The 114,696-nt window shown below is 70.0% G+C and carries 96 protein-coding genes and 8 pseudogenes; 47 read left to right on the top strand and 57 right to left on the bottom strand.

Annotated features, from left to right (window positions below):
• Positions 1 to 86: 86 nt before the first annotated feature.
• The 5 genes and pseudogenes from ACF08N_RS27565 to ACF08N_RS27585 all read right to left on the bottom strand — a co-directional run.
• Positions 87 to 268 (bottom strand): annotated as a pseudogene (locus ACF08N_RS27565) (IS5/IS1182 family transposase); the annotation flags it as partial.
• Between the two features lie 292 nt (positions 269 to 560).
• Positions 561 to 1,445, bottom strand: a complete 885-nt coding sequence (locus ACF08N_RS27570; RefSeq protein WP_392327396.1) for a hypothetical protein — start codon at positions 1,443 to 1,445, stop codon at positions 561 to 563.
• 445 nt (positions 1,446 to 1,890) lie between these two features.
• A complete protein-coding gene (locus tag ACF08N_RS27575; protein WP_392327397.1) occupies positions 1,891 to 3,594 on the bottom strand; it encodes a PQQ-binding-like beta-propeller repeat protein in 1,704 nt (567 codons plus the stop codon).
• 302 nt (positions 3,595 to 3,896) lie between these two features.
• Entirely contained in the window at positions 3,897 to 4,439 is a 543-nt protein-coding gene (locus ACF08N_RS27580) for a GNAT family N-acetyltransferase (protein ID WP_392327560.1), read from the bottom strand.
• Positions 4,440 to 4,591: 152 nt separating this feature from the next.
• Positions 4,592 to 5,191 (bottom strand): annotated as a pseudogene (locus ACF08N_RS27585) (ArsR/SmtB family transcription factor); the annotation flags it as partial.
• Between ACF08N_RS27585 and ACF08N_RS27590 the strand changes: the two are divergent.
• Entirely contained in the window at positions 5,118 to 6,371 is a 1,254-nt protein-coding gene (locus tag ACF08N_RS27590) for an MFS transporter (protein ID WP_392327398.1), read from the top strand. The pseudogene ACF08N_RS27585 and the gene ACF08N_RS27590 sit on opposite strands and share 74 nt — an antisense overlap.
• A 343-nt stretch (positions 6,372 to 6,714) precedes the next feature.
• Here ACF08N_RS27590 and ACF08N_RS27595 read toward each other — a convergent pair whose 3' ends face one another.
• From ACF08N_RS27595 to ACF08N_RS27605, 3 genes are all read right to left on the bottom strand, one after another.
• Positions 6,715 to 7,959, bottom strand: a complete 1,245-nt coding sequence (locus tag ACF08N_RS27595; RefSeq protein WP_392327561.1) for a PP2C family protein-serine/threonine phosphatase — start codon at positions 7,957 to 7,959, stop codon at positions 6,715 to 6,717.
• Between the two features lie 700 nt (positions 7,960 to 8,659).
• The gene (locus ACF08N_RS27600; RefSeq protein ID WP_392327399.1) at positions 8,660 to 8,881 is read right to left on the bottom strand and encodes a ferredoxin; all 222 of its coding nucleotides are present in this window, start codon (positions 8,879 to 8,881) and stop codon (positions 8,660 to 8,662) included.
• A complete protein-coding gene (locus tag ACF08N_RS27605) occupies positions 8,878 to 10,092 on the bottom strand; it encodes a cytochrome P450 (protein ID WP_392327400.1) in 1,215 nt (404 codons plus the stop codon). The genes ACF08N_RS27600 and ACF08N_RS27605 overlap by 4 nt, the downstream gene beginning before the upstream one ends.
• Positions 10,093 to 10,276: 184 nt before the next feature.
• Here ACF08N_RS27605 and ACF08N_RS27610 point away from each other — a divergent pair, with 184 nt between their 5' ends.
• Positions 10,277 to 10,951: a helix-turn-helix domain-containing protein gene (locus ACF08N_RS27610; RefSeq protein WP_392327401.1), complete on the top strand. Its 675-nt coding sequence runs from the start codon at positions 10,277 to 10,279 to the stop codon at positions 10,949 to 10,951.
• 556 nt (positions 10,952 to 11,507) lie between these two features.
• Here ACF08N_RS27610 and ACF08N_RS27615 read toward each other — a convergent pair.
• The 6 genes from ACF08N_RS27615 to ACF08N_RS27640 form a co-directional block, all read right to left on the bottom strand.
• Positions 11,508 to 11,900, bottom strand: a complete 393-nt coding sequence (locus ACF08N_RS27615; protein WP_392327402.1) for a hypothetical protein — start codon at positions 11,898 to 11,900, stop codon at positions 11,508 to 11,510.
• Positions 11,900 to 12,292, bottom strand: a complete 393-nt coding sequence (locus ACF08N_RS27620; protein ID WP_392327403.1) for a caspase family protein — start codon at positions 12,290 to 12,292, stop codon at positions 11,900 to 11,902. The genes ACF08N_RS27615 and ACF08N_RS27620 overlap by 1 nt, the downstream gene beginning before the upstream one ends.
• 129 nt (positions 12,293 to 12,421) lie before the next feature.
• Entirely contained in the window at positions 12,422 to 13,048 is a 627-nt protein-coding gene (locus tag ACF08N_RS27625; RefSeq protein ID WP_392327404.1) for a GyrI-like domain-containing protein, read from the bottom strand.
• A 251-nt stretch (positions 13,049 to 13,299) separates the two neighbouring features.
• Positions 13,300 to 15,366, bottom strand: coding sequence for a SpoIIE family protein phosphatase (locus tag ACF08N_RS27630; RefSeq protein WP_392327562.1), 2,067 nt, complete (start codon positions 15,364 to 15,366; stop codon positions 13,300 to 13,302).
• Between the two features lie 730 nt (positions 15,367 to 16,096).
• On the bottom strand, positions 16,097 to 17,089 hold the full coding sequence (locus ACF08N_RS27635; protein ID WP_392327405.1) for a hypothetical protein: 993 nt from the start codon (positions 17,087 to 17,089) through the stop codon (positions 16,097 to 16,099).
• Positions 17,090 to 17,246: 157 nt separating this feature from the next.
• Positions 17,247 to 17,375: a hypothetical protein gene (locus ACF08N_RS27640; protein WP_392327568.1), complete on the bottom strand. Its 129-nt coding sequence runs from the start codon at positions 17,373 to 17,375 to the stop codon at positions 17,247 to 17,249.
• 407 nt (positions 17,376 to 17,782) lie between these two features.
• On the opposite strand from ACF08N_RS27640, the pseudogene ACF08N_RS27645 reads away from it, so the two are divergent.
• Positions 17,783 to 17,932: pseudogene (locus tag ACF08N_RS27645) on the top strand (DNA-binding response regulator); the annotation flags it as partial.
• A 174-nt stretch (positions 17,933 to 18,106) separates the two neighbouring features.
• On the opposite strand, the gene ACF08N_RS27650 reads toward ACF08N_RS27645, so the two are convergent.
• From ACF08N_RS27650 to ACF08N_RS27680, 7 genes and pseudogenes are all read right to left on the bottom strand, one after another.
• On the bottom strand, positions 18,107 to 18,889 hold the full coding sequence (locus tag ACF08N_RS27650) for a DUF899 domain-containing protein (RefSeq protein ID WP_392327406.1): 783 nt from the start codon (positions 18,887 to 18,889) through the stop codon (positions 18,107 to 18,109).
• A gap of 270 nt (positions 18,890 to 19,159) precedes the next feature.
• A complete protein-coding gene (locus ACF08N_RS27655) occupies positions 19,160 to 19,645 on the bottom strand; it encodes a PaaI family thioesterase (RefSeq protein ID WP_392327407.1) in 486 nt (161 codons plus the stop codon).
• A gap of 272 nt (positions 19,646 to 19,917) precedes the next feature.
• A pseudogene (locus ACF08N_RS27660) lies at positions 19,918 to 20,088 on the bottom strand (dehydrogenase); the annotation flags it as partial.
• A 219-nt stretch (positions 20,089 to 20,307) separates the two neighbouring features.
• Positions 20,308 to 20,820: an ATP-binding protein gene (locus ACF08N_RS27665; protein WP_392327408.1), complete on the bottom strand. Its 513-nt coding sequence runs from the start codon at positions 20,818 to 20,820 to the stop codon at positions 20,308 to 20,310.
• Positions 20,821 to 21,158: 338 nt separating this feature from the next.
• Complete coding sequence (locus ACF08N_RS27670; RefSeq protein WP_392327409.1) at positions 21,159 to 21,563, bottom strand: DUF779 domain-containing protein; 405 nt, start codon at positions 21,561 to 21,563, stop codon at positions 21,159 to 21,161.
• Positions 21,563 to 23,080, bottom strand: a complete 1,518-nt coding sequence (gene adh / locus ACF08N_RS27675) for an aldehyde dehydrogenase (protein ID WP_392327410.1) — start codon at positions 23,078 to 23,080, stop codon at positions 21,563 to 21,565. The genes ACF08N_RS27670 and adh overlap by 1 nt, the downstream gene beginning before the upstream one ends.
• A 121-nt stretch (positions 23,081 to 23,201) precedes the next feature.
• A complete protein-coding gene (locus tag ACF08N_RS27680) occupies positions 23,202 to 24,440 on the bottom strand; it encodes a GAF domain-containing protein (RefSeq protein WP_392327411.1) in 1,239 nt (412 codons plus the stop codon).
• Positions 24,441 to 24,665: 225 nt separating this feature from the next.
• Between ACF08N_RS27680 and ACF08N_RS27685 the strand changes: the two genes are divergently transcribed.
• Genes ACF08N_RS27685 through ACF08N_RS27695 form a run of 3 tightly spaced genes read left to right on the top strand, consistent with a single transcriptional unit; the run spans position 24,666 to position 27,982 of the window.
• On the top strand, positions 24,666 to 25,940 hold the full coding sequence (locus ACF08N_RS27685) for an iron-containing alcohol dehydrogenase (protein WP_392327412.1): 1,275 nt from the start codon (positions 24,666 to 24,668) through the stop codon (positions 25,938 to 25,940).
• Positions 25,941 to 25,950: 10 nt separating this feature from the next.
• Positions 25,951 to 27,327: a sensor histidine kinase gene (locus ACF08N_RS27690; protein ID WP_392327413.1), complete on the top strand. Its 1,377-nt coding sequence runs from the start codon at positions 25,951 to 25,953 to the stop codon at positions 27,325 to 27,327.
• Positions 27,317 to 27,982: a response regulator gene (locus ACF08N_RS27695; RefSeq protein ID WP_392327414.1), complete on the top strand. Its 666-nt coding sequence runs from the start codon at positions 27,317 to 27,319 to the stop codon at positions 27,980 to 27,982. The genes ACF08N_RS27690 and ACF08N_RS27695 overlap by 11 nt, the downstream gene beginning before the upstream one ends.
• A 64-nt stretch (positions 27,983 to 28,046) precedes the next feature.
• Here the strand turns inward: ACF08N_RS27695 and ACF08N_RS27700 are convergent, their stop codons facing one another.
• From ACF08N_RS27700 to mdo, 5 genes are all read right to left on the bottom strand, one after another.
• On the bottom strand, positions 28,047 to 28,712 hold the full coding sequence (locus ACF08N_RS27700) for a GPR1/FUN34/YaaH family transporter (protein ID WP_392327415.1): 666 nt from the start codon (positions 28,710 to 28,712) through the stop codon (positions 28,047 to 28,049).
• Between the two features lie 80 nt (positions 28,713 to 28,792).
• Positions 28,793 to 29,719 carry a mycofactocin oligosaccharide methyltransferase MftM gene (gene mftM / locus ACF08N_RS27705; RefSeq protein WP_392327416.1) on the bottom strand — a complete coding sequence of 309 codons (927 nt, stop codon included), beginning with the start codon at positions 29,717 to 29,719 and terminating at the stop codon, positions 28,793 to 28,795.
• 72 nt (positions 29,720 to 29,791) lie between these two features.
• Positions 29,792 to 31,315, bottom strand: a complete 1,524-nt coding sequence (locus ACF08N_RS27710) for a VWA domain-containing protein (protein ID WP_392327417.1) — start codon at positions 31,313 to 31,315, stop codon at positions 29,792 to 29,794.
• Positions 31,316 to 31,346: 31 nt separating this feature from the next.
• Complete coding sequence (locus ACF08N_RS27715; RefSeq protein ID WP_392327418.1) at positions 31,347 to 32,573, bottom strand: AAA family ATPase; 1,227 nt, start codon at positions 32,571 to 32,573, stop codon at positions 31,347 to 31,349.
• 81 nt (positions 32,574 to 32,654) lie between these two features.
• Positions 32,655 to 33,947, bottom strand: a complete 1,293-nt coding sequence (gene mdo / locus ACF08N_RS27720) for an NDMA-dependent methanol dehydrogenase (protein ID WP_392327419.1) — start codon at positions 33,945 to 33,947, stop codon at positions 32,655 to 32,657.
• Positions 33,948 to 34,330: 383 nt separating this feature from the next.
• Here mdo and mftA point away from each other — a divergent pair, with 383 nt between their 5' ends.
• From mftA to ACF08N_RS27780, 12 genes are all read left to right on the top strand, one after another.
• The gene (gene mftA / locus ACF08N_RS27725) at positions 34,331 to 34,444 is read left to right on the top strand and encodes a mycofactocin precursor MftA (RefSeq protein ID WP_392327420.1); all 114 of its coding nucleotides are present in this window, start codon (positions 34,331 to 34,333) and stop codon (positions 34,442 to 34,444) included.
• A 13-nt stretch (positions 34,445 to 34,457) separates the two neighbouring features.
• The gene (mftB, locus tag ACF08N_RS27730) at positions 34,458 to 34,772 is read left to right on the top strand and encodes a mycofactocin biosynthesis chaperone MftB (RefSeq protein WP_392327421.1); all 315 of its coding nucleotides are present in this window, start codon (positions 34,458 to 34,460) and stop codon (positions 34,770 to 34,772) included.
• On the top strand, positions 34,769 to 35,992 hold the full coding sequence (gene mftC, locus ACF08N_RS27735) for a mycofactocin radical SAM maturase (protein WP_392327422.1): 1,224 nt from the start codon (positions 34,769 to 34,771) through the stop codon (positions 35,990 to 35,992). Before mftB ends, mftC begins: the two co-directional genes overlap by 4 nt.
• 34 nt (positions 35,993 to 36,026) lie before the next feature.
• The gene (mftD, locus tag ACF08N_RS27740) at positions 36,027 to 37,199 is read left to right on the top strand and encodes a pre-mycofactocin synthase MftD (protein WP_392327423.1); all 1,173 of its coding nucleotides are present in this window, start codon (positions 36,027 to 36,029) and stop codon (positions 37,197 to 37,199) included.
• 1 nt (position 37,200) lies between these two features.
• Positions 37,201 to 38,025 carry a mycofactocin biosynthesis peptidyl-dipeptidase MftE gene (gene mftE / locus ACF08N_RS27745; RefSeq protein ID WP_392327424.1) on the top strand — a complete coding sequence of 275 codons (825 nt, stop codon included), beginning with the start codon at positions 37,201 to 37,203 and terminating at the stop codon, positions 38,023 to 38,025.
• The gene (locus ACF08N_RS27750) at positions 38,022 to 38,807 is read left to right on the top strand and encodes a mycofactocin-coupled SDR family oxidoreductase (protein WP_392327425.1); all 786 of its coding nucleotides are present in this window, start codon (positions 38,022 to 38,024) and stop codon (positions 38,805 to 38,807) included. The genes mftE and ACF08N_RS27750 overlap by 4 nt, the downstream gene beginning before the upstream one ends.
• Positions 38,804 to 40,294, top strand: coding sequence for a mycofactocin biosynthesis glycosyltransferase MftF (gene mftF / locus ACF08N_RS27755; protein ID WP_392327426.1), 1,491 nt, complete (start codon positions 38,804 to 38,806; stop codon positions 40,292 to 40,294). The genes ACF08N_RS27750 and mftF overlap by 4 nt, the downstream gene beginning before the upstream one ends.
• 126 nt (positions 40,295 to 40,420) lie before the next feature.
• Complete coding sequence (gene acs / locus ACF08N_RS27760) at positions 40,421 to 42,376, top strand: acetate--CoA ligase (protein WP_392327427.1); 1,956 nt, start codon at positions 40,421 to 40,423, stop codon at positions 42,374 to 42,376.
• Between the two features lie 30 nt (positions 42,377 to 42,406).
• A complete protein-coding gene (locus tag ACF08N_RS27765; protein ID WP_392327428.1) occupies positions 42,407 to 43,084 on the top strand; it encodes an SDR family oxidoreductase in 678 nt (225 codons plus the stop codon).
• 97 nt (positions 43,085 to 43,181) lie between these two features.
• Entirely contained in the window at positions 43,182 to 43,748 is a 567-nt protein-coding gene (locus ACF08N_RS27770; RefSeq protein WP_392327429.1) for an adenylate kinase, read from the top strand.
• A 179-nt stretch (positions 43,749 to 43,927) separates the two neighbouring features.
• Positions 43,928 to 44,737: an alpha/beta fold hydrolase gene (locus ACF08N_RS27775; RefSeq protein ID WP_392327430.1), complete on the top strand. Its 810-nt coding sequence runs from the start codon at positions 43,928 to 43,930 to the stop codon at positions 44,735 to 44,737.
• Positions 44,738 to 45,877: 1,140 nt separating this feature from the next.
• Positions 45,878 to 46,849 (top strand): Kelch repeat-containing protein, encoded by a 972-nt coding sequence (locus ACF08N_RS27780; protein ID WP_392327431.1) that lies wholly within the window; start codon positions 45,878 to 45,880, stop codon positions 46,847 to 46,849.
• Positions 46,850 to 47,090: 241 nt separating this feature from the next.
• Here the strand turns inward: ACF08N_RS27780 and ACF08N_RS27785 are convergent, their stop codons facing one another.
• Positions 47,091 to 48,110, bottom strand: a complete 1,020-nt coding sequence (locus tag ACF08N_RS27785) for a hypothetical protein (RefSeq protein WP_392327432.1) — start codon at positions 48,108 to 48,110, stop codon at positions 47,091 to 47,093.
• A 257-nt stretch (positions 48,111 to 48,367) separates the two neighbouring features.
• On the opposite strand from ACF08N_RS27785, the gene ACF08N_RS27790 reads away from it, so the two are divergent.
• Positions 48,368 to 49,600 carry a hypothetical protein gene (locus ACF08N_RS27790; protein ID WP_392327433.1) on the top strand — a complete coding sequence of 411 codons (1,233 nt, stop codon included), beginning with the start codon at positions 48,368 to 48,370 and terminating at the stop codon, positions 49,598 to 49,600.
• 45 nt (positions 49,601 to 49,645) lie between these two features.
• Complete coding sequence (locus ACF08N_RS27795; RefSeq protein WP_392327434.1) at positions 49,646 to 50,386, top strand: DUF6193 family natural product biosynthesis protein; 741 nt, start codon at positions 49,646 to 49,648, stop codon at positions 50,384 to 50,386.
• Positions 50,387 to 50,614: 228 nt separating this feature from the next.
• On the opposite strand, the gene ACF08N_RS27800 is transcribed toward ACF08N_RS27795, so the two are convergent.
• Entirely contained in the window at positions 50,615 to 51,889 is a 1,275-nt protein-coding gene (locus tag ACF08N_RS27800) for a hypothetical protein (protein WP_392327435.1), read from the bottom strand.
• A 153-nt stretch (positions 51,890 to 52,042) separates the two neighbouring features.
• Positions 52,043 to 52,186 (bottom strand): hypothetical protein, encoded by a 144-nt coding sequence (locus ACF08N_RS27805; protein WP_392327436.1) that lies wholly within the window; start codon positions 52,184 to 52,186, stop codon positions 52,043 to 52,045.
• A 61-nt stretch (positions 52,187 to 52,247) separates the two neighbouring features.
• Here ACF08N_RS27805 and ACF08N_RS27810 point away from each other — a divergent pair, with 61 nt between their 5' ends.
• Positions 52,248 to 52,772, top strand: a complete 525-nt coding sequence (locus tag ACF08N_RS27810) for a hypothetical protein (protein ID WP_392327437.1) — start codon at positions 52,248 to 52,250, stop codon at positions 52,770 to 52,772.
• A 315-nt stretch (positions 52,773 to 53,087) separates the two neighbouring features.
• The gene (locus tag ACF08N_RS27815) at positions 53,088 to 54,218 is read left to right on the top strand and encodes a PP2C family protein-serine/threonine phosphatase (RefSeq protein ID WP_392327438.1); all 1,131 of its coding nucleotides are present in this window, start codon (positions 53,088 to 53,090) and stop codon (positions 54,216 to 54,218) included.
• Between the two features lie 160 nt (positions 54,219 to 54,378).
• Here the strand turns inward: ACF08N_RS27815 and ACF08N_RS27820 are convergent, their stop codons facing one another.
• From ACF08N_RS27820 to ACF08N_RS27835, 4 genes are all read right to left on the bottom strand, one after another.
• On the bottom strand, positions 54,379 to 54,948 hold the full coding sequence (locus ACF08N_RS27820; protein ID WP_392327439.1) for an NAD/NADP octopine/nopaline dehydrogenase family protein: 570 nt from the start codon (positions 54,946 to 54,948) through the stop codon (positions 54,379 to 54,381).
• Positions 54,905 to 55,462, bottom strand: a complete 558-nt coding sequence (locus tag ACF08N_RS27825) for a ketopantoate reductase family protein (protein ID WP_392327440.1) — start codon at positions 55,460 to 55,462, stop codon at positions 54,905 to 54,907. The genes ACF08N_RS27820 and ACF08N_RS27825 overlap by 44 nt, the downstream gene beginning before the upstream one ends.
• 144 nt (positions 55,463 to 55,606) lie before the next feature.
• Positions 55,607 to 57,157 (bottom strand): AbgT family transporter, encoded by a 1,551-nt coding sequence (locus tag ACF08N_RS27830; protein WP_392327441.1) that lies wholly within the window; start codon positions 57,155 to 57,157, stop codon positions 55,607 to 55,609.
• Between the two features lie 463 nt (positions 57,158 to 57,620).
• Positions 57,621 to 58,343 (bottom strand): GntR family transcriptional regulator, encoded by a 723-nt coding sequence (locus ACF08N_RS27835; protein ID WP_392327442.1) that lies wholly within the window; start codon positions 58,341 to 58,343, stop codon positions 57,621 to 57,623.
• Here ACF08N_RS27835 and ACF08N_RS27840 point away from each other — a divergent pair.
• Complete coding sequence (locus ACF08N_RS27840) at positions 58,342 to 58,905, top strand: SMI1/KNR4 family protein (RefSeq protein ID WP_392327443.1); 564 nt, start codon at positions 58,342 to 58,344, stop codon at positions 58,903 to 58,905. The two genes, ACF08N_RS27835 and ACF08N_RS27840, sit on opposite strands and share 2 nt — an antisense overlap.
• A gap of 274 nt (positions 58,906 to 59,179) precedes the next feature.
• Here ACF08N_RS27840 and ACF08N_RS27845 read toward each other — a convergent pair.
• The 3 genes and pseudogenes from ACF08N_RS27845 to ACF08N_RS27855 form a co-directional block, all read right to left on the bottom strand.
• Positions 59,180 to 59,316, bottom strand: a pseudogene (locus ACF08N_RS27845) (transposase); the annotation flags it as partial.
• A gap of 6 nt (positions 59,317 to 59,322) precedes the next feature.
• Positions 59,323 to 60,402 carry a hypothetical protein gene (locus ACF08N_RS27850; RefSeq protein WP_392327444.1) on the bottom strand — a complete coding sequence of 360 codons (1,080 nt, stop codon included), beginning with the start codon at positions 60,400 to 60,402 and terminating at the stop codon, positions 59,323 to 59,325.
• The gene (locus ACF08N_RS27855) at positions 60,399 to 60,983 is read right to left on the bottom strand and encodes a serine/threonine-protein kinase (RefSeq protein ID WP_392327445.1); all 585 of its coding nucleotides are present in this window, start codon (positions 60,981 to 60,983) and stop codon (positions 60,399 to 60,401) included. The genes ACF08N_RS27850 and ACF08N_RS27855 overlap by 4 nt, the downstream gene beginning before the upstream one ends.
• 201 nt (positions 60,984 to 61,184) lie before the next feature.
• Here ACF08N_RS27855 and ACF08N_RS27860 point away from each other — a divergent pair, with 201 nt between their 5' ends.
• On the top strand, positions 61,185 to 61,364 hold the full coding sequence (locus ACF08N_RS27860; protein WP_392327446.1) for a transposase: 180 nt from the start codon (positions 61,185 to 61,187) through the stop codon (positions 61,362 to 61,364).
• A 921-nt stretch (positions 61,365 to 62,285) separates the two neighbouring features.
• Here the strand turns inward: ACF08N_RS27860 and ACF08N_RS27865 are convergent.
• Positions 62,286 to 62,639 carry a hypothetical protein gene (locus tag ACF08N_RS27865; protein ID WP_392327447.1) on the bottom strand — a complete coding sequence of 118 codons (354 nt, stop codon included), beginning with the start codon at positions 62,637 to 62,639 and terminating at the stop codon, positions 62,286 to 62,288.
• A gap of 171 nt (positions 62,640 to 62,810) precedes the next feature.
• Here ACF08N_RS27865 and ACF08N_RS27870 point away from each other — a divergent pair, with 171 nt between their 5' ends.
• Positions 62,811 to 65,573, top strand: a complete 2,763-nt coding sequence (locus ACF08N_RS27870; RefSeq protein WP_392327448.1) for a SpoIIE family protein phosphatase — start codon at positions 62,811 to 62,813, stop codon at positions 65,571 to 65,573.
• A 54-nt stretch (positions 65,574 to 65,627) separates the two neighbouring features.
• Here the strand turns inward: ACF08N_RS27870 and ACF08N_RS27875 are convergent, their stop codons facing one another.
• From ACF08N_RS27875 to ACF08N_RS27895, 5 genes and pseudogenes are all read right to left on the bottom strand, one after another.
• Entirely contained in the window at positions 65,628 to 65,975 is a 348-nt protein-coding gene (locus ACF08N_RS27875; protein WP_392327449.1) for a hypothetical protein, read from the bottom strand.
• Positions 65,972 to 66,800, bottom strand: a pseudogene (locus tag ACF08N_RS27880) (IS5 family transposase). Before ACF08N_RS27880 ends, ACF08N_RS27875 begins: the two are co-directional and overlap by 4 nt.
• Before the next feature lie 441 nt (positions 66,801 to 67,241).
• The gene (locus ACF08N_RS27885; protein WP_392327450.1) at positions 67,242 to 68,213 is read right to left on the bottom strand and encodes a helix-turn-helix domain-containing protein; all 972 of its coding nucleotides are present in this window, start codon (positions 68,211 to 68,213) and stop codon (positions 67,242 to 67,244) included.
• A 79-nt stretch (positions 68,214 to 68,292) separates the two neighbouring features.
• On the bottom strand, positions 68,293 to 68,895 hold the full coding sequence (locus tag ACF08N_RS27890) for a transposase family protein (RefSeq protein ID WP_392327451.1): 603 nt from the start codon (positions 68,893 to 68,895) through the stop codon (positions 68,293 to 68,295).
• 140 nt (positions 68,896 to 69,035) lie between these two features.
• A complete protein-coding gene (locus tag ACF08N_RS27895; RefSeq protein ID WP_392327452.1) occupies positions 69,036 to 69,566 on the bottom strand; it encodes a GNAT family N-acetyltransferase in 531 nt (176 codons plus the stop codon).
• Between the two features lie 219 nt (positions 69,567 to 69,785).
• Here ACF08N_RS27895 and ACF08N_RS27900 point away from each other — a divergent pair.
• The 5 genes and pseudogenes from ACF08N_RS27900 to ACF08N_RS27920 all read left to right on the top strand — a co-directional run.
• Positions 69,786 to 69,953: pseudogene (locus ACF08N_RS27900) on the top strand (helix-turn-helix domain-containing protein); the annotation flags it as partial.
• A 290-nt stretch (positions 69,954 to 70,243) separates the two neighbouring features.
• Positions 70,244 to 70,672 carry a hypothetical protein gene (locus tag ACF08N_RS27905; RefSeq protein WP_392327453.1) on the top strand — a complete coding sequence of 143 codons (429 nt, stop codon included), beginning with the start codon at positions 70,244 to 70,246 and terminating at the stop codon, positions 70,670 to 70,672.
• 152 nt (positions 70,673 to 70,824) lie between these two features.
• A complete protein-coding gene (locus ACF08N_RS27910) occupies positions 70,825 to 71,064 on the top strand; it encodes a hypothetical protein (protein WP_392327454.1) in 240 nt (79 codons plus the stop codon).
• Between the two features lie 209 nt (positions 71,065 to 71,273).
• On the top strand, positions 71,274 to 71,642 hold the full coding sequence (locus tag ACF08N_RS27915) for a DUF5335 family protein (protein WP_392327455.1): 369 nt from the start codon (positions 71,274 to 71,276) through the stop codon (positions 71,640 to 71,642).
• A 299-nt stretch (positions 71,643 to 71,941) separates the two neighbouring features.
• The gene (locus ACF08N_RS27920; RefSeq protein WP_392327456.1) at positions 71,942 to 72,238 is read left to right on the top strand and encodes an alpha/beta fold hydrolase; all 297 of its coding nucleotides are present in this window, start codon (positions 71,942 to 71,944) and stop codon (positions 72,236 to 72,238) included.
• Positions 72,239 to 72,587: 349 nt separating this feature from the next.
• Here the strand turns inward: ACF08N_RS27920 and ACF08N_RS27925 are convergent.
• Positions 72,588 to 72,895: pseudogene (locus ACF08N_RS27925) on the bottom strand (helix-turn-helix domain-containing protein).
• Between the two features lie 192 nt (positions 72,896 to 73,087).
• On the opposite strand from ACF08N_RS27925, the gene ACF08N_RS27930 reads away from it, so the two are divergent.
• Together ACF08N_RS27930 and ACF08N_RS27935 are read left to right on the top strand one after the other, a co-directional pair.
• Positions 73,088 to 74,287, top strand: a complete 1,200-nt coding sequence (locus tag ACF08N_RS27930) for an NAD(P)/FAD-dependent oxidoreductase (RefSeq protein ID WP_392327457.1) — start codon at positions 73,088 to 73,090, stop codon at positions 74,285 to 74,287.
• A gap of 18 nt (positions 74,288 to 74,305) precedes the next feature.
• Positions 74,306 to 75,262 (top strand): sigma-70 family RNA polymerase sigma factor, encoded by a 957-nt coding sequence (locus ACF08N_RS27935; protein ID WP_392327458.1) that lies wholly within the window; start codon positions 74,306 to 74,308, stop codon positions 75,260 to 75,262.
• A 456-nt stretch (positions 75,263 to 75,718) separates the two neighbouring features.
• Here ACF08N_RS27935 and ACF08N_RS27940 read toward each other — a convergent pair whose 3' ends face one another.
• The 3 genes from ACF08N_RS27940 to ACF08N_RS27950 all read right to left on the bottom strand — a co-directional run bounded on the left by ACF08N_RS27940 (position 75,719) and on the right by ACF08N_RS27950 (position 79,509).
• Positions 75,719 to 75,898, bottom strand: coding sequence for a hypothetical protein (locus tag ACF08N_RS27940; protein ID WP_392327459.1), 180 nt, complete (start codon positions 75,896 to 75,898; stop codon positions 75,719 to 75,721).
• A 299-nt stretch (positions 75,899 to 76,197) separates the two neighbouring features.
• Positions 76,198 to 77,835: a fucose isomerase gene (locus tag ACF08N_RS27945; RefSeq protein ID WP_392327460.1), complete on the bottom strand. Its 1,638-nt coding sequence runs from the start codon at positions 77,833 to 77,835 to the stop codon at positions 76,198 to 76,200.
• Positions 77,836 to 78,030: 195 nt separating this feature from the next.
• On the bottom strand, positions 78,031 to 79,509 hold the full coding sequence (locus ACF08N_RS27950; protein ID WP_392327461.1) for an FGGY-family carbohydrate kinase: 1,479 nt from the start codon (positions 79,507 to 79,509) through the stop codon (positions 78,031 to 78,033).
• Between the two features lie 229 nt (positions 79,510 to 79,738).
• Between ACF08N_RS27950 and ACF08N_RS27955 the strand changes: the two genes are divergently transcribed.
• The 4 genes from ACF08N_RS27955 (at position 79,739) to ACF08N_RS27970 (ending at position 84,200) form a co-directional block, all read left to right on the top strand.
• Positions 79,739 to 80,830 carry a glycoside hydrolase family 172 protein gene (locus tag ACF08N_RS27955; RefSeq protein WP_392327462.1) on the top strand — a complete coding sequence of 364 codons (1,092 nt, stop codon included), beginning with the start codon at positions 79,739 to 79,741 and terminating at the stop codon, positions 80,828 to 80,830.
• A 214-nt stretch (positions 80,831 to 81,044) separates the two neighbouring features.
• Entirely contained in the window at positions 81,045 to 82,409 is a 1,365-nt protein-coding gene (locus tag ACF08N_RS27960) for an ABC transporter substrate-binding protein (RefSeq protein WP_392327463.1), read from the top strand.
• The gene (locus ACF08N_RS27965) at positions 82,406 to 83,368 is read left to right on the top strand and encodes a carbohydrate ABC transporter permease (protein WP_392327464.1); all 963 of its coding nucleotides are present in this window, start codon (positions 82,406 to 82,408) and stop codon (positions 83,366 to 83,368) included. The genes ACF08N_RS27960 and ACF08N_RS27965 overlap by 4 nt, the downstream gene beginning before the upstream one ends.
• Complete coding sequence (locus tag ACF08N_RS27970) at positions 83,358 to 84,200, top strand: carbohydrate ABC transporter permease (protein WP_392327465.1); 843 nt, start codon at positions 83,358 to 83,360, stop codon at positions 84,198 to 84,200. Before ACF08N_RS27965 ends, ACF08N_RS27970 begins: the two co-directional genes overlap by 11 nt.
• Positions 84,201 to 84,714: 514 nt before the next feature.
• Here ACF08N_RS27970 and ACF08N_RS27975 read toward each other — a convergent pair.
• The gene (locus ACF08N_RS27975; RefSeq protein ID WP_392327563.1) at positions 84,715 to 85,734 is read right to left on the bottom strand and encodes a LacI family DNA-binding transcriptional regulator; all 1,020 of its coding nucleotides are present in this window, start codon (positions 85,732 to 85,734) and stop codon (positions 84,715 to 84,717) included.
• A gap of 506 nt (positions 85,735 to 86,240) precedes the next feature.
• Here ACF08N_RS27975 and ACF08N_RS27980 point away from each other — a divergent pair.
• From ACF08N_RS27980 to ACF08N_RS27990, 3 genes are all read left to right on the top strand, one after another.
• Complete coding sequence (locus ACF08N_RS27980) at positions 86,241 to 88,871, top strand: FG-GAP-like repeat-containing protein (protein WP_392327466.1); 2,631 nt, start codon at positions 86,241 to 86,243, stop codon at positions 88,869 to 88,871.
• Positions 88,872 to 89,156: 285 nt separating this feature from the next.
• A complete protein-coding gene (locus tag ACF08N_RS27985) occupies positions 89,157 to 89,972 on the top strand; it encodes an FG-GAP repeat domain-containing protein (RefSeq protein ID WP_392327467.1) in 816 nt (271 codons plus the stop codon).
• A 337-nt stretch (positions 89,973 to 90,309) separates the two neighbouring features.
• A complete protein-coding gene (locus ACF08N_RS27990; RefSeq protein WP_392327468.1) occupies positions 90,310 to 91,023 on the top strand; it encodes a transcriptional regulator in 714 nt (237 codons plus the stop codon).
• A 32-nt stretch (positions 91,024 to 91,055) separates the two neighbouring features.
• On the opposite strand, the gene ACF08N_RS27995 is transcribed toward ACF08N_RS27990, so the two are convergent.
• Complete coding sequence (locus ACF08N_RS27995; protein WP_392327469.1) at positions 91,056 to 92,471, bottom strand: nucleobase:cation symporter-2 family protein; 1,416 nt, start codon at positions 92,469 to 92,471, stop codon at positions 91,056 to 91,058.
• A gap of 385 nt (positions 92,472 to 92,856) precedes the next feature.
• On the opposite strand from ACF08N_RS27995, the gene ACF08N_RS28000 reads away from it, so the two are divergent.
• Positions 92,857 to 93,297: a DUF6086 family protein gene (locus tag ACF08N_RS28000; RefSeq protein ID WP_392327470.1), complete on the top strand. Its 441-nt coding sequence runs from the start codon at positions 92,857 to 92,859 to the stop codon at positions 93,295 to 93,297.
• A gap of 25 nt (positions 93,298 to 93,322) precedes the next feature.
• Here the strand turns inward: ACF08N_RS28000 and ACF08N_RS28005 are convergent, their stop codons facing one another.
• Together ACF08N_RS28005 and ACF08N_RS28010 are read right to left on the bottom strand one after the other, a co-directional pair.
• Positions 93,323 to 93,832 carry a DinB family protein gene (locus ACF08N_RS28005; protein ID WP_392327471.1) on the bottom strand — a complete coding sequence of 170 codons (510 nt, stop codon included), beginning with the start codon at positions 93,830 to 93,832 and terminating at the stop codon, positions 93,323 to 93,325.
• A gap of 181 nt (positions 93,833 to 94,013) precedes the next feature.
• Entirely contained in the window at positions 94,014 to 95,459 is a 1,446-nt protein-coding gene (locus ACF08N_RS28010) for an NCS2 family permease (RefSeq protein WP_392327472.1), read from the bottom strand.
• Between the two features lie 269 nt (positions 95,460 to 95,728).
• On the opposite strand from ACF08N_RS28010, the gene ACF08N_RS28015 reads away from it, so the two are divergent.
• Positions 95,729 to 96,406, top strand: coding sequence for a helix-turn-helix transcriptional regulator (locus tag ACF08N_RS28015; RefSeq protein WP_392327473.1), 678 nt, complete (start codon positions 95,729 to 95,731; stop codon positions 96,404 to 96,406).
• Between the two features lie 470 nt (positions 96,407 to 96,876).
• Here ACF08N_RS28015 and ACF08N_RS28020 read toward each other — a convergent pair whose 3' ends face one another.
• From ACF08N_RS28020 to ACF08N_RS28045, 6 genes are all read right to left on the bottom strand, one after another.
• Complete coding sequence (locus tag ACF08N_RS28020; protein WP_392327564.1) at positions 96,877 to 96,927, bottom strand: hypothetical protein; 51 nt, start codon at positions 96,925 to 96,927, stop codon at positions 96,877 to 96,879.
• A 30-nt stretch (positions 96,928 to 96,957) separates the two neighbouring features.
• Entirely contained in the window at positions 96,958 to 98,607 is a 1,650-nt protein-coding gene (locus ACF08N_RS28025; RefSeq protein ID WP_392327474.1) for an FAD-dependent oxidoreductase, read from the bottom strand.
• A gap of 79 nt (positions 98,608 to 98,686) precedes the next feature.
• On the bottom strand, positions 98,687 to 99,613 hold the full coding sequence (locus ACF08N_RS28030) for a diiron oxygenase (protein ID WP_392327475.1): 927 nt from the start codon (positions 99,611 to 99,613) through the stop codon (positions 98,687 to 98,689).
• Between the two features lie 307 nt (positions 99,614 to 99,920).
• Entirely contained in the window at positions 99,921 to 102,242 is a 2,322-nt protein-coding gene (locus tag ACF08N_RS28035; protein ID WP_392327476.1) for an FtsX-like permease family protein, read from the bottom strand.
• A gap of 2 nt (positions 102,243 to 102,244) precedes the next feature.
• Positions 102,245 to 103,093, bottom strand: coding sequence for an ABC transporter ATP-binding protein (locus ACF08N_RS28040; RefSeq protein ID WP_392327477.1), 849 nt, complete (start codon positions 103,091 to 103,093; stop codon positions 102,245 to 102,247).
• Positions 103,090 to 103,596, bottom strand: coding sequence for a PadR family transcriptional regulator (locus ACF08N_RS28045; RefSeq protein ID WP_392327478.1), 507 nt, complete (start codon positions 103,594 to 103,596; stop codon positions 103,090 to 103,092). Before ACF08N_RS28045 ends, ACF08N_RS28040 begins: the two co-directional genes overlap by 4 nt.
• A gap of 168 nt (positions 103,597 to 103,764) precedes the next feature.
• On the opposite strand from ACF08N_RS28045, the gene ACF08N_RS28050 reads away from it, so the two are divergent.
• The 6 genes from ACF08N_RS28050 to ACF08N_RS28075 all read left to right on the top strand — a co-directional run bounded on the left by ACF08N_RS28050 (position 103,765) and on the right by ACF08N_RS28075 (position 113,028).
• Complete coding sequence (locus ACF08N_RS28050) at positions 103,765 to 105,036, top strand: ABC transporter substrate-binding protein (protein ID WP_392327479.1); 1,272 nt, start codon at positions 103,765 to 103,767, stop codon at positions 105,034 to 105,036.
• A gap of 216 nt (positions 105,037 to 105,252) precedes the next feature.
• The gene (locus ACF08N_RS28055) at positions 105,253 to 106,932 is read left to right on the top strand and encodes a glycoside hydrolase family 13 protein (protein ID WP_392327480.1); all 1,680 of its coding nucleotides are present in this window, start codon (positions 105,253 to 105,255) and stop codon (positions 106,930 to 106,932) included.
• 30 nt (positions 106,933 to 106,962) lie between these two features.
• Positions 106,963 to 108,294 (top strand): ABC transporter substrate-binding protein, encoded by a 1,332-nt coding sequence (locus ACF08N_RS28060; RefSeq protein WP_392327481.1) that lies wholly within the window; start codon positions 106,963 to 106,965, stop codon positions 108,292 to 108,294.
• A 10-nt stretch (positions 108,295 to 108,304) separates the two neighbouring features.
• Positions 108,305 to 109,636, top strand: a complete 1,332-nt coding sequence (locus ACF08N_RS28065) for a carbohydrate ABC transporter permease (protein WP_392327482.1) — start codon at positions 108,305 to 108,307, stop codon at positions 109,634 to 109,636.
• On the top strand, positions 109,633 to 110,562 hold the full coding sequence (locus ACF08N_RS28070) for a carbohydrate ABC transporter permease (RefSeq protein ID WP_392327483.1): 930 nt from the start codon (positions 109,633 to 109,635) through the stop codon (positions 110,560 to 110,562). Before ACF08N_RS28065 ends, ACF08N_RS28070 begins: the two co-directional genes overlap by 4 nt.
• Before the next feature lie 246 nt (positions 110,563 to 110,808).
• The gene (locus tag ACF08N_RS28075) at positions 110,809 to 113,028 is read left to right on the top strand and encodes an NADP-dependent isocitrate dehydrogenase (RefSeq protein ID WP_392327484.1); all 2,220 of its coding nucleotides are present in this window, start codon (positions 110,809 to 110,811) and stop codon (positions 113,026 to 113,028) included.
• Positions 113,029 to 113,205: 177 nt separating this feature from the next.
• Here the strand turns inward: ACF08N_RS28075 and ACF08N_RS28080 are convergent, their stop codons facing one another.
• The gene (locus ACF08N_RS28080; RefSeq protein WP_392327485.1) at positions 113,206 to 114,129 is read right to left on the bottom strand and encodes a glutamate ABC transporter substrate-binding protein; all 924 of its coding nucleotides are present in this window, start codon (positions 114,127 to 114,129) and stop codon (positions 113,206 to 113,208) included.
• Positions 114,130 to 114,696 lie beyond the last annotated feature (567 nt).

Genomic DNA, 114,696 nt, shown 5'->3' on the forward strand with positions numbered 1-114,696 from the left:
CTCTACGACGAGACGAAAGCCTTCCCAAACCAGCCACTGGCAGATCATTCCGCCATCGCGGCTTGACGCTTATCCGCGTGGGATGTCTTGTCGCCGCCGAGGTCGTCGGGCCGGTGCACGAATGTCCGCCGCCCGGCCGGCCGACGCGGATGCGTTCCATGACCAGGATGAATCGCGGGGCATCGCCCTACTGGCCCGGGGTGACCAGCAGGGCCGGCGGGCGGCGCCCACCGTCACCGACGAGATGGATCTTGCAGGTCAGGCCCCCGGGAGCGTCCGAGTCCGAGCCGGCCCTCGAGCAGGTGCCGCAGAAGGTGGGCGCCGGCCGCGGGCTCGGCTGCGTCGTTCTGTACGCCGTCGACTGCACCGAGGCCCCGCAGAACGCACCGCTGCTGCCCCTGGGAGCGTGCGCCGAACGTCGCGGAGCAGCCCGGCACCCCGGCTGTGCTCCCTGTGCGGCGCAGGGGGCCGAGCTCGCCCCGTCGCGGCTTCGGCCATGGCTTCGGCGGCGAGGACTGACCCCCTTTGCGCGCGCTTCACGCGCTCGTACTGGCAGATTCTCAGCGCGACGGCAAATGCTCGGTGGCTGTGCAACCTTTCTGGCTCATCCGGCCGATGCAGCCCCACCCCGTGGTTGTGACATACCCGAAGTACTGGACGGGCTTTTGCGGTACGGCCTCGGTGGTAATGGTGCCGCTTCCCTTCGGGATGCGTTGTGTGTGGTAGCCGGATGTGTCGGTGTAGGAGGCGTTGATGTGCCACTTGCATGTATGGGTGGACACCTCGGGCTGGATGCGGAAGGCCATGTTCGACTGACCGTTGCCCAGTTCGATGACGTTGTAGTGGAAGTACAGCTTGCCCTGGGACTCGCCGTCGTCGAGGACGTACGGTCCGTTCGGCTTGTCTGCCTTCCCGCCGGTCAGGTCCCACAACAGGCCCTGTCGAGGCTCGGAGCCAGCCGGTGGAATATGGACCACGGTCTGCGCGGTGGGTGCGCTGCACGTGTCCTTCACGGCGGTCATGCCGTTGATCGTGCGTCCGGCGCTGCGGTCGCTGTTCAGATTCAGGTTGAACGTCTGGGCCTCGCCGCGGTTCTCATTGCCGTCCTCCCGAGGCGCGATGTGCGACGCCTGTTCGACGATTCGGCCGCCGAGAGACTTCATGAACGCCCAGACCTGCGACGCATCGCCTTTTATCGCCGTGAGGGTGGCCTGTTCACTCGCGGTCAGTGGCCGGTCCAGCAGCACGTACAGGGCCTCGGGCATGTCCTGTTCGTAGTCGCGGGGGGTGATGGTGGAGACGAAGGCGGGCTGTTCGCGGTCGACGGTCTTCTCCGCGTTCTTGTCCGAGCGGGCTCGGTCAGTGGACGTGGCCCGGTCCAACGCGTAGTTCGCGTAGTAGGCGAACACGAGACCGCCCAGGACCACGACCGCCGCGACCACCATGTACAGCGCCCGGTGCTTTGGTTGGAGCGTGCGGATTCCAGGCAGGCGTTCGTCAGCCCAAACGTGCCAGGCGGTCGGTCCGGGCGGCGGGGCGGGATGCTCCGGGTCGGGATCCGGGGTGCCGTTGTGGACTCGGGCGGCCGGCGGGGTAGGGGCTGGTGCTGCGGCGCCTTCATCGGGGTCCTGTGCACCAGAGCCGGAAGACGGTGGTGGAGCGGGTGGCGTCGTAGCCATGGATTCCCCCGGAATTCCGGTGTGATCGGATTCGTATGCCTTCGCCAACCGCTCGCCCAGAGAGCGAGTTTCAGCGCCATACGGCTGAAACCTCGATGACGCGAGGCTGTTGGTCGCCCACCTCATGTTGCCGATCCCGCTGATCGGGCACCGTCATCCACCGCGCGGAACGGAGCGAAGACCATGGTGAGCAGCGGCGCCAGCCAGACGGCTACATCGTCCCAGCGGGCGAGGAGCCAGGCGGAGAGGGTGATGATGGGCCTGCGCCGGTGGCTGCGTCCAGGGCGTACACGTTCCCGTCGTTGCAGCCGACGTACACCAACCCGCCGGCCACCACAAGCGACGATTCAACCTCGCCGCCGGTGGTGAAGGCCCACTTCTTGGTCCCGGTGGCTGCGTCCAGGGCGTACACGTTCTTGTCGTCGCTGCCGACGTACACCGTCCGGCCAACCACCGCCGGCGACGAGGAGACGCTGTCACCAGTGGTGAACGCCCACTTCTTGGTCCCGGTGGCTGCGTCCAGGGCGTACACGTTCTTGTCGCGGCTGCCGACGTACACCGTCCCGCCACCCACCGTCGGCGACGAGGTGACGAAGTCGCCGGTGGTATAGGCCCACTTCTCGGCCCCGGTGGCTGCGTCCAGAGCGTGCAGGACCCCGTCGGCACGGCCGAAGTACACCGTCCCGCCACCCACCGTCGGCGACGAAGAGACGAAGCCGTCGCTGGTGGTGGTGAAGGCCCACTTCTTGGTCCCGGTGGCTGCGTCCAAGGCGTGCAGGGCCTCGTGCCCATTGGCGTACACCACCCCGCCAACCACCGCCGGCGTAAAGTCGAACGCGCCCCCGATGCGAGAGGCCCACTTCTCGGTCCCGTTGGCTGCGTCCATGGCGCGCAGGATCCCGCTCTCACTGCCGAAGTACACCGTCCCGCCAACCACGGCCGGCGACGAGAAGCTCCAGCGGCCCTCGGGGAAGGTCCAGTCGCTGGTGTCAAACACCCAGTTCTTGGTCCCGGTGGTTGCGTCCAGGGCGTACAGAACCCCGTTGGCACTGCCTAAGTACACCGCCCCGTCAACCACTGCCGGCGACGAGGAGACGGAGAAGTCGCTGGTGGTGGTGAAGGCCCACTTCTTGGTCCCGGTGGCTGCGTCCAGGGCGTACACGACCTCGTCGTCTTCTTCACTACTGATGATGTACACCACCCCACCGACGACCGCGGGCGATGAAATGCTCTCGCTGCCGATGGTGCGGCGCCAGGGACGTGGTGTGCGGGCATCCCCGCCGCCACGACCGTCGCCACCTCGACCACTGCCGCCGCCGCCGCAACCGACGGCGGTGATGCCGGCACCGACTGTGGCAGCAGCGCCAAGACCGAACCGCAGGGCTGCGCGGCGAGTGATGCGTCTGGACCACGACGGGGTGCCCGCACCCGGATCCGGCACGTGCCCCGCGGTGTGAGCCACGGCGGTAACAGCGGGACCGCGGGCCGCTGCCACGCTGCCATGGTTCGACTCTCTGGCGGTCCGGGCCTCACGAACGAGCTGTCGCACGCAGCATCGAGACCGGACGCTGATGATGTCGGCAGGACGATTCACGGTCTCAGAATATGGATCCCTTTCAGGGCGGACAGCGGTTTCGGCAAACGGAGTCCGGACCTCAGCAGCCCGACGGCCGACTCTGCCTGGCCGCTGCGCGCTGCAGACTCCGGCTACCAGGGCCTGGCCACGCTCGACCTGGTCGTGCATCCTGCCTGGCCGGTGGGCGCCGACCCACAGCGGACGGCCCTTGCTGTCGTCAGTGACGGTGCACTTGTGGGTGTTCTGCCGCCGCTTGCCTGAGACGAACCGGCGCCTTCCGGGCCGGTGGGCGGCGGGTCGGAGGACCTGGATTTCGGTGCCGTCCAACCGCAGGCGCACACCCTCGGCCTGGGCATAGGCGAAGAGGTCGGCCAGGGTGCGCGGGCGGAACCGGTGGGGGTAGCGAAGCCGCGGACGGCCTGCAGCGGCCTGATCTCTCCGATGGCCTTGGTCACGGGTGCACCGGTCGACGTCGAACAGCTCGTGCCAGGGCCGCGTGGGTGAGGTCCAGCCGCAGGTGCGCGAGGGTGACCAGGACCCGGTCTACCCGGCCCGACGCCTCGCTGATCGCACGCAATGGACGACGAGTTGGACATCGCCACTGTGATAGTCCTGAAGATCAGGTCGAGTCGGGTAGCCCCTCAGTCCTCGGGGTCGCGCAGGCCGACGCAGTCAAAGGCCCAAAAAGCCTCTGAGTAGACGAAGGTGCCCGTCATCCATGGCTCGTGAGCGGACAACCGGGCGACCTGAAACGCGGCTTCAGGGATACGCAGCGACGGCGAACGAAAGCCCACCGCGCTGGCACCCTCGAAGCCGCGCGTGCCGTAGTAGCGCGGCGAACCCTCCAGGAATACCAACGGCACACCCTGGCTGTCGGCCGCCTCGAGGGCGTGGGCGATGAGCTGCGTACCGATGCCCTGACGCTGGAACTCCGGGACCACGCCCAGCGGTGACAGCGACAAGACGTCCACGATCCGGCGCGGAGCGTCCAACCGCGTCGCGCTCAGCAGTACATGCCCGACGACCCGGTCATCAACGACAGCGACAAAGGACATCGGCGCCAATGCAGCCTCCGCAACGCGAAGTGCCTCCACGAGCCCGGGAACCCGATCGCTGTCACCGAAGGCGCGCGTATGAACCTCGCGCACATCTCGGTGATCGTCAGCGGTCTCTTGCCGGATCACCAGCCCGGCACCATCGGGAGCGATCCGGGAGCCTTCAGGCGCATCGTGTGACGTCATGGCCGCGAGGGTAGATCGCGGGGCGGCTCAGGCGCGAGGCAATTGCGCACCAGGCCGTAGACGCTGGGAGCCCGGCAAGATCGGCGAGACACCCCCTAGGAGTCCTGCGCCCGCACCAGCACGTCGCCGACGGCCGTGCGGTAGTAGAGCACGGAGCGTCCCGCACGGCGGCGGCCGAGCAGCCCGGTGTCGAGGAGCACCTTGAGGTGGCGGCCCACCGAGCCGAGCCCCTGGCCCGTCATCGCCACCAGGTGCGTCGTGCTCATCGGGCTGTCCAGGAGCACCAGCACGCTCGCCCGCCCGGCACCGAGCAGCCTGGCCAGTGCCTCCGGAGCGGCGGCCCGCTCCGGCTCCGCCAGTGTGCCCGAGCACGGGTACACCACGGCGTTCCGGTGCACCGCGCCGTGGGAGTCCGGCCGGTCCATGGAGATCCATCCTGTACGTGGCGTGACCGGCACGAGTAGTAGCTGTGATCCCATCAATTGCCGGGGCGGGAAGGCCCGGGTGTTGATCTGCAGCCGGTTGCCGCCCAGCCACCGCATCTCCGGATGCATGTCGTCCAGTGCGGCTGCCCAGCCCGCCCGGCTCAACTGGCCCGTACGCGCGACCACATCTGCCTCAATGACGCGCCGCCGTCGCGGCCAGTCGCCCGCCACCGTCTCCCGCCACACCCACTCCAGCAGGTCGGTGGACCTCGGAGTTCAAACCGCTGCTCGCGTCCACTGCCGCGCGACGCTCGTCTACGCCGCGACCGGCTCACCGCTCCTCGCCGCCCTCAGCATGTTCGGCCCGTTGCTGGCGCAGGTGATCGGCGCGAGTTTCCTGCTGTCGGCTGCGGACCGCCTGCCGCCGCGCGCCGCAACCGTCGGCCTGGCGCTCTTCTTCGCCGTGGCCACCACCACTCTGGCCGTGCCCGGCCTGCCCGTGGGGGCGACCTTCGCGATCCTGTCGGTCCAGGGCATGCTCGGCTCAGTCGGCGGCGGAGTGCGCTACGGACTGCTCACCGAGATCCTCCCCGCAGAGGGCTACCTGCTCGGCCGCTCGGTGCTCAACATGTGCGCGGGATGCCTGCAAATCTGCGGCTATGCCTTCGGCGCCGTACTCGTCAACGTCCTGACGCCGCGCGGGGCACTGCTCACCGGCGCCGCCCTGTTCGTCGTCGCCGCGGTCGTCGCCCGTGTCGGTCTCGCGAGACGGCGGCCGCGCGCGAATGGCCGTCCGTTCGCGAGCGATACCTGGCGGACCAACGCGCGCCTGTGGGCGGAGAAGCCGCGGCGCGTCGTCTACCTCGCCCTGTGGGTGCCCAACGGGCTCGTCGTCGGCTGCGAGTCCCTCTTCGTCTCATTCGCACCACGCCACGCGGGGCTTCTGTTCGCCTGCGCCGCGGTCGGCATGCTGGCGGGGGACACCCTGACCGGCCGCTTCCTGCCCGGACACTGGCGCGACAGATTCGGTGCGCCGCAACTGCTGCTGTTGCTCGCTGCCCCGTATCTGATCTTCGTCCTGCACCCGGCGCTGCCCGTGGCGCTCGCCGCCGTGGCCGTGGGATCGATCGGCTTCTCCGCCAACCTGCTGCTCCAGGAACGCCTGATGTCCCTGGTTCCCAGCGAGCTGAAGGGTCACGCCCTCGGACTGCACTCCTCAGGGATGTTCACCATGCAGGGCGTCGCCGCGGCGGTCGCGGGCGGCATCGCGCAGCTCACCTCACCCGCAACCGCCATGACCGTGATGGCCACTGCCTCTGCTGCGGTCACTCTCGCCCTCACCCGCGGTCTCCGGCGCATGGCGGCGGCCGGAGGTGTGCCGGCCGGAGCTGACGTCGGCCGCGAGCTCACCGACAAGGGCAAGGGCCTCAGGTCGACGGGCACGGCCTGAGGACGGCCCAGCCGCCAAAGACGCCTTCGGTGGCTTGCGCTGCGCGGGTTTCTTCACGGGCGCATTCCCGGCTGTGCTCTTCTTCGCCGCCGACGAACCGGTCGCCATGGAGCAGCTGCACGAGACACGCCCGCGGCCCGCACAGCCGCACCCGCTGGGCGAGTCAACTCTCGGGAGATGCGGCAGGCGCTTCGGGATGAGGCAGACCAGCAACGGGTGTTGGTGATGCCGAAGAAGGTGGAGGGGCATCTGGGTTGAATCGTCGTGGAGTTCCTTCGCCGGTGGCGAGTTCGTCGAGGCCGCGTGCCGGCGCGTGCTGTGCGAGGTTCAGCACGTATACCGGTCACAGCCGGACGATGAGCAGGGCGATGTCGTCGCGGGCGCCTCCGGACACGCCGAGGTGGGCCAGCAGGGCATCCGCGAGGCGTTCCGGGCTGAGGGTGCGGTAGCGGCCGAGGGCGTCGGTCAGGCGGGCCAGTCCCGCGTCGAGGTCTTCGCCGCGGCGTTCGATCAGGCCGTCGGTGTAGAGCACGAGGGTGTCGCCGGAGGTGTAGGGATGGCCGGCCTGCGGGCGGGGAACGTGCTGGGGTCGGGCGCCCAGCGGAGGGTCGGTGGCACGGTCCAGCAGTTCACAGTCACCGTCCGGGTGCAGGAGGACGGGTGGTGGGTGGCCTGCGTTGCTGTAGATGATCAGGTGGCTCCGGGTGTCCACCAGTGCCTTGAAGGCGGTGGTGTTCAGCGCGCCGTCCACCGACCGGGCATACAGGCCGAGGACCTCCAGCGCCTGGGCGGGCCGCTCCAGGGCGCGGATGGCGGCGCTGAGAGCGCTGCGCAGCATGCCCATCACGGCGGCGGCTTCCAGACCGTGGCCGACGACGTCGCCGACCGCGACCGCGAAGCGGCCGTCCGACAAGTCGGCCAGGTCGTACCAGTCGCCACCCACGTTCAGCGAGCCGGCCGCGGGAAGGTAGCGCACCGCGACGTCCTGGTGCCGTGCCAGGTCGGGTACCTGGAGCATGGCCTCCTGCAATGCAACAGCCACCTCGCGCTCCCGGATGTGGGCCCGCCGCAGTTCTTCGTTCAGCCGCTGCAGCTCACGAGCCCGCGTATAGAGTTCAGCCTCCAGTGCCTGCCACTCGGAAAGCGGCCTGTCGGCGGCGGTATGGGCCTTGACGAATTCGGTGACGTCCTCCACCCGGTGGATGATCCACACAACGTTCCCGTCCGGTCCGAGGATCGGTGTGTTGACGGGAGACCACCATCGCTCCTCGAACGTACCCCGCTTGCCCATGACGGGGATGTCGTACCGCTGCAGCGCGATCGTGTCCGGCTGCCCTGTCGCCAGGACCCGGCGCAGGGAGGCGCTCAGATTACGCACTCCGTCGGCATCGGGGTCGGCCGGATTGTCCGGGAAGGCATCGAAAACGTACTGCCCGATCAGGGACTCCCGGCTGCGACCGGTCGCCTCCAAGTAGGCACGGTTGACCTCGACGATCACCAGGTCCGGGTCCAGCACCAGATACGGGCTCGGCGTGGCGGTGAACAGCGCCGCATAGTCCATCCCCGCCATCGCCACCGCCTCCCGCATGCGGTCCACAGCCCGACTCGTCTCTCCACGCTACGGCCCGCCCAGCGCACACGCCCGCCACGGCGGCGGCGTCCCGCCTGAGCGACCACTCGCGGTACGGGTACGTGGTCACCCGGTGGAACAGGGCAACTCCTGCCCGGTCATGATCACCCCTACAGCCACCCGAGCCGATTGGCAGTCCAGACCGCCAGCGGGACCCTCGGTCGCTTCGGGCGCGCGGGTGTACGGCCGCGGTGGCAGCCTGCGGGTGCAGCCGGCCGGAGACGGCGCCCCCGGCACTCGCTGGGGGGAGGATCGGTGCCGGCTCAACCTCTTGATGACAAGACGGTGGCATCCCTGATCGGGGACGCCATCGCCGCCCTTCATTGCACAATACGCAGCCCTGGCGGTTCTCCCACCCTCGCGCCCGAGGACCCGGATCTGCCGGAAACAGTGCGGATGCTCTATCCGACGCGCCCCGATGCGATGACGAGGCGTGGCTGAAGGCCGCCGGTGGCGTCCGGCTCCTCGGTGGTCGCCGAGGCGATCGGCTACGCGTACCGGCAGCATCCGAACGTGACCATTCGCGAGATCGTCCTCTCGGCCACCGGGCAGGAAGCGTGACGCCTGCCCTACGGATGCGTGACGCGTGCCGTACACGCGAGAGCCCCCCACCGACGCGCGGCGCGGGGTTCTCGGTCCGGGTGCGGTCGCCCGGGCGCTAGGAGCGGCTGGATTCCGGGTCGTGGAGGGTGATTGCCCCGGAGGGGCAGACACCGGCGGCCATCTGCGCGGCCGCGCGATGGGCGGTGGGCGGCTCGGCGTGCAGCAGGAGCACGCGGCCGTCGTCGGGATCCTGGTCGAAGACCTCGGGGGCGGTCATGGCGCACATCCCGGCGCCGATGCAGCGCTCACGGTCGACGCTCAGGCGCGTCGTCCTCATGACTCTTCCTCGTCCCAGGTGACCGGGAGGCTCTTCACCCCGTAGATGTCCGCGGTCTCCGGGCGCAGGCCAACCTCTTCAGCCGGTACGGCGAGGCGCAGCGTGGGGAAGCGGTCGACCAGCGCGCGGAACGCGACCTGCATCTCGACGCGGGCCAGCTGCTGCCCCAGGCACTGGTGGATGCCGTGGCCGAAGGCCAGGTGCCCGCCGACCTGCCTCTGGAGGTCGAGCACGTGGGGATCGGCGAAGCGCTCGGGGTCACGGTTGGCGGTGTTGTACGAGAGGATCACCGGCGAGCCGGCCTTGATGGTCCGGCCGCCGAGTTCGACGTCTTCCAGCGCCGTCCTCATGAACGTCTTGGCGACGCTCAGATACCGCAGCAGCTCCTCCACGGCCCGGTCGGCGAGTGCGGGATCGGCGCGCAGCGCGGCCAGTTGCTCAGGGTTCCGCAGCAGCGCGAAGGTGCCGAGAGCCAGCATGTTCGCGGTGGTGTCGAGCCCGGCCGCGAGCAGAATCAGGCTGATCCCCTTCAGCTCCTCGTCGGTCAGATCGCTGTCGGTGAGGTCGCTGAGCACGTCGTCGGTGGGGTGCGCACGCTTGGCGGCCACCAGTTGCGCGAGGTAGTCCTGGGTCGCGGTGTAGGCCGCCATCAGGTCCTCGTCGCTTGTCTCCCCGTTCATGAACGAGTCGACCTGCTCCTGGAAGGAGCCCCGGTCCTGGTACGGCACCCCCAGCAGTTCACAGATGATGATGGCGGGGACGGGCTTGGCGAACGCGGTCACCAGGTCCGCCGGCGGGCCGGCCTTCTCCATGGCGTCCAGGCAGTCGGCGGTGATCTGCTCGACGCGCTCGGTGAGCAGTCGCATCCGCCGTACGGTGAACTTGCCCGCCAGCGGCTTGCGGTAGCGGCGGTGCTGTGGGTCGTCCATGAGGAGGAACTCGCCGGGCGGCGCCGCAGGGACCTCGATGTCGCCGTAGTCGATGGTGGGGTGGAGCATGAGCTCTTTGCGTGAGCTGAACCGCGAGTCGGCCAGGACCGACCTGACCAGGTCGTATCCGGTGATCAGCCAGCCGGGTTTGCCGCCGGGGAAGGTGTAGTGGCTGATGGGGCCGTGCCGGCGGGCGTCGATCAGTTCTGCCGGCGGGTCGAAGGGGCAGCCGGGCTGACGTGCCGTCGGTAACGTCGTGACGGTGTGGAGGGACTCACTCATGGCCATTCCTCATCTCGCGATATGGCGTGTTTGAAGCTGCCCGAAAGCTACGTTGCATTCAGAATGGCTGTCAATCGACAGAAACGCGTATTCCCTGGTCGATGGCGTCAAGTTGATGCAATGGCGCTGAGCTCGAATGCAATGCTGCGTTGCAATGGGTGCCCGCGAAGGCAATACTGGCGGCATGCCAGGAGGACGATTGACGCAGCAGGAGCGCCAGCGCATCGCGGCCGGACTCGCCGACGGGCTCTCCTACGCCGAGGTCGCCAGGCGGCTCGACCGGCCGACCTCGACGATCAGCCGGGAGGTCGGACGCAACGGCGGCCCGGCCGGCTACCGGCCCCAGCAAGCGCACCAGGCGACGGTCCAGCGGGCGCGGCGTGGCACTCCGGCACTCCCACGCGCGGCCGGACCATCGGGCGGCGCGATGGAAGAGGAGATCATCGAGCTGGCGGTCAGGTCGGGGATGCCGAGGTTGACAGCGCGCGTGCACGTCGACCTGTTGCTGTCCGAGGACGGCAGGCGCACCGCAGCCGAGTTGACCCGCAGGCTGAGGGTCAGCCCTGCGTCCGTCTCCGTGGCCGTTAACTTCCTGGTCCAGCACGGGTATGTCCGCCGCGAGCGCGATCCGCAGCGGCGTCGAGACATCTACGTGGTCGACGACGACGCCTGGTACAACTCGATCCTGATCAGCTCGCGGCAGACGCTCGAGGCGGCGCAGGCCGCGATGGCGGCGGCGGAGACGTTCGGGCCCGACAGCCCCGTGGGACAGCGGTTGGCCAGGGGAGGGACGTTCCTGGAGCGGGTCATCCAGGACATGGTGGAGTCGGCGGACCGCTGGCGCGCCCTCCTGTCGTGATGGTCCTCCTGGAGTGGGTGCACGAACTCCGCGACGGCCAGGGCGCTATGGAAGATCACCGCGTTCGTGAGCACGGGGGGGCCGACGTGCGTACGGCTCACCGAGCACGGCCGCGTTCGGCGTGACGGTCTCCCACGACGAACACGTCATCCGGCTCGGAACCCGAACGGGCCGCAGTGGCCGCCACTCTCCTGGGACAGCCGGCACCGACGCGAGGAATACTGCAATGGACGACGAACCGCTGAAGGGGCGCAGGGTGATCGGCGTCGCCGAGTCCGGGATTGCTCGGCGTGCGCCGCGGCTTGGTGCGCATGGGCTGCTGCCTGAACGCGATCGTGGTGGGGTCAGGCCCAGCTGCTTCCGTCCAGGCAAGCACCGGGGCCGGGGACTCCCAGCCGGAGTCGGCCAGGATGCGCTCGGCGCGCTCGGGAAGTCGAGACCGGGAACTGCCGCCGGAACCTTCAGAGGTTGGACAGCCGTGCCGGGCCGACCGCGGCATCGAGCGCCGACCACGTGTTGGCGCAAGCCGTGGCTCCAAGGCGATGGACGAGGGCGCTCATGTGCAGCTCTCTCCAGGTTTCACGCTCACGACAGCCGTCCACGGCAGAGAGACTTTGCCGCTCTTCTCAGAGCTGATCTCGACGTGTTGCTGGTCGGCAACGATCAACTCGCCGCACACAACGCCTGTGCCCGTCCTTACGACAACCGGATGCGTGTCGGAATGCTCCGTCGTCACCCATGCCACGACGAGCGCACCGACCACCAGGATCACTCCCAGGACGCAGCAGAGGGAGGCCCAGGCCAGCGCCCGTGTCACCCGCGCCACTTCCTGCTCGGTCCAGCGGCGCAGCGCCTGCCCGCCCAGGAGGATCTCGCGCTCCGGAGCCCCGTGCGCGGCCCGTACGGCCAGGAGGGAGCCTGCGGTCAACACCAAAAAGGCGATGACCATCAGTCCGGTGGCAATCGCGCGGGCCGCTTCCGGAGCGACTCCCGTACATGGGGCTGCTCCCACACGGCCGCGTTGTCGCCGTTGCCGGCAGGGGCACGGGCGTCGGAGGGCACCAAGTAGTCGGTGGCGCCGATCCGCACGCCGTGCCCGGTGAAGTAGAGGAGCAACGTGCTGCCGGGCGGCGCGCTTGCGGAGAGGCCGGAGATGCACTCGGTGATCGCATTCCGGGTGGGATTCAGCAAGGTCTCCACCAGGTAGCCGCTGCCCTGCAGGGCGTCACCCAGGACCTGCAGATCGGCATCGACCGCTGTCGCCAGGGAGGGAAGAAGGTGCTCCGCTCCCGGATTCTCGCCCACGCCGATGAGCAGGGCTATCCGTCTGTTGTCTTCCACTCAGCCCTCGTTCCCCTCCGACTCGCCCATACTTTCACCCGGCGTGGCCGTGGCGGGGCGGATCGGTCGAGTGGCCGGCGGACGAGCCACGGTGCACGCTCGGGATCCCGTTGCACACGCCGACGTCCCTCAACCCGATTGCGCTACGACGGGTTGCCGCAGAATTGTCCTGAGCTTGGCGGGGTCAGTCCTGCGTGGGTCGTTGAGGTAGATCTCGTGGTGCAACCCCGCCTCCCGCAAGTTGTTGGCGGGGAGGTAATCGTGGTGCAGCCTGGTCAGGATCGGTGTCTCGTCGTCGTAAGGGCCGATGTGGAGGACCTGGGCGCTGGTGCCCTCGTGCAGCGTCTCTGACCGAACGTCCGGAATGGCCGGAAGCTTCTTCTTGGTCAGGGCCGTGTGCTTGGCGTCTTCGATCATGCCGCCAGTGATCCAGTCGGGGACGTTGATGAGCAGTCTCCACCGCCAGTTGTCCTTGAGCCTGGCCAGGAAGTCGTCCATGTCGTCCGCCCACCACAGCCCCTCGAGTGGGCCCACGACGAAGTCCTTGCCAAGGTCGCCTCTGCTCGCGAACTTGGCGGTATAGGCGACCGCATAGAGCGCCTCGACCGCCTGGCGGTACGCGGCGCTGGTGTTCGGGTCGCCGTGCCCGTCGATGGCGAGGAAATGGAGCTCGGGGATGTCGACGAGTTCCCAGTCGGTGTTCTTGGGCGAGTAGCACTTCTTGAGCCGGCGCTTGACGTCGTACGTGGTAGTCATGCCGAGGAACCTTACTGTGAGTAATTGTCATTGCGGATCAGTATTGTTCGGGCTGACCCGTCCGTCTCGCCCGCACCGCCGGCCTCGACGCCCCCCTCGCAGGCGGAAGGCCACAGCAGAGCTCCTGCGACATGCCTCCGGAGTGCGTGCCCGCCGCAACCTGCCCGAGGAGATACCGCACGACGCCCGTGGTGTCGGTTGTGGCGATCAGGGCTGGGCGGACAGCCACTGACGTCCCCGCGGTCGGCGGTTCAGGTGGTGCCGGGGTTGAGGCGGGCGGCGAGGAGTGCGATGTCGTCGTCGGCGGCCGCGGGTGTCAGGTGGGTGAGCAGGCGGTCGCACAGCTCGTCCAGGGATGGCGCGGGCTGTGTGAGGAGGTGGGTGAGTTCGGCGAGGCGTGCGTCGATGTCTGTGCCGCGGGCTTCGACGAGTCCGTCGGTGTACAGGAGGAGGGTGCTGCCGGGCTGGAGTGTGATGTCGGTGGTGATGAAGGGGGTGCCGCCGACGCCGAGTGGGACACCGGGGGGCAGGTCCAGGAGGCGGGCGGTGCCGTCGGGTGAGACGGCGGCGGGCGGGGGGTGGCCGGCGCGGGTGATGCGGCACAGGCCGCTCACCGGGTCGATGATCGTGTAGAGGAAGGTCGCGAGCATCGGCTCGGCGAGGTCTTCCAGTGCTGCGTCCAGCTGGTGCAGGAGGTCCTCGGGGCGGAGGTCGAGGCGCGCCAGGGCGCGGACGCTGGCGGAGAGCCTTCCCATGACGGCTGCGGCCGCGGTGCCGTGTCCCATGACGTCGCCGATGGCGAGCGCGGTCTTGCCGCCATCGAGGCGGATCACGTCGTACCAGTCGCCGCCGACTTCGTTGACGTCGCTGGCGGGCAGGTAGCGGTGGGCGACCTCGATCATCACGGGCGAGGGGATGTACTGGGGCAGCATGCTGCGCTGGAGGATGAGGGCGGTGTCGTGTTCGCGGTGGTAGAGGCGGGCGTTGTCCACGCAGACGGCGGCGCGGGCCGCGAGCTCAACGGCGAGGGTCACGTCGTCGTCGGTGAACGGGCCGACGGGCCGGCTGCGGTACAGGGTGGCGAGGCCCAGCACGACGCCGCGGGCGAGCAGCGGGACCATCATGAACGAGTGGACTCCCTGCTCGAGAAGTCGTGCCGGTGCCGTTGAGTGGCGGGCCGCAGGGGCGATGGCTTTCTCGTCGAGCCGTGCGACGACGAATGGCTCGCGCTCCGCGAGGGCCTGGGTGTAGGGCGCTCCGGCGGGGAAGGTGAGGGTTCGTCCGAGCGGAGCGAGGATGTCCGCGATGCGCGACCCGGCCAGGGGAGCCTTTCCCAGGCGGCGCAGAGCGGTTCCGCCGCGCAGGCCCGGGCCGAAAGCGTCGCCCGTTGCGAGTGACTCGAGCACATCGACCGTGACGGCGTCGGCCAGGGCGGGAACGGCGACATCCGCGAGCTCTTGCGCGGTGCGCTCCAGGTCGAGACTGGTGCCGATCTTGACGCTGGCTTCGTTGACCAGGGCCAGGCGGCGCCGGCCGGCTTCGGCTTCGAGGTGTTCCCGCTGTTGGGCGGTGATGTCGATCAGGGAGGCAGCCAGCCCGATGGGTCGGCCGTCGGAGTCTTCCAGTCTGACGTAGGAGCAGGACCAGACCCGGTCGTGGTCGGGGTCTGCCGGAGTGCGGCCGGTGCGACGGAAGTCGAGGACCGGTTGCCCGGTGGCCAGGACCTGCTGCATGGCGGATTCCATGTCCACCGCGTTCACCGTGGGCAGCAGCTCCACCACGCGGCGTCCGATGTGGGCGTCCTCGGGCAGGCCGTTCATAGCCTGCAATGCCTGGTTCACGCGCAGGAAGCGCAACTGAGTGTCGAACACGGCGATGCCGACCGGGGAACGGACGAACAGCCCGTCCCATACCGCGGAGGAACCGCGGATGCCTCGTGCCGTATGGGCGTCTGCGGCAAAGATCAGCACGGTGGTGCCGCCGCGGTGGCGCGCCGGAACGGGTGCCGCCCAGATCTCCAGCTCGATCGGATGTCCATCGCGGTGCCAGGTGGTAACGGTGGCCATGACCCCGCGATCGGTGGTCGCGCCGGCCCACAAGGACCGGCCGAGGCTGCCGTCGGCGCCAGGATGCAGCAGGTCGCCGATGGATCGGCCTACGACTTCCCGTGAGGCGTAACCGAGCAGGGCCTGCGCCCCATGGTCCCAGCGCACGATCGTCCCATCAGCGCTCGTGGCCACGACCGCCACCCGCAGTTCCCCCAGCCAGCCGCCCGCATCCCAGGCAGCACCACCGGCCACGTCGTCCACAGGCCGCATCACGACACTCCGCACCTGCCCATCCGCCCCGCACGGCCCCGTTCTCCAGTATCGATGTGCAACCGCCACCTCGCCCCTTCAGTTCCGTGAAGTTGCTCTCGATGACGTGGATGCCGTCTTGGCCATCCACGGCACCGACGACGTGACAGGGCACCTGTCGTGTGAACCACGGACACGCGAGCGGATTGGCCAGATCGTCGCTCGCACCCACCGGGCGGCTGCAGCCAGTGGCGCGGCGAGTCGCCGGGAGAGCGCCGTGCTCCTGTTGGGGCGGCGCACGGCGAGTGCCCGAGGACGGGCGGCCGCTCCGGTGGAGCCGAGGCCGCAGTCGCAAAGCGCCGGCCGTCCGTAGCCGCCCCGATCACCGGCGATGCCACAGCACGCGACGGCGCTACGGCGGTATCCGGCTACACCGGACCTGGCCCGGAGACCGCCGGCCCGGTACAGGTGAGCCATACGGGGGCCGCCACCGCCGGCGAGGGCGGACTGGCCGACACCGGGTGCCTGGCGATCGCAGGCCGGCGTGGCCAAACAGCCGCCACGGCCGTGCCCTGGTCACCACGCGCCGCCGTGATGCCGCTCTGACCGGGGCAGGGCGACGCCTGGTGGCCGTGGGCCTGTTCACCCCACCCGCCCGCGCGCCCGCGGCGCCCGCCTTGGCCGCCCGCCGGCTACGGAAAGGGTCCCGCCCCGTCGGCATGCCCGGGGGCGGGACCCTCCCGCATGCCCGCTACCGCTCGTACCAGTTGCAGCCGTGATCCAGGAAGAAGATCGGATTCATGGCGTAATCCCAGGACACATCAGGCGCCCACCCCTCCAGGTCCCACGTGTCGCCGCTGAGCGGGCCTCCGCCCAGGTCGTAGGAGTAGCGGGCGTGGCAGGCGAGCTGCTTGTAGAGGGACGACCCCTGGTCGTCGCTCAGCCACCTGTCCGGGTACGGAACCTTGCTGAAGGACTGGTTCCACAGCCGGTCATAGCTGGTGTCCGCGGACTCGAACCCCTCCTCGGTCGGAAACACCGAGATGTCCACGTTGCCGTTGACGAGGTTGCGGGCAACCTCGGTGGCCTTCACCCACTCCGAGCCGATCGCGGCCTTGTAGCCGACACACTCCTCCTTGCACACCGGGTGGTTCGTGTCCCCGTTGTCGAAGCCCGTGCTCCACCACAGCACGGTGCGGTGGGTGGAGAACGTCTGGATGAACCCCTTGAGCTCCGGAGACGGGATCTCGTCACTGGTGGGGTAGCCGAAGTTGCCGCCCTCCCACCCCCACTCGCCCCACAACTTTCCGATCTGCCCCCACACCGGATGCGCACCGTTGGAGAGAGTGGGGTGCCAGTAGACGGTGCCGCCTTCGAACTGCTGCCGCTTGCCCTGACCGTCGGGGTTGGTCAGCTCGTCACCGACCGGATACCCGAGCTTGCTCGCCTCCCAGCCCATCGAGGCCCACTTGTCGCGGACCGCCCCCCACACCGGATGCGCGCCGGTCGTCGGCGTCCAGTAGATCGACCCGCCCTCGAAGTGGTTGTACCGGCCGCGCCCGTCCGGCGTGGGCAGTTCATCCGTCGTCGGACAGCCCAGGAGGGAGGTTTCCCCGCCCATCTGCTCGTACTTGGCCAGGATGTCTCCGACGACCTGACGCCCGCAGACGTCAGCGGCGGCAGAGGGAGCCTGGACGACCAGGGCTGTGACGGCGAAGAGCGCGACGGCGATTCCCCTTGACACAGAGCGCCGGTGACGCCGTCGAGATGGTGTCCTCACGCGATGTCCCTTCCGGGTGTGAATCATGGAACGCAAGGCAACTGCCTTACCGATGCCATGACTTGGATCGGGATCGGATCCGTAGCTGGTGGAGGCCGCTGACACGATGGCATGGGTGGGGTCATGGGCGTGCGCGGCGGCCACATCGCAGTTCTGCCCCAACGTCGAACCGGGAGCGCGCCTCGGTCCGGCGGCGCAGCCGTACGACGACGGTGATCGCGAGCAGCACCCCCAGATTGATGGTCAGCACGGCCTCACCCTCCCCCTCGGCAAACGCCGGACACCAGCACATGTCCGGTTTAGCGGGAACGCCGTGCGTGCGTTGTGATGTCCGGTGACGTTGGCGGGATCACCTCTGGTTGTTGGCTTGCGATGCTCGGACAGATGTCATACGCGCAGTCCATCGCGACTCGTTGACGATGCAGTCGTGAACTGCCAGGAAGTGCTGACGTACACCGACGTGGCACATGACGGGAGGAGTGAGCGGGCCAGGCATGCTGAGGCTGCGCCCGATGGCGCACGAAGACCTCCGGTGTTGTCGTCGGCCGAGATGTGGGTCGGGGCGGCGGCGAGTGGTGAGGGGCCAGCCAGCCTGTCGAGAACCACTGGGCGGCTCTTCGGCGAGGATCTGATGGTGAACCCCGGGCCGACGCCCAGACCGGCAGGGTCCTGCGCGCCCTGGGCTCCGGCGTCACCGATGAAGCAGCCGCACGGGAACTCGGCATGTCGCTGCGCACCTACCGCCGCCGTGTCGCGGAACTGCTCGCCGCCCTCGACGCGGGCTCACGTTTTCAGGCCGGAGTATGAGCGGGCCAGTTGGGCCTGACCTGCGGCCGACCGACTGGCGAAGTCCGTCGGCCACCGGCTGGTCTTCGCCTAACGGGCGAAACGCCCACCGCCCGAACGCGCGGCGGCCCCTCGCATCGTCCGGAGGTTCCGCCCGCACCTGACACCCTGGCCGGCGCCGTCGACGAAGGCGCGTCAGTGGTGGTGGCCGTGCCGGCCGAGAGTCTCCACGGGGGTCGCATCGGGGCGGGTCCACTGCGGCACGGGGCGGCTGGTCGGGCCCCACGTGGCGTTCCCGTCCGAGTCCGAGCGCCAGAACCAGCACGGGCTGCGCCCCTCGGGCCAGCCCTCGGGGTTGTCCTCCCACGCCTCGCCGCGACCGTAGGGCGTCATGTCGAGCAGGCCGAGGGACCCGTTGACCCGCTCGTTGCCACGGCCCGTCGTGGAGTAGGTGAGGAACACGCGGTCGCCGTCGCGCAGGAAGCAGGTGAGGTAGCCCATCTCGCCGCCGACCGGCGCGTCCACGTCGCGCACCGAGTACCAGGGCTGGGTGTAGCCCATGAACTCGACGTAGGAGGCCACCTCCTCCCACCGGCCCGTGGTCAGGATGGCGAACGAGACGCCGCGGGCGCCCAGGTAGACGGCGTCCTTCAGGTGCCAGGCCGTGGTGGTGCAGCCCTCGCACTGCCCCTGGTGCGGCGCGCCGTCGTACCACATGTGCTTGTAGACAACGAGCTCGTCGCGACCCTGGAACAGGTCCAGGAACGGGACCGGGCCGTCGGGTCCGACGACCTCGACCGTCCCGTCGAACTCCACCATCGGCAGCCGGCGGCGGGCCGCGGCGATGGCGTCGCCCTCGTGGGTGTGGGCCTTCTCGCGGACCAGCAGCTCGTCACGGGCCGTCTGCCAGGTGGCCAGGTCGACCACGGGCGGGCGGCCGGGAAGCGCGGTGGTCGGGTCCTCCGGCGTGGTCGGCATGATGTCCTCCGTGGTGTCTTGTGCCAGGCAGCGTCGTACGACGTCTACGACGGTTACCAGAACAGACTCACGACCCGGCCGGAACTCATCGCAGCGGCGCCCTCGACCGAGCCTGCATGGACCACGTCGGCTGACGGCCATCGGCCGAGAGATTCGGCCACCGGATGTGAGATCCGACCAGGTCCTGTAGGTTCTCACCGGCCGTGGCTCATGAAGCGCTCCTGACCAGCAGCTATGTGGTCGATCGCGGCGGGTGCTGCGTCCTCGGTCTCAGAACAGTGTCATTTCCTGACCGGACACGGGCCTACTCCGTGTTGTCGAGGGCCGGAAAGAGGGTGCGGGCGGCCTCTGGGCTGGTGCGACGAAGATGCCGTCCGCCTGAACGAGGATGGTGGACGGGGCCTCTTCTGTGGCGATCGAGCCTTCCACGAAGACCTTTCGGCCGTCGGTTCCCGTGACCTGGGCATTGGCCCGCAAGGGCGCCTCCAGGGGAACCGGGCCGTGATAGCGCATCTGGAGCGAGATGGTCATGCCCGGACTTCCGGCGGCGGCGCATGCCCATCCCATCAGTTCGTCGAGGAGCATGGCGCTGACGCCGCCGTGGCCGTAGCCGGGTGGTCCTTCATGGGCAATGCCGAGGAGGCACCGTCCCATGACGCCGCCGTCCGTCGGAGTCACCCGCATCGGCGGCGCGATCGGGCTGCCGGCGCCGGTGACGGGGCTGTACATCCGTATCCCGCCCGGGAATTCGTCCACCCCGGGGATGTCCGCAGGTTGGCGGCGGTGGCCGGTGAGCTGTTCGGTGAGGGCTCGGACGCCGCCCGCCAGGCGGTCCAGGGTCGCTGGGGAGGCCGCGGTGCGGACGGTCGCGTCGACGAGTAGGCGCAGCTCGTGGCCGAGGGCGGCGATTGCTGCCCTCTGGCGCTCCAGGTCCTCGGCTGCCGGATCGTGCGGGATGGTGCTCGGGGCGGTGAGGTGGAGTTCATCGGGTGTCTCTGTGTGCGTGGTCGCCGGCCGCGATGCGGTTGTCAGCGTGCGGGTGTGGGCGGGGTGGTGTCGCGGACGAAGACGGGCTTGAGGTGCTTCTCCGGCAGGGCCTGGGGGAGGTCCTCCCAGTCGAGCACGTGGGAGACGACCCGTTCGGGGGCGACCGTGCCGGAGGCGGCGACCTCGAGGGCGTCGGGGATGTGGGCGCGTAAGGCCTGTGACCAGCGTCGGGTGGCGGGATGCGAACGTCAGCCGGCGTCGGGACCTCGGCTGTTCGGCGGCGCCCAGGCCCGCGGGCTGGAAACGGATGCAATGGGTCGCCCTGATGGCGGCCGGCTTGCCGGGGCTCGCCGCCCTGGCCGCGCTGCTGTTCACCTGGATGCAGGTCGGACAGGCCGGCAGAGTCGCCCCAGCGACGGGATACGCCTCGTTCACGCGGTCGCTGCGCGGAGCACCACGCTGACGCTTCGACCGAGAGAGCTCTGGCGAACGCGGACCTCGTCACTGAGGAGTTCCACGATCGCGAGTCCTCGTCCGTGCTCGTCGGCGTCCGCGTCGGTCGGCTCGGGCGGCCGTGGCCGGTCCGGGTCCCCGGAGTCCGTCACCGAGATCCGCAGGACTCCGGCGTGCAGCGACAGGTGAGCGGTCATGTCGTGGCGGCCGTGCTGGGCGGCGTTGGCGGCGAGTTCGCCGACGACCAGTTCGGCGGACTGGCGAGCGGCCGAAGGAAGCCGCCACTGCGCCAGAACGGCCGCGGCACAGTGGCGGGCCACCGGAACCCAGCTGATCTCGGCCGGCAGTGCCAGGATCGCCTGGCGGGCGATGTCGCGGCGGGGCCCGGAGGGCATGGCGGGCGGTCGTGTGACACGGTGCGCGGCGGACTGCTGCCCCAGGAAGGGCTCGGCGGTCGGCTGCGAGCTCTCGCGGACTGCTGTGGTGCTCATGATCGGCCCCGAAGCTGGTCGGAAAAGGTGGGGGATTCGCGGTCCTGCTCACAGGACAGGAGCGCCGGAGGGGCGGTTCCCCCACCGCCGGGGGCGGGATCGTCGGGGAATCTGCCTGTCACTGACGACACTGCTGACGCTACGCAGCCGCGTGACGCTCCGTAGCTGGGCGACGGGGCGCACCCGCCCCCTCCTTTCGGAGGGGGGCGGCCCCCTGCCGCTGCGGACGCACCCTCGACATGGGTGCGGGGCCGGACACCTGGGTGTCCGGCCCCGCTGTCACCACCGCCTGCGCCGACGCGGTGGCTGTCCGGCTCCCGGCGCGCCGACTCGCCGGGTCATCGCGTTGCGTCCGCCCCCGTCGGCAGGGGCGGTTCCGCCTCGATGTGCTCCAACTCGCCGTCGGAGAGCAGCCGGGAGCGGATCAGGAAACGCACGCCCTCCGGGGCTTCCAGCGAGAAGCCGCTGCCCCGGCCGGGGACCACGTCGACGGTGAGGTGGGTGTGCGACCAGTACGCGTACTGGTCGGCGCTCATCCAGAACGGGGTGCCGTCGGTGACCCGCCCGAGCAGGACGTCCGAGGCACCGACCCGGAACTCGTCGCGCGGGTAGCACATGGGTGCGCTGCCGTCGCAGCAGCCGCCGGACTGGTGGAACATCACCGGCCCGTGCCGGGCAGCGAGCTGCCGCACCAAGGTCTCGGCCGCCGCGGTCAGCTCGACGCGCCTGGTGCGGTCACTCATCAGAAGAACCCGAGCTTCTGCGCGGAGTAGCTGACCAGCAGATTCTTGGTCTGCTGGTAGTGGTCGAGCATCATCTTGTGGGTCTCGCGGCCGATGCCGGACTTCTTGTAGCCGCCGAACGCCGCGTGTGCCGGGTAGGCGTGGTAGCAGTTGGTCCACACCCGGCCGGCCTTGATCTCGCGGCCGAGGCGGTAGGCGGTGTTGCCGTCCCGGGTCCACACGCCCGCCCCGAGGCCGTACAGCGTGTCGTTGGCGATCTTCAGGGCCTCGTCGACCGAGTCGTACGTGGTGACGGAGACGACCGGGCCGAAGATCTCCTCCTGGAAGATCCGCATGTCGTTGGTGCCGCGGAAGATCGTCGGCTCGATGTAGTAGCCGCCCTCCAGACCGGCGACGGCGCGGGGATTGCCGCCGGTCAGGAGCTCGGCGCCCTCCTGCTTGCCGATGTCGATGTAGGAGAGGATCTTCTCGTACTGGTCGTTGCTGGCCTGGGCGCCGATCATGGTCGCCGGGTCCAGCGGGTCGCCGCTGACGATGGCCTTGGTGCGCTCGACGCAGCGGGCCATGAATTCGTCGTAGATGGACGAGTGGATCAGGGCGCGGGACGGACAGGTGCACACCTCGCCCTGGTTCAGCGCGAACATCACGAAGCCCTCGACGGCCTTGTCCAGGAAGTCGTCGTCGGCGGCCGTGACGTCGGGCAGGAAGATGTTCGGGCTCTTGCCACCCAGCTCCAGCGTGACCGGGATGATGTTCTCGCTCGCGTACTGCATGATCAGGCGGCCGGTGGTGGTCTCACCGGTGAACGCCACCTTGGCCACGCGCGAGCTGGACGCGAGCGGCTTGCCCGCCTCGACGCCGAAGCCGTTGACGATGTTGAGCACGCCCGGCGGCAGCAGGTCCGCGATCAGTTCGATCGCGTACAGCAGACTGACCGGCGTCTGCTCGGCAGGCTTGATGACCACGCAGTTGCCGGCGGCCAGCGCGGGCGCCAGCTTCCAGGCAGCCATCAGGATCGGGAAGTTCCACGGGATGATCTGGCCGACGACGCCCAGCGGCTCGTGGTAGTGGTAGGCGACGCTGTCGGCGTCGATCTCGGCGATGCTGCCCTCCTGGGCACGGACCACGCCCGCGAAGTAGCGGAAGTGGTCGATCGCCAGGGGGATGTCGGCGGCCAGCGTCTCACGCACCGGCTTGCCGTTCTCCCAGGTCTCCACCACGGCGAGCTTCTCGAGGTTCTCCTCGAGCCGGTCGGCGATCTTGTTGAGGATGTTCGCCCGTTCCGTGGTGGACGTGCGGCCCCACCGGCCGGCCGCGGCGTGGGCGGCGTCCAGGGCCAGCTCGACGTCCGCCGCGGACGAGCGGGCGACTTCGCAGAAGGCCTTCCCCGTCACCGGCGACGTGTTCTCGAAGTACCGGCCCTCGACGGGGGCGACCCAGTCGCCGCCGATGAAGTTCTCGTACCGCTGAGCGAAGTTGACGATGCTGCCTTCGGTTCCTGGCTGCGCGTACACCATGGCGGCTCTCCTCGATGGATGGCGAATGCGGTGTCCGACGGCCCGCGCCGTCGTCATGCGGCCGACTCTGGTCCCGCGAGGTTGGCGGGAGGTTGGCGCCGCTCGCCGTCCGCCGTGGAGATCAGTCGCGCAGGGCGGTGGCCAGCCGGCCGGCGGCGATCGCGCGGCGGGTGTCGCCCTGACCGAGCAGGCGCAGGGCGTGCTCGTGCACCTCCGCGTCGTATGCGGCCCGCTCGCCGTAGCGCAGGGCGTGCTCGGGGCGTGTGCTCGCCAGGACCGCCTCTCGTACGGCCACTTCCAGGTGGGTACGCCACTCCTCGACGCCCGGCGCCGCGGAGCGGGGGAGCAGGGGACCGCGGTAGAGCCGCAGGGCAGTCTCCGTGTCACCGTTCTCCAGCGCGCGCAGCACGTCGACGGCGTCGCAGGAGACGGGCGTTGTCAGTGCGTACCGGCGGGTGGCGATGCCGCCGTCGAGGGCTCGGCGCAGGTGGGAGATCTCCGCCTTGAACGTGGACGCGGTGACCGGGCGGTCACCGTACAGGGCCTCGCGGAGCCTTTCCGGTGAGAATCCGTGCGGCTCCAGCGCGAGCAGGGTCAGGATCTCCAGTTGCCGGGGCCGCAGGGGGAGAGGCAGGCCGTCCCGTACGGCCTCCCCGGCGCCCAGGCAGCTCAGCCGCACCGGGGAGGGGCTCTGGTGGGACCGGGCGGGCAGCTCGGCACGGAGCCGGGCCTCGATGCCGGACACCAGGGTGCGCACGGTGGACATGGCCAGGGGGTGCGAGCGGTCCCAGGTGGTGGACAGGTCCAGAACGCCGAGCACGCGTCCGTCCGGTGCGTGGATCGGCGCGCAGTAGCAGACCCAGCCGTGGAGGGCGGAGACCAGGTGTTCGGCCGAGAAGACGGAGCTGGGACGGCCGGTGCGCAGCGCGAGCGACAGGGCGTTGGTGCCCATCGCCTGTTCGTCCCACCGTCCGCCGGGGGCGAAGTTGACCCGCTCGGCCCGCCGGCGCATCGTCCGGCCGCCGCACGTCCACAGGATCGTCCCGGACTCGTCGGTGACCGCTGTGACGAACCCCGCGTCCTCGGCGATGCTGTGCAGTTCGTCGGCCAGGTCGTCGACCGGCCCGCGCAGGGGAGAGCCGGTCCAGCGGTGGTGCACCGCGCCGCCGTCACAGACCGGGGCGCTGCCGCGGCCGGGGTCCACGTGACTGAGCGAGCGCACCCAGGACTCGGTCACCTCGTGGCGCAGCGCCTCGCCGCCGCGCGGTGCCGGACCCGCGGTCTTCAGCCGTGGCACCCAGCGGGACCACTCGTCCTCCAGCGTGGCCCTGCGGCGCCGGAGGTCAGTGTGCTGTGACATGCGCTTCCCTGCCCTCGGATGGGGACAACCCACTATTGTCCGCAATCACAGTGCGTGCGCACCTGCCCGTTCGGGCAGGGTGTCCCCGGCCGGAAGGACAGGTGCCGCGGCCGGGTTCGCGCGCCTACCTTGGACTTTGGGTTTCGGGGACAGTGATATCGGCCAATCAAGCAGTAAACTCAGCGTTGCGCACGCGTTGCGGGCTTCGCGCCCTTTGGAGGTCGCATGTTGCTCACGTCCGGCGGCGTGGTGACCAGCCGTAATGATCCGAGTGCCGAGTGGAGCCGGGACGACTGCCAGTGTGAGCTGCTGGGGCCCCAGGAGACGAGCACGGACGCCGTCCGTCAGTCCACGCGGCTGGCCAAGTTCCATGTGCCCGAGATCGTCTTCGGGCCCGGTTCACTGACCGAACTGGGCCACTGCGCGCTGCGGCTCGGCGGCCGCAGGCCGTTCCTCGTCACCGACCCCGGCCTGATCGAAGCGGGTTGGGTGGACGAGGCGGTCGGTCACCTGCGTCGTGTCGGTCTGCGCCCCGTCGTCTGGTACGACCTGACACCCAACCCCAAGGACCACGAGATCCAGGCCGGTTTCGAGCGGTACGCCGAGAGCGGCTGCGATGTGATCGTGGGGGTCGGCGGAGGCTCCTGCATCGACGCGGCCAAGGGCGTGGCGATCCTGTCCGGCAACGGCGGCCGCATTCTCGACTACGAGGGTGTGGACCAGGTCGTGCAGCCCATTCCGCCCACCGTGATGGTGCCTTCCACGTCCGGCACGGGCGCGGATGTGTCGCAGTTCGCCGTGATCACCGACACGACGCAGCACATCAAGATCACCATCGTGAGCCGCACGCTGGTGCCGGAGATCTCGGTGATCGACCCGCGCCTGCTGACGACCATGCCGGACTGGCTGAACGCGGCGACCGGCCTGGACGCCCTGACCCACGCCATCGAGGCATTCGTGTCCCGGGCGCACAACCCGCTGACCGACAACCACGCACTCCACGCCGTCGGACTGATCACCGAGAACCTGGTGCGCACACAGGTGCAGCCGAAGAACTTCGGGGCCCGGCTCGCCATGGCCCAGGCGTCGCTGGAGGCCGGCATGGCCTTCACGAACGCCATTCTCGGCGCGACGCACGCGATGAGCCATCAGGTCGGCGGTCTGCTGGACGCGCCGCACGGCGTGGTCAACGGTGTCCTCCTGCCGCACGTCATCCGGTTCAACGCCGAGGCGTGGCCGGAGCGGTTCGTCGCGCTGGGCGCGGCAGCCGGCCTCCCGACCACCGGCGTACCCCCTCACGAGGTGGCCGAGCAACTCGCCGACCTGGTGCGGGCGCTCGGGGACGACGTCGGTGTGCCGAAGGGGCTGGCCAGCCTCGGGGTCGCGGAGCACGACGTGCCCGTGCTGGCCCGCACGACGCTGAAGGACGCCTGCATGGCAACCAACCCCAGGGACGTCGACGTGCTGGACGTCGAGAAGCTGTTCCGCGAAGCCCTGTGAGGCGGTCCCAGTGAGCATCCCCGAGCGGCCCCCTCAGACCGCAGATCTGGGGGTGCTGACCGGACTCCGGTCGGGCAAGCGTTCGTTCTATCCGGCGTACGTGCGCTCCACGGAGCGGTTGGAGCGGACCGTGGAGGCGCTCGACGGCATCTCCCGCGCTCTGGTACGCACCGCTGAGGGTCCGCGTGCCCTGGTCGAGGCGGTCGTGCGGACGGCGGCCGAGCATCTGCAGGCACGCTGGCTGCTGCTGGCCGTGGCGGACGGAGCGTTGCGCGCCGCCCGCCCGCGGTTCCTGCTGTACGCGGACGACGTGCTGATCGACGACGAGACCCGGGTCCCCGCCGAGGTGCGGGAACATCTCAAGGTTCTGCGCACCCGCCCCTGGGAGGCAGGCACGCCCGACAACGGCGACGGCTGGGTGCGTGCGCCGATGACCCTGGACGAGGAGCCGGTCGGCGGTATCGCGGCCCGGCCCGGTGCCGGAGTCGAGGTCGCGGACACCGATCTGGCCATCCTGCGGGTCCTGGCCAACCAGGCCGCCGTCGCGCTGCACAACACGTTCCTCTTCCACGCGGCGACCACCCTGCGCGGGCGGACGGAGGAACTGTCCGAGGCGGCCGAGCGGCAGGCACGTGACCTGGCCGCGCGCAACGCCGAGTTGGCCGAGACCCAGGCGCGGCTGCTCGACGCGATGCAGCGCCAGGCTCTCGACGACGAGCGGCGCCGTATCGCGCGCGAACTGCACGACAGCGTCTCCCAGTACGTGCTCAGCGCCGGGATGACCATGGAGGTGTGCCGGGCGGAGCTGGAGGGCCTGGGCGGGCAGGCCGGGGAGATCGCGGATCGGCTCGCCACCGCCAAGGACCTCAACCGGCAGGCGGTGGAACGGCTGCGCGCCGCGATCTACGCGCTCCACCACACCTCGCAGGAGCCCGCGGGCCCGCTGCCGGTGATGCTGGGCCGGCTGTCCACCGTGCACCTGACGACGGACCTCGACGTGCAGGTGCAGGTCGCCGGCAGGCCGCTGCCCCTTCCTCCCTCGGCCGAGCAGTCGATCCTCCGGCTGACGGGCGAGGCCCTGTTCAACTCCGCCACCCACGGCAATGCCGGCCGGGCACTTGTCCGCCTGCGGTATCTGCCCGACGCGGTCGTGCTGACCGTGTCCGACGACGGGAGCGGCGATCCGGCCCAACTGCGCCGCGCACTGCGCCTGTCGCGGGCCACAGACCTGGCCGGACGCCACCGCGGGCTGGCGAACATGGTCGCCCGGGCGGAGGACCTGGGAGGCAGACTCTCCATCCGCCGGTCGGGAATGGGAGGCGTCCTGCTGCGGGTCGACATCCCGCTGCCGGTGAAGAACCCTCAGGAGGCAGCGGATGACCACTGAACAGCAGGCGGCGGCGCCTACGCAGGCCCTGCGGATCGTGCTGGTCGACGACCACGCGATCGTCCGGCACGGACTGCGGTCGATCCTGGACCGGGAGAGCGACCTGCAGGTGGTCGGCGAGGCGAGTACGGCCGCCGAGGCGGCCGCCGTCGTCGAGCGCACGCAGCCGTCGATCGTGCTGCTCGACCTGAAGCTGTCCACGGGGGCCGACACCGAGGGCCTCGACCTGTGCGCACAGCTGACCAGTCGTCATCCGGACCTGGCCGTGCTGGTGCTCACCACCTTCCTCGACGACTCGCTGGTGGTGGAAGCGATCCACCACGGCGCGCGCGGTTACGTGGTCAAGGACGTCGACACCACCGAGCTGCTGCGCTCGATCCGCGCGGTGGCCCGCAACGAGAGCGCCTTCGACTCCCACGCGGCCGCGGCCATGGTGCGGTCGATGCGCGTGCAGCCCGCGCAGCCGAAGTTCACCGAACGGGAGCTCAAGGTGCTGCAGTTGCTGGCCCACGGGCTGAGCAACCGGGAGATCGGGGCGGAGCTGTACATCTCGGAGACGACGGTGAAGTTCCACGTCCGCAACATCATGCGCAAGATGGACGCGAGCAGCCGCGCGGAAGTCGTCTACGAGGCCAGCAAGTTGGGCGTGATCTGACACCGGGACGGGGCACGCGGAAGGCCGGGACCGGTGACGACCGGTCCCGGCCCTCCGCTTCGGATCAGCCTCGCAGCGCCGGACGGCCGAGCGGCAGTCCGCGTCCTCCCGTGGCCAGTGACGCGACGTGGAAGAAGAGATACACCCCGACCGCGACGAAGGCGAAGACGGTGTATCCGCCTGCGGTCTGCAGTGTGCCGGAACCGTTCAGGGTGGCGAACAGGACCAGTGCCAGTGCCGCGTCGATCAGCGCGAACAGCACGGTGAAGGCAGCGGGCAGCCGCAGTGTGCTCACGGTCAGCAGCACGATGGTGGCCAGCCAGGAGATCAGGAACAGGGCTTGGGTTCCGGTCGCGGTGGCGGCCGTGATGCCGAACCAGCCGTGGATGAGGCCGAGGACGAGAACCGCGTAACTGAGCCAGAAGCCGGTGAAAATGCCGAAGATCGCCGCAACGGCGTTCCGCCCGAGCGCGGCCGCCCAGACCGCGGCGATCAATTGGCCGGTCGCGGTGGCCGCGAGGATGATCGCGACCGGTGCTCCGGCGGTGCCGGCCGGCAGGTACCCGACCAGGGTCAGTCCGAGCGCGATCGAGCCCACGATGAAGGTGGGCACGCCGATCAGCGCCGGATCACCGTCCAGCGGCGCCGGCGCCGGCGCTGCCTGTGGTTGGGGCTTCGCGTGCGCCGCGGCAGCGGCCGTACCTGCCGTGTCCGTTTCCGATAGGGACATGAAACGCTCCTTTGCGTCGCAGTGTTGTTCTTCGGGGTGGTGGCGCAGGTCTTGGGGCCCCTGGGCATGCAGGGGCGGGGTCAGTGCGGATCGAGTACCAGCCAGCCGCCGTGGTGCGAGGTGACGGAGAACCGGTGACCGGTGCGGCGGCCGAGTGCGGCGAGCCGGTCGTCGTCGAAGCAGCGCACGTGCCCGTAGGCGGCTGTCGGTTCGTCCTCGTACGGCACGGCCACCACCACCTGCTTGCGGGCCAGCCGCAGCGCCTCCCGGACGACGGCGTCGCCGTGCCGGGGATCCAGGTGCTCCAGTACGTGGATGACCGTGACGGTGTCCACCGAGCGGTCCGGCAGTGGTACCCGCGCCGCGTCGCAGGCCAGTGTCTCCAGGGGCAGGCCCCGCGCGCGGGCCACGGAGCCCAGCAGGCTCATGGTGCCCCGCACGAGGTCCGTCGCGGTCACCGTGTGTCCCGGTCGCTCGGCGAGCAGCAGTGGCAGGAAGCCGAAGCAGGAGCCCATGTCCAGCACGGTGCCCGGGGCCACCAGGTCCAGAGTGCGGCGGTAGACCGGTGCGAACCCGGCGATCGAGGAGTGCCGGGCGGGTGCGGGCAGCTGCCACGACTCCCGGACACGCGCCAGCGTGTTGTCGTAGAAAGTGGCCCACGCGGGCAGCGCGCCGTCCACGCAGGAGCGCACGACCCCGGTGAAGACGCGCTCGAAGATGTCACTGCCGCACAGCCAGCCGGGCGCGAACAGTTCCTCGGCGAGGAGTCCGGCGAGGTCGTTGTCCAACTGCTCGGGACGCAGCGAGTGGCCCAGCTCGACGCGACGTCCCCGGCGGCGCAGGGTGAAGTGCCCGGTCCTGACGATCGGCCGGGGTGTCGCGTCACCGGCGAGGGGGAGCCCGCGGACCACACGGACCAGGTGATCCACGTAGACGCCGGGCGGATGGGGTGCCAGGGGGTCGATGCGGCGTGCGGCGACGGCGATCCGGAGGCTGGGGACGCTCATGAGGACGGCTCCCGGTGACGGTGTGCGGAGGTGCTCACGACGGTGGCTCCCCGGGACGCTGCGGGGTGGCGGTCATCGCCCGGTCACCTCCGTCGCCATCCGGTGGGTCGCGCGCTCCAGTCCGGCGAGGTCGGCGACCACCTGGACGCGGTCGCAGTACTCCGCGTAGAGGGGCAGATCGCACGCGCCGAGGCCCCAGGAGAAGCGCGGTTCCGGTGTCAGCCAGATCGTCTGCCGGACCCTGCGGGTGATCTCCTCGAACGCGGTCGCCCCCGGTGCGTTGCCGTTCCCGCGGCCGTCGCCCAGCACGAGCAGGGTCGTACGTCTGCCCAGGGCGGAGGCGTGCTCGGACAGGAGCAGGTCGAACGTCCTGCCGTAGTCGGAGCTCGCGTCCACATCGAGCAGTCCTCCGGCCGGCAGGCCGTCGAAGACCAGCCCCAGCGCCCGCTCCAGCGGGTGTTCGGCGAACAGCTCGGTGATCTCCGTCGGTTCGTCGACGAAGGCGTACGAGCGGACCTGCCCGAACAGCGACTGCAGACCGTGCACGAGGTGCAGAGTGAAGCGCGCGGTGGCACGCACCGACAGTGAGACGTCCGCGAGGACGACCAGGCGGGGCCTGTCCTCGGCTCGCGTGACGGTGACGGGCCGGAACGGAATCCCCTCGTAGCGCATGTTGTGGCGCATGGTGCGGCCGGGGTGGACGCGGCCCCGCGGAGTGTTGCGCCGACGGCTGGTCAGCGCGCCGTGCAGGGAGCGGCCGATCCGGCGCAGCGCCTCCTCCAGCTGGCCCCGTTCGTCCTCGTCCACCGTCTCGATGCGGGCTCGTTCGGCGATGTTCGCGGACTCCACGGCCACCGCCTGCAATTCGGCGAGCCGGTCCAGGTGCCGCTTCAGCAGCTCGGGCAGGTTCTCGATGACTCCGCTCAACTGGCTCCGGATCATGTCGAGTTCCGGCCCGTCGGGCTCGTCGGTCCCCTCTGTGAGCCAGCCCGGCAGGGCGTCCTGCTGGGCCACGGTCAGCGCCGTGTCGATCGGCTTCCCGGCCGCCGCCGCGAGCCGGCCGGGAAGCCCCGCGCCGTGCAGCCGCTCCGTCTCCAGCTGGACCGACGGGCTCGTGTCCCGGCCGCCGACGGCGCCGTCCTCGGACAGGACGATCTCCCGGGTCATCGACGCCAGGTCGATCTTGTTCGCCTCCTGGTGCAGGTTGTACTGCTGGGCCAGGTCCTGCTGGTCGAAGTAGTCCCGGATGTCCGACGGCTTGCCGTGGCTGTGGCCCTGCTGGGGGGTTTGCGAGGGCTCCTCGGAGACGGTGAACGACTGCAGTTCACCGGTGTCGGACAGGTCGTCGTGCTCATGGCTGTGACCGTGGCCGTCGGACTCGCCGGACACCGGGCGCAGCGAGAAGAACGCGGTGAACAGCTCGTCGAACAGCGCGTCGTCGCGCCGGTCCTTCACCAGTGTCATGCGCAGCGTCTCGCGCAGTGTCCCGCGCTGGTCGAGCACGCCGGGCTGCGCCGCTCCCCGCATGGCGTCCATGGCCTCCGACACGGAGACCCGCAGCCCGAACAACCGCAGTACGCGGACGAATCGATGCACTCCGGCTTCCATCGCGCCTCCCGTGTCCGTGTCAGTCGGTGCGGCGCCGCGCGATCGCGGCGAACGCGCGGGCGCCCTGGCCGCCGCCCGGTGAGGGGCGGAGTGTCGGGCCCGGGCCCGGGGCGCCGTAGTAGCCCTTGTCATGCCGGCCCTGCCGGTCCATCGCCGCGCGGACCTCGCGCCCGTCCACCTCGTCGGGCTGCCCGTGGCCGGGGCCGTGGTGGTGCCCGTCGTGGTGGTGGTCGTCGTGCCGATGCCCGTGGTGGTGGCCGTGCCCGTCGTGGTGGTGGGCGGGCTCGGGCAGCGTGCGGTTGGGGTCGACGAGACGCGGCAGGACGTCCAGGGCACGGTTGAGGTCGCGCTCGTACTTGAGCACCACATTCGCCGTGTCGGCGAGCACCGCCGGGTCGAGTTCGTCGACGCCCAGCACGGCGAGCGTGCGGGCCCAGTCGACCGTCTCGGAGATGCTCGGGTTCTTCCGCAGCTGCAGCTCACGGAGCCCGCGCACCACCCGCACCAGATGGCGGGCGGTCGCCTCGGGCAGTCCGGTGTCCTTGGCGCGCACGATCTCCAACTCCCGTGCCGCGTCCGGGTAGTCGAGGAAGAGGTGCAGGCAGCGACGCTTGAGCGCGGCCGACAGGTCACGGGTGTTGTTGGAAGTCAGCACCACGTACGGCGGGACCTTCGCGGTGTACGTGCCGATCTCCGGCACGGACACCTGGTACTCGGCCAGGCACTCCAGGAGGACCGCCTCCAGGGCTTCGTCCGCCCGGTCGACCTCGTCGATCAGCAGAACCGCGGGCTGCTCGCCGCGTACGGCTTCCAGCAGCGGACGCGGCGCGAGGAACCGGTCGGAGAAGAACACGCTGTCCTGCTCCTCGATCCGGCGCACCGCGGAGGCCACGTCGGGTGCGTCGGCCGTGAGGTCGCCGATCTTGTCCCGCAGCATCTGCGTGTACAGCAGCTGCTTGCCGTAGTCCCACTCGTACAGCGCCTTGCTCTCGTCCTGGCCCTCGTAGCACTGCAGGCGCAGCAGCCGGCGCCCGGTGGCGGCGGCGAGCGTCTTGGCCAGCTCCGTCTTGCCGACTCCGGCGGGCCCCTCCAGCAGTACCGGCTTGTCCAGCCGGGTCTGCAGGAACACGGTCGTGGCAAGGCGCTGGTCGGCGATGTAGCCGTGGGCGGCCAACCGCTCGGCGACCTCGTCGACCGATCCGAACGCCTGCGGCGGTGCGTCGTGGGGCGGGGGTGTCTCGGGCACGGTTCCTCCGTCGGGACGTCACGAACTCCGGGAGTGGGCGGGGTGGGGACGGCTGCACCGCCCCCACCCCGCGTGGATCGTTCAGCTGAGCAGGTCGTCCAGATCGCCGGTCATGCAGTGTTCGACGACGGGCCGGACGGTGTCGAAGGTGCACTCCTTGGCATTGCCGGGAGTGCAGGCGTCGCCGAGGACGTGGTGGGTGATGCGGTCGACATCGCCGGCGTCGCCCTTGATCACCTTCGCCTGCTCGTAGAACTTCGTCGGACCCTGGCCGAGCCGGTTCTTGGAGTACGTGTCCTGCTGGACATCGGTGAACTTCTCCGGGATGCCGACGTCGCGCAGCAGCCGGATGCCCGCCGCGAGCGCCGCCTCGGCCGCCTGCACCTTCGTCATGCCGTGCGTGTCCACATCCATCGCCTCGGCGATGTCCGCGAACCGCTCGTAGTGGGAGGGCATGTTGAACGCCCACACGCGGGGGAGCGCGATGGCGTTGTTGAGCCCGTGGTGGGTGTCGTAGAACGCGCTCACGGCGTGCGAGATGGAGTGGATGATGCCGAGGCCACCGGAGTTGAACGCCTGCGCCGCGATGTACTGGGCGTACATCATGCCCTCACGGCCCGCCAGGTCCTGGCCGTTCCACACCGCCTGCCGCAGATGGCGGGCGGTGAGCCGAATGGCGTGCAGCGCGTTGCCCAGCGAGGGCTGGAAGTTGAGCCGGGAGACGTACGGCTCCGAGGCGTGCGCGAGGACGTCGAAGCCGCACTGCGCCGTGTAGTCCAGCGGGCAGTCGTAGTACAGCGTCGGGTCGTCGATGGCGAGGGAGGCCACGGACGCGTCGTCGAAGGCGACGTACTTGTGCGGGTTCTCCGGGTCGGTCGTGGTGTCGGTGATGACATACGCCCAGGAGGTCTCCGAGCCCGTACCGGCCGTGGTGGACACCGCGATGTGCGGCGGGTTCTTCGGGTTCTCGGACTTGTTGAAGCCCTCGAAGTCGTTGACGTTGCGGCCGTCGTGCGCCACCGAGACACGGGCGCCCTTGCACGCGTCGTGCGACGAACCGCCGCCGATCGACACGAACGAGTCGCACCTGTTCTCCTGGTACAGCGCCACGGCATCCATGACGTTGTAGTCCTTCGGGTTCGACTCGACCTTGTCGTACACGACGACCTCGAGCCCGTGGTACTTCATCGACTCGACGATCTTGTGCACCGTGTCACTGCCGCGCAGACCCGTGGTCATCACCAGTGTGCGCCGGAAACCCAGTTTCTTCGCCTCCGGGCCGATCAGCTCATGGGCGCCCGGGCCCATCAGCGCCCGCGGGAAGGGATGGAATTCCTTGATCGGGAAGGGCTTGAGAAGTTCTTCGACCTGCATGATCGCGACTGTCCTCTCCGCGCGGTGGACCGCGCGTACTGCGACGACTGCTCCGTTGCCGGCGGCGCAGATGTCCGGGGGAGCACGGACGTGCCGGTTGTTCGTGGCGTGACTCACCCTCCGGGAACGCGACACGGGGCGATACCGGCCGCGCGGACGGCAGCCGGACGCGAACGGACGGGATCCGCCCTGTCCGATCGGACGGGGCGCGCGACGGGAACCGCCACGGCGGCGGCGCACCTGTCCGACCGGACGGGGGGAGGAGGGCCGAAAGCAGGGCGAGACGCGGAGCGGCCGGCCGTAGCGTCGAGTCCGGGCCGGTCACCGCACGGCGGCACCGGCTCGTCTCTCCCCCAACTCCCCGTCCTTTCAGGAGGTTTGTCATGCAGGAGCAGATCCGTACCAGCGAGCAGGACACCGGCACGGCCGTCGACGAGGTGACCGAGGAGCTCCTTGTCGAAGAGGTGTCGATCGACGGCATGTGCGGCGTCTACTGAGGCCGGGCCGACGATGCCCCCTTCCTCGGCCGCCGCGTCCGACACGACGTTCGACGCGGCGCGCCCCTACCGGCTGAACCCCTGTGTGGCGTTGCGCCCCGAGCCGTTCGGGGCGCTCGCCTACCACTTCGGCAACCGCCGGCTGTCGTTCCTGAAGGCGCCGGAACTCGTCGAGCTGGTCCGCGGCCTCGACCGCCACCCCAGCGTCGGGCACGCCCTCGCGGGCCTCCCCGACGCCCGACGCGGCGCCTTCCTGCGCGCCCTCGCCTCGCTGGCCGCCGCCGACATGATCATTCCCCAGCGCAGTGGAACCGGAGCCCGGTCATGAACACCCGCAACGACACCCCGCACGCCGAGCGTGTGCCCGCCCTCGTCGAGCAGTTCAAAGGCGGTCTGCACGCCCCGATCTGCCTGACCTGGGAGTGGACCTATGCCTGCAACCTGTCCTGCACACACTGCCTGTCCTCGTCCGGACGGCGGGACCCGCTGGAGCTGTCCACCGACGAGATCAAGTCCGTGATCGACGAACTCCAGCGGATGCAGGTGTTCTACGTCAACGTCGGCGGCGGCGAGCCGACGGTCCGCCCCGACTTCTGGGAGCTGCTGGACTACGCCGTGGCCCACCAGGTGGGGGTGAAATTCTCCACCAACGGCCTGCGGCTGACTCCCGAGCGCGCACGCCGGCTGGCCGCCACCGACTACGTAGACATCCAGATCTCACTCGACGGAGCCACCCGCGAGGTCAACGACGCGGTCCGCGGTCCCGGCTCGTACGACATGGCGATACGCGCCATGGAGAACCTCGCCGCCGCCGGCTTCGAGGACTTCAAGATCTCCGTCGTGATGACCCGCCGGAACGTGCCGCAGCTCGACGACTTCGCCGCCATCGCCGACCGGTACGGGGCCCAGCTGCGAATCACGCGGCTGCGGCCGTCCGGCCGCGGCGCCGACGTGTGGGACGAACTGCACCCGACCGCCGACCAGCAGTACGACATCTACGCATGGCTCCTCGGCCACGGCGACCGGGTCCTCACCGGGGACTCGTTCTTCCACCTCAACGCACTGGGGTCGGCACCGATCCCCGGACTGAACCTGTGCGGGGCCGGGCGTGTGGTCTGCCTCATCGACCCGGTCGGCGACGTGTACGCCTGCCCGTTCGCCATCCACGACGCCTTCAAGGCCGGCAACGTCCGCTCACCCGGAGGCTTCGGACAGGTGTGGCGGGACTCGGACCTCTTCACCGAGCTGCGCAAGCCGTCCTCCGGGGGCGCCTGTTCCGGCTGCTCGGCGTACGACACCTGCCAGGGCGGCTGCATGGCCGCGAAGTTCTTCACGGGCCTCCCACTGGACGGCCCCGACCCCGAGTGCGTCAAGGGCCACGGAGCTGCCGCACTCTCCGCCGTCGACCCGGACGCGCTGCCCCGCCAGGGCAAGGACCACTCGCACCGGACGGTGCCGCTGGGCATGCCCGCGGTGCGCACCAGCCGCCCGGACCGCTTCTGCGACGAGAGCCCGCTGGCCGGGATGCCGACGCACCTGCCGGCGTGACGACGAACACCTACGGACGAGAAGGAGGATGGTCATGAGCGGGTGGTTCGAAACGGTGGCGGAGGCCCAGCGCCGGGCCGGGAAGCGGCTGCCGAAGTCGGTCTACAGCGCGCTGCTCGCCGGTTCGGAGAAGGGCACGTCCTACGACGACAACACCAGGGCCTTCGCGGAACTGGGCTTCGCACCGCACGTGGCCGGGCTGTCGGGGAAGCGGGACCAGTCGACGACCGTCATGGGCGAGCAGATCTCACTGCCGGTGATCATCTCCCCGACGGGTGTACAGGCGGTGCACCCCGACGGAGAGCTCGCGGTGGCCCGTGCGGCCGCGGCCCGAGGCACCGCGATGGGTCTCAGCTCGTTCGCGAGCAAACCGCTGGCGGACGTCGTGGCGGCCAATGCGCAGACGTTCTTCCAGATGTACTGGATGGGCTCCAAGGACGCGATGCTGCGCCGCATCGAACACGCACGCGCGGCCGGAGCCAAGGGGCTCATCGTCACCCTCGACTGGTCCTTCTCGCACGGCCGGGACTGGGGCAGCCCCAAGATCCCCGAACGGCTGGACCTCAAGGCGATGGCACGGTTCGCCCCGGAGGCCCTGGCACGCCCGGGGTGGCTGCTGGACTTCCTCCGGTCACGCCGCCTCCCGGACCTGACCGCGCCGAACCTCACCGACCCGGGGAACGACGCGCCCACGTTCTTCGGGGCGTACGGCGAGTGGATGCAGACGCCGCCCCCCTCGTGGGAGGACGTGCGCTGGCTGCGCGAACAGTGGGACGGGCCGTTCCTCCTCAAGGGCGTGTGCCGGGTGGACGACGCCCTGCGCGCGGTGGACGCAGGAGTCACGGCGATCTCGGTGTCCAACCACGGCGGGAACAACCTCGACGGCACACCGGCACCGATCCGGGCCCTGCCGGCCGTCGCGGACGCGGTGGGCGGCCAGGTCGATCTCCTGCTGGACAGCGGCATCCGCCGCGGAAGCGACGTGGTCAAGGCGCTGGCCCTCGGCGCGAAGGCCGTGATGATCGGCCGCGCCTACCTGTGGGGACTGGCGGCGGGCGGGCAGACCGGGGTGGAGAACGTGCTCGACATCCTGCGCGGCGGCATCGACTCCGCCCTGCTCGGTCTCGGGCGCTCCTCCGTCCAGGAACTGACCCGCGACGATGTGGTGATCCCGCCCGGATTCACCCGCACTCTCGGGGCGGTCTGAGATGGGGCCCGCGCCCGCGCCGGTGCCAGGGCCCGCGCCCGCCCCCAAGGCGAGGGCGCACGCCCAGCGCACGACGACCACCCGTCTCGCGGACCTGGCCTGGCCGGATCTGACGGACCGTCGTCCCCTGGTGCTGCTGCCGCTGGGATCCTGCGAACAGCACGGCCCCCATCTCCCGCTGGACACCGACACGGCGGTGGCATCGGCGGTCGCCGAACGGGCCGCCGCCCGGTTGCGGGGCTCGGCGGACGTACTCGTCGCCCCGGCGCAGGCGTACGCGGCCAGCGGTGAGCACGAGGGGTTCCCCGGCACGGTGTCCGCCGGCCACACCGCGCTGCACCTGCTCGTCACGGAGATCGGCCGCTCGATGCTGCGCTGGGCCGGACGCCTCCTCGTGGTGAACGGGCACGGCGGCAACCTGACCAGCCTGTCCGGGGCGGTCACCGGCCTGCGGACCGAGGGCCGGAACGTGGCCTGGTGGCCGTGTGTCCCCAAGGACTCCGACGCCCACGCCGGCCGCGCCGAGACCTCCATGATGCTGCGGCTGCGGCATGCCGCGGTACGCGGCGAACAGGCCGTCGCCGGACCGACCGACCCCGTCCACCTCCTGATGGGGCGGCTGGTCGCCGAATCCGTCCACGGAGTGAGCCCGTCCGGTGTCCTGGGCGACCCGGCCGGGGCCTGCGCGAGCGACGGCGAACGGCTGCTGGACACCATGGCGGACCGCCTCGCCGAGGACGTCCGCGCATGGCGGATCTCCGGGCATGGCCGGCTCGGCCTGCCCGGGCCGCGGCCCGTGGTCGCACCGGCGGGAGCCGGGCGATGACCGGCCCGCCGGTCGCCGTGGTGACCGGAGCCGCGCGGGGCATCGGCAGGGCGACAGTACGGACCCTGGCCCGGAGCGGCTGGGCCGTCGTCGCGGTGGACCGCTGCGCCGACGACCCCCAGGTGCCGTATGCGCTGGCCCGCCCCGGCGGACTCGACGAGCTCGCCCGCGAGTTCCCCCTGGTCCGCACGGTCCGCGCGGACGTGCGGGACGCGGCCGCGCTGCAGGCGGCGGTGGAGCTGGCCGACACCGAATTCGGCGGTCTGGACGCCGCCGTGGGCGCTGCGGCGGTGATGCTCGGCGGAGCCCCGTTGTGGGAGCAGACCGACGCGCAGTGGCGGACCCTGCTCGACGTCGACGTCATGGGAGTGGCGCACTTCGCGCGCGCCGCCGTACCCGCCCTGCTGCGCAGGCCGCAGCCCCGCCACGGCCGGTTCGTCGCGCTGGCCTCGGCCGCCGGGCACCGTGGGATGTGGGGACTGGGGGCCTACTGCGCGGCCAAGCACGCGGTGGTCGGCCTGGTCCGTGCCCTCGCCTGCGACCTGCGGGGCACAGGCGTGAACGCCGTCGCCGTGTCACCGGGCTCCACCAGGACGGACATGCTGCGGGCCACCGCGGACCTGTACGGGCTGGCCGATGTCGAGCAGCTCGCCGAACAGCAGCTCGTGGGCAGGCCACTGCACCCCGACGAGGTCGCCGCCGTGGTCGCCTGGGCCTGTTCGGCGGAGTCCTTCGCCGTCACCGGATCGGTACTCCACGCGGACGGAGGGTTCACCGCATGACCTCGCTCGCACGGCAGACACCGCGGAACCTGCCGGGCATCGGGCTGCCGACACCACCGGACGCCCCGCTGCCGGACGGGTTCGCGGTAGAAGTCGCTGCCGACACCCACCGGTCGAAGGACGGGCGGCTGATGCTCGGCGGCTCGCCACCGCGACTGATCCGGCTGACCACCACGGCGGTCCGCCTGCTGGACGGCGGCCGGTTCACGGTCACGGACCCGGCGACCGCGGTGCTCGCCCGACGGCTCCTGGACGCAGGCGTGGTGCACCCCCGCCCCGGCCTGCCGCCCGTCCACGACACCACCGTCGTGATCCCCATCCGCGACCGCGCCGGCCAACTGGACAGGCTCCTGACCGCTGTGCGCGCCGACCCGTCGACCTCCGCCCTCCCCGTGCTGGTCGTCGACGACGGCTCCAGGGACCCGGCGGCCCTGGCCGACGTGGCCCGCAGACACGGCGTCCGGCTGCTCGTCCACCCGTACAACCTCGGCCCGGCGGCGGCCCGCAACACCGGACTGCGCCGGGCCCGGACCTCGTACGTGGCGTTCTGCGACTCCGACGTGGTCCCCGAAGCGGGCTGGCTCGCGCCCCTGCTGGCACAGTTCGCCGATCCCGCGGTGGCCCTCGCCGCACCACGCGTGGTCGCGCTGCCCGTGTCCGAGCCGGGACTCCTGGACCGGTACGAAAAGGTGCACTCGCCGCTGGACATGGGAGCGAAGGAAGGACCGGTCGTGCCGTTGTCCGCCCTCTCCTACGTACCCGGCGCGACCGTCGTGGTCCGCCGCTCCGCCGTCGGCAGCGGCTTCACCGAAGCCATGCGGGTCGGCGAGGACGTCGACCTGTGCATACGGCTGCACCAGGCGGGCTGGCGACTGCGGTACGTCCCCGCCTCCCGCGTGGGCCACCGGCACCGTACGGACCTGCGCAGCTGGCTCGCCCAGCGGGCCGCATACGGGACGAGTGCCGCGGATCTGGCGCTCCGGCACCCGGGACAGGTCCCGCCGCTGTACGCCGCCCCCTGGTCGCTGGCCGCCTGCGCGCTGCTGCTGCGCGGCAGACCGGCCCCCGCGGCCCTGGCAGCGGCCCTGACCGGAGCGGTCGCAGGTCGGCTCAGGCCGCGCATGGCCGGCGCCGACCACCCGGCCCGCGCGGCGGCGCGGCTCTCGCTCGCCGCACTGCGCGGTACCGCCGGACAACTGCTGCGCTGCGCCACCCGGCACCACTGGCCCGTCGCCGTGACCGCGGCCGCCCTGAGCCGGCGTGCACGCTACGCGCTGGTCGCCGCGGCCCTCGCCGAAGGGCTCGTGGACCACCACCGCTCGGGCACGTCCCTGACACCCCTCGCGCACACGGCGATCCGCCGCCTGGACGACCTCGCCTACGGCTGGGGCGTATGGCAGGGCGCCGCCCGTCGCAGGACCACCGCACCGCTGAGGCCACGACTCGCGCTGCCTCGGCCGGGCCGCCGTGCCCGGCCACGGACGTAGCCGCGCGCCACGTCCGCCAACCTCCCACCAACCCTCGTCGCCCACCCTGAACACCTGGTCACGCCCGCGCCACCGGCCTCTCGGTACCGGTACAGCCGTCCCCCTCATCCCACTGGAGGATCCCGCATGTCCCCCCGCTCCGATCACCACACAACCGCCGACAACCCGCTCACCGCACGGGACGACGCGGCGTCCGGACCGGCGGAGCCGGCGGCTGCCGACCGGATGGCGTTCTGGGCGCAGCAAGCCGGCCGGCTGGACTGGGAGACCGGATGGGACGAGGTCCTGGACTGGTCGGACGCGCCGTTCGCCCGGTGGTTCACCGGCGGGAAACTGAACGTCGCCCACAACTGCGTCGACCGCCACGTCGAGGCCGGGCACGGCGACCAGGTCGCCTTCCACTGGGAGGGCGAGCCCGGCGACACCCGGACGATCACGTACGCGGACCTGAGGCGCGAGGTCTGCAAGACGGCCAACGCCCTGCTCTCCCTCGGCCTGACCGCCGGGGACCGAGTGGCCCTCCAGCTGCCGATGATCCCCGAGGCCGTCTTCGCCATGCTGGCCTGCGCCCGGCTCGGGCTCCCGCACAGTGTGGTGTTCGGCGGCTTCTCCCCGGCTGCCCTGCAGTCACGGATCGAGGACGCCGACGCCCGGCTGCTGATCACATCGGACGGCCAGTACCGCCGGGGCAGGGCGGAGGCGATGAAGGCGAACACCGACGAGGCGATACGGGACACGCCCGGCGTCGAGCACGTCCTGGTGGTCCGGCGCACCGGCGGAGACGTCCCCTGGACAGAGGGCCGCGACCTGTGGTGGCACGACGTGGTGGACGCCCAGCCCGACGCGCACACACCCGAGGCCTTCGACGCCGAGCACCCGCTCTTCATCCTCTACACCTCGGGCACGACCGGCAGGCCGAAGGGCATCCTGCACACCTCCGGGGGCTACCTCACCCAGGCCGCCTACACCCACCGCACCGTCTTCGACCTCGATCCCGACACCGACGTCTACTGGTGCACCGCCGACATCGGCTGGATCACCGGCCACTCGTACATCGTGTACGGGCCGCTCGCCAACCGCACCACCTCGGTCATGTACGAGGGAACCCCCAACACACCGCACGAGGGACGTCACTTCGAGATCATCGAGAAGTACCGGGTCTCCGCCTACTACACCGCTCCCACCCTCGTCCGGACCTTCATGAAGTGGGGCGAGAGCATCCCCGCCCGTTACGACCTGTCCTCCATCGACGTGCTCGGCAGCGTCGGCGAACCCATCAACCCCGAGGCGTGGCGGTGGTACCGGGAACACATCGGCGGCAACCGGGCGCCGGTCGTGGACACCTGGTGGCAGACGGAGACCGGCGCCGTCATGATCGCGCCCCTGCCCGGCGGCCCCGCGGCCAAGCCCGGCTCGGCACAGACGCCCCTGCCCGGCATCTCCGCCAAGGTGGTCGACGACCAGGGCCGTGAGGTCGGCAAGGGCGAGAGCGGCTACCTCGTGCTCGACCAGCCGTGGCCGTCCATGCTGCGCGGCGTCTGGGGCGACGAGGAGCGCTACCGCGAGACGTACTGGTCCCGGTTCGCCCGGCACGGCTACTACTTCGCCGGCGACGGCGCACGCTACGACGACGACGGCGACATCTGGCTGCTGGGCCGGGTCGACGACGTCATGAACGTCTCCGGTCACCGGATCTCCACCGCCGAGGTCGAGTCGGCGCTCGTCTCGCACCCCGCGGTGGCCGAGGCCGCCGTGGTCGGCGCGTCCGACGCGACCACCGGGCAGGCCATCGTGGCCTTCGTCATCCTGCGCGGCGGCACGGACGGGCCCGCGGCGGGCGGGGAGGAGGTCGTCGCGACGCTGCGCGAGCACGTGGCCGGGGAGATCGGCCCCATCGCCAAGCCCCGTCAGGTCATGGTCGTCCCCGAACTGCCCAAGACCCGTTCCGGGAAGATCATGCGCCGGCTCCTGCGGGACGTCGCGGAGAACCGTGAGGTCGGCGACGTCACCACGCTCGCCGACGCCTCCGTGATGGACCTGATCAACGCCGGGCTCACCAGTGGCTCCCCGCGGGCCGACTGACCGATGCTGCGCGAGGAAAGGGGAAACCGAATGGGACACGAAAGCCGGTTGTCCGGCCGGGTCGTGCTCTGCACCGGAGCGGCCGGGCCGGCAGCGGCGGTGACGGAAAGCCTGCTGGCACGCGGCGCCCGGGTGGCGTGGGCAGGTCCCGACGCCGAGGACGTCCGCCTCGCGGCCGTGCCGGGGTCCCCGGTCCTCGCCCTGCAGTGCGGCCGGGACGACCTCGCCGCGCTCGGCCCGGCCGTCGACACCGTCGTCGACCACTACGGCCGGCTCGACCACCTGGTGAACCTGATCTCGGTCCGCCCCCGGACAGGTCCGCTGATGGAACTGGATCCGCTGGCCCTGCGCGACGCCCTGCACGGCGACCTCGTGATGCCGCTGGCCTGGATCCAGCGCGCCCACTGGCGGTGGATGGCCGCGCACGGCGGATCGGTGGTCAACGTGGTCGCGGACGCGGTCCGTGACGGGCCGCAGCACGCGGCCGTGTCGAGCCTGACCGAACTCACCGAGTGGCTGGCCGCCGAACTGGCACCCCGGCTCGACGTCCACACGATCGTGCCCAGCCCCTCACTCGGCGGCACCGGCCTGTACCAGGCGGGCATCGCCGGTGCATTGTGCGACCTGCTGACCCGCCGGACGAACCCCTCGCACGGTCCGGTCATGGTGCTGAGCGAGGAACCCGCCTGCCCCTCGCGTGCTGCCTGACGGGAAGGCGGCCGAGCGGAACAGCCCGGACCACAACGCACGTACGAAACAAGCGCAGGCAACGACTGAAAAGCGACTGAAAGGTGTGCACCCACTGATGCGAATCGTCCTCATCGGCCCTCCCGGAGCAGGCAAGGGCACCCAGGCAGCCATCCTCCGCGAGAAGCTGGACGTACCCCACATCTCCACCGGAGACCTGTTCCGTGAGCACGTGAGCCGCCGAACCGCGCTCGGGCGTACCGCGCAGCGGTACCTCGACACGGGCGGACTCGTACCCGACGACCTCACCGGTGACATGGTCCGCGAGCGACTGGCCGAACCGGACGCCCGGCACGGCTTCCTCCTCGACGGCTTCCCCCGCACCGTGCATCAGGCGCATGAACTCGCCGCCGTGCTGGACGTCATGGGCTCCACGCTGGATGCGGTGCTGGAGTTCACGGCTCCGGAGGAGGAGGTCGTGGCACGGCTGCTGAACCGCGGCCGGCCGGACGACACCGAGGACGTCATCCGCCACCGGCAACAGGTGTACCGCAGCCGGACGGCACCTCTCCTCGCCCACTACTCGGACATCCTGGTGACGGTTCCTGCGACCGGACCGGTCGAGGAGATCGCGTCGCGAGCACTGGCGGGCCTGACGGACAGGGGGGCACGCCTGGGCGGATAGCGGGTGGTGGCTGTTGTGCCGCAGTCCCGGCCACCCGGCGGCTGCGTCTCCGCGCGACGCAACGGGCGGACGTGGCGCGGGCGCACGCCATGCGGGCGGTGCCCGCATCCTGTGCTTGCAGGGCATTCGGCCGACGGCGGAGACTGGCCATGAGGGGCGGCACTCCGAGAGGCTGAACCATGGGCGACTACGTGGATCTCAGCGGTGTCAAGACCTGGCACGAGGTCGAGGGCGCCGGCGATCCGTTGGTCCTCCTGCACGGCGGCTTGTGCACGAACGAGACGTGGGGGCCCCAGCGAGCAGATTTCGCGGCGCGGTTCCGCCTCTTCCTCCCGGAGCGTCGCGGACACGGGCATACGCCCGACGTCCCGGGGCCGCTCTCCTATCAGGACATGGCCGACGACACCGTCGCCTTCATCGAGGCGGTCGTCGGCGGCCCCGCCCATCTCGTCGGATGGAGCGACGGCGGGATCGTCGCCCTGCTTGTCGCCATCGACCGCCCCGACCTGGTCCGGAAGGTCGTGGCCATGGGTGCCAACTTCCTCCCGAGCTCACAGAGCAGCGCGGCGCCGGAGATGCTCGATCAGGTGACGCCCGATGCCCCCGACCTGGCGATGTTCCTGGAGATGTACGCAGCCGCGTCGCCCGACGGCGCCGACCACTGGCCGGTCGTCGTGGGAAAGCTGATCGACATGTACCGCGACCAGCCGACCATCCCCGCGGAGGACCTGGCTCGCATCAGCGCGCCCACCCTCATCCTCGTCGGCGACGACGACGTGGTCACGCTCGAGCACACGATCGCCCTGTATCGCGCGATCCCCGACTCCGAGCTGGCCGTCGTCCCCGGAACCTCTCACGCGCTGCCCATGGAGAAGCCCGGGGAGGTCAATCGCATGATTCTCGACTTCCTTGCCAACGATCCCATCCAGACGATGCTTCCCGTACGGCGTGCCCAGGCGGCAGCCGCCACGGGCATCAGTTCGGCGTGACTGCTACTGCCCACGCCGACGAGCCAACCGTGGCGAACTGTGACGCTGAGAGTGGCCAACCAGGACTCGGCGAGCGCATGCAACCAGTCGTCCCGGTCTCGTCGCTCAAGCTGCGATGAGACGGGACCGCTGCGTCTGATCCCCCCGGGGTGGGTACTGGTGCTGATCGCGGTCCTGGGTTGAGGCGGGACGGGGTCCGCAGCGGCCAAAGGCGCCGGCCGTCAGATGCAACGGCCGGCACCCAATCCGCCGAAGCGGGTGGCAAGGGCGCCAGCCAACCGAAAATACACAGTCCGCGGGAGAACCCGAGCGGTGGTCTCGTTGCCGAGTGTGTCCGCACGGTCGGAGACGTCGCTGAAAATGAGAGTGGGCTGACCAGCTCTTGTCGAGGAGAACAACGGCCTTGGGATTGGCAGAGTCGCTCGGCTCCTGCTTCGCCCCCAGCCCCGGACGAGCGCGGCCGCATTTTGAGTTGCAGGCGGATGGGGCCGCCGATCTCCTCGGCGGTGTACCCGAGCAGGGACTGCGCCCCCCCGGCTCCAGCAGGTCAGCTCGCGGTCGGCGTCGGCCACGACGACGGCTACGGCCGTGTCGATCACGGAAAGGTCGGCTCCTGGAAGGGAGTCCACAACCCGCGCGCCCTCAGTTGATCGCGACGACGCACCCACGTCGTCGCGATCAACTGAGGCGGGGCAGTGGGTGGGGGCTCACGGAACCAAATCCGTCATGCGAGTGACCGTCGGCAGCCTGGGCCCCCGGCACCGCAAGCTCGGCCGTTTGCCTCAGCCGCGGGTGTGCCCAGGCCGAAGGCTGCCTAATTTCATGAAATGCCTGGTTATCACCTATTGGTGAATCGGCGTGAGGTGCCCCATGGACGGCGTTGTCGGCGTGAGAGGACGGGACGCGGTGAAGACAGTGTTGAAGCATGCAGGAGGCGGGCCAGGGAGGAATGCGCCAATCCCGTCCCGGCGCCCACGTTGGCGGTGCGCTCAGACCCGGTGGCTGCTCGTCGCGGTACTGACGTCGCTGCTCGCCCTGACGACCACGCCGGCGAACGCTCAGAGCGGCTGGCTCACGGTCCCCGACCTGCCCACCGCCCGATACGGCCTCGCGGGCACGAGTGCGCCGTGCCCCAAGGACGTGGAAGGCCTGAAGGGCACGTGCGTGTACGCCATCGGCGGACACAACGGCTCGCCCACCTTGGACACGGTGGAGGCGTACAGCCCGGCTACGAACACCTGGCGGACCTTGCCCGACCTGCCCACCGCCCGCTACGCGTTGACGGCGGCGACCGCGCCATGCCCCAAGGATGTGGACGGGCTCAAGGGAATCTGCGTCTACGCCATCGGCGGCTTCACGGGCACCGAGTGGCCCGACCCCGCGCACGACGTGGGCACGGTGGAGGCGTACAGCCCCGCAACGAACACCTGGCGGACACTGCCCGACCTGCCCACCGCCCGCAGCTTCCCGGCAGCGACGACCGCGCCCTGCCCCAGGGACGTCGAGGGACTGCGCGGCGCGTGCGTGTACACCGTCGGCGGGGCCTTCGGCAACGTCGTGGAGGCGTATAGCCCGGCCACGAACGCCTGGCGCACGTTGCCCTCTCTGGGCACCTCCCGGGACGCTCCTGGGTCGGCGACCGCGCCCTGCCCCGAGAACGTCGAGGGACTGCGCGGCGCGTGTGTGTACGCCATCGGCGGCTTCAACCCCACCGACAACATCCTCGACACAGTGGAGGCATACAGCCCCGTCACGAACACCTGGCGGGCCGTGGCCTCACTGGGCACCACGCGCGTCGCTCTGGCCGCGGCCTCCGCACCCTGCCCCAACGGGGACAGGAACGTGAAGCCGACCTGCGCGTACGCCATCGCTGGCTTCACGGACTTCACGGAGTTGGCCACGAACACGGCGGAGGTCTTCAGTCCGGCCACGAACGCCTGGAACCCCCTACCCGACCTGGCCACCGCCCGCTTCGAGCTGGCCGCCGCGACCGCGCCGTGCCCCGAGAACGTCCGAGGCCCGAAGCACACCTGTGTGTACGCCCTCGGTGGCGCAGACGATTCCCCCTTCGCGGCCCTCAGCTCCGTGCAGGCCCTTTCCGTCGGTGGCTGACAGCCGCATCGGACCGAGCCGGGGGGGCGCCCGGCTTCAACAGGTCTCGATGGCAACGAAGCCCCAGGCTCTGCCCGGGGCTTCGTTGCCGAGCGAGCAGTGGGCGTACACCCCGATCAGGTCGGGCGGACCCGGTCACTTCACCGATCAGCGCCGAACCGCTCACCTTCACTCCCGCGAGGCTTTCTCCGACGGCCGCAAGGGCTCCGGGCTGCCCAAGATCTGAACCCGACGCAGGCGTTCAGCCGGCCTGCGGATGGCCCGCCGCAGGGCCTACGGTGCCGGAGCCGAAACGGGCGTTGACAGCGTCGATGGCCCGCTCGGCGCGCAGCCGGTGCTCCCGGGCCGGGTCGAAGGAGAGCTGCTCGGCGACCGCGGCCGCGTCGACCAGCTCCTCGCAGCGCAGGGCGACCGCCCGCACCCGGGCCCGCTGCAGCCCCAGGGCACGGTAGCTTGCGTACGCGGCGTCGCGCAGATCGTCGGTGTGCGCGGACGGGCCGCCGGGCAGCTGGTGGCTGCGGTGCAGCTGGGTGCGGTCGGCGAAGGTCACCGTCAGCGTGACGGCCTTCGCCGCCTGCCGGCGACCGCGCAGCCGCTCGCCGAGCTCGACCGCCAGCGACAGCAGCGCGGACCGCACCAGCTCCGGCGCCAGGGTGTCGGTCGGGAAGCTGCGCTGCGCGGCCGCGCTGTGCGGCAGCTCGGCCGGCACCACCCGGCGCCGGTCGATACCGCGGGCCCGCTCGTGCAGCAGCCGCCCCGCCTTCCCGCCCAGCACCCGCTGCACCGTCGCCTCCGGAAGCTCCGCCAGCAGGCCGATCGTGTGCACCCCGTACGTCATCAGCGTCCGCTCCTGGGCGCTGCCGATGCCGTGGAGCTCGCCGACCGGCCGCGGGTGAAGAAACGCCGCCACCGCCTCCGGGCTGGAGCCGACCACGCGCACGCCGTCCTGCCCCGGCTCCCGGGAAGCCATCGCGGCCACCGTCCAGTTGGGCCCCACTCCGATCGCCACGGGCAAGCCGTACAGGGCCAGGGCCCGCGCCCGGATCATTCGGGCCAGCCCGGCCGGATCGCGGCCGAAGTGCCGGACGCTGCCGGAGACGTCCGCGACGGCAGCAGACGGCGGCAGGGCCTGCACCACCGGCGTGACATCCGCCACCAGGCCGAGCAGCAGGTGGTACAGCTTGGGATCGACATCGCGCGGGCAGCGCAGGTGAAGGATCGGCGAACCGGCGCCCACGGCCTGATCATGCTGCTCGTCCATGGCGACACCTCCACCTTTCTACCGTACTCGAACAGGAATCGAACGCATACCGTCCGGTGCGGCACGCCCAGTGCTCGCCCGCCCCCTGTCACTCAGCTCTTCAGTCGGCCGGCTCGCGGTCCAGTGGACCGGCGCTATCACTGAAGCTGCTCGGCACTTGCCCCGGCTGAGCGCTCTGAATGGCCCGCACAGGGGCTTCCCTTGGCCGTTGATCGCTTCGCTGACAGGGGTGGTGGCATGCGGCAGGATGCGGACGCATGACTCTCTCCTCGCGTATCACCATGCCGGGCCAGGTCTGGTCCGTGGCCGCGTCCGATCCGTCGGGTCCGCTGTACGTGACCAGCCACGGGGCGCATCCTCGGGAGACGGTCGTGACGCTGGTCGACCTGTCGGGCGCGGTGGCATGGCGGCGGACGTACGACGGAACGGGCAGGCCGCGATCGCGTCTGTCCCCGGACGGCGTGCTCTGGGTCGCGTACTCGGATCAGGACGGCCGGCTCTTGGAGGGCGTCCTGCCGGACGGTTCCACTGGCCCTACCATCCGCCCGGAGTGCGGCCCCGGTGAGGAGGTCGGCGCGTTCGTCCTGCTCGACGACGGGTTCTGTATCGCCTGGGCCGGCGCCTCCCGCCTGCTCCAGCGGGAGCGAAGCGAGCAGGGCTCCGTGCCGCGACCTCGTGTGGCCCGGTACACGTGGGAGGGAGTGTGCCTGTGGTCGACGCCGATCGAGCTCGGTGCGGTCTCCCATCCGGGTGTGCTGGAGATGGGGGTGGACACGGGGTGGGCGATGCGCCCGCGTCGCCCTTGGGTGCCGGAGGAAGTCGATGTCGACCACTGTGAGCCACTGCTCGTGTCGGGCGACCGGGTCGCGGCCGGCTTCACCGACACACGTGGTGGGATCGGGAGAACATACTTCCTCGACCTGGACAGCGGCGAGATCGTGTCGGCCACCTCTCCCGTTCCCATGGGCCGGAAGGCGATAGCCGGCCCTGGCGAGTTCTTGATCGGCTCCCAGGGGTACGGGGCGTTCACGACAGGCCGCTATGGCCGAGATGGTGGAGAAACAGCTCGGTGGGCCAGCCACGGAGCGTTGCTCGTCAACGACAAGGGCATCATCTGCGGCCCCGAGCTCGAGAACGTCCTGCCGTCCAAGTCGCGGTTCCGACGACTCGCATCGAACAACACCCTGAAGGACGGACCTTCGCTGACGGGCTACTACACCTCGTTTCCCGCCATGGACCACGAGGGCACCACAGTGTTCTGGCGCGATGGCAAGCTCCTCGCCATCGACGCGGACCTGGCCGCGCACGAATTGTTCGCGATGGACGACGACCGGAAGGTCATCGGCCGTGCGCTGTTGCTGGATGACGGCCGCGTCGTCGTGTCCTTGGACAGCGAGGTGCTCGCCTTCCGCAGCCCGCTGGGCCGCCTTGCCGAAGGGCCCTGGCCGTGCGGGGATGCGAACCTCCGGGGCAACCCCGTGCTGAGCTGACGCCGCCTGCCCCGGCGACCAGCGGCTCGGGCAGAATCAGGAGCCGTGCCCACCCCACCTGATCCCGCCGCCCTGTATCCCGACGTCGCGGGATGCGGCAGTCTCGCCACAGCACTGCGGGCCGAGGCGGAGGGCTGCCTGGGCGGCGAGCCCGTCACGGCCTCGATCTCCGACCCGCTGCGCCATGCGACCGTCGCAAGCACTCTGCCGCACCGCAAACCTCTTCAGATCAGCGCCTGGTCGTACGAACGGCGGTGGTCGATCCGGGGTGAGGAACCCTTCCAGGGCATGCCCCTCATCGACGGCAGGACGGACGACCTGGCGCAGGTCGCCAGGGCCGCCCGAGCGTGGCACGAGGGGGCGCCCCTGAACGACATCCGACAGGCAGCGCCCTTCGTGCACCTGACCGGCAGGTTCGAAGTGCCCGACAACGATCCCGCGCGCCTGACGGAATCCGAGTGGCAGGGCATGCGCCAGGAGGCGGCCGATCTGGAGTACGCCTGGCAGGAGACGTACCAGAACCTGATCGAGGCGGCGCACGCCGAGCCGGCGCTGCGCGCCCTCTACCCGTTCACGAGCCACTGGGCACTGCGCTTCTCGACCACCACCCGCCCGGACCTGACCGTCGTCGGACCATGCCTGAGCGCGAACAGCGACGGCACGTACGGAGTGGGCCGGGGCATCATCAGCCAGGACCTCGGCCAATTCGCCACAGCGCAGGAGGCCGTGGCCGTGGCTGTGCGCCAACTGTCGTCCGGCCTCGGCCCCACCACGCTCGGCGGATGATCCCGCCCGGCAAGCGGGCCGGTCGACAGCGCAGCAGCCGACTTCACACCGCACCCGGCGAAGTGTGACAACTGCAGTGCTCAGCCACACTGTTGTGGCTCTCCGGTCTCGGCTTGCGTCGGTGTTCGGTCCGTTGTGGTTTCGCGGCGCCCCCGGCGGGCGAGCTCCGCAGGGCGCCGAGGCGGGACGACGGCCGGGGCCGTGGGCCAGGGCGGCCGGCGGTGCGCCTCAGATGCGGAGCGTCCCTGGGAACGCGCCGTGGCCGACGCCCGGTGCGGTGAGGGCCAGCCACCCGTGGCCGCGCACCTCCGTGTCCGGGCCGACCTCGCCCGGGTCGACCGAGAGGTAGGCGCAGGCAGACCGGGCGCCCGTGGTGCCCGCGTTGGGCGGGGCCTCGTCGTACTCCGGGTCGAAGTCCGGGTCGTCGACCGCGAGGGTCTCCCACGGCAGCGGGTCGCCCTCCCACTCGGGGTCGCTCTCGGCTGCGTACTGACGGATCACCCGGCCGTTCTCGGCGACGATCCACACGTCGGAGCCGCCGGCGTCGTCCAGGAAGAAGAACTGGGCCTGGCCGCAGTGGACGCTGACCCTCTCGACCGTCTCGATCATGCCGTCCCAGGGGTCGCCGACCAGCAGGTCGAAGGGACCGAAGACGAGGCGCCAGCCGTCCAGTTCGGGGGTGACGAAGGCCCGTCCCACGGTGCGGTCGGCGCCGTCCGGCCCGGGTACCCGGATCTCCTGGCTCTCCGCCGCCTGGACGCCGGCGGCGACGGTGACGGGCCGCCGGTCATGCAGGCCGAGGGCCTCGAAGACGCCCTCGTACGACGCCCCGGGCACGGCCATCCACCAGCCGCTGAGGGTCGACGACGGAAGCCTCGGGATCTCGTGCGGGATCTTCACCCGTATCAGCCGCTCGACCGCCGCCCGGTCGCGGTCGTCGAGCGCGTCGGCGCCGCCGCCCGCCACCAGCGCCGCCATCGCGCCCCGCCGGATCCTCGGGGACGCGGCCGGGTCGCGGCGCAGGGAGCGCAGCCGCGGCCGGAAGGAGTCGTGCAGCAGGCGGGCGTAGTCGGCGGCCTTGTACGGGACGAGGCGGCCGCGGGCGTAGGTGTCCACCAGGGCCCGCAGCGCGGCTTCGGAGTCCACCCGCAGCCTGACGAGCCCCCGGAAGCCGTTGCCCGACTTCCCGTAGTTGGGATCTGCCGCCAGGGCCGCGTACTGGTCGGCGGAGCGCTCGTCGAACACCCCGAGGAACCGGCCCGCCTGCCAGTCCGTCACCTCCTTGCGCTGCCAGGCCGCCAGAATGGCGTCGAAGGCCGGCGGCCCGATGTGCCTCAACACCCGCATGACCGGCTCCAGTTCAGTGGTCCGCTGCACGCCGGCCACGCCGCGCAGCAGCATCGGCACCACACTGTCGGCCTGCTCCGCCAGCCGTGCGGCGGCGGCCTCTACGCGCGCGGCGTCGTCGCTGTCCAGTTCCTCGAAAAGGGATTCGATCTTCATGCGGCAGCACAGTAGCCCCGACCACTGACCGCGCCCTGCGGCGGCAGTGTGCCTGGACGGCTCACGCCGTGAACGTGTCCGGGCCCGGCGCTCCGGCGACGGTTCCGGCACCACCGGGGCGGACGCGGCAGGGCGGCGCGCGGTGCCCCGATGTCACAGCGGGACCAGGAGGGTGCCGTCGGCGACCACGGGCGCGAACCCCGCCGGGGCGAGCCCGAGCCATTCCAGCGCGAGCCCGCCGAGGACCAGCCGTGAATGAGCACGTAGTTGGCCGGACGGGCCGGCAAGAACGCTCATTCATACGCTGTGACTGATTCCCCATGATGCTTGTCAACCAGCGAGCCATAGGCTGCGGCTCATGAAATCGTTGATCGCTGCCGTCCGCGAACAGGACGAAGCTGCCCGCTGTCTCGCGTGGCCGGGTGACTTCGACCTGGACCGAGGCGACCATGTCGAGGAAGTCCACCTCGCCTCGGGCGCCGCGCTCGAGGGGTTCGCCGGCGACGGTGCCGGGGGCACGTACTTCTTCTGCGGTGAAGGCGGCGAGGAACGTCCGATCCTCTATGCCGACTCCGAAGGAGGTTCGGCTCTGGTCGCGATCGGCCTGCCCGAGCTCCTGCGGCTGCTGCTGGTCGTCCCGTGGTGGCGCGACTGCCAAGCGTTTACGGACGAGGAAAGTCGCAGGCTTTCGGCCGAGTACCTGCAGGACATGCCGGATCTCGTGGCCCGGAGAGACCGTGCCGCCGCAGCCCTTGGCCTCGACCTTCCGGACGAGGCAGAGGTCCTGGCCCGCTTGCGGGAGGTAGCCGTTCGGGTGGGAGAGGCCTTCGTTCTCATCTTCACGCCGGAGGGTCACCCCTACGAGCCTCTCATCAGAGGCTGAGACGTACAGCAGCAGGCAGCAGGCATCGTCACAGCGCAACAGGCTCAGCCCATGGCGAGAGCACGCTGCGGAGGCTGGGCCCGGAAGGTTCGCTGATCGCGTATGGGGGCCCTCAGGACGTCGAGGCGTGGGCGGGCGAGGGCGAGAATTGTCGCAGTAGCGCGCGAGTCTGTCGGCCACGGGCCACCGGTGCCCTGGGAGGGGCTCCATAAGCGTTGAGTGGAACACTCAACTTCAGCGAGGCAGGCTGTACACATGCGGTCGTTCTTCCGCTCATCCGGCCCACCAATAGCGGGCGGTCATAGCCGGGTCCTCATGAGACTCGCGCAGTGTGTGCCGTTCGTGATCGTACTGATCGCGCTGGGGATAGAGCTCTCGCCCGCACACTTTTTGTATACCGGCCCGATCCTCGCCGCCATGCCGGCCTTGGCTGCGCTGACGATGGGCCCGAAAGGCACCCTTACGGCAGCGACTGGGGCTGTGACTGTCACCGTGATCACGGCCACCCTGCACCAGAGCTGGGGTGGTCAGGTCTACAGCAACCTCCTGGCCGCTCTCTTGGTGTCGGTAGCCAGTGTCACCATGAGTAAAGCGGTGCGTACGCGCAGGCAGAGCGAGCTCGACCAGCTTCGCCGGGTTGCCGTGGCAGCCCAACAGGTCCTCCTGCGACCTGTACCCGCCCAGCTGGGCCCGGTGCGGGTCGCCGGCATGTACCTCGCGGCCGAGACGGAAGCGCAGATCGGCGGTGACCTGTACGAAGTATTGGAAACACGGTACGGGGTCCGAATGATCATGGGGGATGTGCGCGGCAAGGGGCTTCCTGCCGTGCGCTTGGCTGCGGCCGTGCTGGGCGCGTTCCGGGAGGCCGTGCACTACGAGGACGACCTGGTGGAGGTGATGAATCACTGCGCGGCTGCGCTGAGGCGGGAGTGCGCCGTGCCGGGTGCGGTCGACCCGGACGACGGGGGAGACCAGGCGGAGGACTTCGTCACTGCACTCGTGGCTCAGGTACCCGACACATTTGTCGTCCAGGTGGTCAACCGTGGCCACCCGCCGCCACTGTTGTTGCGCCAAGGCAAGGTCCAGGCCCTGATGCCCACCGCACCGCTACCACCGCTCGGCCTGGAAGACTTCATCACTGGTCCGCCCGCTGAGCCGGAGAGCTATCCCTTCGCACCTGGCGACCGTCTGCTGCTGCACACCGACGGCGTGATCGAAGCCCGCAATCGCGAGAACGACTTCTTCGCCCTGCCCCAGGCCATGGAAGCGGTGCACTCCCGCACCCCGCCGGAGCTCCTGGAACAGCTGCACCAGGCATTGATCCGCCACACGACCCAGGGCTGCCTGGTGGACGATGCCGCGATGCTCCTCGTCGACCGGCTCGACGAAGAAGCAGGCTCGCAATTCGATGCAGCTGCTGCCTTCTCAACTGACGGACCGCATTGATCACGTCCCGGCGGCCGTGGACGCGCTCGCCGGCATCGGCCCACCGGAGACGATCATTCATCGCCTCCTCTTGGCGCACGCGTGGACGAGGGTGCCGCGGGAGCGCGCCGGTGCCGACCTCTTTGTATCCGGTGACGGAGGCGGGCGCGCTCCCGCACGGTCACACCGATCCGTCGATGAAGGCCGCTCGGATGCCGGCGACGTCGGAACCGTGAAGCCCCAGAGCCTCCGCCGTTCGGCCGCCGGCGATGAAGTCCTGGCCGCAGAGGGTGTTGCCCAGGGCGATGAAGGAGTCGACCAAAGGCATGGAGAGGCCGATCCGGGCGGCCAGCGAACTCCAGATGACCAGCCCGAACGGGATGTCCTCGGTGAAGTACCGGTGCTCGATCGAGTCCGGTTCCGGGAATGCCTGGCGACCGTAGCCCTGCGTGATTCGTTCGACGACGCTGCCGTCGGACACGCCGTAGGCGGTGTCGAGGAAGTCCCAGAAGCTGGGCACCTTCACCCCGAGCGCGTCCGCCAGAGCGAGGCGTTCCCGGTCGAGCGCGTCGACGACCTGGGCGATGCGTGGTGTCACCAGGGTGTGCTGCGGGTGCCGGTCGGCGTCCTCGACCGTTTTGAAGTTCAGGACCGCTGGCGGGACGTGGTAGATGGGGTTGGAGTTGCTGAGCCCGACAGCGAGTGCGTCACCGCCGGAGACGTATCGCTGTCCGAAGTACGCACGCAGCACGGTGAGAGCTCGGGTCGTGTCTGCACTGGGCACGGCGGCCAGTGGAACTGCCTGCTTGATCGCCCCGATGAAGACGTTCGCGGGCCTGCGGAGACGGCAGGTGTACAAGCTGGTGGACGTTTCGGCGATGAGGCAGGGTGTCCGGCCGGGCGATCGCGAACATCCGGGCGAGTTCGACGCCGCTGCCGAGCACGCTCGGCTGGAACAGGAGGAGCTGGGTGGGTTCGAGTAGCGCCGCGAGTTCCTTCGACATGTACGCGTGGGCGAAAGCCGGAGTGGCGACGATGACGACCTGCGCACCCTGAACGGCTTCGGCGAGGTCGGTGGTCAGGATCGAGGGCTTACCGTGCCCGTCCACCTCGCCGACCAGATCGATCCCGCCGTCGTTGGCCTTGATCGGCTCAAGGTCGTGACCCCACCTGTCGAAGAGCCGTACGTCGTGGCCCTGGAGAGCCATGTGGCCGGCGATGGCCTGACCGACATTGCCCGCGCCGATGATGGCGATGCTTCCCATCGAGGAACTTCCGTTCTGTTGTTTACGGGTGGAAAAGTCGAATGTGTCGAGTTCGTGAGGCACGGGGATTCCGCCTCTGAGGAAATCTCCTGGCGATCGTCAGGCTCCGGTTGTCAGTAGGGAACCGCCGAGCCGGAAGGTGCTCTACCTGACGGGCACCCCTGGCCCGAGCGGGATTCCGAGGGCGTACCAGAGCGCGAAGAAAGTGGCCCAGGAGACGAGCACGGTGATCGAAACGGGAACGGTGAACGACAGCAGGGTGCCGATTCCTGCCCCCTTCCGGAATTGCTGGACAAAGCCGAGAGCGAGGATGAAATAGGCGTTCATCGGAGTGGTATTGGTGACCGAGTCACCGATCATGAAGGAGACCATGGCTGCCTCGGGGGCGAGTCCGATGTACATCATCAACGGGACCACCACGGGCGCGAGAATGGACCACATCGCTGACCCGCTGCTGATGATGGTGTTGAGGCCGCTGATGGCCACGATGATGACGAGCAGAATGACGAGGTGGGGCGCGTCCAGGGACTTCAAGAACTCGGCGCCCTCGACGGTGATCACTGAGCCGATGGTGAAGTAGGCGAGGAACTGCGCGACCGCGAAGAAGAGGACGATCACCGGGGCGATGGATCTGATTCCATCAGCCATGGCGGACGGTACCGCGGACAGTGAGGGGATCGTGCCCGCCTTCCTGCCGTACACGATGCCGAGGAGCCCGAACAGCAGCGAGATGAACACCGCGATGTTCACGACGACCACGGACTGGACGATGCTGCCGTTCTCGCCGCGGAAGGGAGATCCTGGCAGGAGGAGCGCGCATACTCCCAGGACATAGAGGACGAGTACGGCGGCGGACAGTCCCAGGGCACGCTTCTCCGTGCCCGTCAGCTCCATCGCGTACCGGAGGCCGGCTGATTCGCTGTCTTCGGTAGCGTCAGCATGATTGGCGTTGAAGAGCTTGTCGGCCGCCGCGTTGTCCTCGGAAGTCGGGGTGAACTCCGGCCTCTTGGCCAGGACCAGGTCGACCAGGAGAGCGATGACGCCGGCCAGGAAAACCGACGAGGCCGCGGTGAAGAAGTATGTGGCTACCGGAGTGATGACGTAGCCCGGGTCGACGGTGTGCGCGGCCGCGGCCGCGAGCGAGGACCGGATCGCGTCAGCCGGCGTGACGAGCGGGCTGGCGTTGAAACCGATGGCCGTCGATGCATAGGCAACCATCAATCCCAGCAACGGGCTTCTGCCCACGGTACGGAAGGCAAGGGCACCCAACGGAATCATCACGATGTAGGCCGAGTCGCTCATGACGTGCGCGATCATGGAGCTGAAAGCGACGGAGAAGGTGAGCCAGCGACTCGGCAGGCGGCCGATCGTCACGCGCAGGAGGGCAGTGAGAAGGCCGCTCTTTTCGGTGATGCTGACGCCGAGGAGGACCACTACGACGACGGCCATGGGTGGGAACCCGGCGAAGTTTTCCAGCGCGGACTCGGCAGCGAATGTGGCTCCCTCGATGGAGAGCAGATTCTTCACCTCGACGGATTCTCCGGACGAGGGAAGCGTGACGGTTACGTCTGCGCCGGCAAGGACGGCACTCGTCACAGCAAGCAGGGCTGCCAGGACTGCGAACAGCCAAAATGGATGGGGAAGTTTGTTTCCGGCCCGCTCCAGGACGCTGAGCGCCCGGAACAATCGATTCATGGAGCCGCCGGCGACTGGACGACTGCTCGGGGGATGCGTCATCTCAGGGGCCCTTTCGGGTGCGGAGGATCTGATCTTCTTGCTGGGGGATGGCGTTGCCTGCGTCGCACGTGGTGATGTGCGCGTGAATACATTGCTGCGCGTCGGTTGCCTGGCGGACGAAGGCATGCGCGAGGGATCGACGGCGCCGCGCAGCCGGGTCGGCTGGGGAAGGCCAGGCGTGTCCGTACGGGGAAGTCCGTGGTGAAGACGTTGGGGGACAGCACCTGGAAACAGGGGACACCACCGGCCGGGGCGGCGCGGCAGTATCGAGCGCCGGCCCGCCCAGGAGCGGCGAAGGCTGGAAGCCCTCGTCGGACGAAGCTGCGTGTGATGAGGAGTTCGACCGACGCGGGTGGATGGGTGTGCTACCGCGCGCCGCGAACCAGCCGTCGGTCAGGTCAAACCGGCGGTAGCTGTCGGATCAGGAGTCCGCCGGTAGATGAATGGTCTGCTCGAGGAAGAACTCGACGAGGTCAGGGCGAGTGATGTCCCACCGTGCCTCGGCGAGCTTGCCGTCGCTCAGCCAGGTCAACCGGCGCAGCCGGATGACCGCCTGACCCTCTGACACGCCCAGGCGGTCTGCGGTCGCAGCGTCGAGCGTGATCGGGTCGATGTAGATGCGAGCTTTGGCTGCTGGGATGCCAACTCGGGCGAAGTAGTCGTGCGTTGTCAGGTGGTTGAGATCCTCCTCCTGCAGCCGCGGTGCCAACGCGAACGGAATGGCGGAGAGTTCGACGGCGATCACGTTGTCGTCGACGTCGTACTTCAGTCGTCGCAGTTGATGGACGGGCGTGTCATCGGCCACACCAGGCATCTCCACCCCGGCATCACGGGCCTGAACCACCGAGACGGACTCCACGGCATGCCGCCCGGCGATCTTCGGCCCTCGCAGTGCTGTGTTGACGAAGCGCAGCAGGTTCTCCTGCCGCGCCCCCTCCGTGACGAAAGTGCCCCGCCGTCGGTGGCGCTCCACCAAGCCGGCCTGAGCCAGCTCTGTCAGCACTCGCTGAGCGGTCGCGCGACCGATCGAGTACTGCTCCTGGAGCTCTGCCTCAGTCGGGAGCCGACTACCAGGAGGTAGTTCGCCAGAACGGATCCGCTGCTCCAGTGCGGTACGGATCCGCAGGTACGTCGGGACTGCCATGGCTGAAACTTGTCTCGGCACTGACGAGGAGGTCGACTGGGCGGCCGCGGAAGCGCGGTGGGGCACGCGGCTCCCGCGGGACTACATGGCCTTCATGTCCGTGTGGGGCGCCGGCTCGTTCGCGGAAGTAGGCATCCTCATGCCCCTGCCGAAGGAGTACATCCAGTGGGATCCGGGGACCTTCGAGGAGGAGACGGAGAACGCTCGCTACACCTGGGAGATGCTGGACGGCCAGGAAGGCCTCGACATCGACCCGGACCACATCCTCGCCTGGGGTGTCACCTCTGGCGCAGACATCCTCTGCTGGCTGACCACCGACCCCGACCCTGACCAGTGGCCGATCCTGGTCTGCGGCCGCCACACCCGCGACGACTTCACCCTGTTCTCCTGTGGCATGGTCGAATTCCTCCGCAAGCTGCTCCTGGACGAGTTCGACCCTTACCCACTCAGCATCGATCTCCGCGACGCCTCACCGCGCTACGTGCACTGGCTCGAGCAGCAACGTCGCTGGATGGCGGGCTTGGACCAATACTCCGGTGAACCACGGCCCGCCAACCAGTAGGGACTGTCGTGGCCCTGATGGTCACAGTCACTCGTCGACGGCTGCGATCAGCACGGTCGCGTGATACCGGACGGCGAGCTTGTCGTGCCTCGTGGCGACCGCGCGGCGGCGCCTCAGACGGTTGATCCCGCACTCAACGGCTTCTTGCGGTTGCGAACCTGGTCGGCCCTCTCAAGGATGGCGCACCGCACGCCTCGTCTGCGCAGGTAGGCGCGGGAGCCGTACGCCCCCGCGCGGACCTTTCTCCGGTTTCGTGCGCGGTCGCGGCTTCGGCCTGCAGCTGCTCGAAGATCCGATTCCAGGTGCCGTTGCACTGCCATCGCCAGAACAGGTCTCGCCGGCCCGATCCCACGGTCCGTAGCGCTCAGGGAGATCCTGCCACGGCGCACCGGTCCTGGTGCGCCATCGCACCAGGCCCTAGCAGCGGACCAGTGTGCCGCTTTCCCGCGTGAGGTGGTTGCTGGACATCCAGCCTTCGGTGGTCGTGCCCTCGACACGGGCGTAGATCCACTTGTTGCCGTGGGCGTTGGTGACGTAGCAGTGGTAGAAGATCTTCGCACCGGACTTGACCATGCTCACGTACTGGCATTCCCGGTACGGCCCGGTGAAGAGGTGGTAGTCGCCGGTCAGGTAGCCGTAGCCGTTGCTGCGGTTCTCGTGGGCCCAGCCGGTGCACGCCGTCGACACCGGGGTGGGCTCCTTCACCGTCGAGCTGGGCTTGGTCTCCGGGGAGGCCGACGGGCTCTCGGCCGGCTTGTCGCCTTCGACGCCGGGGTTCGTCGTGGGACCCGTCTCCTCCGAGGCCGACGGCTGCGAGGACACGCCGGGAGAACCGGTGGACGACGGGATGCTGCCCCCGGTCGGCTGGTGGTTGCCCGTCGGGGAGCTGACGCCGGGCGGTGTCGCCCGCGCGCCGTCGTCGGTCGTGCCGCCCTGCTGGGACGTCAGGGCGTACGTGATGCCACCGCCCGCGGCGAGGAGCAGAACGGCGGCTGCCGATGCGAAGAGGGGCGTGCGGTTGCGCCGCCGTGCGCGACGGGCTGCGGAGCGGCTCGTCTCGGGAGCGGGGACTCCGGCCGGGCCCGCGACCGGCGCGCCGGGCTGTGGAAGCGTCGACGGCAGCTGGGGCTGCGGGTAGCCGGCATGCGGAGGCTGGGGCTGCGGCGTGGGCTGGGGGAACAGCGGGGGGCCGAACCCGGGGGCCGGTGCACCGGTGGCCGCAGCGCCCGGATCCGGCGGGGGAGTGGGAGCGGAAGCCGGGGCAGCGGACGCGAGGTGGACCGTCCCGCCCGAGGCGACGCGCTCCAGCATGCCGCGCGCCTGGTCCGCGGTGGGCCGGTCCTCCGGTTCCTTCGCCATCAACGCCTGCAGCACCGGCGTGAGCGGTCCCGCCCGGCGGGGCTCCGGCAGGGGATCGGTGACGATCGCGGCCAGGGTGGACCAGGCGGACGTACGGCGGAACGGCGAAGCGCCCTCCACGGCCGCGTACAGCGTCATGCCGAGCGACCAGATGTCCGACGCGGGACCGGGCTCCGGCCCTGCGCGCGCTCCGGCGGCAGGTAGTCGAGAGAACCGATGATGTCACCGCTGCGGGTCAGCTTCGCCATGGCGTCGTCGCCGGAGGATTCCATGGTGGCGATGCCGAAATCGGTGAGAACGACCCTCCCGCCGTGCTCCAGCAGCACGTTCGCGGGCTTGACGTCCCGATGCAGTACGCCGACCCGGTGTGCGGCATCGAGCGCGTCCATCAGCCTGGCGCCGATCGCCGCGGCTTCGCGCGGCTCCAGAGTGCCGCGCTCCGTCAGCAGGTCTTCGAGCGAGGACCCTTCGACGAGTTCCATGACGATGACCGGCAGGCCCTGCTCCTCGGTCACGTCGTGCACGGTGACCACGCCGCTGTGCCGTATACGGGCGGCGGCCTGCGCCTCCCGCTGCATCCGGGTCCGCAGATCGGCCAGTTCGGCCGCGGAGGCGTCGGTGAAGGCTCGCAGGACCTTGACGGCGACCTCTCGGTTCAGCAGTTCGTCCACCGCCCGGGCGACCACGCCCATGCCGCCGCGCCCGATCACGGAGGTCACTCGGTAACGCCCCCCGAGCACCTTGCCTATCAGCTCTCCGCCATTCGCTTCCCCCGTGGGCACCGCACGCTCCGTTACATCGCTGTTCGCCATCCATCAACCGGCGGGCCCAAGCGTAGAGGCAGGAGCACGGGGGGAGTTCGGCGGCTGCACCAGTACTTGTCCGGCCGATCACGTGACTGCTGCCGGTCCGGTTCGGTGATGTGGACATGGGGCGGGGTGATCCGAGTGAGTGATGCAGAGTGGGAACGGCTGCGGCCGTTCCTGCCGGTCAGCAACAGGCGTTGTGGCAGGTGGTGGGATCACCGGCAGATGATCGGCGGGATTCTGCACCGGGTGCAGACGGGCGTGCAGTGGCGTGACCTGCCGGAACGGTTCTGACCGTGGAAGACGGTCCATGAACGGCACCGGCACTGACGGACCAGGGACCACGGACCAGGGAGCAGTCGAGTTCGTGGTCATGGTCCGCAAGGCGGAGCGGCGCACGAGCGCGCCCTGGACGCGGCAGCCGGCGCGGGACGCGAGTTGCGATGGGACCGCTGATGGCGGCGGTGGAGCGGATCCGCGGACACTGCAGGGTGCAACCCTGCACACCGTGCAATCGGCCGGCCGCCACCCCGAGCATCCCCGGGGTGGCGCAATGCTGCCGCGCCATTCGTGGCTAACAGCTGTGGGTGTACGTGCGGGACGTGACCGAAGAGCCCCACCCGTCGACGCTCCACGTGCTGTGAGCGGTGATGGTGAACGGCTTGCAACCCACGTAGATGCTCGGACCCAGGCAGCCCCTCTGGAAACCGGGTTGAGGGTGCTGAGCTTGCAGTGATGGGCGTTCTCGTAATGGAGCTGATTGGATTGAATGAATGAACTGAAGTCGACCGCCCTGCTGGAGTTGTTCGAGATTACCGAGACGGCCTGCGCGTAGCCGCTGGAGGAAGCGATGATGCAGGTTTGGGCGACGACGCCCGCGGGAGCCTTGTACAGCTGAGTCGTGGTGCCGCAATGCCAGTTGGAGTTGGGCTTGATCTCCTGCCAGTAATCCGAAGCGAAGGCAGGCTGAGAACCCATCAGCAAGGCGGCCGCAAGGGCCGCAGTTGCCGCTACCGTGCGACGCAAACCACGCAGGAAGGGACGCGCCTTGCTGGCACGTTGTGAGAGGGCGGTACGTGACCTGATATCCGTTTCGCTCTTTCGGGACGGGCAAGTGCGCCGGCTGCAGCGTCGTGGGCGGCTACGGCCGCGGGTGGGTGAACAAGCCTTGCTCGGCCTCGATCAGGATGCCGCGCTCGGTCAGCCGTTTGAGCTTCAGGCGGGTGTTGTTGATGTTGTTGGGCGCGATCTCCATGTCCATCGCCTCGCATACCTGCCGCGCCGCAGCGGCGCGTCGGCCGTGGCGAGCACCGCCATGATCTGCTGGTAGGCCGGATGGTCCGGCAGTTCCGGGGCCGGCGGCGCGGGCGGCTGCGGATCGGGCAGCTCCAGCAGTGTCTTGCGGGTGATCCGGACCTCCTCGGCGGCCCGGCCGAGCTCGTCCAGCCGTGTGGTCAGCTGCGCGATCTGCTCCCTCGTCGCCTCGGCCTGTGCGGTGATCTCCCGTTCCAGCTCCTCCAGCCGCACCAGCACCGCCGTCGGCCAACGGCGCTCGCCCTGCGCATGCACGAAGCAGCAGCTGAAGTGGTCGACGAGGTCGACCTGTCGGCAGAGCAGGGCAAGCCCCTGCGTGACATCGGTCCTAGCTGAGGCCGCATGGCCTGGGCCGACGGACAGCCCTGGCGGAGACCGGCGGAAGATCGCTTCGCCCTGCCCGGGTGAGCGGAGTACAAAGGTCTCATGGCGGGACTACGTCGCCGACTCCGGTCTTCGTCGAGGTTTCTGGCTTCTGGCAGGTCCAGCGTTCGGCGCAGCGGAAAACTTTCGCTGCTGAGCGTGCGTAGCGTCGTCGGCCTGATGTTCGTGCTCCAGGTCGTCATCGTGCTCCTGCTCGCCGCAGCTGCCGTCGTCGTGCTCGTACTGGATACTCAGCGCGACAGCCTGCGGGAGGCCACGAATCGCTCACTCACCGTAGCGGAGAGCTTTGCCCACTCCCCTGGGATCGTGGAGGCTCTCGGGTCCCCGGATCCCACCGCTGTGCTGCAGCCGCGGGCAGAAGCGGCCCGGGAGCGCACCGGGGTCGACTTTGTCGTCGTCATGACACGGGACGGAATCCGTTACACGCACCCCGTCCCGGACCGCATCGGAGGACGGTTCGTCGGTACCATCGCGCCCGCGCAGGCAGGCGGTATCGTCAAGGAGACCTATGAGGGCACTCTCGGGCCCTCCGTTCGCGCCGTGGTTCCCGTCAGAGGGCCCGGTGACTCCGTCGTGGGTCTGGTGTCCGCCGGGGTCACTTTGGAGAACGTCAGCGCCATGGTCATGGAGCAGTTGCCGGTCGTGCTGGGCGCCGCTGCGGCCGCGGTGGCCCTGACCACGGGTGGAGCTGCACTGCTCGGCAGGCGGCTGTTGCGTCAGACCCATGGCCTGGGCCCCCATGAGATCACGCGGATGTACGACCATCATGACGCCGTGCTGCACTCGGTGAAGGAAGGCGTCCTCATCGTCGACGACAACGGCCGACTGCTGCTCGCCAATGATGAGGCGCAGCGTCTGCTCGATCTCACCCCGGAGGCCCGGGGTCGGCATGTCCGCGAGCTCGGGCTCGCCCCGGCGACCGCCGCGCTCCTGGCGTCGGGCCGGGAGGCGACCGACGAGGTGCACCTGACGGGAGACCGACTGCTTGCAGTCAACCAGCGGCCCACCGACCAGTACGGTCCCGCGGGCAGCGTCGCGACGTTCCGGGACTCGACGGAGCTGCAAGCGCTGTCCTCCAAGGTGGAGACCGCGAGGAACCGGCTCAAGGTGCTGTACGACGCCGGTGTGAGTATCGGCACCACGCTGGACGTAACCCGAACGGCCGAGGAGCTGGCCGAGGCATCGGTCCCGCGGTTCGCCGACTTCGTCACCGTCGACCTGGCAGAGGCTGTCCTGCGCGGCAACGAGCCGGAGAGCATGGAAAAGGAGCTGCGCCGTACCGCCAGCGCGGGTATCAGGGACGATCATCCGCTCTACCCCACAGGCGAGCTGATCAGGTTTGTCTCCTCCACGCCCCAAGTGCGGAGCCTGACCACCGGACTGGCGGTCATCGAACCCGATCTACACAACGGCTCCGGGTGGCAGGTGCAGGACCTCGAGCGCGCGAAGCGGATCACCGACTACGGAATCCACTCCCTCATCACCGCCCCGCTGGCCGCCCGGGGCATTGTCCTTGGAGTGGCGAACTTCTGGCGCTCGGAGAAGCCCGAGCCCTTCGAAGGTGACGATCTGTCCCTGGCCGAGGAACTGGTCGCCCGCGCCGCGGTCTGCATCGACAACGCCCGCCGATACACCCGGGAACACAGCGTGGCCGTGGCCTTGCAGCGCAGCCTGCTGCCGCGCGGCCTGCCCGAACAGAATGCTCTCGAGGTTGCCTACCGCTATCTGCCGGCACAGCCGGGGGTCGGTGGCGACTGGTTCGATGTCATCCCCCTGACGGGCGCGCGCGTCGCGCTGGTGGTGGGTGATGTGGTGGGCCAAGGGCTGCATGCCGCCGCGACCATGGGCCAGCTGCGCACGGCTGTCCTCAACCTCTCCTCCCTGGATCTGCCGCCCGACGAACTCCTCGCGCGTCTGGACGAGCTGGCCGACCGCATCCACCGGGGAGGGGACCCAGCGGAAGGCGCCGACACAATCGTCGGGGCCACCTGCCTGTACGCCATCTACGATCCGGTCGAGCGACGCTGCACCATGGCCCGGGCCGGCCATCTCCCGCCCGCAATCGTTCGTGCCGACGGAGATGTCGAGTTCCCGGAGCTGCCCGCCGGTCCACCGCTTGGCCTGGGCGGTCTGCCCTTCGAGGCCAGCGAGCTGGAGTTGCCACAAGGCAGTGAGCTCGTCCTCTACACCAACGGGCTCGTGTACAACCGCGAGCGGGACCTCGGCAGCAGCCTCGATGTCCTGCGCGGCACCCTGAGCCGGGTGAAAGGAGGGCCGGAGAGCATCTGCGCCGCGACCCTGAACGCCCTTCTGTCCCCCCGGCCGAGCGACGACATCGCCCTGCTGGTCGCCCGCACCCGCGTCCTGCCGGCGGACCGGGTGGCTCGCTGGGATGTGCCGCGCGACCCCGCGGCCGTGGGACATATGCGTGACGTCGTCGCCCGTCAGCTCGCCGAATGGGACCTGGAGGAGACCGGCTTCATCACCGAGCTGATCCTCAGTGAGCTGGTCACCAATGCGATCCGCTACGCCACTGGTCCGATCGGAGTGCGGCTGCTGCTCGACCGCTGTCTGATCTGCGAGGTGTCCGACGGCAGCAGCACCTCTCCCCATCTGCGCTACGCAGCCAGTACGGACGAAGGTGGGCGGGGCCTGTTCCTGGTGGCCCAGTTCGCCGACCGCTGGGGCACCCGCTACACGCCCGAGGGCAAGGTCATCTGGGCCGAGCAGCCACTGCCCGATGAGTCCGGAGCGCCAAGTGCGCCGGCTGCAGCGTCGTGGGCGGCTACGGCCGCGGGTGGGTGAACAAGCCTTGCTCGGCCTCGATCAGGATGCCGCGCTCGGTCAGCCGTTTGAGCTTCAGGCGGGTGTTGTTGATGTTGTTGGGCGCGATCTCCATGTCCATCGCCTCGCATACCTGCCGCGCCGCAGCGGCGCGTCGGCCGTGGCGAGCACCGCCATGATCTGCTGGTAGGCCGGATGGTCCGGCAGTTCCGGGGCCGGCGGCGCGGGCGGCTGCGGATCGGGCAGCTCCAGCAGTGTCTTGCGGGTGATCCGGACCTCCTCGGCGGCCCGGCCGAGCTCGTCCAGCCGTGTGGTCAGCTGCGCGATCTGCTCCCTCGTCGCCTCGGCCTGTGCGGTGATCTCCCGTTCCAGCTCCTCCAGCCGCACCAGCACCGCCCCGAGGGTCAGCTCTCCGCCGGTCATGCGCTGCGCCAGGCCGCAGCGGTGGCCCCGGTCAGCCGGCGCAGTATCACCGCGGTCATCGCCCAGTACACCCGCGACTCTGAACTGCGCGGCAGGTGCTCGTAGTCGCGCACCAGCCTGCGGTGCAGCATCAAGATCCCGTAGGCGTGCTGCACGATCCACCGTTAGGGATCGGCACGAACCCGGCCTGGCCTGGGTTGCGCTCGACGATCTCCACCTCGATGCCCACCCTCTGGCCGTGCGCGACGACGGCGTTCTTGAAGCCCTGGTCGACTAGCGCCTTCTGCACGGTGTCGGTGCCGGCGGCGACCTTGTCCAGCAGCGCGATACCGGCGGCGTTGTCGTGCACGGACGCGGCGAGCACCACCACCGCGATCACCAGGCCCAACACGTCAACGGCCAAGCCGCGCTTGCGGCCCGGTACTTTTTTGCCGCATCACACCCCGTCGACTGTGCGGGCACCCCGGCCGCCGCGTGCACGCTCTGGGTGTCGAGCACCACCAGGCTCGGGTCCGCCTTCCGCCGCGCCTTCTCCCGCACCTGCCAGCGCAGCAGGTCGTGGAGGGTCTGGTCGGTGCCGTCGTCGCGCCACTTGGTGAAGTAGTACATCACCGCGCCGCGCGGCGGCAGGTCGTGCGGAAGCAGGTCCCACTGGCATCCGGTGCGGCCCTGGTAGAGGAGCGCGTTGACGATCTCCCGCATCTCGTATCGGCCCTGATGGCCGCTGACCGAGCGGTGTGCGGCCTTCCACGCGGCGATCACCGGTTCAACCAGCGCCCACTGCTCGTCGGACAGGTCGGTCTTGTAGGGCTTGCGCTCGCTCACGGTGTTCAGCCCAGCACGCCCGAGCCCTCCGACCGGCTGGACTGCCACAGGCCCACACAATCAGGTGACGACAAATCACCTACCACCTCTCATACCGCCCTCTGAGAGCTTTCGCATGTGAGATCTCCAAGGTCTGTGGTGAAACTGATGCACGCGTCGAAGGCATGTCGCTGAGCGGGGTCGATGATGCAGCGCCGCGCAGCGCAGACTCTGCGGGCTGGAATGGCCCTTGCTGGAAAGCTGCGGGAGGTCGTGCATTCAAGAACTCCAAGGTCAACGAAAGGGCGGACACAGGGAGCAGTCATGCCCCGGTCCTGCACCTTCCGTCAGTTCGCATTGGTGCCCCGCGCACGTTGACGCGCCGTCTCCAGCACTGATGATCTAAGCGCCGAGTGGAGTGCGTCGGTGTGCGTCGCGTGCAGGGTTTCTGTGCACTGCGTGCTAGGTGCTGTGCAGGGCGGTCGCGCGGTGTTCGGTGGGGGTGATTCCGTATGCTTCGCGGAACGCGCGGCTGAACGCGGTGGCGCTGGAGAAGCCCCAGCGGGACGCGATCACCTGGACGGGCTGAGTGCTCAACTCCGGGCAGGCAAGGTCAGTGTGAGCTCGTTCGAGTCGGCCCAGGCGGATGCATGCCGCCACGCTTACGGGCCGGTCGCGGAAAAGGGCGTACAGACTGCGAAGGGAGACGCTGTGCCGATCGGCGATCGTTTGGGGGGTCAGGTCGGGGTCGCCGAGGTTGTTCTCGATGAAGCGGGTGATCCGGTGCAGCATCTGCTGCGCGCGGGCCTCGGCCGGCGCCTCGCCAGGAGCGTCGAGCTGCTGCGCCAGGCACGTGGTGGCAAGGTCGAGGGCTAGGGATCCCATTGCCCGCAGTTCCTCGGGGCGACAGCGGGGGCCATGGGCGAGCAGCGTGTTCATGAAGCCGGCGAGGATCGCTGCTGATCCTTCGCTCACACAGATGCCCTTCGCGAGGAGGCGATCCACATTGTCTGCGCGCAGTGGCAGGGCCGGACGAGGGATTTGCAGCACGACTGCCTCGACCTGGCCGCCGGTGCAGAGTCCCTCGTTCTCCATCGGACGTGAGGTATCTGTCAGCACCAGGCCTCCCGCCACCACCGACTCACGGCCCTTCTGGGAAATCCTGAAGCCACCTCGCGTGACCAGCGCCATTTGGAACTGCTCGGGATCACCCCGCCGGATGTGGGCAAGGCTGCGGCGTGACAGCACCGGCGAGAAGGCGAAGGTCGACAAGCGCACTGCGCCGAGATCCAGGTCCGTGATACTCGCACGGAAGTCGGCCGCGTGCCTGGTGCTGAGTGTGACGGGCATCAGACCGCTGGACACCGTCTCGCAGAACCACTCGAACCGATCCCCACACGGCACGTCAGAAGCCGACAAAACCAACGATTCCACTCATCCCCCATATATGTGGCGTGGCAGAGATCCCGTCCATGCCGGCGAGCCCCTGCACATCCCCTGCCGCCGTGATCGATTATCTGCAATCAGCCGCGTGGGTGGATGTCAGCGGGTTGTTGAAGCCGTCCTTGCGCTGCTTCGATGCAGACGACCGGGGCGGCCGGCCGTGGCGCTGGGGCCGGACGCCGCCCGCCGGCTCGCCAATCACCGACACACCGGGCTCCGTTGAGTGGTGGGTCGCGGCGTAGTCGGCGCCATCGGTCCGCAACCGGATCCCCGCGGCCTCGGCGGAGGTGAACACGTCCGCCAGGGTTCGAAGTCGCACGCCGGAGTGGTCGGGGACTGCGAAGCCGCGCACTGCCGGCAACGGGCGGATCTCCCCGATGGCGCGGGAGATCGTGGAGCGGGCGATGCCGTACAGCTCGGCGAGCGCGGCCTGCGGGAGCCCGGTGCGTAGGTGGATCAGGGTGACGAGCAGGCGGTCGGTGAAGACCAGGTCGTGCTTCGGGCCGGCACCGGCCTCCCGCTGCCGCTCGGCACCATGCCGCTCACGAAGCTCCGACTCGCAACGGGCGAGCCACAGATCGGCCAACTCTTCGATCAAATCGCCGAGATGTGCACGCGAGACGCCGCAGAAGGCAGGATGGGTCAAGGCCGCACGTGCCCACTTCTCGGTCACACTCGAAGAACCCGTGCGGCGACTGCCACGTCGCGGCTGCCCGCCGATGATCAATGGTGTGGCTCTTCTGCGGGAACTGTCCGAGCTGGGAACTTCCCTGTAGAAGAGCAAACGCAGCCGGCGTAGCACCGGCCCGAGCATCAGGGCCTCAGCAGTCCGCCCACCCACCAGTCGTGCGGCTTGCCATCGTTGGCGATGCCGCGATTGCGCAGTGTCCCTTCGACGGTGAAGCCGAGTTTCTCGGCGACGGCACGCGAGCCGGTGTTCCCGGCCATGGCCCACCACTCGATGCGGTGGACGTCGAGGGCGGCCCAGCCCCAGTCGCACAGAGCCCGAGCGGCCTCCACCGAGTACCCGCGTCCGCGCTGTTCCTTGACCGCCCAGTAACCGAGTTCGTAGACGCCCGGACTGATGATGAAAAGGCAGTACGAGCCGACCAGGGCGCCACTGTCCCTACGGAAGGCGCCGAGGGTGTAGCTCTTGTCCGTGGCCCAGCCCGCGGGCAGTTCCTCGCCGATGCGCTTCTCCGCGTCCGCACGCCGGTACGGCACCGGCACCGGCGTGTAGAACTGAATGTCCTCGTCCTGGCAGGCTTCGTACACCGCATCCACGTCGGCAGGTGTGAAGGCCCGAAGCACTAGACGGTCGGTCTCGAGAGTCACCGGATCCATTGCGGCAGTATGAACACCACCAGCAAGCAGCGACCAGCGAATATCCCCGAGCACCGCACATCACAACACCCCGGACTGATCAACGGTTGTCGCAACACCCCGGATCAGCTGTCCCGAGACGGAGCTACGCCCACCATTAATCGCGGACCGAGCCGTAAGAGGCGGTGCAGGCGGCAGCCCCATGCGTGACTCGCGACCGCAGCTGACCGGGGCCGACTCGAACGGGCTCACGCTGACCTTGCGCGCCGGGATCTGAGCGGGCAGGCCGTTCATGTGATCGCGGCCCGCTGGGGCTTCTCCAGCGCCACCGCGTTCAGCCGCGCGTTCCGCGAGGCCTACGGAGTCACGCCCACCGCACACCGCGCGACGGCTCTGCACAGCACGTAGCACGCAGAGCATGGAAACCCTGCATGCCACGCACACCCACGCACCCCGGGCGGGCCTAAATTCACGGGTGAGGGAGACGGCGCGTCGGCAGCACGAGAGGGCCCCGGCTCGCGCCGGCTGAAGGTTCGGGACTGGGGCATGACGTACGCAGTGGACTGCCGTGGGCTACGGCTCCACGGCCATGTCCCGCACGTACACCCACCCATAGCTGCTGGCAGGGGCCGGACTCATCCGCTCTCCGCAGCCCTTCGCTCAGAAACATCGTTACCGGTACATGACTTGGGAGCATCATGAAGAAGCAGTCCATACGCCGATTCCTCGCGCTGACTACGGCAGTCGTCGGCGCATTCGCCCTCGCGACCCCGCAGGCCGCGGCTGCGGAGGTGGGCTGGAAGGCCGTCAGCACCACTCCGGCATGGGAGTGTTTCCCCACTGGCTACGAGCAGCACAAAGGTTCCGCCAACGTCTTCTTCAAGATCTGCGCGGTAACGAACTCCAGCGGTGGCGCGCAGGCTGTTCTCGTCGTCCAGAACAAGGCGAGCGTCGCCATTGCGATCGAAGGAGAAAACCAGACCAACTTCGGTGGCGACGTGGACTGCGCCCCGTCCACTCTCCAGCCCGGCTACACCCGCGGATGCTACGGCCCGACGAAGACCGCGTCGGGCCGGTTGGTGGTGAGCGGACGGCTGAATTTCAACGGTATCGATGACTGGATATAAGGGGCATCTTCCCGGTAGTTGTAGCGCCGCACGGGGCGTTCGCGGCGCTCGGGTGGAGAGAGTCAGTGCCTGACCTGCCTGCCGTGGCCGTTTGACGCTGCGTGCCTGCGACGGGTTGATTCCGCCTGCTTGCCCACTCGGACGTCGCCCGGATGGCCATCGAGGAGATCCGCGCGCAGGGCCGCCGGGCGATCGTCCTCCGCGGCTGGGCCGAGTGGGACCTGATCGACGACCAGGACGACTGCTTCGCCGTCGGCGAGGTCGGGCCTGGCAATCTCCTCCTCCGGTGGCACCCGGCCGTCTCGGAGCGGCATCACGGATCCGGCTCACCGCTGACGATTCCTCGCCGGCGGCAAACCACCACGCCCATGCCCCGTCCATCCGGGCTGTGAACGTATCCATGCCGACCGGTTCCCATGAGTGCCGCCGTGAGCCTTCAGAGGGAGCCGATCAGCCCGAGGACCATTGATCGAAGAGACACGCTCTTGTTCCCTCGTGATTCCTCCTGCACCGACGGGCCGAAGCCTGTGGCGGCAGACGCGGGCACCGGCGACCATGGAAACGGGGTCGTTCACACGAGCAGAGGTCCGGAGGAGGACCGATGGCAATGGCCGACACTCCATCGCTCGACCGAGGACGCTGGAGCGGTGCTCTCGATGAGATCACCGCTGCTCACGACGGGGACCTCGTCACCATTGAAGTTTTCGACCCCTCGATCGGGCACCAGTACGAGGCTGAGCGGCTGCCCTTCTCCTACCTCGCCTACGACCCAAGGGACGATGTGGTGATCGTCGCGGTCGGCGGAGCATCGCCCCGCTACCCCGTCTTGTTGCGACACATGGTGCCGCACCCGCAAGAGATCGACATCACCACGCTTGCCACGTCTCAGCACGCCGTCCGGGTCTTGGACCCAGAGGGCACCGCCACCCTGATCACGTTCTACCGGGCGGAACGGGAGGCCGGTTCCTGACTCCGTCGACGAAGAAGGGACCCACCGCGAAGGGGGAACGACCATGGATCCGCTTGTCCGGCTGCTCATCCCGCTGATGGCCGCTCTCGGCGTCGGCCTCTGGGCGTGGTACGTCTCGTGCCCTCACCCCATGGACGTCTGGCCGGACGTGGATCGGTACGACCGTCTCCGCGCCTCCCTGGGGTGCGGGGTCGGCACAGGGAAGAGCCAGAGCGTATAAAGAGCCGGCGCCTGGGGCGTCCGGCAGGGAGTACCCAGCGGGCCGTCGTGGGCCTCCACCGGTTGGAAGGTGTCGGGCGATGGCCGTGATGTCCTCACTGATCGCCGCAGCGGACCGGCCCGGCCGCGCCGCTCGGGCAGTGGCTGCCCATTTCCGGTATCCGGCCGAAAGGGCGACCGAGGAGCCCGGGCGCGTCCTGCCGCAGGCAGTGTCGTTCGCCGAAGCGCATGCCGCAGGTCTGCCTCCCGTGACGGTGGCGTACGAGCGGCACGGTATGGGTGAGCCACTCGTTCTTCTCCACGGGCTCGGCGACAGCCGGCAAGCCTGGCACTCGGTCCTGCCGCTGCTGGTGGACGGGCGGGATGCGATCGCATAGGCACGGCCCCGTGGGCCCCGTGGGGCCGTCACTCGGGCTCGGGATCGCAGACACGTACGTCTTCGTCCAGGATGCGCCGCAACCGGCAGACGTACTCCTCGACCAACTCGCCGTCGCCCGACACGGCCATGTGCCGGGGCGCGCGCATGTGCACGTGCTGCCGGCTTCGGGCACGGAGCCCCTTGCGCGTGGCAACGGGATGTCGGAGCAGGTATGCGGCGCCGTAGGGCGGCGCGGAGGCAGGGGCTCGGACAACCACCGTGTTCGGCCCCGGACTTCTATCCATGACCCACAGTGCAAAGAACCCCCGCGGCTGCTGACGGCCCGTTGCTTCGGGGTCGACCCTTCGTCAGGACGAACGAGTCGTCGGCGGAGGGACGGGAGTGGGCATGCGCCGGGAGCGGTCGTCCGAGGACGTGGTGGCGTACTGGACGCCGGTGGGCGGCGACGGAGACTCGGGTAGCGAACGAGTCCGGCAGGTCGCCAGGCAGTCGAGGACTGCGCAGAGCGCGGCGAGGGCGGTGAAGCGGACCGCCTGGCGCGGCCGTTCCTCAGCACGGCCAGGTCGGCGGGTGTGACGCCGACACGTTCGGCGAATTCGCCCACGGACATCCTCCGCTTGGCGAGCACGGCGTCGATGTCGACGGTGGTCGGCATCAGAGCGCCTCGTTCAGCTCGTCCTGCATCTGCGCCGCCTCGGCGTCGCGAGCCGTCGCGAGCCGTCGCGAGCATCGTTGAGCGGCGCCCCTGCCGCCCTGTGACCCACATCACATGTAGTTCCTGTCAGCAATCGGGGTGCTGTTCCGCTCAATTCACCGGGAGCAAGCGAACCGACAGGAGGAGCAACACATGAAGCACCGCATCGTCGTCCTCGGCGCCGGCTATGCCGGGGCCTACGCGGCCGGGAACCTGGCCCGCCGGCTGTCCGCGGCGGACACCGAGATCACCGTGGTCAACGCTGAGCCGGACTTCGTCGAGCGGCTGCGGCTGCACCAGGTGGCGGCCGGCCAGGAGATCGAGGCTCGGAAGCTCGCCGACGTCTTCGCGGGCACGGGGATTCGGCTGCGCCTGGCCCGTGTCACCGCCGTCGACCCCGAGCGCCACGTCGTCGCCGTGGCCGACGCCGTCGGCGGTGGTGAGCTCGGCTACGACACGCTTCTCTACGCGCTCGGCAGCCGTGTCGCCGACAGCGGCGTCCCCGGGGTGGCCGAGCACGCCTTCGACGTCACCGGCCGGCCCTCGGCGCTGCGCCTGCGCGAGCGCCTGGACAGACTGGACAGGCGGGGCGAAGGCAGGAGTGTGCTGGTCGTCGGCGACGGGTTGACCGGCATCGAGACCGCCACGGAGATCGCCGAATCCCGGCCCGGCCTGTCGGTGACGCTCGTCTCCCGGGGCGAGCTGGGCGCCCGGCTCTCCGCCGGAGCCCGCCGCCACCTGCGCCGGGCCTGCGACCGGCTGGGCATCACCGTCCTGGAGCACACCAGCGTCGAAGCCGTGGAAGCGACGCGCGTGTTGTGCGCCGACGGCACCGCCCTGGCGTCCGACGCAACCGTGTGGACGGCCGGGTTCGCGGTCCACCCCATCGCCGCCGCCAGCGGGCTGGAGGTCACCGAGAACGGTCGGATCGTCGTCGACCGCACCATGCGGTCGGTCTCGCACCCGAACGTCTACGCCGCCGGCGACAGCGCCTACGCCATCGGCGACAACGGCCGGCCGCTGCCGATGTCCTGCGCTTCGGCCGGCGACACCGGTCGGCAGGCCACGGACGCGATCGTGGGACGCCTGACCGGCCGCAAGGTCGCGAACATCAAGCTGGCCTACCTGGGCAACCACATCAGCCTCGGGCGGCGGGACGGGATCCTGCAGATGGTCGACGACGAAGCGCAGGCAAAGCCGAAGTATGTGGGCGGCCGGAAGGCCGCGCGGGTCAAGGCGGGCATCCTCAAGATATCGCTGTGGGCCGTCTCGCATCCGACCTTCGGCATGCCCAAGCGCAAGCGCCACCTGGCCGCGGCGCCGGATGCGTCCGCCGTCAAGGCGTTCGCGTAGCCGTCTAGGGTGGTCCGCGTGGACAGCACCGCCACTGATCGCTTCGACATCAGTCGCTTCGAGGCCAGCCGCACCCGGCTGGCCTCCCTGGCGTACCGTCTCCTCGGCTCGGCAGCCGACGCCGAAGACGCTGTGCAGGACGCGTTCCTGCGCTGGCAGGCTGCCGACCGGGAGCGGATCGAGAGGCCGGAGGCGTGGCTGACCAAGATCGTCACCAACCTGTGCCTCGACCGGCTCCGCTCGGCACAAGCCCGCCGCGAACGCACCGTCGGCGCCTGGCTGCCCGAACCGCTCCTCGACGGCGACCCGATGCTCGGCCCGGCCGACACTTTCGAGCAGCGCGAATCGGTGTCGCTGGCCGTGCTGACTCTCATGGAGCGCCTGTCACCCCTCGAGCGGGCCGTCTACATCCTGCGCGAAGCGTTCTCCTACAGCCACGCCGAGATCGCCGAGATCCTCGACATCACCGAGTCCGCAAGCCAGCAGCACCTCCACCGGGCCCGGCGCCGCATCACCGCCGCGCGCCGCCGCGGCGACGGCGAAGTCGACCCCGCGTCCGCCCGCAGGATCGTCGAGGAATTCCTCGCCGCTGCCACCTCGGGCCGCACCGAACGGCTGGTGGCGCTGCTCACCGACGACGCGACCGCGATCTCCGACGGCGCCGGCCTGACCGAGAAGCTGCTGCAGTTCGACACTCCGCAGCGCATCGCCGCCGTCGCGAGGGCAGGCTTCAAACCCACAGCCGCGAAACGGCGATTCGTCGGTGGCACGCCCGCCGTCCACTACGCGCTCGTCAACGGCGCCCCCGCCATCCTCGTCGTGGTCGGCGATCAGGTTGTCGGCTCCGTGACGTTCGACATCGCCAACGGCAAGATCGCAACCGTGCGCGGCATCGCCGCCCGCGCCCGCCTCGCCCGCCTCACCGAAGCCTGGCGGCAGCACGAACCGGACACGCCGCTCATCGCCCAGTGGTGACCTGACGCCGACGGCGGCCAGGCGCAGCCACCGCGCGGCGATGAACCGCTCCCCGGCTTCGGACGCCACCACTCGCATGCATCTCGGTCAGTGTGCGGTCGGCCACGCGGCGCGGACAGCCTTCGGCGACGAGGATGTCTGCGATCTCCCGCCCGCTCGGTCAGCTCGCGGTGCACCCGCGCGGCGAGTTCGACGCGCACCTGCGACGCTGCCGTCGCCCAGGTGGGGAAGGCTGCCGCGGCGAGGCGAAGGGTACGCCGTACTCGTCCGCCGAGGCGACACGGCCGACCACCCCCGGCGGGGCCTGCGCCGGGGCCATGCCACCGCTGTCGAGCGTGGACACTGCGGTGGCAGTGCCCGCGGGGTCGCGCAGCCGTGCGTCGGCGTGCGCCCGGTGGCACCGGCGCACGCGCACCTCCGCCGCAAGCGGCAACGCGAGCAGATCAGCTCAGCCCGCTAGCCGAGGTTCACCGGGCGGCCGAACATCACGCATGATTCGTTCATGCAGACGGCGGCTCCGCGCTGGTACTCGCGCCCCTCAGTGCCGAACGCCGTGATGTCCTGCTCGCCGAAGAGGACCGGGTGCTTGCACTCGGGGCACCTCGGCTCACTGTCCTCTCGGGTCTCGTCGGTCATACATCGACGGTACGGCGGTCCCCTTTGCTGCGCTCCTCGTAGAGCGCCCCAATTCGCCCCCGCAGGCGCGGGGCGAGTTTCACCGGCCCCGTGAAACGGCCCACTCCCAGGAGCGTGGTCATGCGGGCCCTTCGTGCCTCACTGCGGACGGGGGGCGGCCGAACCAGCGATTGCAGGCACGCGTGAATGCGGAGTACGCGTGGGCGACTGGGGCCGCGGACGTGGGTGGAGAGGCCGCCCGATGGCCTCCGGTGGGCGGGGATCGGGGCCCGCCCACCGCGGTTCACGAGGACGTCGCCCTACAGCCGCACGTCTCCGCACAGGTGGACCTCGACGCCGAGTTCGGCGAAGAAGGCGGCCTTGGCGCGCAGCGCCTTGTCCGCGGTCTCCGCGTCGGAGGCGTAGGCCACATTGAGGTGGTTCGCCTTGTGGCGGGCCATGAACTGGTCCCGGCTGACGCCGTGCAGCACGGCGTGCATGATCGGCCACTGGTGGGTGGTGGCCTCGAGCCTGCGCCGGGTCTCCTCCTCCGGCAGTTCGATCGCGCTCGCGCGGCCGAGGTCGACGTGGAGCCGGCCGTCCATCAGGAAGACACGCGACCAGACGACCTCACCCGGCTTGGAGACGCCGCTGAGCGTGCCGCCGCCGAGCGGGAAGTACATGGGCGGCTGGCGCATGCTCCACGACTTGTCGTAGCCGCCGTTGTGGGAAGCGGGTACGGAGCCGGAGATCTCCCAGACCCAGACGAAGCGGCCCTCGTACTCCTCGCCCCAGCGCACGTCATGGAGGGTGGTGGCCGGGTCGAGGCCCATCGCCGTCCAGATGCGGTTGGTCACGAGGGAATCGACGGCGACGCCCTCGTCGACCTCGTTGAAGTGGGGCAGCGGCGCTCCCGGGTACAGCTCGCGGGAGCCGTCGCGGCTGCGTACCGGCGGGCGCTGGACGTTGTTGAGCAGGCCCTCGGCCAGGTCGCTCGCCGGGACGGTGTCCTTGAGGCCCTGCTGGTACTGGATGCCGACGGCGTCGAGGCCGAAGTCGTCGGAGATCCGCAGCGCGGCGATGTACATCTTGAACTGGCTGAGCAGCTGCGCGTCGGTGAGCTCGGTGGCCTCGTCCGTGCCGGTGTGGAAGGTCATGCCGGCGTGGTCGAGCCAGGCGCGGACGGCGAGAGCCTCCTCGTCGGAGACCTTGGCCATCTCGGCGACGAGGGCGCTCTGCGACAGGCGCTCCTTGTAGATGCCGAGCGGGTTGAGGAATTCGTCGTCGATGATGGCGTTGTACATGCCCATGCAGCCCTCGTCGAAGACGCCGATGACCGCCTTCTCGTCGCGCAGCCGGCGGGCCAGTGCGATGCCGAGTTCGGTCTCCGGGTCCTCGGGGAGGAACGGCAGTGCGCGGACGTGACTGGTGTCATGGACGAGCGTGCCGGTCTCCAGCCAGGTGCGCAGTCCGTCGCGCGCCCACTGGTCCGTGAAGTCGACGCTCCACAGCACCGAGTACGCGATGCCCGCCTTGGTGAGGCTGCCGGCGAGGCCCAGCAGGCCGACCAGGCCCGGGAACTCGCCGCTCCAGTTGGCGACGACCAGGATCGGGCCGCGGTGGTCGCGCAGGCCGGCGAGGACGTGGTGGCTGTACTGCCAGATACCCTCGACCACGATCAGGGGCGCATCCTTGGGGACGTTCTTGAAGATCTCGATGCCGGCGCGCTGGCTGTCGATGAAGCCGTGCCCCTTGTCGGGGTCGTAGGGGTGCCCGCGGCGTACCGTGCGGCCGAGGTCGGTGAGGGCGGCGGCCAGGTCGTTCTCGAGCTTCTCCTGGGTGGGCCAGCACGTGATGTTGGCGCTGGGGCGCAGATCGCCGCTGGCCACGGTGTAGACGGTGCCGGGCTCCGCGGCGGGCGCCCGACGGGGGACAGGGAGGGCGTAGGAGGTGCTCATGCGGTCGGTATCTCCATGGGTGTCACGTCGGGACGTGGTGAGGAACGGGGGTGAGGAACATGGGGTGGGGCAGGGGGAAGTGCGATGGCCGAGCCGGGCCGGGTACGCGGTCTCCGGCGGCACGGGGAGGGGCACTCGTGTCCTCCCCTCGGTCCGCCCGGCGGCCAGGTCGCCGGTGCCAGGCCGCCGCCGGCGTCAGCGGTCCTGGTGGTCCGCGAGCCGGTGGACCACGGCCGCCGTGTCCGGGTAGAGCCGGCGGAAGAGGTCGTACAACTCGTCGTAGCGCTCCGCGTGTTCGGGCCGGGGCGTCACGGTGTGCCGCACCGGGTTCCAGTCGTCGATCGACGCGTCGGCGACGAGCTGCGCGGCGAGCAGCGCGTCGCCGTAGCCGGCGCCGATGGACGTGGCGCGCAGTTCCTGCGGCCTTCCGGTGATGTCGGAGACGATCTGTGTCCACAGGGGCCCCTGGGTGCCGCCGCCGACGGCCACGACCCGGCGGATGTCGCCGCCCGCGGCCTCCAAGACCTCGATGTTGTGACGGACGCCGAAGCCCGTCGCCTCCAACGCCGCCCGGTAGAGATCGCCGCGGGTGTGGGACAGCGTGAGCCCGGCGATCACCCCGCGCGCCCGGGGGTCCATCACCGGGGTGCGCTCGCCGGAGAAGTACGGCAGCATCATCAGGCCGTTGGCGCCGGGGCCGGACGCCTCCGCCAGCCGCAGCAGCTCGGGATGGCCGCTCGCGCCGAACAGGTCGCGCAGCCAATTGGTCACCGCGCCGGAGGTGGCCATGCCGCCGGCCAGGTTGCGGGTGCCGGGCAGCGCGCCGACGGTGCCCCACAGGGAGGGACTGGTGAGCGCCGTCGGCACGGTGTGGATCAGGAACATGGTGGTGCCGTACATGAGCATCAGGTCGCCGGTCCGCTGCGCGCCCACACTGAGGGCCTCCGCCCAGGCGTCGATGGTGCCGACGGTGACCGGGATGCCCGCGGGGAGGTTCGCCTCCCGGGCGGCCTCCTCGGTGACGGTGCCGGCGCTGTCGTTCGACCAGGCCAGCGGCGGGAGTTCGATGCCAGGGGCGACGAGGTCGGCCCAGGGCGCGTACCAGTCCTGCGCGGCGGTGTCGTACAGCGGGGTGCACTGGCTGGCGGAGTGGTGGTCGAGCACGTAGGCACCCGTCAGTTGCCGCACCAGCCAGGAGCTGGGCATGTAAAGGCGGCGAGCCCGCTCGTAGACCTCCGGCTCGTTCTCGGCAACCCAGGCGATCTTGGGCCCGGCGGCCTGACTGGTCAGCGCGGAGCCGCAGCGGCCGAGGATCTCGTCGGAGCCCAACTCGCTCGTCAGGCGCTCGATCTGAGAGACGGCCCGGGTGTCGACGCCGTAGAGGACGGCGGGGCGCAGTGGTTCGTCGTGTTCGTCGGTGAGCAGGACGCACGGGCCCATGCCACTCACTCCGACGGCGACGACCGCAGCGTCCGCCGGTGCGGTCAACTCCCATGACAGCTCGGTGAATTCACGCCACCACAGGGAGGCGTCCATTTCGAAGCGGCCGGGGCCGGGCCGGGTGGGGGCGTGCTCCCTGACGGCGGACCGCAGCAGCGTGCCGTCGAGTCCGACCAGGACGCCCTTGCTACTGGATGTGCCGATGTCCACACCCATGACTGCGTTGCGAAGCATGTGCGAACGCTTGCAGAAATCGATTTCAGCGTCAAGGTCGAGCGCCACAACCCTGCTGGGCCTCGGATTGTTGTGGCCGATACCTTGACATGGTTCTGGTCTCTCTCTACGTTGCCGTGAAATGGATTTCAGACGTCGGATGCGACGTTTCGATCCTTCCCCGCGTCCCCGGCAGCGCTGAGGCGCGGAGTGCCACACCCGTACCTCGCCCCGTGAGAGCAGAAGAAACATGACAACCTTTGGACTCGACGGCCTGGCCCGCAGGGCGCACGCCGTCAGCCGCTCCATCAGCGCCGAGAACTTCACCGGCGTCAAAGCGGGCGGCGGCAGGGCCACCGAGGGAACAGGAGCGGTGGCGGCTTCCCGCCTCGGCCCCGGTTGGAAGATCTCGCCGAGCATCGACATCGCGGCCGGCGAGACCGCTGCCCTCGCGGACATCGAGGGCCCGGGCACCGTCCGCCACCTGTGGTGCACCACGGACCCGCACGCCGCCTGGCGGTCCACCCTGCTCCGCGTGTACTGGGAGGGCGAGGAGGACCCCGCGGTCGAGGTGCCGCTCGGAGACTTCTTCTGCAACGGGTGGAACACGTTCAGCCAGGTCTCCTCGGTCCCCGTCGCCGTCAACCCCAACGGCGGGTTCAACGCCTACTGGCCGATGCCGTTCCGCCGGGCCGCACGCATCACCCTGGAGAACCTCTCCGCGGAGAAGGTGACCCTCTACTACCAGGTCGACTACGAGCTCGGCGAGGTCCCCGACGACGCCACGTACTTCCACGCCCAGTGGCGCCGCAGCCACCCCGTGCCCTTCGGGGAGGTGCACACCCTGCTCGACGGTGTCACCGGCTCCGGCAGCTATGTGGGCACCTACCTGGCGTGGGGCGTCAACAGCCCGGGCTGGTGGGGCGAGGGCGAGCTGAAGTTCTACCTCGACGGGGACGACGAGTACCCGACGATCTGCGGCACCGGCACGGAGGACTACTTCGGCGGTGCCTGGAACTTCGACGTGCCGGGCCGGGGCTACACCGCCTACACCACGCCGTACCTCGGACTGAACCAGATCCTGCGTCCCGACGGCCTCTACGCCAGCCAGCAGCGGTTCGGGATGTACCGCTGGCACGTCCTGGACCCGATCCACTTCTCCGAGGACCTGCGGATCACCGTGCAGAGCCTGGGCATCGGCCCCGGACAGGGCAACGGTCTCCCGCACCGCTACCGCCACACCAGCGACGACATCGCCAGCACCGCCCTGTTCTACCTGGACGCGCCGAGCAGCGCCTCCCGGCCCGCGACGCCGGACCTGCTCACCCTCGAAGTCGACTGACGGGACCGTCGGCGGTCCCGCGGAGAACCGCACCCGGACCGCCGACGGCGGCACCCGCACGGTCCCGCGGGAAACCGCACCGGGGCCGCCGACGGAGCCACCCGTCCGTACGGAACCCCACCATGTGCCGTGCGCCCCGCACACGGCACCGCACCACTTCTCCCGGTCCGCTCACCGGGCCCCTCTCCCTCTCACCTCCGACAGGAGCGCGCGCATGCTCCAGCACGGCAAAGACGCCGGGCACCCGGCTCCCTCACGCCGCCGATTCCTGACCGCGCTGGCCGGCGCGGGCGCCGCCACCGCGGCCCCCGCCCTGTTCAGCGGATGCGGCACCGCACGGGCGAAGGACGGCCCCCTGCAGTTCTGGAACTTCTACGCACCGCAGCGGTCGCCCGACCCGGCGGTCAACGCCCAGTCCACGTGGTTCGTCGACCTGGTCGCCCGGTGGAACGCCACCCACAAGCGGCAGATCGAGCTGGTCCACCTCCCCGTGCGGACCTACCTGGACGGCTTCAAGGTGCCGTCCGCCTTCGCCACCGGCCAGGGGCCGGACATCTTCCTGCTCAGCCCGGGCGACTTCCTCCGCTACTACAACGGCGGCATCCTCGCGGACCTCACTCCGTACATGGAGAAGGAGGCCGTCGCGGACTTCGGGAGTGCGCTGGACAGCCGTACGGCCGACGGCAGGGTCTACGCCCTGCCCATGGAGATCGAGCCGCTGGCGATGTTCTACGCCGTCGACGCGTGGGAGAAGGCGGGCCTGTCCGAGGCCGACATCCCCACCACGTGGGACCAGATGCTCGACATCGGCGACAAGCTGCGGACGAAGACCCGGGCCGGCCTGTGCTTCGAGACCGGCCCCGGCTACTACCAGAACTTCACCTGGTACCCGTTCATGTGGCAGGGCGGTGGTGACGTCCTCGACAAGCAGGGGAACGTCGCCTTCGACTCGCCCGCCACCCGGCAGGCCCTCCAGTTCTGGCAGGACGCGGTGCGCCACGGCGTCACGCCGCGCACGCTGCCCGCCGCCGGCGACGTCATCAGCGCCTTCAAGTCGGGCAACGTCGCCATGTGGCAGCAGGGCATCTGGCAGGTGGCGAGCTTCAAGGCGTTCGCCCCCGGCTACGAGTACGGCCTCTTCAAACTCCCCACGCCGCCCGGCGGTACCTACACCACCGCGCTGGGCGGCTGGTCCTTCTGCGCCAATGCGCAGGGCCGCGACCCGGATGCGGCTGCCGAGTTCTGCGCCTGGGCGCTCGGTTCGACGAGCGACGAGTCGATCGACCGCATGGTCGACTGGTGCACCGTCGCCAAGACCGACATCGCGCCCAGGGCCAGTGCGCTGGAGCGGGGCGCCGCCAAGGGCGGCTACGACTCCGTGGCGATGAAGAAGTTCAAGGACGAGATCTCCCCGGCCGGACGCGCCGAGCCGCGCTATCCCCCGGTCGTCTACAAGGCGATCTCCGACGCCATCCAGGGCACCATGCTCGCCGGCCGCAGCGTGGCCAGCGAGACCGAGAGAGCCGCCGAGTCCATCGCGGCCTACACCAAGAGCTACAAGGGGGCGAGCCTGGTATGAGCAGCGTCGCCGCAAAGGACCGCGCGGCCACGGCCGCACCCGCGGCCGAGGCACCCGTGCCGCCTCGGCAGAGAATGGGCCGCGAACGCCGCGAATGGCTCGCCGCCGGCCTCTTCCTCGCCCCCGACGCGCTGGGGCTGCTGATATTCGTCGGCATCCCGATGGTGCTGTCGATCGTGCTGAGCTTCTTCCAGGTCAGCGGATTCGGCTCGTACGAGTGGGTCGGGCTCGGCAACTACGAGCGCATGATGAACGACCCGCTGTTCTGGGACTCGATGAAGGTCACCGGCCTGTATGTGGTGATCCTCGTCCCGGTGCTCTTCTGCGTCAGTCTCGCCCTCGGGATCCTGGTCAAGCAGAAGCTGCCCGGCATGGGCATCTACCGGACCGCACTCTTCCTGCCGTACGTCATCAGCCTCATCGTCGTCGGTGTGCTGTGGAAGTTCCTGCTCGACGAGCAGGTCGGCGCGGTCAACCGGAGCCTGCGGGCACTCGGGTTCGAGGGGGAGTCCTGGCTGGGCGACCCCACGCTCGCCCTGGGCTGCGTCATCGCCGTGATGGTCTGGGTGATGATGGGCTACTACATGATCATCTTCCTGGCCGGTCTCCAGGAGATCCCGCAGGAGTACTACGAGGCCGCGAAGATCGACGGCGCCGGACCGTGGACCACGTTCCGCACCATCACCTGGCCGCTGCTGCGCCCCACCAGCTTCTTCGTGCTGCTGATGTCGACGGTCGCCGCCATCACCGGTGGCCTCGACCTGGTCTTCGCCCTCACGAACGGAGGCCCGGCCAACGGCACTTCGCTGGCGATCTTCTACATCTACCAGCAGGCATTCGGGTTCGGCGAGTACGGATACGCCTCGGCCATGGGCTCGTTCCTGGTGCTGATCATGGTCATCTGCTCCGCGGTGATCTTCAGGTTCACGAGAGGCGGGAGGTTCGACGATGGCGAGTGAAGTGAACACGGTGGGCGGCCGCCGGCCGCTCTCCGGTCGCGTCGGCCTGACGGTGCTGGCGATCGTCGTGTCGGTCGTCAGCGTCCTGCCCGTCCTCTGGATGGTCTCGGCGGCCTTCAAGACCCGCTCGACGGTGACCGACGGGAACCTGATCCCCCGGGAATTCACGGTCGACAACTTCGTCTATGTCTTCACCGAGGTGCCGTTCGTCCGCTACCTCTGGAACAGCTTCTTCATCTCGGTCGTCATCACGGCTGTCGCGCTGCTGTTCCACTCGATGGCCGCGTACGCGCTGGCGCGACTGAAGTTCCCGGGGCGCGAGAAGATCTTCATGGCGATCTTCTCGACGCTGCTGGTCACCGCGCCCGTGGTACTCATCCCGCTGTTCATCGTGGTCCGTCAACTGGGCATGCTGGACAGCTACGCGGGACTGATCATCCCCGCGATCTTCAACGCCTTCGGCATCTTCCTGCTGCGCCAGTTCTACCTGGGGCTGCCCAAGGAACTCGAGGAGGCGGCGGTCCTCGACGGCTGCGGACACTGGCGGGTCTACTGGAACATCGTCCTGCCGATGTCCCGGCCGATCCTCTCGGCCCTGGCGGTGTTCTTCTTCCTCGCCAACTGGAACGCCTTCGTCTGGCCCCTGGTCGCCACCAACGACCAGAGCCTGACCGTGGTCCAGCTCGGAATCGCCTCGTTCCAGACGCAGTACGGCTCCAACTGGAACTACATCCTGGCGGCGGCGACCGTGGCCGCCCTCCCCATGCTGGCCCTGTTCTTCGCCTTTCAGCGCCAGATCGTGGAGTCCATCAAGACGTCGGGCATGAAGTAACCCGCACACAACGCCAGGCAGCCGGTGCCTATCCCAACGGGGATGGGCACCGGCTGCCGCTGCATGTCGCGCGGGCCGGGGGTGTGCGTCGTCCCAGTGCTGGATGCGTGTGGTGTCAGGCAGGTTCGCCGAGCGGAGTGGGATCCCCGGGGAAACCGGCTGTCGTCTGCTGGGTGCGGCGGAAGTCTCCAGGGCTGGTGCCGCAGTTGCGGACGAAGAGATTGCCGAAATTGGTGGGCTCGGAGAATCGAGGCGGCGTGCGATGACAGCCACGGGCTCGTCGGTGTGCGCGAGGAGCCGCTGGGCCCGCTACCCCGCCTGGGGCGGCCCGATCCTGATCGACATCGGCAACCAGTACCTCTTCGGCGCCACCGACGCCTGACGCCCCCGCACCCGCAACGTCGCCGCAAGGGATACCTCGGTCCACCCCCATCCGGCGCGGAGCCGTCGGGGCGGGTGGTCGTGGTCAAAGACCTGTTGGTGAGGACCTCGGGGAGACAGTCCTCCCGTCCGGTCAGCCGTCCGCGGGACCCGCCGTGCTCTCCCGCGCCTGCAACGTCGTCCGCAGCACCACCGTCTGCAACAGCCCCGCCGTCCCGGCCATCCGCGCCAGCAGCAGCTCACAGGCCGTGCGCCCGAGGTCGTAGGACGGCAGCTCGACCGTCGTCAGCGAGGGCCGCATCAGCGGCGCCCACGGCACATCGCCGAACGACAGCATGCCGACCTCTGGAGGTGCCTGCCCGGCCTCGCGCAGCGCCTCCAGCGCGCCCACGGTCATCAGGTTGTTCGCCACGAACACCGCATCCGGCGGCTCGGGGAGCTTCAGCAGCTCCTGCATGGCGGCCCGGCCGCCCTCCACCCGGAAGTCGCCGTACCGTACGTAGGCCTCCCGGAGTTCCGGGTCGCCGGGGTCACGGCCGAGCTCGCTGCGGAGCGCCGCCCGGTAGCCGGCCAGGCGCTCCTCGGCCGTGGACGCCCCTGCCGGTCCGGTGATGCAGGCGACGCGCCGGTAGCCGGCACGCAGGAGATGCCGGGTGGCGACCTCGCTGCCGTGCTGGTTGTCCACCATGACGGCGTCGACATCGGCGTCGTGCGGGCGGCGGTCGACGGCGACGACGGGCATGCCCCGCTCGATCAGGGGACTCAGGTCGGTCCGGTCACGGGACGCCGCGGCGACGATGACGCCCGCCATGTGCTCGCCCAGGACGATGTCCAGGTAGCGGCGCTCCTTCTCCACGTCCTCGTCGGAGTTGCACAGGACCACCGACATGCCGGTGCGCTGGGCCGCGTCCTCGACACCCCGGGCGAGCGATGTGAAGAAGGGGTTCTCGATGTCCGGGATGATCAGACCGATCACGCTCGACTGCTGCTTGCGCAGGGACCGCGCGAGGCGGTTGGGGGAGAAGCCCAGTTCCGCGGCCGCCTGGCGCACGGACTCGGCGCGGGCGGCCGTGACGTTGCCGCCGTTGAAGACCCGCGACACCGTCGCCGGCGAGACTCCCGCGACACGCGCCACGTCCTGAATCGTCACCACTGTCGTGTCCACACCTTTCATCCACCGCGCGGACCGCCGCGCCGTGCCCCGAGCCGCGGCCGCGGAACGCTGTCACGCGGCCCCGCCGTCGTGGGCTCTTCGACTCTACCTGGGGCTGAAATGGATTTCTTCCCTGGTCCCGGCGGTCCTGCGGCCGACACCTCTGGGGTGGATGGCCCGCTCACCCCTTGCGCCGACGGTCCACGGCCTGGGAGGCGCGTGCGGACAACCCTGATCTTTGTATGCAGGCGGGGACCTCTGTGCAATCGATTTCCGGCCTTTCGGCCTTCGAAGTGCAGGGCTAGAGGTCGGGCAGGCGGCCGGACGGAGCGGTCACCACGCCCTGTTTCCTTGCCGAACAACCTTGCTGGGCATACTGGTTGACGCACCCCTGGCTCCTTAGTAGCGTCCGCTGAAATCGATTTCGAAGCTGGACCGACCCGATCTCCTCACCGGGAGCACAGTCAATGCGCAGAGCCGCCCGACCCTCCAGACCCGGAAGGACCGTGGGCCGTGCCCTGGCCACGGCCTTCCTCGCCCTCAGTACGGTGCTGACCGCCGTGCCCCCGAGCTCGGCCGCGGACGCATCACCCGATGCCTCTCCGGCCGCGGGGACCCTCGCGGCAGTCGCCGGTTCCCCTCCGGCGAGCGACTTCTTCTCGACCGTCGCCGTCGACCCCGCGGCCTCCGTCGGCGCCCCCGCGGTCGGCGACAACCAGAACCACGGTGACCTCTGGCCCAACTGCTGGGCCGACGACGACAACGTCTACACCGCGTACGGCGACGGGGTCGGCTTCGGCGGCCCCTACAGCGACATCGGCGTCGCCAGGATCTCCGGTATGCCCGGCGGTCTGGCCGGAGCACACCTCTCGACGGACGTCGGCCAGATATGGAGCGCGGGCCACAACCGCAAGCCCACCGGCATGGCCTGTGTGGACGGTGATCTCTACCTGGCGGTGCAGGACCTGGCGACGGACTTCAACGACGCACCGGCCGCGACGATCGCCAAGTCCACCGACAAGGGACGCACCTGGAGCTGGGACCGCAACCGGCCGATGTTCGGCGGCGGCGTCTTCACCACGGTGATGTTCCTGGACTACGGCAGGAACTACGCCAACGCACCCGACGACTACGTGTACGCGTACGGCCTGGACCACAACTGGCGGGACTCCTTCGACAACACCGTCCCCGACCCCGTCGACCTGTATCTGGCCCGCGTCCACAAGACCTCGGTCATGGACGAGAACGCCTGGCAGTACGCGTCCGGCACGGACGCCTCGGGCAACCCGGTCTGGTCCACGGACATCGCCCGGCGCCAGCCGGTCCTCCACGACGACCGGCACATCTACCAGGACGTCTTCACTGCCGGCCGGGCGCGCGACATGACGGTCCTCAGCCAGGGCGGCGTGGTCTACAACAAGCCGCTGAACCGCTACATCTACACCTCGTGGACCGAGTACACCTTCGAGTTCTACGAGTCCCCGACGCCCTGGGGCCCCTGGAAGCACTTCGCCACCAAGGACTTCGGCGGCTACCCGTGGACCCACACCAAGCACGGCGGCTACGCGACCACGATCCCGTCGAAGTACATCAGCGCCGACGGCAAGTCGATGTGGCTCCAGTCCAACGTCTGTCCCTGCGGCGGTGGTTACCCGCACGGCGACCACTGGGCGTACACCTTCTCCCTGCGGAGGATGAGCCTGGAGCCGCACCGCGACTCCACTCCCGCAAACGCCGCCGACCCGGACCGCAACCTCGGCCGTGAGCCCGGCACGGTCCCGGTCCAGCGGGCCGCGCACTTCGGCAAGGACGCCTTCTACGCCGACGGCAACCTCGACCAGAACGAGGACGACTGGAACGACGAGCGCAAGGGCGCCAGCTGGTGGGGATACACCTGGCCGCGCGAGTACCTGATGAACAAGGTCGTCTACACGACCGGCGCCATGTTCGCTGACGGCGGCTGGTTCGCCGGTGACCTGCGGGTGCAGGTCAGGCGCGACAACCAATGGGTGGACGTCTCCGGCCGGCGCGTCGGCCCCGCGTACCCGTACGACAACACGGCCGGTGCACACCGCACGTACACCTTCGCCTTCGACCCCACGGCCGGTGACGGGGTCCGCGTGATCGGCCGGCCCGGCGGTGAGAAGACGTTCACGTCCATCGCGGAGCTCGGGGTCTACTACGGCAACGCCGGCGGTGTGATGCTCGGCGGCTCGCCGACCGATGTGACCGGTGACGGCAAGGACGACATCGTCACGTTCACCCGGAACGCTGCCGCCGACGTGTACGCGTCCGTCTCCGACGGCACCGCGTTCGCGGGCGGCGGCAAGTGGAACGACCACTTCGCGGCCGCCGCCGAGACCCCGCTGACCGGTGACTTCACCGGCGACGGGAAGGACGACGCCGTCACCTTCACCCACGGCTCGGCGGCCGACGTCTACGTAGCACCTTCCGGCGGAAGCTCGTTCGGCACCGGCCAGAAGTGGAGCGACCACTTCGCACCGGGCGGCGAGGTGCCCGCCGTGGGCGACGTCAACCGTGACGGCAAGGACGACATCATCACCTTCACGCAGGACGACTCGTCGGACGTCTACGTCGCCCTGTCCTCCGGTACGTCCTTCGGCACGGGCGGGAAGTGGCACGACCACTTCGCCCCGGCCGGCGAGTTCCCGGCTGTCGGCGATGTGAACGGTGACGGCAGGGACGACATCATCACCTTCACCAAGAACGCGGAGGCCGCCGTCTACGTGGCCCTGTCCACCGGTGACTCCTTCGCCCCCGCCCGCAAGGTCCTCACCGGCTTCTCGCCCGGCGCCGAACTGCCGCGTGTGGGCGACTTCGACGGTGACGGCAAGGACGACGTCGCCAGCTTCACCGCCGACGCGGCGGCCGACGTCCGCGTCGCCCTGTCCGACGGCAGTTCCTTCGTCGCCGCCCGTGTGTGGCACGGCGCCATCTCGGGCCCGGGCGCCTACCCGTATGTCGGCGACTTCGACGGCGACGGCAAGGACGACGTCGTCTCGTTCGACCACACGCCGGAGGCGGACGTGCACGTCGCCCTCTCGTCCGGCACCGCCTTCGGCGGCCGGACGAAGTGGAACGACTTCTTCGGCCTCCCCGGCGAAATCTCTCTCTGACCCCGGTGGTTTCCCGGGGCGCGCACCGCGATGAGGTGCTCGCCCCGGGCAGCCACGCGCCCGGACACGCACATCGGCGACACCGGGCCGCCCATCAACCACCGCGGGAGAACGGAAGAACGACGGAGAAGTGCGAAGACGACATGTCTGCCTGGGCGTGATCGGCGCCTTACTGACCACGAGCGCCACCCTGCTCCCGGCGTCGGCGGCCTCGGCTGCCGGCCCCCGCCCCGACTTCCGGGCACCCTGGCCCTGCGATGAGGTCCGGGACTAGCCGGCGACTCGGTGTTGTGGAACGACCACTTCGCACCGGGCGGCGAGACCCCGCTGACGGGTGACTTCACGGGCGACGGCAAGGACGACGCCGTCTCCTTCACTCATGGGACCGGAGCGGACGTGTACGTCGGCGCCTCGGACGGCGGTTCCTTCGCCGCGGACCGGAAGTGGAGCGACCACTTCTCACCGGGCCGCGAAGTGCCCGCGGTCGGCGACCTCAACGGTGACGGCAAGGACGACATCATCACCTTCACCCGCGAGGACACGGCGGACGTCTACGTCGCACTCTCCGACGGCACGTCGTTCGGCACGGGCCAGAAGTGGCACGACGACTTCGCGCCCTGGGCGCAGTTCCCGGCGGTCGGTGATGTGAACGGTGACGGCAGGGACGACATCATCGCCTTCACCCAGGACGCCTCCAACGACGTGTACGTGGCCCTGAACGAGGGCGACAGGTTCGGCACGCCGCGCAAGGTGCACGACCACTTCGCCCCGGAGGGCGAGAGGCCACGCGTCGGTGATGTGAACGGTGACGGGAAGGACGACATCGTGACCTTCACGGGGGGCGAGGCGAAGGCCGTCTACGTGGCGCTCTCCGACGGTGCGGTCTTCGGCGAAGGCCGGAAGTGGGCGGACTTCCTTGCCCTGGACGGCGAGTTCCCGTACATGGGCGACTACAACGGTGACGGCAAGGACGACATCGTGACCTTCACCCACAGCGACCTGGCCGACGTGTACGTCAACGTGTCCAACGGCACGGACGGCTTCGTGAACGGCGCCAAGTGGCACGATTTCTTCGGCCTTGCCGGCGAGACGAGCCTCTGATTCCGTAGCCCTCCGACGCCGTAGCTGCAACCTCCCGACCGGCCCGGCCGACCGCTGGTCCCCCCACCCCCCGGTACGGGACCACGGCCGACCGGGCCCTCCTCTTGCCGTCCGACAGCCCGTCCGACAGCCCGTCCGACAGCCTGATCGGCGAGGGGCCTCGTGCCCGCCATGAGGGCGTGCGGGGGTGGTCGCCATCTCCGCGGTGTCCGGTTTCCCGGCGGGGCTTGTGCACGGTGGTGGAAGACCCGTTGCGCGTCCACCCCTAGCCTCGCCGGAGGGAAAGTCTGTTAACCTGCCCGCTTCCCGGATGCTCACCGACCGAGGTGTCTTGTACGTGTACAGCACTCCGTTCTCCCCCTCAGAAGCCAGGTCCGCGCGGGCCCGTATGGGCCTGACCACGGCCCAGGTGGCGCACTCCATGGCGGTGTGCGGCGCCCCGGTCCATCCCGGGCTCGTCGCCGCGTGGGAGCAGGGCACCCATGTGCCGTCGGAGCAGCAGCTCTTCTCGCTGGCCGATGTCCTGTGGTGCGACGTGACCACACTGATGGGGCTCGAGCCGCGCACGCTCGCCGAGCACCGGCTGGCCCGCCGGATCAGCGTGGAGAGGCTGGCGTACCGGCTCGGCATGGATCAGGGCGAGTACCGCGCTGCTGAGTCCGCGCAGGAGTGGCACGGCGACTCGCGGCAGACCAGAGCGCTCGTGGACGCGTTGGGACTGTCGCTGCGCCAGCTCATCGGCATCATGGGCCGGGCCGAGGAACTCGGAGAACATCTGCGTTCGGCCATCGACGGGCGCTGGAAGTCCCACGTCGAACCGGTGGCCGGGATCGTCAGCGTCGACATGACCGGCGTGGAGGATGCGCTGCGGACGATGCACACGGAGTTCACCGCGTTCTCGGAGCGGTACATGGGCCACCTGGTCGCCCGCAACGACGACGCCCGGCTGAAGGAGGTGGCGGCAGAACGCGCCGCGTATCTGCGCCGACTCGTGGACCGCTTCTGGGAGTTGATCGGCGACGTCGGCGAAGCACCGCCACGCACCTGGTGAGGGGCCGGGCGACAGGCCCGGCCCCATCCGGTTCAGCTGCCGGCCTTTTCGACCTCGTCCCAGTCGATCTCCATGGTCGTACGGCTCGTGAAGACGTTGAAGAGCAGGTTCAGTGTGATGGCCGTGAGGCCGCCCAGTGTGATTCCGCTGTCGAGCACGGCCCGTACGTCGTCCGGCATCCGGTCGAAGAAGGGCTCGACCGTCGTCGGCAGCAGTGCCGCGCCGAGACTGACCGCCAGGATCAACGCGTTGCGCGTCTCGCGCAGATCGACCTTGCCCAGGATCTGAATGCCGACGGTGGCGACCAGGCCGAACATCGAGAGCGCCGCGCCGCCGAGCACCGGAGCCGGGACGGCGGCCACCAGGCTGCCCACCTTGGGCAGCAGCCCCAGGACGACCATGAAGACGCCGGCCGCCACCACCACGTACCGGCTCACGACCCGGGACATCCGGACCAGGCCGATGTTCTCGGCGAACGCCACGTACGGGAACGAGTTGAGGATGCCGCCCAGCACCGTGGCCGCGCCGTCGGCGCGCAGGGCCCGCGCGACCGTGTCGCTGTCGACCTTCTTGCCGGTGATCTCCCCGATGGCGTACACGTCGCCCGTGGTCTCCACCATGGTGATCAGCATGACGACGAGCATGGCCACGATCGGCAGCAGCTCGAACTTCGGCATGCCGAAGTGGAAAGGGGTGCTGACCCCGAACCAGTCGGCCTCCGCGGCCGCCCCGAAGTCGGCGTCACCGAGGAGCCAGGCGACGCCGGTGCCGACGACGAGCCCGAGCAGCACGGCCAGGCTGCTGAGGAACGGCTTGCCGACCCGGACGACGCCCAGGATGAACACCAGCGTGCCCAGGGCGTACGCCATGTTCTTCGGGTCCCCGTACTCCGGGGTGCCGATCAGGTGCGCGCCGCCGGCCGCGTCCTGCAGGGCGACCGGGATGAGGGTGAGGCCGATGACGGTGAGGATCGTTCCGATGACGATCGGTGGGAAGTACTTGACCAGCTTGCTGAAGAAGGGCGCGCAGAGGAAGGTCGCGATACCCGCAGTGATCACCGCGCCGTAGACGACGAGGAGCCCCGCGGTGCCGCCGCCCGCGCCCAGGCCGATGGCGATCATGGGTGAGACGGCGGTGAACGTGACGCCCTGGACGAGCGGCAACCGGGCGCCCACCCGCCAGACGCCGAGGGCTTGGATGATCGAGGCGATACCGCAGGTCAGCAGGTCCGCGTTGATGAGGTGGACCAGCTCTTCCGGCGTGAGGCCGAGGGAGTTCCCGAGGAGGACCGGGACGATCACCGCTGCCGCGTAGAACGCGAGGATGTGCTGGAAGCCGTAGAGGGCGAGTTGGGGAAGCGGGAGCCACTGGTCGACAGGGTGCTGCCGTCCCTGGCGGGAACGGGGTCGGGAGGGGGACGGGGGGTGGGGCTGGGATATGGATGCCATCTCTGCCTTGCCTTCGCGAGGTAGGTGAGTGAGACAGGGCCGCGGCCACGAGTCCGGGGTATGCGGACGAGGCCGGGCCGGCCCGGGAGCGGACGTCGACGGGTGTGTCCGGCAACGTCGCCCTGTTCTTCGGATTGCATCCTGGATTGGCAGGGAATCCTTCGATCGACGAAACAGATCGCCTTGTGTGCTTGCAATCCGCAGGGGGAGCCGATCGGAAGCGCTCACCATAGCCAACGGCGCTGTTTCCTCGCGAGTAACCGGCCGTTGGGAGAAATGTGCCGCGTCGGGCCCGGGGCGGATGACGTCGCAGGCGACCGCGGCGGGGGTGGGCGATGACCGACTGGATACGCTGGCCTGCCGTGATCAACCGTAAGGCGCCACGATGAGCCAGTACTTCGACATGGGCGACGAGACCCTGTGGAACCCGTCCAACGGAGCTTCCCGCATGTTCCGGCGCCAAGTGGCCGTCTTCGAAGGCGAGTTGGCACTCCCGTCGGGCATCGGGCCCATGGAGAACGACGAGTGCCAGATCGACCCGATCGCCTTCGAGACCTTCGTCGACGCCCTGCTGGCGCAGCACCGGCGCACGAGCCACGCCATCGTGCTGGCACTCTCCGAAGGCTTCACCGCCACAGTGCTCGTACTTGCGGAGCGCGCCGGAATCAGGCCGGACTGGGCCAAGCTCGGAGCCACCCCGGACGGCCCGCTCGAAGACGTGCAGGTCAACGCCCTTAGGGGGATGTCAGCCCCGGCCGAAGGCGCAGCCTGGTCGGTGGGACTGCGCGAGAAGGCACGGGAGCTTGGTCGGCGCATGCCCCGCTGACCCGAGAAGGCCGGACGGACCGGATTCAGGCTCCTACGACCCCGTCGACACCCTCACGGAGAAAGTCCGCGTGCCCGTTGTGGCGGGCGTACTCCAGGAGCACGTGGATCAGCACCATGCGGAGCGATACGTCCTTGCCCCACCGCGGCTGGTATCCGGCCAGGTCGAGTGACTCGGCGTCCTGCTCGATGCGGCGTGAGTTCTCGACCTCGGCGTCCCACGCCGCGAATGCCTCGGCTCTTGTCGACTCGCTCGCGTCGTACGCGGCCTGGAAGTCGATGCGGTCGGACCAGACCATCGGCGCATCGTTGTCGTCGAACACTCGGCGGAACCATGCGCGCTCCACTTCGGCCATGTGCCGCACCAGGCCGAGCAGGGAGAGCGTCGAGGGCGGCATCGACCGCTGCCGCAACTCCTCGTCGGTGAGCCCGTGACACTTCATGGCGAGCGTTGCGCGGTGGTAGTCGAGGAAGGCTCGCAGCATCTCGCGTTCGCTGCCGAAGTGGGGCGGACTTGTGCGGCTGTCAGGAGTCATCGTCGTGCTCCTCTTCGATCAAGGGACGCGGAAGGTCGCCATGCTAGACGCGATCACGATCGATGGGCCACAGGCGTCGCGTGAGGGGGCCGGTCTGCACTGGAGCCGACGACACTCCGTCGGCGGGGTGGCCCCGTGGGGGGTGTGGCCGGGGCCACCCGCTCGTGCGTTGCCGTTGCGGTTACTTGATGCCGAGGAGCTGCTCCAGCGGGTCGATCGCGAAGTAGACGAGGAAGAGCGCCGCGGTGCCCCACAGCAGCCAGTGGACCTCGCGGGCCTTGCCCAGGCACGCCTTGATGACCACGTAGGCGATGAAACCGGCGCCGATGCCGTTGGTGATGGAGTAGGTGAACGGCATGACGGCGATGGTCAGGAAGGCGGGGACGGCGACGTCGTAGCGGTCCCAGTCGATGTGCTTGACCTGCGTCATCATCAGGAATCCCACCGCCACGAGGGCGGGGGAGGCGGCCTGGAGCGGCACGATGGTCAGGACGGGGGTGAGGAAGAGGGCGAGAGCGAACAGGCCACCGGTGACGAGGTTGGCGAAGCCGGTGCGTGCGCCTTCGCCGACACCGGCGGCGGATTCGATGTAGGTGGTGGCGGACGAGGCGGAGGAAGCACCGCCGGCGACCGCGGCCGCGCCGTCGATGAGCAGGACGCGACCCAGGCCGGGGACCTGGCCACGCTCGTCGAGGAGTCCGGCTTCGGCGGTGACACCGACGATGGTGCCCATGGTGTCGAAGAAGTCGGACAGGATGAGGGTGAAGACGAGCAGGACGACGGTCAGCACACTGACCTGACCGAACGAACCGAACAGGTCGAAGTTGCCCAGGAGCCCGAAGTCGGGTGCGGCGACAGGGTTGTCGGGCAGCGAGGGTGCGGTGAGGCCCCAGTTCTTGACGTCGGCGGTCTCGTTGACGACGACGGCAAGGAGGGTCATCAGGACGATGCTGATGAGGATGGCGCCCTTCACCTTGCGGGCCAGGAGGACGATCGTCACCAGCACGCCGAGGCAGAAGACGAGCATGGGCCAGCCGGTGAGGGTACCGGTGCCGAGCTGGACGGGCACAGTGGTGTTCGCGGCATCCGGGATACGCGTGACGAATCCGGCGTCCACGAAGCCGATGAAGGCGATGAACAGGCCGATGCCGACACTGATGGCCTGCTTGAGGGGTTGTGGGATGGCGTGCATGACGGCCTCGCGCAGGCCGGTCATCACGAGGATGCAGATCAGCAGCCCCTCGAGCACGATGAGGCCCATCGCGTCGTCCCAGCTCATCAGCGGGGCGACCTGGAAGGCGACGACGGCGTTGAGACCCAGGCCCGCGGCGAGGGCGAGCGGCAGGTTGCCGCCCACACCCATGATGACGGTCATCACGGCGGCCACCAGGGCCGTGGCGGTGACGAGTTGGGCGGCGTCCAACTGCTCGCCGAACTTGTCCTCGGTGCTGCCGAGGATGATCGGGTTGAGCACGAGGATGTACGCCATGGTGAAGAACGTGGCGAACCCGCCGCGTATCTCCCGGCCGTAGGTCGAGCCTCGTTCGCTGATGCGGAAGAACCGGTCGAGCGGTCCTTGGTTTCTGGTGGCCGCGGCGTCGGCCGGGCCGGTCGTGCTGGTCTGCATGACTGCGTCTCCTGGACGTGCAGGTGCGAGGGGGAAAGGGTGCCGTCGGCAGCATGCGGCAGTCGCTTGTACGAACACACATGCGGCACCTGGAAGCGGATCATACGCGGCAGGGGCGTGATCTCAATTACGTTGCGGTATCTGGGCATTTACCATCCGCACCGGCCCTGTCGGTTCCTACAGAATCCCCCGCGACCTATCCCGCCAAAACGGGATGCGGGCGACAGCGGCGATGGAGTTCACCCCGGGTGACTGCCTACTCTCGGTCCGTGCATCCACCGCTCCCCTTCAACGCGCGCGCCGCCCGCACCCTGCGCGAGAAACTCGGGATGGGCCCCGGCCACGTCGCTTACGGCATGCGCGCCTCCTACGGCATGACTCACATCACCCCGGAACACATCGCCGCATGGGAACGCGGCACCGCCCTGCCCACCGCCAACGAACTCACCGCCCTGGCCGGTGCCCTGTGGTGCGCTCCCCGCGACCTCATGGGCGCCCCCCGCACCTTGCGGGAACACCGTCTCGCCCGCGGACTCGCCGCCGAGGACGTCGCCCGCGCGACCGGCATTCCCCTCGACGCCTACCACCACATGGAAGAAACCGGCCGATGGGCGGGCGACAAACGGCAGTCCGCCGAACTCGGCACGCTTCTCAACCTCCCTCCACGCGACTTCGTCGCCATCACCGGCCTCGAGGACGAACTCGCCCGCCTTCTCACCGAAGCCGTCTCCACCCGCTGGCAGGCCCACATCCGCGACATCGCCCACCTCGTCTCGATGGAACGCCGCGACCTGAAGGACCCCCTGCGCGGCATGCACCAGGAGTACCAGACGCTCTTGGCCGCCACCCTCAGCCGAGCCGGCGGCACCATCGCCTCCGGCGAGAACGGGCGACGGTACATCGACGACATCGTCAACACCTTCTGGGCCCGACTCCCGCAAAACTGACGGTGCCCGGCCGCGGTGCGGTGGCCAGGCCCGGGTGGGTACGACAACCGGCAGCCCCGGGGCGAACGCCCCGGGGCTGTGCGTGTCAGGTGCTCCGGGCCTCAGCGCCACGGATCGAGGGCGTGCTTGCCACGGGTGTGGCCCGCCGCGAGTTCCTGAAGCAGTGCCGGCCCCTCGGCCCAAGGGGTGGACGTGGGGGGTGCCGGGCGGGTACACGCCTTGCGCGATGAGTGTGTCGAGCTCGACGAGCAGCGATCGGTAGAGGGACGGGGCCGCGGCCGCCATCGAGGCGATGTGCAGGCCCTTCACTTGGACCGGGTGGGTGAATATCAGGTCGTGAGTGGTCAGACCGGCCTCGCCGGAAGCGGCACCGAACACGACGACTCGTCCGGTGAAGGGTTTGGCGACCGACAGGCTGACCTCGAACGTAGCGCGTCCCACGGATTCCAGGACCAGGTCGACACCGCCGGTCAGACGATCAGGCCCTCGTCCTCGTAGTACCGCAAGGACCTCACACTCACACCGCTGCCCGTGGCCCCGTCGTCCCGGCCTCAGCGCGGCAGCGCCCAGCGGCCGCCCTTCGCCGCCGCGACCAGTTCGCGTACCGTCGCCAGCTTCACCCGCGGCCGGCCGGCGCGGCGGCCGCGCGTCAGCTCGGCGCGTTCGATCGCGGCCAGGCCGCGGGCGTCGACGACCTGGCGGTTGCGGCGGCGGGCGAGGCGGTGGAACGCCTTCGGCGGGGCCGTCGGCGTGGGCAGTGAGCCCTCGATGGCGTCGGCGAGCAGCGTGCCGACCGTCTCGGCTGCGCAGGTGCGGTTGGCGCCGATGCCGCCCGAAGGCCCGCGCTTGATCCAGCCCACCACGTACGTGCCCGGCCGGCCGGTCACCCGGCCCCCCTCGTGCGGGACGGTACCGGTGGCCTCGTCGAAGGGCAGCCCCGGGACGGGCACACCGCGGTAGCCGACCGCCCGCAGCAGCATGCCGGCCGGAATCTCCTGCTCGGCCGACTCACCGGAGACGCGCACGGAACGGACCTTCTGGTCACCGCGTACGTCCACCGGCGAGGAATGGAACCGGAACACAATGCGCCGCCCCCGCGCGGGCGGGAGCGACCAGTCGACCTTCTCGCGGGTGACATCCCGCAGCACCACGGCCTTGTCCTTCGGCCCGGCCGCGTCGATCGCCGCACCCGTGCGCGGATCGTGGTCGTCGACGACCAGCTCCACGCCGTCCAGATGCCGGAGAGCGAGCAGTTCGGACCGCGTGCACGCCGCGTCCTCGGGACCGCGGCGCCCGAGCAGCACCACCTCGCGCACCGTGCCTGACCGCAGGGCCGCCAGGGCGTGGTCGGCGATGTCGGTGGCCGCCAGCGCGTCCGGGTCCGCGACCAGCATGCGGGCGACGTCGAGGGCGACGTTGCCGTTGCCGACCACGACCACGCGCTCGCCGGACAGGTCGATCGCGTCGGGCCCCACCTCCGGGTGGGCGTTGTACCAGGCGACGAACGCCGTCGCGGAAATGCTGCCGGGCAGGTCCTCGCCCGGGATCCCGAGCCGGCGGTCGGCGGAGGCGCCCACGGCGTAGACGACCGCGTCGTGGTGCGCCGCGAGCTCCTCCGCGGTGATGTCCCGGCCGACCTCGAGACCCAGGTGCATCCGCACCCGGGGGTGCCTGTGGAACCGCCCGAAGGCGTCACCGACCTTCTTGGTCGCGGGGTGGTCCGGCGCCACCCCGTACCGGACGAGGCCGCCGGCCACCGGCAGCCGGTCGACCAGCGTCACCTCGGCGTTCGTGTGCAGCAGCAGGTCCTCGGCGGCGTACATGCCGGCCGGTCCGGTGCCGACGACGGCGACCCGGATCGGCGCGAAGTCGGACGGCAGTCTGCGCGCGAACGCCGGCTCGCCCCAGGAGTGGAAGTTGGGGCCGTCGCCGACCGGTTGGGGCTCCTCGTCCTCGAAGTACGCCGCGTTGATGCGGGCGTACTCCTGCTGCGCAGGGGACAGCCTGTCCACCGGGAAGACGGCGTCCACCGGACAGGCGTCGGCGCAGGCGCCGCAGTCGATGCACGACTTCGGGTCGATGTAGAGCATCTCCGTGCTGCCGAAGGCGCGTTCCTCCGGCGTCGGGTGAATGCAGTTGACCGGGCACACGGCCACGCAGGTGGCGTCGCTGCAACAGGTCTGGGTGATGGCGAAGGTCATGTCGTCAGCTCAGTTCGGCTCAGTTCGGCTCAGCTGGGTGCGGCTGGGTGCGGCGGATGCGGATCCGCCGGACGCTCGGTCAGATCAGGTTCGCGCGCTTGTAGAACAGCAGGGCCGGCTTGGTCAGGAGCCGGGCCGAGGCCAGGAACTCCATGAGGCCCGCACAGCTCGAGCGCATCAGGGACTTGTGGTGCTCGTTGGCCCTCGCCTCGCTGACGGCGCGCTTCCTGTCGAGTCCGGCGTTCGGGTAGACGTCCTTGTTCACCATGCTGGTGACGATGACGTAGGACGCGACCGCGATGACGAACGCGTGGATCTGGCGGCGCAGCCAGCCCGCGTTCTCGAGGTGCTTGCGGGTCTCGTCGCGGGCGAACTTCATGTGCCGCGACTCCTCCACGACGTGGATGTTGTTGATGGTGCGCACGAACGGCACGACCCGCTCGTCGCGCATCCAGTCGCGCTGCATGACGTCGAGGACCTCCTCGGCGACCAGGATCGCGGCGTACGCCGCCTCGCCGAACGCAACGGTCTTGAAGGCCCTGCCCAGTTCGACCGCGATCCGGTGCGGCCGGTACGCCGGTGCGCCGAGCTTCTTCGCGCCCCGGGCGAACATGATCGAGTGCCGGCACTCGTCGGCGATCTCGGTGAGCGCCCACTGGAAGCCGGCCTGGGTCGGGTCCTTGGCGTAGATGTCGCGGAGCACCATCTGCTGAAGGATCATCTCGAACCAGATGCCGGTGCTGGCCACCGACGCAGCCTCCTGCCGCGTCAGCTCCTTGCGCTGCGCATCGGTCAGTTCGCGCCAGTACGCCGTGCCGTAGAGCGTGCTCCACTCCGGGCTCGCCCCGTGGAAGTCCTTGTCCAGCGGCGTCTCCCAGTCCACTTCGGTGACCGGGTCGTACGACAGTGTCGCTGCCGAGTCGAGCAGGCGCCGGGCGACGTCGTGGTCGTGGGCCCCGACCTGGGCCCCGTCCTGGATCTCCGGCCGAACGGTGCTGCTTGCCATGCTGCGGCTCCTCGATTCGAGTGGGCGATGTTCCTTGTGCGTTGGGGGAGTGCGGGCATGCGGGGGCTCGGGCGACGAGAACGATGCGTGGGCCGCCGCTTGTTAGACGGACCGTATAGTAAGGGGACCGCCCGGGCCTACCCCCGAGTAGAAAATCGGAGCAACGCGCTCCTGGAGCCGAGTCGGAAGGGGAGTCGGGGTCCTGTGGTGGGGGCGCGCGACGCCACCTGGCGCGGCGGTCTCCGTGCTGGGCGCAGGGCCGGGGGACCGTACCGCCGCACCGGGCCGTACGGTTCATCCGCTCCGGTCAGAGCGTCTCGCTCAGCGAGTCCGCCAGCCTCCGCCGGGCCGTTCGTGTCGCGGGTACCGAGGCTGCCGCCACCGCGCCGAGCACCGCCGCGGCGACCAGAGCCGACAGCACGGGCAGCGGCGGAAGCTGCGCGATGCCCGCGCCCATTCCGCCGACGGCGCCCTGGGCGTCCACCAGCCGCCGGCCCGCCACGGCGCCCAGCACCGTCCCGAGCACGGCGGAGAGCAGCGCGGTCAGACCGGCCGCCGTCACGATCACCGCACCGATCTGCCGGGGCGTCAGGCCGATGGCCTTGAGGGCGAGCAGATCGCGGCCCCGATCGCGTACTCCCGTACCGATGAGGGTCAGCAGCTCGATCAGGCCGATCAGCGCGAGCACCACGATCAGGGCGGGGATCACCGCGCGCGCCGGTTCCAGGCGGTCCGCCGGGTTGGGCGTCTCCCGGATCTCCAGCGCGCCGCCGCCCGCCTCGGCGAGCTCCGCGCTCACCGCGCGCGGGTCGGCGCCCTCGCGCAGCACCAGGGCGTGGAACCCGGGCCGCAGGCCGGGGTCGCGCTCGCGCAGGGTGTCGAGGGTCGTCGAGATGATCCGGCCGCCGGACTCCGGCTCGATGCTGCGGCCGACGATGTGGAGGATCTGCGGCCGGCCCTCGACCGTCATCCGCACCCAGTCGCCCACCCGCACGCCGAGCAGGTCCAGCAGCCCCTGGCCGGCGACCGCCTCGTCGGGGCCGTCGGGGGCCCGGCCCTCCACCACCGCGGACGGGTACGGCTCCTGCGCGGTGCCGAGACCGCGCAGGGTGATCGTGCCCGTCTGACCCGGCACCAGGGCGGCCGTCTCCACACCGGGATGGACCGCGGTGACGTCGTCGACGCCGGCGAGGACCCGCTCCAGCTCCGCGTCGCCCGGACCGCCCGGCTGCTCGGCCCGTACGGTCAGGGCCGCCGGCAGTCCCACCCGGCCGGGGTCGCTGCGGAACTGGTCCAGCGTCGACCAGGCCACGAGCGCCACGGTGATCAGCACCAGCGGCAGCGCGAGCCGGAGCACCGCCGCCACCGCGCCGCCCCGGCGCGAGAACGCGGCGCGCGTGCCGAGCACCAGCGCGGGCGGCACCCGCAGGCCGAGCGCCCGTCTGCCGAGCGCGGTCATCGGCGCGGCGGTCGGCAGGGCCGCGCGGGCCACCGGGACCGGGGGCACGCGTCCGGCCCGCCAGGCCGCGAGGCCGGTCGCGACCGCGATGAGCAGGACGGCACCGCACGGCACGCCGATCATGAGGGCCGTGTGTCCGGGCAGGTCCTGCCACAGGGCCACCGCGTCGCCGATCCGCCCGGGTATCCGGGACCCCAGCAGGGCGATCGCCACGGTGCCGAGCGCGACGCCCAGCAGCGCGAAGGCCAGGTGCTGCACGAGGAACCCGCGGACCACCTGACCGGGCGTGAACCCGACGGCCTTGAGCACCGCGATGTCCCGGAGCTGACCGCGCACCCGCGCGGCGATCGCCCCCGACGCCGCCAGCGCGGCGGCCAGCAGCGCGCCCGTCCCGAAGACGGCGAACAGCTGGCCCAGCAGCCGGTCGTCCCCGCCCGCCTCGGCCCGCGCCTGCTGCCACTTGGTGACCTGGGTGACCCGGTCGGCTCCCAGGAGCGTCACCGCACGCTGGACGAGGAAGTCGGTGTCGTCCGGGTCGTCCAGCCGCAGGCCCACGGTCTGCCCACCGCTGCCGGGGGCGACCCGGTCGAGCGTGCCGGGCAGCACCCAGCCGATGCCCGGCTCGCCGCCCGGCCGGTACCGCGGCTCCGCGGCCTCCGCGACGCCGGTGACCCGCAGCGTGCTCGTCGATCCGTCCCGCCCGGCGACCCGCAGCGTGTCGCCCGGCTCCGCCCACAGGGCCCGGGCCACCGACGTCTCCAGCACGACCGCGCCCGCGCCTGTGTCGTCCGGCGGCGCGAGCCAGCTGCCCGACGTGACCAGCGGCCGGCCGGTCTGCGGAGGCCGGGTGCCCGTCGCGCGCAGTTCGAGGCCCGCCCGTGCGCCCCGCGACTCGACCGAGGTGGTCGCGGTCCGGTACGGGCCCGAAAGCGCGGTGACGCCGTCGAGCCGGGAGAGGCCGGCGGTGTCGGCGCCGGCGCGCGTGTGCAGCCAGATGTGCGCACCCTGGGACTGGTTGAAGACCCGCTGCCAGGGATTGGCGGCGTACCCGAACAAGGCGCCGGCCAGCAGCAGCGACGCGATGATCCCGGCACTGGCGAGGACGACGAACAGGGCTTCGCCGCGGTGTGCCCGGAAGTCGGCGTGCGCCCAGCGCAGTGTGGCGCGCACCGTCAGTCCCTCAGTTCGAGCACGCCGGACACTCCGCCGCCCGGGGCGCGGCGCCCGGCGCCGAGCACCGCGTCGTCGGCGATGCGCCCGTCGAAGAAGCTGATGACGCGGTCGGCGGCGCTCGCCATCCGGGCGTCGTGGGTGACCATCAGGATCGTCTGTCCGCGCTGGTGGAAGCGGGAGAGCAGGCGCAGCACCTCGCGGGTGCCCTTGCTGTCGAGGCTGCCGGCCGGCTCGTCGGCCAGGAGCAGCGCGGGGTGGTTGACGAGTGCCCTGGCGAGCGCGACGCGCTGCTGCTCACCGCCGGACAGTTCACCGGGCATGGACCGCTCCCGGCCTTCGAGCCCGAGTTCGGCGAGGAGTTCGGCGCGGGAGGCGCGCGCGGAGCGGGGCGATGCCCCGGCGAGCAGCGCGGGCAGTTCCACGTTGTCGGCGACTGTGAGGTTGGAGACCAGGTTGAAGAACTGGAAGACGATGCCGATGCTGCGGCGCCGCAGCACCGCCCAGCGGGCCTCCCGATAGGCGTCGACCTGTTCGCCGCCGATCCACAGCCGCCCGCTGTCCGGCCGCTGCAGTCCGCCGATCAGGTGCAGCAGCGTCGACTTTCCGGCGCCCGAGGGCCCGGTGACCGCGACGAACTCGCCCGCCCGCACGGTCAGGTCCACGCCGCGCACCGCGTGCACGGCCGCGCCTTCGCCGTGGTGGGTCTTGGTCAGCCCCTCGGCGCGCACGATGGGCGCGCCTTCCGGTCCGGGAGCCGGGGAGTCGGAGGCCTCGCCGGCCCCGGCGGCGCCGGGACCGGTCGCTCCGGGCAGGCCGCGGCTGTCGCCGGACGGCGCGTGGTCGCTCATTCCAGCTCCTCCTGACAACGTTCCAGCCAGTCCAGGTCGGCCTGCAGATGCAGCATCGCGCCCTCGATCAGCAGCTGGGAGATCCTGTTGTCCCGGTCCTCGGACGCGGCCAGCTTCGACAGCTCCCGCATGGTGTTGAGGTACTGCCGCCGCTGCTTGTTGATCAGGGCGATCGGGTCGGCGAGCCCCGACTCCGGCGCGAGCGCGAGCTTCATGAAGAACTCGTCCCGCACCCGCGGCTCGTCGGTGGTCTCGTCGAACCAGGCCAGCACGGCCTCGCGCCCGGCATCGGTGAGCCGGTACGTCCGCTTGTTGGGCCGGCCCGACTGCTCGACGTCCTCGCCGTCGATCAGGCCGGCCTTCTCCAGCCGACCGAGGGTGACATAGATCTGGCCGACGTTCGGCTGAGGGTACGCGGCGCCCAGAAGCTTCTCAAGGTCCTGCTTGAGTTCGTAGCCGTGGGCGGGGCCACGGGTGAGGAGTGCCAGGAGCGGCAGCCGCACGCGCTCCCCCTCTCTCCCGCTGCGTAGTCTGCTGTTGGCCGGGCAGTGGGCCGGCCGGACCGGCCGGCCGCCCTGTCTGCCTGGACGTCTAGTATCGCCCATGCCTAACGGGTATATATAGGCCACGATGGTCGGCGGCGCAGCCGGATCGTGCACCGGGAGGAACCTATGCGGTGGATGCGTGCCGCGGGTAGGGGTCTCCTTGCCGCGGCGGTGGTCCTGGCGGGATACGCCGGGTTCGACGCGCGCGCCGGGGGTGCGGAGTCCGGTGGCCGGGGCCCGATGACCCTCGTGACGGCCGGCGACCTGACCGGCTACCTCCCGCCGCTGCTCGACGAGTGGAACGAGGACCATCCCGGCGAGCGCGTGACGCTGGTCGAGCTGCCGGACTCGGCGGACGAGACCCGCGCGCAGATGATCAGCGAACTGCGCTCGGGAAGCGACCGGTTCGACGTGCTGAACATCGACGTGGCATGGACGTCGGAGTTCGCCGCCGCCGGATGGATCTCGCCGCTGGAGCGCGACCGCTTCCCCCTGGACACCTTCCTGCGCCCCGTGGTGGACACCGCGACCTTCGACGGACGGCTGTACGCCGTCCCGTACGTGACCAATGCCGGACTGCTCTACTACCGGAAGGACGTCCTGGACCGTGCGGGCGTGAAGCCGCCGCGGACCTGGGCCGAACTGGCCCGCCAGGCCCGTACTCTCGCACCGCGCCACGGCCTCGACGGATACGCGGGCCAGTTCCTGCCGTACGAGGGGCTGACGGTCAATGTCACGGAGGCGGTGCACTCGGCGGGCGGCTCGATCCTGCGGGACGACGGTGACCGGGTCACCGTGGACTCGGACGCGGCACGCGCCGCCTTCGCCTTCCTCGCGGACGGGGTGCGCGAGGGCTGGATCCCCCGCGAGGCCCTGCGCTACAAGGAGGAGGAGTCCCGCCGGGCGTTCCAGGACGGCCGGCTGCTCTTCCTGCGCAACTGGCCCTATGTGTACGCCGACGCGGGCGCCGAGGGCTCCAAGGTGGCCGGCCGGTTCGGGGCGGTGCCCCTGCCCGGCGCCGACGGCCCCGGCACGAGCGTGCTCGGCGGCTCCAACCTGGCGGTCAGCAGCCGTGCGCGCCACCCGGAGTCGGCCGCCGACCTGATCGCGTACCTCACCAGTGAGCGTGTCCAGCGGCAGGTGCTGACCGAGGGTTCGCTGCCGCCCGTGCGGGCCGCGCTGTACGAGGATCCGGCGCTGATCGCCGCGCATCCGTATCTGCCGACACTGCGCCGGAGTGTGCTGTCGGCCGTGCCGCGCCCCAAGTCCCCGCGGTACGACCAGGTGAGCCTCGCCGTGCAGGCAGTGGCGCAGGACGTCATGGCCCTGCGCCAGACGCCCGAGCAGGCGGTGGCACGGCTGGCGCGCGAGCTCAGCGCCATCTCCCGCACCGACTGAGTCCATCGCCACGTCCCTCCCGGAGCAGCCTCTACTTACATGTTAAGTAGGGGCTGCCTGCTCTTGAAGACCGCATAGGCGGACAAAATACCCCAGCTTTCCATGGTTTACGGAAGCATCGTTGACACCTCGACGTCACTGCTACTTAACATGCATGCATAACAGCGCACCCGATCCGGGGCGCTCTCGCATTCAGCAGAAACAGGTCGACGCGAGATGCTCAGCACGCTTCCGGCCGGCATCGGCCACCCCTCCCGCAGCTCCGCCGCCCCCGACCCGTGGTGGCGCGACGCGGTGATCTACCAGGTGTACGTCCGCAGCTTCCTCGACAGCACGGGGGACGGGATCGGCGACCTGGCCGGCGTCCGCGCCGGGCTCCCCTACCTGCGGAAACTCGGCGTCGACGGCATCTGGCTCAGCCCCTTCTACCCGTCGCCGCAGCACGACCACGGCTACGACGTCGCCGACTACTGCGACGTCGACCCCGTCTACGGAGACCTCGCCGAGTTCGACCGGCTCGTGGCCGACGCCCGCAGGCTCGGGCTCAAGCTGCTGCTCGACATCGTCCCCAACCACTGCTCCAGCGAGCACCCCTGGTTCCGCGAGGCACTCGCATCGGCCCCCGGCAGCCCCGCCCGCTCCCGGTTCCATTTCGCCCCCGGCCGCGGCGCGGACGGCGCCGAACCGCCCAACAACTGGCGTGCCATGTTCGGCGGCCCCGCCTGGAGCCGGACCACGGACCCCGACGGCACGCCCGGGGAGTGGTACCTGCACCTGTTCACCCCCGAGCAGCCCGACCTCAACTGGCGCGACCCGGCCGTCGGCGACGAGTTCGAGCGGGTGCTGCGCTTCTGGCTCGACCGCGGTGTCGACGGCTTCCGGATCGACGTGGCGGCCGGTCTCTACAAGGACGCCGCTCTGCCTGACTCCGACGACCCGGGGGCCGACGAGCGCTCCCGCGACTCGGTCAACCCGCTCGCCTGGAACCAGCCCGAGGTCCACGACGTGTGGCGCCGCTGGCGCGCGGTGTGCGAGGAGTATGCGGCCAGGGACGGACACGAGCGGCTGCTCGTCGGCGAGGTCTCCGTACCGACCGCACGCGAGCACGCCCTGTACGTCCGGCCCGACGAACTGCACCAGGCGTTCTTCTTCGACCTGCTCAGCGCCCCCTGGGACGCCGACGCCTTCCGCTCGACGATCGACGAGGCCATACGCGACATCGCCGGCACCGGCTCCACCGTCACCTGGGTGCTCAACAACCACGACCAGGTCCGCACGGTGACCCGGTACGCGGGCGAACCCGGAGTCGAGGGCAGCGGACTCGGCGCCGCCCGCGCCCGCGCCGCGGCCCTGCTGATGCTGGCCCTGCCCGGCGCCGCGTACGTCTACCAGGGGGAGGAGCTCGGCCTGCCCGAGGTCCTCGACCTGCCGGACGAGGTCCTCACCGACCCGATCTTCCACCGCACCGGCAGCCGCAAGCACATCCGCGACGGCTGCCGCGTCCCGCTGCCCTGGTCCGGCCACGCTTCCCCGTTCGGCTTCAGCCAGGGCGAGGCCGGGGCCCGGCCGTGGCTGCCGCAGCCAGAGTGGTTCGCGGAGCACGCCACGGACCGGGCCCTCGCCGACACCCGCTCCTTCTGGCACCTGTACCGCGAGGGCCTGCAACTGCGGCACAGCCTCCCGCAGTTGGGCGAGGGCACGCTCCGCTGGCTGGACGCGCCCCCGCACGTGCTGGCCATGGTCCGCGGCGACGGACTGGTCTGCGCGGTCAACTTCGGCACCGAGCCCGTCCCCGCCCCCGCGAGCGGCACCCCCCTCCTCTCCAGCGGCCCCTGCCCCGACGGCGTGCTCCCCGGAGCGACCGCCGCGTGGTGGACCGCCGACCCCACCTCCTGACCGTCCCCACCTCTCGGAAGGACCCTCACCATGCGACGACCCTCGAAGACGACCCGGCGGACGGCAGCGACGGTCTCGGCGGCCCTCGCCGTCGCCCTGACCGCCACCGCCTGCGGCGGCACGACCGGCCCCGCCGGCGGCGGCGAACTCAGCGGCCAGACCGTGACCGTGGCCGGTGTCTGGACCGGCAGCGAGCAGAAGAACTTCAAGAAGGTCCTCGACGCCTTCACCGAGAAGACCGGCGCCAAGACCGTCTTCGTGCCCTCCGGCGACAACGTCTCCACCTTCGTCGGCAGCAAGATCGAGGGCGGCAACGCCCCCGACGTGGTGATGGTCCCGCAGGTCGGCGTACTGAAGCAGTTCGCCGCCGAGGGCTGGCTCAAGCCGCTGTCGGACAAGACGGCGAAGTCGGCCACCACCGGGCTCGCCCCCGTCTGGAAGAACTACGGCACGGTCGACGGCACCTACTACGGCCTGTACTTCAAGGCAGCTCACAAGTCGACCGTCTGGTACAGCCCCGAGGCGTTCACCCAGGCCGGCGTCACGGAGCCCAGCTCGTGGACGGGTCTGCTGGAGGCCGGCCGCACCCTCTCCGACTCCGGCCGCCCCGCCTTCTCCATAGCCGGTGAGGACGGCTGGACGCTCACCGACTGGTTCGAGAACGTCTACCTCTCCCAGGCCGGCCCCGAGAAGTACGACCAGCTCGCCCAGCACAAGATCAAGTGGACCGACGAGAGCGTGGTGAAGGCGCTCACCACCCTGGCCGAGGTGTTCAAGGACAAGCAACTCGTCGCGGGCGGCGCCCAGGGCGCGCTGCGCACCGACTTCCCCGCCTCCGTCGAGCAGGTCTTCGGCCCCGAGCCGAAGGCGGGCATGGTCTACGAAGGCGACTTCGTCGCGGGCGTGGCCAAGGACGAGTTCGGCAGGAAGCCGGGCGAGGACGCCAAGTTCTTCCCCTTCCCGGGCGTGGGTGCCGGGGACCCGCCGGTGGTCAGCGGCGGTGACGCGGCCGTCGTCCTCAAGGACGGCAAGAACGCCGAGGCCGGAATGCGGCTGCTGGAGTTCCTGGCCACGCCCGAGGCCGCGGAGGTCTGGGCCGGCGCGGGTGGCTTCCTGTCGCCGAACAAGGACGTCAGCCTCGACGCGTACGGCGACGAGGTGAGCCGGGAGACCGCCGAATCGCTGATCGGCGCGGGCAACTCGGTCCGCTTCGACATGTCCGACCAGGCGCCCGCCGCCTTCGGCGGCACCAAGGGCGCGGGGGAGTGGAAGCTGCTCCAGGACTTCCTGCGCGACCCGTCCGACCCGAAGGCCACCGCGGCGAAGCTGGAAGCCGCGGCAGCCAAGGCCTACCGGAACTGAGGCCGCTGTCATGGCTGACACACTCACGTCCCGCGCCGCGGCGGATCCGCGGCGCCGGGCCCAGCGCAGAAAGCGCCGCCTCGCGGTCGTCTTCGTCCTGCCCGCACTGCTGCTCCTCGGCGCGCTCGTCGTCTACCCCGTCGTCTTCTCCATCGGCCGCAGCCTGTTCGACGCGAGCGGGGACCGGTTCGTGGGAGCGGCGAACTACACCGAGATGTTCAGCGACCCGGCAACGCTCAGGGCCATCCGCAACAGCACCATCTGGGTCGTCGTCGCCCCCGTCCTGCTGACCGGGCTCGGGCTGATGCTCGCCGTGCTCACCGAGAAGGTGCGCTGGGCCACCGCGTTCAAGCTGGTGCTCTTCCTGCCCATGGCCGTCTCCTTCCTCGCCGCGGGCATCATCTTCCGGCTCGCCTACGAGCAGGACCCGGACCGTGGCGTGCTCAACGCCGTCGTCGTCGGTGTGCACGACACCTTCGAGGACCCGGCGGCGTATCCGACGGCCAGGGCCCGCGAGAACCAGGGCCTGACCGGCGGCGCGGGCGGCCCGTACACCACCGAGGAGGCGGTGCACCCGGGGCGGACGGTGACCATGGGCTTCGTGGGCGTCGCCCCCGACGCCATGCCCACCTGGGCGAAGCCCGCGGCCGTCAAGGAGCCGGGACCCGACGCGATCGGCGGCGTCGTCTACCTCGACTTCGCCCCGGGCGGCGGCGGTACACAGGGAAAGGTCGACCCGGCCGAGAAGGGCCTGCCCGGCATGACCGTCGAGGCCGTACGCGGCGGGACGACCGTGGCCGGCACGACCACGGCCGCCGACGGCTCGTTCCGCTTCGCCGGCCTGGACGACGGCTCGTACACCGTCCGGCTGCCCGCGACGAACTTCGCCGCCCCCTACGAGGGCGTGAACTGGCTCGGCCCCGCCCTCGTGACCCCCGCGATCATCGGCGCCTACCTGTGGGTGTGGACAGGCTTCGCGATGGTGCTGATCGGGGCCGGGCTCGCCGCCATCCCGCGCGATGCCCTGGAGGCGGCCCGGATGGACGGCGCCACCGAGGGCCAGATCTTCCGCAAGATCACCGTTCCGCTGCTCGCACCCGTGCTCACCGTCGTCTTCGTGACCCTGGTGATCAATGTGATGAAGGTCTTCGACCTCGTCTGGATCATCGCGCCCGGACCGGTCCAGGAAGAGGCCAATGTGCTGGCCACCCGCATGTGGCTGGTGTCGTTCGGCGGCGGCAACGACCAGGGGCTCGGCAGCGCGCTCAGCGTCCTGCTCCTGCTGCTCGTCGTCCCCGCGATGATCTTCAACGTCCGGCGGTTCAGGAGGAGCGGAGCATGAGCGGCCACAGCACCATCGAGCGCCCGCCGGTCGCCGAGCCACCCGCCCGCACGGCCGCCGTACCCGCACCGGGCCGCCCCCGGCGAAAGAACCGCCTGGCCAGGTGGCTGAACAGCGGGATCGTCCAGGCCCTGCTGATCGTCGTGGCCCTGGTCTGGATCACGCCCCTCGCCGGGCTGTTCCTCTCCTCCCTGCGCTCGGAGCGGGACAACGCGTCCGACGGCTGGTGGACGGCGCTCACCGACCCCTCCCAGCTGTCCCTGGACAACTACACGGCGCTCCTGGAGGACTCCGGCATCACCGCCGCCTTCTGGAACACCGTTCTGATCTCCGTGCCCACCACGCTCCTGGTCGTCGGCATCGCCGCACTCGCCGGGTACGCCTTCGCGTGGCTCGACTTCCCCGGCCGGGACGCGATCTTCCTGGTGGTCGTCGGGCTCCTGGTGGTCCCCGTGCAGATCGGTCTGCTGCCGGTGGCCAAGCTGTTCGGCGCCGTCGGACTGTTCGGCACGATCGCGGGCGTCGTCCTGTTCCACGTCGCCTACGGACTCCCGTTCGCGATCTTCCTGTTGCGCAACTACTTCGCCGAGATACCGCGCGAGATGCTGGAGGCCGCCCGGATGGACGGCGGCAGCGAGTGGCGCATCTTCTCCCGCCTCGTCCTGCCGCTCGGCCGGCCGGCCCTCGCGAGCCTCGCGATCTTCCAGTTCCTGTGGGTGTGGAACGACATGCTCGTGGCGCTGCTCTTCGCGGACAGCGGATCCCAGCCGCTGACCGTCGCCCTGCAGTCCCAGATGCGGCAGTTCGGCAGCAACATCGGGGTGCTGGCCCCCGGCGCGTTCCTCTCGCTGGTCGTCCCGCTGGTGGTCTTCTTCGCCTTCCAGCGGCATTTCGTGCAGGGAGTGATGGCCGGATCGGTCAAGTAGGACCGAGGGGGCTGCCCGGCGGATCAGCGCCGGACAGCCCCCTTCGCGACGTCGTCCGGCCGCCCGGGCGGACGGCGTCGGTCCGCTGTGCGGACGCGCCGGTCGCGCCCGCGCAGGGGCCGCACCTGCGGTGAGGCGGCGTCGGCGACCGGCCGCACGCCGAATCAGGGCCCCTGTCGATCAGGGGCCGATCACGAGATATCTTGATGTCGAGCAATGTTGCAGACGTGGAGAGCGGAGCACCCGGTGACTGACTCGACCATCATCTATACGCACACTGACGAGGCGCCCGCCCTGGCGACGTACTCGTTCCTGCCCGTGGTCCAGGCGTACGCCTCGACGGCCGGTGTCACCGTGGAGACCCGTGACATCTCGCTCGCGGGACGGATCATCTCCCAGTTCCCCGAGTACCTCGAAGAGGGGCAGCGCATCGACGACGCCCTCGCCGAGCTCGGCGAGCTGGCCAAGACGCCCGGTGCGAACATCATCAAGCTGCCGAACATCTCGGCCTCGATCCCGCAGCTGAAGGCCGCCGTCGCCGAGCTCAAGGAGCAGGGCTACGCGCTGCCGGACTACCCGGACGACCCGAAGACCGACGAGGAGCGCGACATCCGCGCCCGCTACGACAAGGTCAAGGGCAGCGCCGTCAACCCGGTCCTGCGCGAGGGCAACTCCGACCGCCGCGCCCCCGCCTCGGTCAAGAATTACGCCAAGGCGCACCCGCACCGCATGGGCGCGTGGACCTCCGACTCGAAGACGAACGTCGCGACCATGGGCGTCGACGACTTCCGCTCGACCGAGAAGTCCGCGGTCGTCGCCGAGGACGGCGCCCTGCGCATCGAGCTCAAGGGTGACGACGGCTCCACCACCGTGCTGCGCGAGTCCGTCCCCGTCCTCGCGGACGAGGTCGTCGACGCGTCCGTCATGCGCGTCGCCGCCCTGCGCGAGTTCCTCACCGCCCAGGTCGCCCGGGCCAAGGCGGAGGGCGTGCTGTTCTCGGTGCACCTGAAGGCCACGATGATGAAGGTCTCCGACCCGATCATCTTCGGCCACGTCGTACGCGCCTTCTTCCCGAAGACCTTCGCCCAGTACGGCGAGGTGCTCGCCAAGGCCGGCCTCACCCCGAACGACGGCCTCGGCGGCATCTTCAAGGGCCTCGAGGGCCTGCCCGAGGGCGCCGAGATCAAGGCGTCCTTCGACGCCGAGCTCGCCGAGGGCCCGGCCCTCGCGATGGTCGACTCCGACCGCGGCATCACCAACCTGCACGTCCCGAGCGACGTCATCGTCGACGCCTCCATGCCGGCGATGATCCGCACCTCCGGCCACATGTGGGGCCCGGACGGCCAGGAGGCCGACACCCTCGCGGTCCTGCCGGACTCCAGCTACTCCGGTGTCTACCAGGCCGTGATCGAGGACTGCCGCGCCCACGGCGCCTTCGACCCGGCCACGATGGGCTCGGTGCCCAACGTCGGTCTGATGGCGCAGAAGGCCGAGGAGTACGGCAGCCACGACAAGACCTTCGAGATCCCGGTCACCGGCACGGTCCGCGTCGTCGACGCCGCCGGCAACGTGGTGCTGGAACAGGCCGTCGGCGCCGGCGACATCTTCCGCATGTGCCAGACCAAGGACGCCCCGATCAAGGACTGGGTCAAGCTCGCCGTCACCCGCGCCCGCGCGACCGGCGACCCGGCCGTGTTCTGGCTCGACGCGGGCCGCGCCCACGACGCCCAGCTCATCGCCAAGGTCAAGCAGTACCTGACGGAGCACGACATCGAGGGCCTGGACATCCGCATCCTCTCCCCGGTCGAGGCGACCGCGTTCTCCCTGGAGCGCATCCGCCGCGGCGAGAACACCATCTCGGTCACCGGCAACGTGCTGCGCGACTACCTGACCGACCTGTTCCCGATCCTGGAGCTGGGCACCAGCGCCAAGATGCTCTCGGTCGTCCCGCTGATGAACGGCGGCGGTCTGTTCGAGACGGGCGCCGGCGGCTCAGCCCCCAAGCACGTCCAGCAGCTCGTCAAGGAGAACTACCTGCGCTGGGACAGCCTGGGCGAGTTCCTGGCGCTGGCGGTCAGCTTCGAGCACCTCGCGACGACCACGGGCAACGCCCGCGCCAAGGTCCTCGCCGACACGCTCGACCGCGCCACCGGCACCTTCCTCAACGAGGACAAGTCGCCCAGCCGCAAGCTGGGTGGCATCGACAACCGCGGCAGCCACTTCTACCTGTCCCTGTACTGGGCCCAGGAGCTGGCCAAGCAGACCGACGACGCGCAGCTCGCCGAGGCGTTCGGCCCCCTGGCGAAGACGCTGGCCGAGCAGGAGCGGACCATCGTCGACGAGCTGATCGCCGTCCAGGGCTCCCCGGCCGACATCGGCGGCTACTACCAGCCGGACGTCACCAAGGCCGCGGCCGTGATGCGTCCCTCGGCGACCTTCAACCAGGCGATCGCCACCCTCGGCTGACGCCGACACACCCCGATCCGCCCCGGCCGGCACCGCGCCCGGCCGGGGCGGACCCGTGTTCCGGTGCGGGCCGCCGCCACGCACGCCTACTGCCGCAGGGGAACCGGCACGGCGTACGCCCCCACGACGAAGGAGCGGCCCCCGATGGCCGGGTGGCCGCCCCTGCGTGAGGACGTGTCAGTAGCGTTCGACGAGCGGCGTACCGCCGTACTTGGAGCCGGACCGACCCAGCGTCGCGGCGTACGCCTTCTCGTGGTCGCCGCTCGCGTCGTGCGCCTCGATCGAGTCCGACACCGCGTCTCGCAGCGCCTCGTCGTCCTTGTTCATGCCGATGCCGTACGGCTCCTCGGTGAACGGGTTGCCGACGACCTTCAGCTTGTCCGGCGTCTGCGCCGCGTATCCCAGCAGGATGGCGTCGTCCGTGGTCACCGCGTCGACGTCACCGTCCAGCAGCCGCTGGACGCACTCGCCGTACTTGTTCGTCTCCACCGTCTGCGTGTTGTACTCGGGCTTGCGGATCTCGCGCAGGGCGGTCGCGCCCTTGACGGAGCAGACGGTCTTGCCCTGCAGGGAGTACGGGCCGCCGATGGTGCGGTCGTCCTTGCGGACCAGCAGGTCGGCGCCGGCCATGAAGTACGGGCCCGCGAAGCCGACCTTCTTCTTGCGTTCCTCGTTGATGGTGTACGTGCCGACGTACAGGTCCACCTCGCCGTTGGCGATGGCCGCTTCACGGCTGCGGGTGTCGATCGTCTTGAACTGGATCAGCCGGGGCGCGAAGCCCAGGTCCGCGGCGACCATCTTGGCGATCTCGATGTCGAAGCCGGACCGCTGGCCGTTCTCGTCCTGGTAGCCGAGGAAGGGCTGGTCGTTCTTGACCCCGATCACCAGCTTGCCGGCCTTCTGCGCCCGCTCCAGGGTCGGGGAGTCGAACGAGACATCCGTCGCGACCTTGTAGGTGGGGAGCTTGGGCTCCTCCAGGGAGCTCGTGCCACTGGACGGTTCGTCACCGGCCGAACTCGGCTCGCCGCTGCAGGAGGTTGCGGTGAGAGCGACCGCGATCACGGTGATCGCCGCGAACGTGGCCGACTTGCGGGGCTTCATGGTGCGACATCCTCTGTTTCAACGATCCGGGGGAGCCGACGACGCCCACGGGACCGCGGCGTGTTGCTCCCGCACCGAGGCCGTGGTCCCCTGCCCCACGGTTCCCGATTGTGAGGACCCTAAGGAAGGAGACGGCGGTTCGTCACCCCATCTGAGCTGAACTTGAGGATCACGGTCCGGATACGGAGGGGTGAAATCGGGGCGAAGCATGCCGGGTTTGCTGGTTCCGCGCGGCCGGCTGCCCGCGCCGCGCGCGTAATGGCTCCGTCGACAACGCTTCCTGAGCACCGCCGTGAGCTCCCCTCGCCGCCGGTGTGCCGCAACTCCTCTCCGTGGTCGCCGCGCCGGCTCGCCGTCGCTCCGAACTCATCCCGGCCCGCTACGGCTTGCCCGGCGAGCAGGCTGCGGGGGTTCCGGCACGCCGCTCACGCCGTCGCCGTCTCCGGCCCGGCCCCCCGGGGGGGGCGACCCGCGCGTCAACACCCCGCAGCTCGGCATCGCGCGGAAAGCGCTGGTCGGAAGGTGAGGCAGGGCGGCGATTCCCCCAGTTGTGGTGTGGCGTGTTGC

This window comes from Streptomyces sp. NPDC015127, from assembly GCF_043080095.1.
In the GTDB taxonomy this organism is placed as follows: domain Bacteria; phylum Actinomycetota; class Actinomycetes; order Streptomycetales; family Streptomycetaceae; genus Streptomyces.

Coding starts and splice junctions, on each gene's coding strand:
- ACF08N_RS27840 (WP_392327443.1), top strand. CDS start 58,342: ATGGCTGAAACTTGTCTCGGCACTGACGAGGAGGTCGACTGGGCGGCC.
- mftD (WP_392327423.1), top strand. CDS start 36,027: ATGAGCGGGTGGTTCGAAACGGTGGCGGAGGCCCAGCGCCGGGCCGGG.
- ACF08N_RS28080 (WP_392327485.1), bottom strand. CDS start 114,129: ATGAAGCCCCGCAAGTCGGCCACGTTCGCGGCGATCACCGTGATCGCG.
- ACF08N_RS28065 (WP_392327482.1), top strand. CDS start 108,305: ATGGCTGACACACTCACGTCCCGCGCCGCGGCGGATCCGCGGCGCCGG.
- ACF08N_RS27835 (WP_392327442.1), bottom strand. CDS start 58,343: ATGGCAGTCCCGACGTACCTGCGGATCCGTACCGCACTGGAGCAGCGG.
- ACF08N_RS28050 (WP_392327479.1), top strand. CDS start 103,765: ATGCGGTGGATGCGTGCCGCGGGTAGGGGTCTCCTTGCCGCGGCGGTG.
- mftF (WP_392327426.1), top strand. CDS start 38,804: ATGACCTCGCTCGCACGGCAGACACCGCGGAACCTGCCGGGCATCGGG.
- ACF08N_RS27905 (WP_392327453.1), top strand. CDS start 70,244: ATGAAGAAGCAGTCCATACGCCGATTCCTCGCGCTGACTACGGCAGTC.
- ACF08N_RS27605 (WP_392327400.1), bottom strand. CDS start 10,092: ATGAGTGAGTCCCTCCACACCGTCACGACGTTACCGACGGCACGTCAG.
- ACF08N_RS27930 (WP_392327457.1), top strand. CDS start 73,088: ATGAAGCACCGCATCGTCGTCCTCGGCGCCGGCTATGCCGGGGCCTAC.
- ACF08N_RS27770 (WP_392327429.1), top strand. CDS start 43,182: ATGCGAATCGTCCTCATCGGCCCTCCCGGAGCAGGCAAGGGCACCCAG.
- ACF08N_RS27805 (WP_392327436.1), bottom strand. CDS start 52,186: ATGAGCGTTCTTGCCGGCCCGTCCGGCCAACTACGTGCTCATTCACGG.
- ACF08N_RS27600 (WP_392327399.1), bottom strand. CDS start 8,881: ATGAGGACGACGCGCCTGAGCGTCGACCGTGAGCGCTGCATCGGCGCC.
- ACF08N_RS27915 (WP_392327455.1), top strand. CDS start 71,274: ATGGCAATGGCCGACACTCCATCGCTCGACCGAGGACGCTGGAGCGGT.
- ACF08N_RS27810 (WP_392327437.1), top strand. CDS start 52,248: ATGAAATCGTTGATCGCTGCCGTCCGCGAACAGGACGAAGCTGCCCGC.
- ACF08N_RS27950 (WP_392327461.1), bottom strand. CDS start 79,509: ATGCTTCGCAACGCAGTCATGGGTGTGGACATCGGCACATCCAGTAGC.
- ACF08N_RS27590 (WP_392327398.1), top strand. CDS start 5,118: ATGACGCGCCGCCGTCGCGGCCAGTCGCCCGCCACCGTCTCCCGCCAC.
- ACF08N_RS27695 (WP_392327414.1), top strand. CDS start 27,317: ATGACCACTGAACAGCAGGCGGCGGCGCCTACGCAGGCCCTGCGGATC.
- ACF08N_RS28025 (WP_392327474.1), bottom strand. CDS start 98,607: ATGACCTTCGCCATCACCCAGACCTGTTGCAGCGACGCCACCTGCGTG.
- ACF08N_RS27665 (WP_392327408.1), bottom strand. CDS start 20,820: ATGAGCACCACAGCAGTCCGCGAGAGCTCGCAGCCGACCGCCGAGCCC.
- adh (WP_392327410.1), bottom strand. CDS start 23,080: ATGGTGTACGCGCAGCCAGGAACCGAAGGCAGCATCGTCAACTTCGCT.
- mftB (WP_392327421.1), top strand. CDS start 34,458: ATGCCCCCTTCCTCGGCCGCCGCGTCCGACACGACGTTCGACGCGGCG.
- ACF08N_RS27775 (WP_392327430.1), top strand. CDS start 43,928: ATGGGCGACTACGTGGATCTCAGCGGTGTCAAGACCTGGCACGAGGTC.
- ACF08N_RS27680 (WP_392327411.1), bottom strand. CDS start 24,440: ATGTCACAGCACACTGACCTCCGGCGCCGCAGGGCCACGCTGGAGGAC.
- ACF08N_RS27750 (WP_392327425.1), top strand. CDS start 38,022: ATGACCGGCCCGCCGGTCGCCGTGGTGACCGGAGCCGCGCGGGGCATC.
- ACF08N_RS27570 (WP_392327396.1), bottom strand. CDS start 1,445: ATGGTGGTCGCGGCGGTCGTGGTCCTGGGCGGTCTCGTGTTCGCCTAC.
- ACF08N_RS27630 (WP_392327562.1), bottom strand. CDS start 15,366: ATGCGGCCTGTGGACGACGTGGCCGGTGGTGCTGCCTGGGATGCGGGC.
- mftM (WP_392327416.1), bottom strand. CDS start 29,719: ATGAGCGTCCCCAGCCTCCGGATCGCCGTCGCCGCACGCCGCATCGAC.
- ACF08N_RS27965 (WP_392327464.1), top strand. CDS start 82,406: ATGAGCAGCGTCGCCGCAAAGGACCGCGCGGCCACGGCCGCACCCGCG.
- ACF08N_RS27920 (WP_392327456.1), top strand. CDS start 71,942: ATGGCCGTGATGTCCTCACTGATCGCCGCAGCGGACCGGCCCGGCCGC.
- ACF08N_RS27785 (WP_392327432.1), bottom strand. CDS start 48,110: ATGGACGAGCAGCATGATCAGGCCGTGGGCGCCGGTTCGCCGATCCTT.
- ACF08N_RS27910 (WP_392327454.1), top strand. CDS start 70,825: ATGGCCATCGAGGAGATCCGCGCGCAGGGCCGCCGGGCGATCGTCCTC.
- ACF08N_RS27870 (WP_392327448.1), top strand. CDS start 62,811: ATGGCGGGACTACGTCGCCGACTCCGGTCTTCGTCGAGGTTTCTGGCT.
- ACF08N_RS28000 (WP_392327470.1), top strand. CDS start 92,857: ATGAGCCAGTACTTCGACATGGGCGACGAGACCCTGTGGAACCCGTCC.
- mftE (WP_392327424.1), top strand. CDS start 37,201: ATGGGGCCCGCGCCCGCGCCGGTGCCAGGGCCCGCGCCCGCCCCCAAG.
- ACF08N_RS27955 (WP_392327462.1), top strand. CDS start 79,739: ATGACAACCTTTGGACTCGACGGCCTGGCCCGCAGGGCGCACGCCGTC.
- ACF08N_RS27970 (WP_392327465.1), top strand. CDS start 83,358: ATGGCGAGTGAAGTGAACACGGTGGGCGGCCGCCGGCCGCTCTCCGGT.
- ACF08N_RS27615 (WP_392327402.1), bottom strand. CDS start 11,900: ATGGTCATCGCCTTTTTGGTGTTGACCGCAGGCTCCCTCCTGGCCGTA.
- ACF08N_RS28030 (WP_392327475.1), bottom strand. CDS start 99,613: ATGGCAAGCAGCACCGTTCGGCCGGAGATCCAGGACGGGGCCCAGGTC.
- ACF08N_RS27610 (WP_392327401.1), top strand. CDS start 10,277: ATGCCAGGAGGACGATTGACGCAGCAGGAGCGCCAGCGCATCGCGGCC.
- ACF08N_RS27895 (WP_392327452.1), bottom strand. CDS start 69,566: ATGGATCCGGTGACTCTCGAGACCGACCGTCTAGTGCTTCGGGCCTTC.
- ACF08N_RS27945 (WP_392327460.1), bottom strand. CDS start 77,835: ATGAGCACCTCCTACGCCCTCCCTGTCCCCCGTCGGGCGCCCGCCGCG.
- ACF08N_RS27650 (WP_392327406.1), bottom strand. CDS start 18,889: ATGCCGACCACGCCGGAGGACCCGACCACCGCGCTTCCCGGCCGCCCG.
- ACF08N_RS28060 (WP_392327481.1), top strand. CDS start 106,963: ATGCGACGACCCTCGAAGACGACCCGGCGGACGGCAGCGACGGTCTCG.
- ACF08N_RS27670 (WP_392327409.1), bottom strand. CDS start 21,563: ATGAGTGACCGCACCAGGCGCGTCGAGCTGACCGCGGCGGCCGAGACC.
- mftA (WP_392327420.1), top strand. CDS start 34,331: ATGCAGGAGCAGATCCGTACCAGCGAGCAGGACACCGGCACGGCCGTC.
- ACF08N_RS27860 (WP_392327446.1), top strand. CDS start 61,185: ATGTGGACATGGGGCGGGGTGATCCGAGTGAGTGATGCAGAGTGGGAA.
- ACF08N_RS27765 (WP_392327428.1), top strand. CDS start 42,407: ATGGGACACGAAAGCCGGTTGTCCGGCCGGGTCGTGCTCTGCACCGGA.
- ACF08N_RS27825 (WP_392327440.1), bottom strand. CDS start 55,462: ATGGGAAGCATCGCCATCATCGGCGCGGGCAATGTCGGTCAGGCCATC.
- mdo (WP_392327419.1), bottom strand. CDS start 33,947: ATGCAGGTCGAAGAACTTCTCAAGCCCTTCCCGATCAAGGAATTCCAT.
- ACF08N_RS27815 (WP_392327438.1), top strand. CDS start 53,088: ATGAGACTCGCGCAGTGTGTGCCGTTCGTGATCGTACTGATCGCGCTG.
- ACF08N_RS27960 (WP_392327463.1), top strand. CDS start 81,045: ATGCTCCAGCACGGCAAAGACGCCGGGCACCCGGCTCCCTCACGCCGC.
- ACF08N_RS27685 (WP_392327412.1), top strand. CDS start 24,666: ATGTTGCTCACGTCCGGCGGCGTGGTGACCAGCCGTAATGATCCGAGT.
- ACF08N_RS27625 (WP_392327404.1), bottom strand. CDS start 13,048: ATGACTACCACGTACGACGTCAAGCGCCGGCTCAAGAAGTGCTACTCG.
- ACF08N_RS27875 (WP_392327449.1), bottom strand. CDS start 65,975: ATGACCGGCGGAGAGCTGACCCTCGGGGCGGTGCTGGTGCGGCTGGAG.
- ACF08N_RS27830 (WP_392327441.1), bottom strand. CDS start 57,157: ATGAATCGATTGTTCCGGGCGCTCAGCGTCCTGGAGCGGGCCGGAAAC.
- acs (WP_392327427.1), top strand. CDS start 40,421: ATGTCCCCCCGCTCCGATCACCACACAACCGCCGACAACCCGCTCACC.
- ACF08N_RS27850 (WP_392327444.1), bottom strand. CDS start 60,402: ATGACGCTGTACGCGGCCGTGGAGGGCGCTTCGCCGTTCCGCCGTACG.
- ACF08N_RS27700 (WP_392327415.1), bottom strand. CDS start 28,712: ATGTCCCTATCGGAAACGGACACGGCAGGTACGGCCGCTGCCGCGGCG.
- ACF08N_RS28010 (WP_392327472.1), bottom strand. CDS start 95,459: ATGCAGACCAGCACGACCGGCCCGGCCGACGCCGCGGCCACCAGAAAC.
- ACF08N_RS27995 (WP_392327469.1), bottom strand. CDS start 92,471: ATGGCATCCATATCCCAGCCCCACCCCCCGTCCCCCTCCCGACCCCGT.
- ACF08N_RS27790 (WP_392327433.1), top strand. CDS start 48,368: ATGACTCTCTCCTCGCGTATCACCATGCCGGGCCAGGTCTGGTCCGTG.
- ACF08N_RS27800 (WP_392327435.1), bottom strand. CDS start 51,889: ATGAAGATCGAATCCCTTTTCGAGGAACTGGACAGCGACGACGCCGCG.
- ACF08N_RS28005 (WP_392327471.1), bottom strand. CDS start 93,832: ATGACTCCTGACAGCCGCACAAGTCCGCCCCACTTCGGCAGCGAACGC.
- ACF08N_RS28070 (WP_392327483.1), top strand. CDS start 109,633: ATGAGCGGCCACAGCACCATCGAGCGCCCGCCGGTCGCCGAGCCACCC.
- mftC (WP_392327422.1), top strand. CDS start 34,769: ATGAACACCCGCAACGACACCCCGCACGCCGAGCGTGTGCCCGCCCTC.
- ACF08N_RS28040 (WP_392327477.1), bottom strand. CDS start 103,093: ATGAGCGACCACGCGCCGTCCGGCGACAGCCGCGGCCTGCCCGGAGCG.
- ACF08N_RS27940 (WP_392327459.1), bottom strand. CDS start 75,898: ATGACCGACGAGACCCGAGAGGACAGTGAGCCGAGGTGCCCCGAGTGC.
- ACF08N_RS28055 (WP_392327480.1), top strand. CDS start 105,253: ATGCTCAGCACGCTTCCGGCCGGCATCGGCCACCCCTCCCGCAGCTCC.
- ACF08N_RS27595 (WP_392327561.1), bottom strand. CDS start 7,959: ATGCGGGAGGCGGTGGCGATGGCGGGGATGGACTATGCGGCGCTGTTC.